Source organism: Pseudoalteromonas sp. Hal040, from assembly GCF_037162425.1.
In the GTDB taxonomy this organism is placed as follows: Bacteria; Pseudomonadota; Gammaproteobacteria; order Enterobacterales; family Alteromonadaceae; genus Pseudoalteromonas; species Pseudoalteromonas gelatinilytica.
This window is the reverse complement of sequence record NZ_JARLUU010000001.1, coordinates 173,015-288,357: the sequence shown is the minus strand read 5'-3', so window position 1 is coordinate 288,357 and position 115,343 is coordinate 173,015. Positions and strand designations below refer to the sequence as shown.

Here is a 115,343-nt window from a genome sequence, read left to right as displayed (position 1 = left end):
AGGATCTGGGTTTGAACACGCAAACACCACAGGCTTGTCTGCCATCAGCTTGAGATCATCTGCAGTTAATAGGTTAGGACCTGATACACCTACAAACACATCGGCATCAGCAATAACGTCTTGCAACGTACGTTTATCAGTGTTGTTAGCAAATAATTGCTTGTACTCATTTAAGTCATCACGACGAGTATGGATCACACCTTTACGGTCAAGCATATAGATATGCTCACGCAGTGCGCCACACTTAATAAGTAGTTCCATACAGGCAACGGCTGCAGCACCAGCACCTAAACACACGATGATGGCATCTTCGATATCTTTACCTTGAACTTCAAGGGCATTAAGCATACCAGCCGCAGTAACAATCGCTGTACCGTGTTGGTCATCGTGGAAAACTGGGATACTACAGCGTTCAATAAGTGCTTTTTCGATTTCAAAACACTCAGGTGCTTTAATATCTTCTAGGTTGATACCACCAAACGTATCAGCGATATTTGCAACCGTATTAATGAAATCTTCTGTTGTGCGGTGTTTAACTTCAATATCAATTGAGTCAAGGCCAGCAAAACGTTTGAATAGTAACGCCTTACCTTCCATTACAGGTTTTGATGCAAGCGGGCCTAAGTTACCTAAACCTAGAATTGCGGTACCGTTTGAAATAACCGCAACCATGTTGCCTTTGCCTGTGTATTTATAGGCATTTGCTGGATCAGCAGCAATTTCACGGACTGGTTCAGCCACACCAGGGCTATAAGCTAAAGCGAGATCGTTAACCGTTTCGGCTGGCTTGGTTAGTTCAACACTAATTTTACCTGGAACGGGGTGAGCGTGGTAATGTAATGCTTGTTCACGAAAATCTGACATAACGCGATAGTATCCTGCAAAAAGTTAATAAGTGAGAGAGCTTGCATCAGTACGATACCTGTAATGTATAAAAATTCCAAGTATTATCAGGTCTATCCTGTTATATGCTATATCGCTTAATTTTAAAGGATTTCCCAACAATTTCTGCACATAGTTGCGATTAATCAGACATAAAAATTCACCTATTTATGACCTTTTAAGCACGTGTTTTTGTATTTTATACGCACGTACACTGCAATTAGCCGAAATTAGCCCGGAATAGCCATTTCAACGAAGTTCACAGCATTTAATCACAAAGTTATTTGAATTTATTATTTCTAATAGCTTTTAGATACCAATACGCTTAATTAAGTAGTCTATTTTGAGGCAATGAAACCTTGTTGATAGCAAGGCAAAAATTTCGTTATTTAGTTGTGTTCTAAATCAGAAATTTTTAACGCAGGTAGCGACAGGTTTAATCCCTCAAAATGATTAAGTATTATTGCGGATTGGTATACTCATTTATACAAAAAAGAATATAGCCAAGGGATGGCACTTTGTCTGCAAAATTAGCAACATAATGGGCATAACACTGAGAAATAGTTATGCAAGATACATAATTGAAGATGATAAGTAAGTGGCGGAATTAAGAATTTTAGGCATAAAAAAAGCACCCTAAGGTGCTTCTTTTAACAAAACAGCAGAAATTACTTCTTGCTGCTAAGTGCACCGAAGCGCTTGTTGAAACGATCAACACGGCCGCCAGTGTCTAAAATCTTTTGCTTACCAGTGTAAAACGGGTGACACTCAGAACATACGTCTAAGTGGATGTCTTTACAAAGAGTTGAGCTAGTTTCGAATTTGTTACCACATGAACAAGTTGCAGTGATAGCTTCGTACTTAGGGTGAATACCTTCTTTCATAGGGAACCTCTAGTTAAGGCCGTATCGCTCTCCAAACCCGAAGTCTGGCACCATACGCAGTTAATACAATTAATAGGCCGCGTATTTTATAGCTCATGTGACCTTGCGACAAGCTTTAAATGCATCTTTCGCTAAAAAATTAATCAAATGACTTGTTGTTCAGTAATTTGTTGGTAGGTTTTTAACTGTAATTTTAGTACATTATCTTCCTATCTTTGTTTCAGTTGAGTTGTTATGCACTTTGTAGAAGTTGCGATAAAAGTCCCTTTACAGCGTACCTTCGATTATAAAGTTGAACAGCTGCTGCATAGCCCTGAGTTAAAGCCTGGCATGCGCGTTCGAGTGCCATTTGGTAGTCAAAAAAAGGTAGCGGTGGTCCTGGCATTAAAAACATCAACAGATGTACCTGCTGACAAAATAAAGCCGATTATTGATATCATCGACGAGACCCCTGTTTTATCGACTCAGCATTTAGCACTACTGAAATTTACTGCTCGTTACTACTGTTATCCATTGGGCGAGACCATTCATACAGCGCTTCCGGCTGCATTAAGACAAGGCGAATGCCCAGATAAAACCAGCATTAATATGGTTGAATTAACTGATAAAGGGGCAAAACTTCCGTCACTAAAAGCAAAAACTCAGTTAAGTTTATTAAAGCAGTTAGCCGAATCGGGCAAGTCATCGGTTACCGAATTAAAAGCACTTGGATTTACAAAAAAACCATCGATAGCCTGCTCGATAAAGAACTAATCACCCAGTTTATCGAGCATGATAATCAGTGGCAGCAGCGCGCGCCAACGGTGGGTGACAAACCCGTCCTTAATAAAGAGCAAGCTGTTGCTTGTACCAGCATTAATCAAGCCAGCGGATTTACTAGCTTTTTACTTGAAGGTGTCACCGGCAGTGGTAAAACCGAAGTTTACTTACAATGCCTTGAAGAAGTGCTTAAAAAAGGCCAACAAGCCTTAGTATTAGTGCCTGAAATTGGCTTAACGCCACAAACGGTCAACCGTTTTCGTCGCCGCTTTCCCGATACCCCCATTATGCTGTGGCATTCAGCTCTAACAGATAACGAACGCTTACAAACTTGGCGATTCTGTGAAAAAGGCAGCTGTGCCATAGTGATCGGCACACGTTCGAGTATTTTCTTACCTTTTTTATCACTTGGTATGATCATTGTTGATGAAGAGCACGACAGCTCATTTAAGCAGCAAGACACATTACGTTATCATGCCAGAGATTTAGCCGCTTATAGAGCATACCAGCATAATATCCCGCTGGTTTTAGGCAGTGCCACGCCAGCACTTGAAACCTTACATAAAGCAATAAATAACAAATACCAGTTATTGAGCCTTACTGAGCGGGCTCAAACCAGCACAGCTAACCAGTTCCAATTAATGGACATGAAAGGGCAACCTGAGCAAGCAGGTATTGCCCATGCCAGCCTCGCCTATATGCGCCAACATTTAGATCGTGGTAAGCAAGTGATGGTGTTTTTAAACCGTCGCGGTTTTTCACCTACTCTTATATGTCATGAGTGTGGTTGGCTAAGTGAGTGCTCACGTTGTAGCACCAGTGCAACCTTTCATAAAGCCATTGGCCAGATGATATGTCATCACTGCGGTGAGCAACATCAGGTGCCCCATCAATGCCCTGATTGCGGCAGCACACAGATTTTCCCCAATGGTAAAGGGACTGAGCAAATCGAAGAGTTTTTAACGCAAACCTTCCCTGATATTCCAATTAGTCGTATCGACCGAGATTCTACTCGTCGTAAAGGCAGCTTAGAAAAAGCCCTTGATGATATCAATCAAGGCGGTGCGCGCATCTTAGTTGGCACGCAAATGTTAGCAAAAGGCCACCACTTTGCTGATGTTAGCCTTGTATTGATTCTAGATGTCGACAGCGGTTTATACTCATGCGACTTTCGTGCAACCGAGCATTTAGCGCAACTTGTCACGCAAGTGGCTGGCCGTGCTGGTCGAAGTGGCGAACCCGGACAGGTGTTACTACAAACGCACTTTCCTGAGCACCCGCTACTGCAAGACTTAGTAAACAATGGCTATCAGGATTTTGCCCGCTATGCACTGACAGAACGAGAAGATGCCCAACTACCTCCAATCACCAATATGGCTATTGTGCGTGCAGAAGGGCATAACATTAATCAAGTGGTGGATTTTTTAACTGATTTGGTTCCTGTCCAGAACATATCTGGTATACAATTGCTCGGTCCGATACCTGCGCCACTGGAACGTGTGGCAGGTAAATATCGCTTTCAATTACATATTCAGGCGCAGGAACGCTCACACTTACACCAATATTTAGCGCAAATGGTCGACTATATAAGCACCAGTAAATTAGCGCAAAAGGTGCGTTGGAGCTTAGATGTTGATCCTATAGATATGATTTAAAGGCCAATTAAGAGTCATGGCACAACACGATTACATAAATAAAAAACCAGCAAATCGAAATAATAAAAAACAAGCCCCGGCGAAAAAGCCCTTCCCTGTTCTCCTTGTTTTAATTGCGCTTATTTTAGTAGGCGGGTTTGGTTATGGCTTGTGGTTTATCAAACACAATGCCGATCCTGAGTTAGTAGAGCAACAAGCAAACCCCACCAAAAAAGAAGAAGAAGTTATTCCTCTCCCTGAGCCTCCTGAATTTATTCAGGAAATTAAAGATCACGAAGTTCAGGTTGAAGTAAAAGAAATAGAGCAAAAAGGCCCGTATGTAATGCAATGCGGCTCTTTTAGAACAATGGATCAGGCACAAGCGCTGAAAGCTAAAATTGCTTTTGCTGGCTTAGTTGCTGAAGTTAAACGCACCGAAGGCAGTAATGGTGCATGGTATAAAGTACGCTTAGGCCCATATGAGACCAAACGTATGGCCGAAAGTGATAAGAATAAACTTAAACGTATCAAAATAATGGGCTGCGGAATTTGGCTTTGGACTTGATTTTAGTTCATTCACCCATATAAACACCTCATCAATCGCTTTTTACGAGCGGCCTTGCCGCTCGATGATGAGGAATAATCATGACCACTATTGTAAGTGTACGCCGCGACGACAAGGTCGTTATTGGTGGCGACGGCCAAGTTTCACTTGGTAACACCGTAATGAAGGGCAACGCCCGCAAAGTTCGACGTCTTTATAATGGCAAAGTAATCGCTGGTTTTGCTGGCGGTACTGCTGATGCCTTCACCCTTTTCGAACGATTTGAAAGCAAATTAGAAATGCACCAAGGCAACTTAACCAAGGCTGCCGTTGAAATGGCCAAAGATTGGCGTAGTGATCGTGCACTTAGAAAGCTCGAAGCACTACTCGCGGTTGCTGATGAAACCGCTTCATTGATCATCACAGGTAACGGTGATGTTGTGCAGCCAGAAAACGACCTTATTGCGATTGGCAGTGGTGGCAACTTCGCACAATCAGCAGCTACAGCGCTGCTAGAAAACACCGACCTAAGTGCACGTGAAATTGTAGAGAAAAGCCTTACTATTGCTGGCAACATCTGCGTATTCACGAATAATTTCCAAACTATTGAAGAATTGTAATAGGAACTGCCATGTCTGAGATGACGCCAAGAGAAATCGTTCACGAGCTAGATCAACACATTATTGGCCAAGCTAAAGCTAAAAAAGCAGTTTCAATCGCGCTACGTAATCGCTGGCGCCGTATGCAACTAAGCGACGAGCTACGCGCCGAAGTAACACCAAAAAACATTTTAATGATTGGTCCTACTGGTGTGGGTAAAACAGAAATTGCTCGTCGCCTTGCAAAACTTGCTAATGCGCCTTTCATTAAAGTTGAAGCAACAAAGTTCACTGAAGTGGGCTATGTTGGTAAAGAAGTTGAGACTATCATTCGTGATTTAGTTGATATCTCAATTAAAATGACTCGTGAACAGCAAACCAAAAAATTTAAACACCGCGCTGAAGAAGCGGCAGAAGAGCGTATTCTAGATGCCCTTTTACCACCAGCACGCGATACATTTGGCGAGTCAAAAACAGAAGAGAACTCTTCAACTCGTCAAACATTCCGTAAAAAATTACGTGAAGGCCAATTAGACGATAAAGAAATCGATATCGATGTTGCACAAGCTCAACCTAATGTCGAGATCATGGCTCCGCCTGGAATGGAAGAAATGACCAACCAGCTACAGAGCATGTTCCAAAACATGGGTGGCGATAAGCGCAGCAAGCGAAAGCTAAAGATCAAAGAAGCCTTCAAACTATTAGTTGAAGAAGAAGCAGCAAAACTTGTAAACCCTGAAGAGTTAAAAGAGCAAGCTATCTTCGCTGTAGAACAAAACGGTATCGTGTTCATCGATGAGATCGATAAAATCTGTAAACGTGGTGAAGCGTCTGGTCCAGATGTGAGCCGCGAAGGTGTTCAGCGCGACTTACTACCATTAATCGAAGGCTCAACAGTGAGCACTAAACACGGTATGGTTAAAACAGATCACATGTTGTTTATTGCATCTGGCGCATTCCAAATGGCAAAACCATCAGACATGATCCCTGAGCTGCAAGGTCGTTTACCAATTCGCGTTGAGCTTGAAGCACTTACTGCTAATGACTTTAAGCGTATCTTAACTGAGCCTCATGCTTCATTAACTGAGCAACAACGTGAGCTGTTAAAAACAGAACAAGTTGACGTTGAGTTCACCGATGATGCAATTGAACGTATCGCAAAAGCGGCTTGGCAAGTAAATGAAAAAACCGAAAACATCGGTGCACGTCGTTTACATACAGTGATGGAAAAACTAATGGAAGAAATTTCATTTGATGCCTCAGAAAAAGCAGGCACAACACTGACTATTGATGCCAACTACGTTGAGCAGCACTTAGGTGCCCTTGTTGAAGATGAAGACTTAAGTCGCTTCATTCTTTAATCAACAAATTAGCGTTATACTAAAAAGCCTCCAATTGGAGGCTTTTTAGTTTATAAATCGTGGATTCGAGGCTGACATGAAAGAAGTCACTAAAGTGCATTATCACAGCGTTAGTAAAGTATTAGATGTTCATTTTGATGATCAGACTATTGCTCAATTTAGTGCTGAATTTTTGCGTGTTCACTCACCGTCTGCAGAAGTGCAAGGTCATGGTAATGAACCAATGAAACTCGTACTTGGTAAGCAACACGTAGGAATTAGCAAAATTGAGCCAGTTGGTCATTATGCAATTCGATTAGTGTTTAGCGATAATCATAATAGCGGCTTATTCAGCTGGCACTATTTAAGTGAGCTACAAGCTAACCATGATGAGCTTTGGCAGCAATACCAAAAAAGAGTCTCAGAGCACGAAGCAAGCAAAGATAGCGTGCCTATTAAGTTTGTGCCTTAATACCAACCCGCAATAATACTTAATCATTTTGAGAGATTAAACCTGTCGCTAACTGCGTTAAAAATTTCTCATTTAGAACAACTAAATAACGAAATTTTTGCCTTGTTATCAACGAGGTTTTATTGCCTCAAAATAGACTACTTAATTAAGCGGATTGGTATTAAAATCTTGTCGCGGTATACACTCCCAAGCAACAAAAAAGCGCGGTGACGAAACCGTCACCGCGCTCTATTTATATACAAAGTATCAAGTCATTATTAAACTTTAAACTTATCGATTGCCTGATAAAGCACACGTGCTTGCTCAGACACCTCTTCGCTGGTTTGTGCATTGGTTGCCGCGTGACCCGATGCTTCTTGTGCAATATCACGAATACGTACCACGTTTTTATTCACCTCAGAAGCTACTTGGCTTTGCTCATCAATCGCTGTGGCAATGTGGGTACTCATATCCATAATGGTTTGTACATCTTCGGTGATTGAGCGTAGTAACTCACCTGCTTTACTTGCCTGTGCTGCACTTTCGCCACCTTGCGTGCGACATTGCTGCATAATACTCACTACTTCTTGCGTACGCCCTTGTAAGGTCGAAATTATGCTCTCAATCTCTTGTGTTGAATCTTGGGTACGTCGCGCGAGTGAGCGAACTTCATCCGCTACCACTGCAAAGCCACGCCCTTGTTCACCAGCACGCGCCGCCTCAATGGCCGCATTGAGTGCCAGTAAGTTTGTTTGCTCAGCAATACCACGAATAACATCAAGGACAGAGCCAATGGTTTCAGCGTCTTTTTCTAACTGCGACACCACACTTGACGCATTACCCAGTGACTCTGATAAGTGATTAATTTGTACTACCGTTGATTCAACCTCAGAACGACCTTGCTGCGCACTTAAGTTAGTCGACTCGGCTTTTTTCGCTGCAGCTTCAGTATTGTGCGAGATATCTTGAATCGTTGCCTGCATTTCGGTGGCTGCTGTGGCAACCATATCCGCTTCGTGAAGCTGCTCTTGCATACCAGAGCTAGTTGCTGCCGTCGTTTCTGATAGATGCTCTGTTGCCACGTTAAGTGTACTTAGCGCCGTATTTACTTCATAAATCAGTTTTTTGAAATCACTGATCAAGCTATTAAAGTCAATCGTCATGGTGGTGATTTCATCTTTACCCGATTGAGTAATCGACATGCTTAGATCATTATTGCGACGAATTTCGTTAATCGTGTGGTATACACGCTCAATAGGCTGAATAATTGAACGGCTGGTAAAGTACACCAACAGCATTACAATGATACTTGCAATAATGAACACAGCTAGCGCAATCATTTGTGCACGCGATGCACTTGATTCAACAAACACTTTTGTTTGTGTAGTCAGCTCTGTAACAATAGCATCACTCATTTCGACACTACGTTTCATTTCACCCAGCGCACCAGATTCTAAATTAAGGCCCAATGCCACTTGCGCATCAACTAAGGCTTTAAATTTACTTTGATAAGTCGCCAGCAAACTAAGTAACTGGTTTTCGTAACTTGCATCGAAGCCAGCACTTTTGATCTCTGATTGAAAGTTTGTGACTAGCTCATCAAACTTGCCCATATACTTTAAGTCAAAGCGCAGCATAAAGTCTTTTTCTGCTCGGCGAAGCTGTAGCATTAAGGTCAATAATTTATAGTTTTCGCGCTCACTTAATAATGTTTCTACTTGATGCACCGCACCACGTAAATCGCCGTATAAGGCATCTTTTGGATGTAAACCAATTTTCTTTTGTAGTACCACAACCTCATTGAAGTCATCGTAATAAGTTTTCGCAAGGCGTCTAAATTCATTTAGCTTAGATGAGTCCATCGACAAATCTTTCACTAACTCGTCTAGTCGCGCCATTTTATTTTTTAGCTGCGAATACTCTTTCTCAAAAAGCTCTAGGCTGTCGACATCTTTGTAAAACAAAAAGTTTTTTTCATGTTTACGCATCGCAAGTTCATGAATGTCGAGCTCCTCCGCATTTTGAATTGTTTCATTGAGCTTTAGCATCATGCGCGACTCAAGGATAATTACACATAGCATCACAATCATTGCAAGACCAACAACGAGCGCGTTTAGCTGCAAACGTCGCTTTATAGTTAAGTTTTGTAATACATTCATTCAAAGTGCCCTATAGAAACATGCATTTAAAGTATAGCTAAACTATTTAAAGCAGCTAATAAAAAGTGGTTAAACTTGCCGCGCATTTTCCAATATAAGGTACTTTTAAACAATCAGTTTTTGTTCTAAATCAACCTGTTGCCATAGGTGTTTATGCAATTTATCCAGCTTTTCCCATTGCTTTTTTTGCAACCAATCAACCAAAGGTGCTGGATCGCTCGGAAAATTCAGTTTTTTGTTCTGTGGCGATTGCAACCAATCATCCATCGCATTAGGGTTTAAATAGCTCATGACATGAGCTGCTCCCATCGACAATAGCGTCTGCGCATTAATTCCCTGCTCAAATTGCTTACCAAGCGGTTTTAGTAAAAGTTTTTTACCAAGCTGCAATGCTTCACTCGCAAGTTCAAATCCAGCATTGCCAATTACACCACCGGCATTAGCGAGATCATTTAAAAAGCCAACGCGTGAAGGTGCTCGAAGGTGAATATTTCCGATTGAGCAATCCTGCGCATCTGGGTGATAACAGTAAAACTCTCGTTCAGGAAAATCTTTTAAATACTCAACCACACTGTCTATATTCTCAAAAGGTAGATACACCAATACCTTATTTTCGACCATTACCGGGTTATCATGATGATGGTTTGCAATAAATGGCGGAATAATGTTTTCTGCATAAGGCTGCCAATGCACCCCCAAATAAACACTCGCTGGCGCATAATTACGGATCAGCGCACGGCGAAAGAAAGCTCGGCCAAACATTGGCACTTTATCAGATAAAAATGCCGCTTGATGACTCATACCAATAACAGGGATACCTTGCTGTTTAGCTGCCCACGCGGTAATTGGCTCAAAATCATTAAACACCAAGTCATAGTGACGTAAATCAAGGTTTTTTATATCTTTAATCAATTGTAGTGGGCGCGCATTCTTTAAAGTTTTAAAGCTATCAACTTGCCCCGATTTGCTGGTAAACGACAAGCCTCGAAATGCCCGGTAATCGGCAAAGTCATCCATATCAAAGTAGTCTTGCTCTTTACGGCCCGAAAACACATAGTCAACATCGACTCCCAATGCTTTAAAAGTCGTTGCCATCACGCGTGCGCGAGTTATATGTCCATTACCCGTGCCTTGAATACCGTACAAAATTCTCATATAGATTCCACCACCATCACTGCTAATACCGCACAACTTGATCCCATCACCGCGCCAATCACTACATCAGCGGGGTAATGCACACCAATAATCACCCTTGAAGCCGCCACCCCAGATGCCCACATCAACCACAGCACAGCAAATTCAGGAAAGTACATAGTCAAAATAGTCGCCACCACAAACGCTCCTGCACTATGCCCCGACGGTAAGCTAAACTGATCGCTCGGCACTAAATAAGCACCTTGCACTAAGCAGTCGCAAGGTCTAACCCGCGCGATGCGCTTTTTAGCGAGAAAGTAAATAGGCCGCTCAATAGCAAAACCCACCAAAATACTCATCGCCAGTTGTTGGAAATGCAGTTGCTCGGTAAACCACCAAAAACCAAGAAACAACACCACGTAAAGTCCACCATCACCGCTTTTTGATAACCCAAGCGCTGATCTTCTGAGCCAAATTGGCGAAGCGTCGTTAAACACGCTTAAGAACAGCTGTTCATCCACTTTGGCCAATTTTGTAAGTATGTTGTTTGCCATGGTGAGCTCCTTGTCATACTTTGCGTCTAATTTTTATACTTATCTCAGCTTAGGTGCTAAAAATAACAATTAGGTGACGCTTTTGAGACACTAATGTTGCGGTAACGAAATTCCTTTGATTTAAACCAATATTCAGCTATTAAGTCGTTGTTATTGAGTTGTATCAGGGTATACTGAGTACTAAACAGACAGTCTCTTTAGAGGATGAAAAAATGGATTACAGCACTTCTGATTTATGCGACCACTTTGCAGATGTGGTTGATGTGCTCGAACCAATGTTTATCAATTTTGGTGGACGCCCAAGCTTTAGTGGTCGAGTAAAAACCGTTAAATGCTTTGAAAATAACGAGCTGATCCGCGAAATTTTATCAACCGATGGCACCGACAGCGTGTTATTGATTGATGGTGGTGGTTCAACCCGACGCGCCCTTATTGATATAGAGCTGGCTGAAATCGCATTAGAAAACAACTGGCAAGGCATTATCGTTTACGGTGCAATTCGCCATGTTGATGAACTTGAAGAGCTAGACTTAGGCATTCAAGCTATCGCATCTATTCCTGTTGCTGCCGATAGTGAAGGTGCAGGTGAAGACGGCATAGGCGTTAACTTCGCAGGCGTTTCTTTCTTTGATGACGACTTTGTTTACGCTGATAGCACCGGTATTATATTATCTGCTGAAGAATTAGAGTTAGAAATAATAGAAGACTAATCTCGGTGACAAACTACCTTAAAATTTATGATGAAGCGGCGGTAAAGCACTTATGTGTCCGCCGCGCTAACGAACTCAAAGCTTGGCAAGCCCTTGCCCTTCTCGACACTCAAGTTAACGCCCCACAAGCACTCATCGATGCAAAACAATTCGGTATTCGCTATGTCTTAGTTGGCGTATGTGAAGATATTGGTCCTCGCGCTAACTTAGGTAACGGTGGCTCAGGGCAAGCGTGGCAGGCATTTTTAAAGCGCTTTTTAAACCAAACGCATAACCAGTTTTTAAATCATGAGCGTGTGTTATTACTCGGCGAAGTGGCCCTTGATGACTTAAACCAACAAGCCGCTGACCTTGATAATAAAAACGACGCTGATTTAGCCAAACTCCGTGAATTATGCGCTGATATAGACACCCGCGTTGAGCAAGTACTTGCGATGATTTTTGCAGCTGGTCTTGAGCCAATTGTAATCGGTGGCGGCCATAACAACTGCTTAGGTATTTTGCGTGCCCTTAGTAAGCAACATGGCAAGCCAGTCAACGCCATCAACTTAGACCCTCATGCTGATTTTAGAGAATGTGAAGGGCGTCATAGTGGCAATGGCTTTAGATATGCGTACAGCGAGAATCACCTTGCTGATTACCATGTAATGGGTTTACACGAATTTAAAAATAACCAAGCGATTATGGATGCCCTGACAAACGCAAACTTCAGGTTTGATAGTTACCAAGATATTCAAGTACGTCGCAAAGTCGATTTATCTTCAGCATGTAAACACGCATTAGCTCAGTTTGATAATGCGCCGCTTGGAGTCGAAGTAGACCTAGACAGCATTTCATTAATGCCGGTTAGTGCTTACACCAACTGTGGCTTTAGTGTGAGTGATGCAGAACACTTTGTGCATTTAGCTGCCAGCCAAACAACGGCTCGCTACCTTCATTTATGCGAAGGCGCCCCGTCACAACACCCGGTAGGCATAGAAGCAGGCATGAACGACGCAGGCCAAATAATCACCGCTCTAGTGAATGCGTATTTGCAGGCGAGAGAAGTAAGTTAGTAAGTTAGAAAGTTAGAAAGTTAGAAAGTTAGAAAGTTAGAAAGTTAGAAAGTTAGAAACTCTAAAATACCTAGTATCTAAGTCAAGGAGCTCGCCAACTTTCAATCTGATAGCTGAAAGCTGAAAGCTCTATCTTTACTCTTTCCCCTAGCAACTTGCTAACTTTACTCTTGAGACTCGCTAACTCAACCCTGATGCTCTAACCGCCATTGTTTTAACCACGACATCATGCCTACGCTGCTAAGCGGGTAATTAAAATAATAACCCTGAGCGGCGTAGGTGTTTAACGACTTAACAAATTTAAGTTGCTCTAGGGTTTCTACCCCTTCACAAATCACCTTGGCATCATTTTGATTATGCATATCCACCATGCCAGAGACTAAGCTACGAACTTGGCTTTGATGGGCAAAATCAGCGGTCAGTGAAGCAGCTACTTTAATGTACTCAACATTAAGGTTAGGTAGTTTAGCCAGCCAAATTGGTGTGTCACCAAAGCCATCAATACACAGCTTAATACCAATGCTATTAAGCCTTGCGACCATCGCTTTACCTTGGTCATCTAAGCTCATGAATAAATCGAGCGGGCATTCAATAATTAAATCACCCGGCTCTAATCGGTGCTCAGTCATAATGCGATCGACAAATTCAATAAACTCTTCGTGCAGCATTTCTGGGCCAAACACATTAATACTGAGTGGTAGTTCAATGCCTTCCATACGTAGCGCCATAGCAAGCTCAGCAGCTCGTTCAATAACATACGCAGCTACAGGGTAACTTAGGCCAGCAACACGAATATCATCAATAAATTTGTTCGCCGAAAGAATGCCTTGTTTTGGATGCTGCCAACGTAATAGTAATTCTAAAAACTCAATTTGCTCGTCGCTATTACGAATAACCGGCTGAAAATAAAGCTCAAGTTCGCTGGCAAAATCGAGGTGAGCTAATTCGCGCAGGCGTGCTTGTTGTTCTAATTGCTCAATCATCATTTGCGGATGATAAGGTACAATAGCTCGCTCAGGGTTTGAATCAAGAGCAAGGTTAGCAAATGAAATCAGGTTCTCGAAGCTATATTCAGGTTCGTCACAGTTCACATAACTGGCGCGTACTTTAACTTCAATCGTACAATTAGCAACGTTGAATGGCTTTAATGTTACTTGCCTAATTTGGCTTATAAGCTGCTCGTGAAGATGCTTTTGCTCTTCGAGCGAGCAAATAAAAGCAAAGTTTAAGCCCCCTAAATGTGCCAGCTTTTCAGCCTTTCCAGCAGAACTTGGCATGCTAAGCACAGCATCAACACTGAGTTGCTGTTTAATACGTGTCGCCGATTGTGCTAATAATAAATCCCCAAAATCACGACCGATATGCTGGTTAACATCGTTAAAACCTTCAAGGCGGATCATCACTAACGCGCAGTTTGTTGAGTGTTCTTCGCTCCAAGCGACAAACGTATTTTTTAGCGCATTACGATCCGGTAAGCCAGTGAGAGGGGTGGCATCTATGTCATCATTATGGAGCGGCTCAATTTCAACCTGCTCTTCATCCTCTGGCTCTTCATAATTGAAAAAGCCTGAAACAGATAAAATAACTATCGAAAAAACAAGCCAATATAAAGCGTTGTCGAGTAATAGATGGGCAGAGTATAAAACCGCAAACGAAATAGCAGCGGCGACACTCAATATTATGGCAAGCCAGTTTGTGGTGCGAAATGCTTGCCATAAATGAAAGCATAAACTTAAAGCGAGTAAAATAACTAACCAAGGAAAGCCTAAGCTTAAAATTGCTAAACCTAGTACGCCATTAACGACTAGGCTTAGTCTTAAAATTGGGTTATGGGTTACGCATAAGGCACAGATCATTGCCATAAAAACGCTACCAGCTAAAAACACTGGCACAACATCACTTGTTAAATTTACGAGTTGGGTGCTGCTACTCGCTAAACTAAAAATCAATGACATGTAATCCAAACTGCGTAATAAAACTTATCTAATTAAGTCTACCCAAAATCCACAGATTTAACAGTTTATTTACGCCGAATTGGTAACTTAATTGTGCTGGGTGGGATATTTGCCAATGAGCAATATCAGCGCGAGCCCCTACTTTTAATACACCACGATCGTCAAGACCCAAGGCACCCGCGGCGTTTCGTGTTACACCAGCTAATGCCTGCTCTGGTGTCATGCGGAAAATAGTGCACGCCATATTCATCATTAAGTGCAATGAACATAACGGTGAAGTTCCAGGGTTAAAGTCAGTTGAAATGGCGATCGGAACTTGGTACTGCTGGAGTAGTTCGATTGGCGGATATTTTGTTTCGCGTAAAAAGTAAAATGCACCTGGTAACAATACCGCTGCAGTGCCCGCTTTGGCCATTGCTTGAATGCCAGCTTCATCTAAGTGTTCAATATGATCCGCAGATAAGCCATTAAATTCGGCAACAAGCTCTGCACCATGTTGATTAGATAACTGCTCAGCGTGTAACTTAACCGGTAAGTTGTGCTTTTTAGCCGCTTCAAACACACGGCGAGTTTGCTCGTTGCTAAAGCCAACGTTTTCACAAAAGGCATCAACTGCATCAGCTAAATCAGCTTCAACAACACGATCAAGCATTTCACCGCACACCAAGTCAATGTACTCATCGCTACGGCCTTTATATTCAGGCGGTAATGCGTGAGCACCTAAAAACGTGGTTTTAACATCAACCGGGTGGTTCTCACCGAGTAAACGCGCGACTTCGAGTAGTTTAATTTCGTTTTCGCAATCAAGGCCATAGCCAGATTTAATCTCAACCGTCGTCACGCCTTCTGCGTATAAGGCATTTAAACGCTCTTTAGCACTAACAAAGAGAGTTTCGTGGTCGGCTTCGCGGGTTGCACGTACAGTGCTTGCAATGCCGCCACCGTTTGCAGCGATTTGTTCGTAGCTTACACCTTTTAAACGCTGCTCAAACTCTTCTGCGCGGCTACCGGCAAATACTAAGTGAGTGTGACAATCAATCAACCCAGGTGTTAACCACTGCCCTTTTGCAGACACGGTAGGCGTTGCTAGCGCATCAAACTTTGGTAAATCAGTTTGTGCACCTAACCAGGCAATTTTGCCATCTTTAACGGCAATTGCTGCATTTTCAATGGCGCCGTATGGTGCATCAACAGCAGGATCCATTGTGGCGATATTGGCATCTGTGATCACTAAATCCCAGAGCGCTTGGTCATTGTTGGTTGTGTGCATTTTTCACCTATTTTGATGCTTGCAAAAGACTCAACGAGAGCCTAGATTTTAATTTGCTTAAAGTTTATCAACTCGTCTTGTATATACAAGGAAATTATGTCACCTTGTAACACACTGTTAACTTATAAATAAACTTTTCATAATGAGCGTCCCTAAGTTTGCGCAAATAAAAGAATTCATTCTGGAAAATATTCAATCGGGAGAATGGCAAGAAAACGACCGCGTCCCTTCTGAAAACGAACTCACCAGCCAATTTCAAGTTAGCCGTATGACAGCTAGACGCGCTCTGTGTGAATTAACCGATGCCGGTATTTTAACTCGCAGCCAAGGCCAAGGTACTTTTGTTGCCAGCTTCAAATCACAATCATCATTATTAGAAATCAAAAACATTGCCGATGAAGTTAAGGCACGAAACAGTGATTACAGTTGTACAATTTTAGTGATGGAATCTATTCGCGCAATCGCCCCCATCGCAATTGCTTTGGGTGTCGAAGTCGACAGCCATGTTTATCGAAGTGTGATTGTGCACAATGAAAACGAGCAACCTTTGCAAGTTGAGGAACGTTTTGTGAACCCAGCTCTTGCTAAAGATTACTTACAACAAGATTTTCACAGCCTAACACCCCATGAATACTTATCGCAAAATGCCCCACTCACAGAGGCTCGCCACACGGTCGAAGCGATCATGCCCAACCAAGAAATGTGTGAATGGCTCAACCTGTACAACGAAGAGCCCTGTTTACAAGTGATCCGCCGAACGTGGTCAACGCAAGGTATTGTAAGCTTTGCACGCTTAGTCTCACCAGGTAGTAAATACCGACTAGGTGGTCACCTTACTTTTAAAAAATAACTAAATGGGCATTTGATAACTAAAACTCAGTGACTCAATCGCAGAGCCATCAATGATACGCTCACCTTCGTCTTGGCTCGTAAATGTCGGAGGCTGATTGCCCTGCTCAGCGCATTTTTGCTGGTAGTAATCCGCTTTTGTTGGATGCGCCGGATTGACCACATTATAAATACTGCTCGCACTAAACCAGTTTTCAAGTACAGAAAAAATCGCCGCTATCACATCTTGCTGTTGTACCATGTTCACCACTTGCTGACTTGAGCTAGACAGCTCTTTTCCAGCAACAAACTTACCTGGGTCGCGCCCAGGCCCAACAAGGCCCGCTAAACGCAATACTTTACCACCGGCACTTAGCACTAACTGCTCGGCATCAAATAGCAGTTGCTGGCGCGCTGATTGACAATTAATTACTGTACTCTCGTCGTATTGACCATTCTCAGTTGGGTAGACCCCCGTCGAAGAACATAAAATAAAGCCTTTACAATTTAGTTGCTTGGCAAGCTCAAGCCCTGCTTGCAAAGTGACTAAATAATTACTTTCTGAGCTGCGACTACGCGGTGGAATTGCACACACCCACCATGCACCTTCAAGAGAAACATCGTGTTTAAGCACATCGTCTGCAAGCGCAAATTGGCGCTGAAAGTCATGTTCGTGCTCGCTACTTCGGTGTGTACCCTGCACTTGCCATGCTAATTCTTTTGCCTTAATACAAAGAGCTTGGCCGAGCCAACCTGCGCCTAACACTACCATTTTGTTATCACTAACAGTCATTTAGTAACTTACCTTATGTATTATGTAATATTTTATTAATAACCATCGCTTTGCAGTGTAGCGATTTGGGTGCAAATATGATTAGATAGGTAACTCTACCCGATAATAAAAACACGTGCACCTATGTTAAATAACCTCTCTTTACGTAAAAAAATATTACTACTCATCGGCGGGACGATAAGTGTACTACTGATCATCGCGTCTAGTTTTTTTGTTAGCCATATTGCTGATTTATCGCGCCAAGCTATTCAACGCGAAGCCGACAGCTATTTACAGAGTGAGCGACTTTCAATGCAAGGTTACTTTGCCAAATACGGTAAAGTAGTACAAACCTTCGTGACAAATCCGCATTTAGTGAATTGGTTCGACAACTGGACTAAACGTGACCAAAGCCTTGATAACCAGCCTGGATACGACAGCGTTAATCAAGATTTTGTACGAATCAGTGGCAACGATGACAACATCTTATCTGCCTTCTTTGCATCTGCAACAACAGGTGAGTATTTCAAAGAAAATGAGCGTACCAGTCATTACAACGGCCAGCCTTACTACGCTTATAAACGTGGTTGGTGGCAAGACGCTCTAAAGATCAACAAACTCTATGTAGGCCCAATTTCTGTGGATTTAACCACAGGTAATGCCTCTGCAGTTGTACAACAGCCTGTTTATAAACAAAACAAGCTTGTTGGCTTTGGTGGTGTTGATTTACAGCTTAATAATATCAACGACATGGTTGAAGAAATCCGCTTTAATGGCCAAGGCTTTGGTTTCTTACTTGATGGCAACCAAAAGGTTGTGCACTTTTCTAAACGCACTGGCCACAAGCTGTCTGTGACTGACGAAGGTCCGAATGGCAAAGAAGGTTTAGATGCCCTCGAAAAGCAATTTAGCGACACTTCAGGCTTTAGCGAATTAAACCGCGCGATGAAAAGCCAAAAAGATGGTAGTAGCTTTGTGACTTTCAAAGGTGAGCAATATTACGTTGTATACAACCGCCTTGAATTAGAAACCCCTTACCTTGATTGGTACGTGGGTATTTTAATTCCAACCAGTATGATTGATGAACCAGTGAACGATGCGGTGATGACAACCACAACCTCAGTGATCATCATTATCGCGATTATCATTGCGATGATCTTCTGGGCAACGCAAATGATCACCAAACCACTGACTAAACTGACTTACATCATGCGTGATATCGCATCAGGTGATGGCGATTTAACACAAAAAATCGAAATTAAGAGTCATGACGAAGTGGGTCAACTTGCTCATCACATGAACACCTTCATCGATAAATTGCGCGCGATGATGCTTAATACTGCCGCGCAGGCTGAGCAACTAAGCCAAGCTGCGAGTCAGTTGAAAATTGTTTCGCAAAAAACCAACGATGAAATTCAGCAAGAAAAGCAACAAGTTGACAGTGTGAGTGCGGCTGTAACCGAAATGGCTTCTACAGTGATGGAAATCTCGCGTAATGCGCAGCACACTAATAATGCCGCTGAAGAAGTACAAACTATTACTGCAGATGGCACTAAACGCTCGACTCAAGCTCAGTCAGTAATGACCGCTCTGGCGAGTCACATCGGTGAAGCATCTAAAGTCGTTGCGGGTCTTGAGCAAGAAAGCGGCAATATCGGCGCGGTGGTTGATGTTATCAACTCAATCGCTGAACAAACCAACTTACTCGCACTAAACGCGGCGATAGAAGCTGCCCGTGCAGGTGAGCAAGGCCGAGGCTTCGCAGTTGTTGCCGACGAAGTTCGTTCACTGGCAAGCAGAACGCAAGAATCTACTGATGATATTCGCAATATGATCAGCCGTTTACAACAAATTGCTCAACAAGCATCAACCATGATGCAACAAGGTCAAGAACGTGCTGAAGGCTCAGTTGAGCAAACACAAATTGTATTGCAAGCACTGCAAGATATCGCGCAATCAGTGACAAATGTACAAGATCAAAGTCATCAAATTGCGACTTCGACAGAACAGCAGACTGTGGTTGCAGAAGATATCAACAATAGCTTGGCAGCGATTAATCACTTAGTGAATAGCACTGCGGATCATGCCCATGAATTGGCGGATGAAGCACGTGATTTGAATGAATTAGCTGCGTCTTTAAATAAGACTGTTAATCAATTTAAGTTATAAAGATAAATTGCTGAAGTAGTTAAAAACCCGATGTCACCTGAAGATGACATCGGGTTTTTATCGTCAGCCTTCCCTGTTAATCGTGGCGCAACCGCTTTCGCGTGTTCCATAAATTCGTGCCACTGTTGCTTGTTCCATAAAGCAACTCCTTTGTCGGTCAATCCTTGTGTTGGTTGCGTTTGTACTTGTTCCATATAGTCCCCTCCTTACGCTAGCTTCATCCTGTTTGGCTCCCAGCCTAAGCTTATTCCTTGCTGTCATTTCCGTTCACTTTATCCATAAAGCGTTGCCATTGTGCGCTACTCCATAACGCCTTGTTACTTCCTTGTTGTCCTTTGTGCTTAGCTACATTGTCCATACTGTAAACTCCTTGCGGTTTATCGTCCGTTACTCCTACAGCCCTTCCTTGCTGTGCTCCATTACCCATCCTTGCTAATTAATGCTGTGATTATCGCTTAGCGATGATATACACAGCATGAATCAAACCTGGAATGTACCCTAATAAGGTTAAAAGAATATTAATCCAGAACTGCGCACCTAAACCTACCTGTAAAAATACGCCGAGAGGTGGAATTAAAACCGATAAAATAATACGTATTAAATCCATGACTCACTCCTTGAAAAATAGAAGCCCAGCCAAAGCAGGGCTATGTAGGCTTGCTGTTATTCAGCAACAATCGTTAATTCATCGATTACTTTGCGAACATCTTCAGCGTTTTCAGCAATGCTGATTGCTAATTGCTTTTCTGCATCAGACTCAACAGTACCTTTCAGTGTTACTACACCGTTGTCGGTATCAACATCGATATCGGTACCACCCACTTCTGAGTTAAATAAATAACGCGTTGTGATTACAGTACTGATTTTTGCATCGGTTAAATCGCTTTCGGCTGAATCAGCTTTATCCGCTTTCATCTTCTTAGCCTTCATGTTTTTAACAACCGTTAGTTTGTTATCTACAGAGCTAACGCCATCTAGGCTAAGAACCAGCTCTTCAGCAAGCTCTTTATCTAATTCGCTATCAACTTTACCTGTTAATACAACCTTGCCATTCGTTACATCAGTGTTGATGTCAAAGTTGTTAAGGTTTGTGTTCATAAGAAGCACAGTTTCTGCCTTACCATCAATCCAAGCATCTTTACTTTCATTTTCCCAGCTGCTTGCCTGAGCTGACATGCTAGTTGCACCAATTACTAAAGCGGCAATCATAGATTTGTTAAAAGTGTTCATAATCTTTCTCCTTTTGATTAAAGACAGTTTTACTAATGCGACTATGATGCCAACTATTTAATTATTAATTTTCAATAGGTTAAATGCCAATTCAGCGGTGATTTATATTCATTTCGGTAAAGATTTACAAGCTGCTCGGTAAGATGTTCACAATGTTGCAAAAATAACCATTTAGTTGCTGATTTTATTAATCTGTGGTTAATTTAACGAAGTAGCTTATTCAGCTAAAAACACAACAAACTGATTTATAAAGAAATAAACTTTGGCCTAAGCTTTGCACATAACGAATAACAGAAAAATCACTTTGATAATCACAACAGGGAACTACCATGGCCGTTAAACTTGAAGATCGCCCAATCGATCAAGTAAGAGAAGAAGTTATTGATCAACTCATTTATAACTACAGTCATGCTGTTATTTCAGCTGAAGCATTTGAACGCCGCCTAGACCAAGCAATGGCGGCCACCAGCAACGAAGTACTCGTTGAGCTTGTTGCTGATTTAGATCTGAAGGCAGATATTGACTACAAATCGCAAAAGCATGCGCAATTTAAACCTCACTACAGCCATAGCAGCGACAACGAAAGCCTGCAGCTTCGAAGCATTTTGGGTTCAAATGAGCGCGGCGGCCAATGGGTGGTACCAAAAGAAATTCACCTCACAAACTGTTTAGGTTCAATCGAACTCGACTTTAGTGAAGCAATTTTCCAACATCAGCATGTCACCATTTATGTGAACTGTATTTTAGGTAGCGACGAAATCTACGTGCCAGAACATGTCAATGTGGTATCTAAACTGTTTAGTGTGATTGGCAGCGTAGAAAACAAATCAGTTGCCTTAAATAAAGGCCAAGGCCCAACCATCACCATTGAAGGTAATGTATGGCTAGGCTCAGTTGAGATCAAAGTAAAACGCACCATGAAAGAAAAGTTCATCAGCTTTGCCAACAGCCTAAAAGCCAGTTGGAAAGAGATGAATAAGGTGCAGTAAAGGTGCTAGGTGCTAGGTGCTAGGTGCTAGTTATCGTAGCCGCAGTTTTACATCGCGCAATATAATAAGATAACGCGCGAAATAAATTTCACGCCTACATCAAACGTAGGCGTCACGCTTGCTTGGCGCGTCTTATATACAACGCCATTTGATCAACCTATGCCTGACCTACAAACAACACCGCTCGGCTCAAAACTGACGGCTGAAAGCTGATGGCTCCTTAAATTTTCGGCACTAAAGTACCTCCTACGAGGCAGGCCTTTGGTAAAGGCCTACAAACAACACCGCTCGGCTCAAAACTGAAAGCTGATAGCTCTAGCTACAAGTCATTATTCCTCTCACTCGGGATATCACTGAAATACTCTACAAACTCAACTTCAAAGCCTGCGGGGTCGATGAAATATACATTTTTACGATAAGGGTTTTCTGGGCCGTGTTTATCAATTTCATAACCAGCCGAAACCAGACGCTCAACTACAGCATTAATATCGTTTGTCACATAAGCAAAATGAGCCAGGCCCACTTGGTGACCTGCTAAATCACGGTTTTCAGCTTCACCGTTATCGCTTAATGCAAGGTATTGGTAATCATCCCCAAAGTGCAGCCATTTACGCGGTTTGCCTGACCATGTGCTATCACCTTGGCTACGCACACGCCAGTGCGGGAATGCGGCTTTATAAAAGTGCAGCATGGCATCAATATTACTAACAACAAGGTTTACGTGCTCTAAATACATGGTAGTTTTCCTTTTTATTTTTAAACTGCCATCAAGATAAAACCTCAAGTTAAGTTTAGGTAAAGCGTTTTTTCAAATAAAAAAGCCCCACAAACGTGAGGCTTTAAAAATTGAGTAGTTATTGATGAATCAACTACCAGCAACCTGCATTTGTTCAATCAATACAGAGCCAGTTTGAATACCACCGCGACGCTCGATGTCGCCACCTAAGCCGACAACTGCCTTGAACATGTCTTTTAAGTTACCAGCAATCGTGATTTCACTGACTGGGTATTGGATTTCACCATTTTCAACCCAGAAGCCAGCTGCACCACGTGAGTAATCACCAGTTACGGTGTTCACACCTTGGCCCATCAGCTCAGTTACTAATAAACCTGTGCCCATGGTTTTTAATAGCGCTTTTAAATCGGCATGGGTTTGTTCAACTAGCCAGTTATGAATACCACCAGCATGACCCGTTGGTGTCATCGATAGTTTGCGTGCCGCGTAGCTAGCTAATAGATAAGTTTGCAGCTCACCACCTTGAATAATTTCACGGTCTACCGTTTTTAAACCTTCAGCATCAAACGGCGAAGACGCTAAACCTCTTAATAAATGCGGGCGCTCAGAGATATTCACGCAATCGCTAAAGACTTTAGTCCCTAAGCTATCAAGCAAGAAGCTCGATTTACGATAAAGTGCACCACCACCAATCGCCGACACTAAATGGCCAAACAATGAGTTAGCAATATCTGCTCTAAAGATTACAGGCACTTTCATAGTACCTAGCTTTTGGCTATTAAGCTTAGCCAAGGTTTCTGTTGCAGCTTCGAGACCCACTTTTGCAGCGTCATTTAAATCATCTTTATGGCGCGCTACGGTATAGGCTGAATCGCGCTGCATTTGCTCGCCATCTTTACCTATCACCATAGTGCTAATGCTATGACGGGTACGTGGGTAACCTGCAATCATGCCATGGCTGTTACCATAAACACGTAGACCTTGGTGAGAAGAAAAACTCGCACCGTCTGAGTTTACAATACGCTCATCAGCGTTTAATGCCGCCTGCTCTGCTTGATGACAAAGCTCAATACCTTGCTCTGGGCTTACTTCCCACGGGTGGTATAAATCTAAATCAAGCGGTGCAAACTCAAGCAACTCTTTATCAGCGATACCGTTAAATGGGTCGTCAGAAGTGAACTTAGCAATATCAATGGCTTTTTCGACCACTGTACGTAATGTTTTAGGGTTTAGGTCTGCCGTTGAAGCAGAACCTTTGTTATTACCCACATAAACACTGATACCTAAGCCACCGTCCTGGTTAAACTCTATTGTTTCAACTTCACCCATACGCGTGCTGACAGACAAACCTGATGTGCTCGACATCGCCGCTTCTGCTGCTGTTGCACCGAGCTTTTTTGCATGCTCAAGCACTTCGCTTACTGCGTCTTTCACTTCAGAAATGTGTTGATAAATAGGATCTTTCATCTTGTGTGTCCTAGGTTCTGATATTTTTTATAGTGTAACGAATGCTAACACACTGCGAGACCTGCATCAGCTAATATTAATCATTAACTAAATGACGTATAATAGTGAATAGTTAAGTTTACTGAATGAGCATCCTTATGGCGAAGAAGAAAAAGCCACTTATCGAAGAAGAAATTATTTACGTATCAAAAAGCGAATTAAAACGTGAAGCCATGCAATATCATGGTCTGGGTGCTGAAATCGCGAAAATGCCGAAAAAGCAACGCGATCGTTTACCACTCAATCACGATTTAAAAGAAGCCCTTGTTGTTTCTGATAAGGTGAGTGACAAAAGCGATGCATATCGTCGTAACCTAAACTACATCGCAAAAGTATTACGTACCACAGAGAACGTTGATGAAATTCAAGCGATGATCGACATCATGCTTAACAAAAACAACCAAGCGGATGTTTTGTTGAACAAGATTGAAATGCTTCGTGATGATTTGATCAAACAAGGTGACGACCTGATCAATTCAACAATTGATCAATACCCTTCTCTTGAACGCCAAAAAATGCGCCAATTAGTGCGTAGCGCCGCAAAAGAAGTGCAAGCAGAAAAGCCTGCCAAAGCTTACAAAGAGTTATTCCAGTATCTTAAAGATGCGATTATGGTTTAATTTCTTCGCGCGAAATAAATTTCACGCCTACATCAAATGTCGGCTGAAAGCTGACAGCTCCTAAAACAAAAAAGGCTCTGAGCGTTCACTCAGAGCCTTTTTTAAATCGATAATCAATTACCAGATTTTTACGCGATCTTCTGGTTTGATATACATTTTGTCGCCTTCTTTCACATCAAACGCCTGATAGAATTCTGGCATGTTTGAAAGAATACCGATTACACGGTAGTGGCTTGGAGAATGAGGGTCTGTCATTAGGCGGTTACGTAACTCTTCGTCACGGTATTTACGACGCCAAATTTGCGACCAACCCATGAAGAAACGCTGATCACCTGTGTAGCCATCAATGATAGGCGCTTTTTCATCACCAAGTGATAATTGATAAGCAGTATAAGCAACAGTTAAGCCGCCTAAGTCACCAATGTTTTCACCTAATGTAAGCTGACCATTTACCGTTGCATCTTCAAATGGTTTGTACTCGTTATACTGAGCAACTAACTGACCCGTGCGCTCTTCAAACTGTTTAAGGTCTGAGTCGCTCCACCAGTTACGTAAGTTACCGTCACCATCGTACTTCGCACCTTGGTCATCAAAGCCGTGACCTAATTCGTGACCGATTACCGCACCGATTGCACCGTAGTTAACAGCATCATCAGCTTCTAGGTTGAAGAATGGCGGTTGTAAGATAGCCGCTGGGAATACGATTTCGTTGTTTACAGGGTTGTAGTAAGCATTAACTGTTTGTGGTGTCATGTGCCACTCAGAACGGTCAACTGGCTTACCTAGTTTTGCAGTCATATCTGCATATTCCCACTCGCTGTGGCGAATGTAGTTACCTACTAAGTCGTCACCTTTAACTTCAAGTGCAGAATAGTCTTTCCATTTATCTGGGTAACCGATTTTTGGCGTGAACTTATCAAGTTTCGCTTTCGCGACGATTTTTGTTTCTGGGCTCATCCACTCAAGGTTTTCAATCGCAACTGCATAACCTTTGATTACGTTATCAACTAACTCTTCCATACGCGCTTTCGCTTCAGGTGGGAAGTTGTCTTTAACGTATACTTTACCTAGCATTTCACCTAATACACCGTTCGATGCATCAACCGCTTTTTTCCAAAGAGGTGATTGCTCTGTTACACCGCGAAGTGTTGTGCTGTAGAAGTCAAAGTTAAGGTCGACTAGCTCTTTATTTAATAATGCAGCGTAGTTGCTAACAAAGTGGAACTTAAGGTAGTTCTGCCAAGTTGCTAAATCTGTATCGCTGTAGATACCCGCAAATTTTTCTAGGTAGCTAGGTTGGCGGATAATTACATCTTCAGTTTTGATACCTGATGCATCAAGGTAAGCTGCAAAGTCGAACTCACCTGTTAGTTTGTTAGCATCAGCAACACTCATCTTGTTGTAAGATTTAGTTGCATCACGGCTTTCTACACGGCTCCACTGCGCATCGGCAATGCTTGTTTCAAGTGCAATGATATCTTTAGCTGCGGCTTCAGCATCAGCTACACCCGCTTTGCTTAAGATAGCTGTTACGTATGCTTGGTAAGCTTCACGGATTTTTGTGAATTTCTCTTCATCTTTTAGGTAGTAATCACGATCTGGTAAACCTAAACCAGACTGGTAAACATACATCGCGTTTTCGCTAGAGTTTTTCGCGTCGTTGTTTACGTACCAACCAAACGGTAGGCTACCGCCTTTAATGCGAAGTTCAGCCATTAAAGCAACTAAATCAGACTTGTTTTTAACTGCATCAACACTATCTAGTACTGGTGATAATGGCTTGATACCTGCCGCTTCACGACCTGCTTCGTCCATGTAGCTGTTGTAAAATGCAGCTAATTTAGCTTCATCAGAACCCGGCTTAACATTAGTGTTTGCCGCTGCTTTTTCTAATACTTCTTTCATCGCTTTTTGCGAATCATCGTAAAGCTGAGTGAATGAACCGTAGTTTGATTTATCACCAGGAATTTCTGTTTTCTCTAACCATTCGCCGTTTACGTGATAGTAAAAGTCATCTTGTGCGCGAACAGATTTGTCCATGTTCGCCAGTTCAATACCTGAATTTAAAGGTGCTTTTGCTTCAGTTACGGCCGCAGTTGCTGGTGCTTTAGTTTCTTGTTCTTTTTCACCACAACCAACAAGACCGAGGGCTAGTGCAATACTTGCCGCGGTAAGTGTTACTTTTTTCATGGGAGTCCCGTACTAATTATTTTTTGATGTATTTATCGAAAAACTAGCAAACCTAATTAATCATTAGTTTTTCGCTTTCTCCATAATAAACCTCTCGAGCAAAACAATAAAACCGAATATGTAACAATTCTTATCAAAACAAGATGAGTCGCATTTTTGAGCGATGGGAGGGAGAGATTAAGTGGTTAGTGGTTAGTGGTTAGTGGTTAGTGGTTAGTGGTTAGTGGTTAGTGGTTAGTGGTTAGTGGTTAGTGGTTAGTGGTTAGTGGTTAGTGGTTAGTGGTTAGTGGTTAGTGGTTAGTGGTTAGTGGTTAGTGGTTAGTGGTTAGTGGTTAGTGGTTAGTGGTTAGTGGTTAGTGGTTAGTGGTTAGTGGTTAGTGGTTAGTGGTTAGTGGTTAGTGGTTAGTGGTTAGTGGTTAGTGGTTAGTGGTTAGTGGTTAGTGGTTAGTGGTTAGTGGTTAGTGGTTAGTGGTTAGTGGTTAGTGGTTAGTGGTTAGAACAAAGTAAAATACAATTCATGTGTAGCAAGTTCTTTGTTTAATTACACAAAAAATAAAACCACCCTCTCGATCTGATCTGACTTCTGAAATCTAACTACTAAAAACTAACCTCTATTATATGACCACCGCGCGAAATAAATTTCACGCCTACATCAAACCTAGGAACGACTGTTACAGCTCAAACCGCTGCTTTATCTTTTCGATAATATCAACATTAGCGGCTGGGAAGCTGTAATCATCAAGCTCACTTAGTGAGACCCATTTACCTTGTTGGCCTTCTGCGCCATGGGCTGTGCCAGTGAAATCATCAACAATGTGCACATCTAAGCGTACGCATTTATCGCCGTAGTCATGTTCAATAACCATTAGCTCTTCACTGCCATTTACAGTGAGGTTTACTTCTTCTAATAACTCGCGCTGTAGCGCAGCAAACACGCTTTCGCCCTGCTCTACTTTACCGCCTGGGAATTCCCATAAGCCACCTTGGTGTTTGTCGTCTGGTCGCTTACAGATAAATAATTGCTGATCTTTATAAATAACACCGACTGCAACATGCACTACTTTTTTAGTCATTTGTTGTTTCCTTATTCATAAAAAAAGCGACGCAAGCGTCGCTTTTTATCACCGTGTTTTGGTTATTTTAATTTACCGCAACACTGCTTAAATTTATTACCTGAACCACAAGGGCACGGCTCGTTACGGCCGACTTTTGGCTCTGCACGTTGAGTTACTACAGCACCTTGAGGTAATTCGCCACCAATGTGCTCAGCTTCTTCGTGTTGGTATTCACGCGGTGCATTTTCGCTACGGCGATGTTGCTCTTCAACTTTCTCAACATCTTCTTCAGCGCGAACTTGTACTTTACTTAAAATACCCACAACGTCGATTTTTAAGTTCTCAAGCATTTCAGAGAATAGTTCGAATGATTCACGCTTGTACTCTTGCTTAGGATTCTTCTGTGCGTAACCACGTAAGTGGATACCTTGACGAAGGTGGTCCATCGCAGCCAAGTGATCTTTCCAATGTTGGTCTAGGCTTTGTAGCATAATCGCTTTTTCGAATTGACGTAGTACAGACTCGCCTACCATCTCTTCTTTTTGCTTGTATGCTTGCTCAACCGCTTCTTCGATACGCTCACGAAGTTTCTCTTCGTATAGTTTGTTATCGTCAGCTAACCATTGTGAAATTGGCAGCTCGATTAAGAAATCTTGCTTTAAGCGCTCTTCAAGGCCTGGGATATCCCACATTTCAGCTAAGCTTTGCGGTGCAATGTATTGATCAATTGTACCGTTTAATACATCGCCGCGAATGGCAGTGATAGTTTCTGAAATATCGCCTTCTTCAAGAAGCTCGTTACGTTGTGAGTAAACTACACGACGTTGGTCGTTTGCTACATCATCGTACTCAAGTAATTGTTTACGAACGTCGAAGTTACGTGCTTCAACTTTACGTTGTGCGTTTTCGATTGCGCGGTTAACCCAAGGGTGCTCAATCGCTTCGCCGCGTTGCATACCTAGTTTACGCATCATGTTAGTCATGCGCTCACCAGCGAAGATACGCATTAGCGCGTCGTCCATTGATAAGTAGAATCGGCTTGAACCGGCATCACCTTGACGACCAGAACGACCACGTAGCTGGTTATCGATACGACGAGATTCGTGACGCTCAGTACCAATGATGTGTAAACCACCCGCTTCGATTACTGCATCGTGGCGTTTTTGCCACTCATCTTTAATCGCTTTGATTTGTTCATCAGTTGGGTTTTCTAGTTTCTCAACTTCGCTATGCCAGTTACCACCTAACACGATATCGGTACCACGACCGGCCATGTTAGTCGCAATGGTTACTGTGCCAGGTAAACCTGCATCGGCAACGATGTCTGCTTCTTGCGCGTGGAACTTAGCATTTAGTACGTTGTGCTTGATTTTTTCTTTACGTAAGAACTGCGATAAGTACTCAGAACTTTCGATAGAAATAGTACCCACAAGTACCGGTTGACCACGTTCTTGACAATCTTTGATATCAGCAAGAATTGCTTCGTACTTTTCTTCTTGAGTTAAGTACACAAGGTCAGCACGATCATCACGGATCATCGGCTTGTTAGTTGGCATTACTACTGTGTCTAGACCATAGATAGACTGGAACTCAAACGCTTCTGTGTCTGCTGTACCTGTCATACCCGCTAGTGTTTCGTATAAACGGAAGTAGTTTTGGAATGTGATTGATGCCAATGTTTGGTTTTCGTTTTGAATGCGTACACCTTCTTTTGCTTCAACAGCTTGGTGTAAACCTTCTGACCAACGACGACCTTCCATTGTACGACCAGTGTGCTCATCAACGATGATAACTTCGTTTTCTTTAACAACGTAATCAACGTCTTTTTGATAAAGCTTGTGAGCACGAAGTGCCGCATACACATGGCTTAATAATGTGATGCTTGAAGCTGAGTAAAGTGAATCACCTTCTTGAATTAAGCCACGCTCAATCAATAGTTCTTCTACTTTAATTTGGCCACGTTCAGTTAAGTGAACTTGCTTAGATTTTTCATCGATAGTGAAGTCGCCGTCACCTTCAACGCCTTCTTCATCTTCTTTTTCTTGTAGCTCAAGTTCTGGCACAATTTTATTGATTTCGATGTAAAGCTCAGAGCTGTCTTCAGCTGGGCCTGAGATAATTAGCGGCGTACGCGCTTCATCGATTAGGATTGAATCCACCTCATCCACGACTGAGTAGTAAAGTGGGCGTTGTACACGTTCTTCAATGCTAAATGCCATGTTATCGCGAAGATAATCAAAGCCAAATTCGTTATTAGTACCGTAAGTAATATCAGCAGCGTAAGCGATTTTCTTTTGCTGCGGCATCATGCCAGGTACGTTACAGCCAACTGTTAGGCCTAAGAATTCAAATAATGGGCGGTTAGTTTCGGCGTCACGTTTTGCAAGGTAGTCATTCACGGTAATTACGTGAACACCCTTACCTGTTAAACCACGAAGGTATGCAGGTAATGTTGCTGTTAGTGTTTTACCTTCACCGGTACGCATTTCTGCAATGCGACCTTGATGTAAAACCATACCACCTAGTAGCTGTACGTCGAAGTGACGCATGCCGTTTACACGCTTAGATGCTTCACGTACCACAGCAAATGCTTCTGGTAAAATGTCATCTAGGCTTTGTCCGTTATCGTAACGCTCTCTAAATTCTGCTGTTTTTGCTTTTAGATCTTCATCAGAAAGCGCTTCTAATTGCGTTTCAAGCGCATTGATCAGTGCGACCGTCTTTCTTAGGTTTTTAATAGTGCGGTCATTGCGACTACCAAAAATCTTGGTAAATAAATTAGATATCATGATAAAACCGTTACAATATATTCTTTGTTAGCTAGTCATTAGCTAACCCACTTTCTTCAATTGATAATTAATATGCGCTTATGCTCATGATGTAGGGCATATTAATTAACAATTTATCAGTACGCTGTTCAAAACACCGCTTATTTCGTGCGCTATCATACCAGAGTCTGCGCAACATCAAACCTTCTGTGTGTGAAGATATGGATTTTCAGCAAGAAAATTTAAAAATCAGCCGTAAACTTTAGTTTAACCCCGCAAAAATCACGAAAATTAAACTACTGAGTAGATATGGCGACAATCGAAATAAAATCAAGATCAGGGGAGAAAAAAGCAGGTTAGTGGTTAGTGGTTAGTGGTTAGTGGTTAGTGGTTAGTGGTTAGTGGTTAGTGGTTAGTGGTTAGTGGTTAGTGGTTAGTGGTTAGTGGTTAGTGGTTAGTGGTTAGTGGTTAGTGGTTAGAACAAAGTAAAATACATTTCATTCGTAGCAAGTTCTTTGTTTAATTACACAAAAAATAAAACCACCCTCTCGATCAACTGATATCTAACTTCTGAATTCTAACTACTAAAAAATCTGACTTATGATATCTAATCTCTATTATAAAACCATCGCGCGAAATAAATTTCACGCCTACATCAAACGTAGGCGTCACGCTTGCTTGGCGCGTCTTGCACTTAGCACCAAGCCAGAAAATCATTAAAAAACCTACAAACAGCACCGTTCAGCTCAAAGCTGACGGCTCCTTAAATTTCGGCACTAAAGTACCTCCTACGAGCTATACCCACAAACCACACCGCAAAGCTGAAAGCTGATGGCTTTATTTACTTTTTCCGCCCATGTTGTGCTAAACGCTCTAACTTGGCTTTTAACGATGGGGGTGCATCTGCGGCGATGGCGCTGAGGTAATCAGCAGTTTGTTCGCTCATTTGGCGTTTCGAAACAGGCTTTTGCTCTGGTTTATTAGTTGCCGATAAGCGCTGAGTTGCTTGTGGGTTTGCGGTAATTTTAATTTGCCCAAGCTCTACCATGCCAGCGGCACGAAAATGCGAAAGCATATCCATTTTTAAGTAATTTAAACGCAGTGCAATCGGTGCAGAAACCGCTTCTATCATCAAAGTACCATCACGGTAGTTACTTACCCGGCATTTTTTTGAAAGCGTTTCACCTAAAAAGTCATCAAGAATGCTTTGTTGAGAAGACAAGCCTTGGGTTTTACCAGCATAAGATGCTAAGCGACCACTCAAGCCCGCCATAATATCGCCAAGTGCTTTTGGCGCGTATCTATCTTTTGCCATTAATCGTCTACCTAAAAGGGTTAAACACCACACAGAGAATATACCACCTACGTAAATATGAAGCTATTAGGTTCGAAAACTGTGGTTAGTGGTTAGTGGTTAGTGGTTAGTGGTTAGTGGTTAGTGGTTAGTGGTTAGTGGTTAGTGGTTAGTGGTTAGTGGTTAGTGGTTAGTGGTTAGTGGTTAGTGGTTAAAAAAGTAAAATACATTTCATGTGTAGCAAGTTCTTTGTTTAATTGCACAAAAATAAAACCACCCTCTCGATCAACTGATATCTAACTTCTGAATTCTAACGACTAAAAATCCGACTTCTGATATCTAATCTCTATTATAAACCATCGCGCGAAATAAATTTCACGCCTACATCAAACGTAGGCGTCACGCTTGCTTGGCGCGTCTAACATTCAACACCAAACCGGAAAATCATTAAAGAGCCCGCAAACAACACCGAACGGCTCAAAACTTATGACTTATAGCTTTAAGCTTCTCTTCCTCCACCGTGAGTGTTTCTGGTACACTTTTCCTTTGTTTTTCATTTAATTTGCGCGATGACTCAACACTCTCTTACTTTAATCGTATTGGCTGGCGGGCTGGGTAGCCGCTTTGGCGGAAACAAACAAATTGCCGAAATTCCGGGGCTAGGCTGTACCATCATGGAACTTAGTATTCAGGATGCGGTTAAAGCAGGTGTGAGCCAGGTGGTGATCATCATTAATAAAAACATTCGTGCTGAATTTGAAGCGACGATTTTACCGCGCCTGCCTAAGTCGCTCGAAGTAATCTTAGTTGAGCAACAAATTAACGCGCTGCCACATGGTTATGAGCACTTAGCTGCTGAACGCCAAAAGCCATGGGGCACAGGTCATGCGTTACTTTGCGCAAAACCTTATGTGAATAACCCTGCTATTGTCATTACAGCCGATGATTATTACGGTGAGTCTTCTTTTGCCATTATTAGCGAACACTTCAAACAGTATAGCAATTGGGCGATGGTAGGTTATCCGATTATAGATACACTCTCCGAAGAAGGTGGTGTAAACCGCGGTGTATGCTCTGTTGATAGCCACCAGCATTTAACTGATGTAGTCGAGTACCTAGATATTAAACTCGAAAATAATGTTTTAAAAGGCAACAATCCACATGGTGAGAGATTACAAATTGCCGATGATGCCCTAGGTTCTATGAGCTTTTGGGGAATAACGCCCAGTTTATTTAATGACTTAGAAACAGGCTTTATTGAGTTTTTAGAAAATACTGACAACGGTGTCACGAAAGAGTATTATTTACCAAATGAGATACAATTCGCGATTAAAGATAACCGCCAAGCTGTAACCGTTTATACTGCACAAGAGCCATGGTATGGCGTAACCTACAAAGCTGAACTGGATGCAATAGCACACACTTTATGTCAGTTACGTCGTAAGCTAAACGATTAAACCCTCGCCTCTTCTTGCAAAAAATAAGTAATGGAAAATTAATGAAGTCGAACCCTGTTGCAACTTATCTTTCTGAGCACTTTGGCTTAAGCACAGATAACGTAACGCTAAAGCCTATTGGCAATGGCCACATCAACACAACCATGTTACTTAAATCAGAAGAAAACGCCTTGGTTGTGCAAAAGTTAAATACCGATGTGTTCCCTAATCCTAAGCATCTTGTTGAAAATGCACGGCTCATTGAGCAGCACCTAAGTGAAAAACACAACAATGGTGAATACAGCCTCGAAATTATTCGTCATGTTCCAACTATCGAAAATGACTTTTTAGTTGAATGCGATCAAGGTGTTTGGCGTGCACTCGAATTTATTGGCGGCAGTTATAGTGAAGATGTTGTAGCAACTATCTCGCAAGCACAAACTGCAGCCAATGCATTTGGCCAATTCGCGCTAGCACTACAAGATTTTCAGGCTGATCAGCTGCATCATGTGATCCCAGATTTTCATAACTTAGCGATGCGCTTTGATGCTTTCAAAAAAGTTCTCGAAAAAGACTCTGTAAACCGTGTGGCACTTTGCCAAGACGACATCGATTTTTGTTTAGCTCAGCAATCACTTGTTGAAGAACTAAAACAACTTGAAGGAAACATTCCTTTAAGACCTTGTCATAACGACACAAAAATCAACAACATGCTTTTTTGCACGCAATCTGATGATGCAAAGGCAGTTATTGATCTCGATACCTGTATGCCTGGTTATTGGTTATTTGATTTTGGCGATATGGTGCGTACCTTCTGCTCTCCTGAGCAAGAAGATTCAACCAACCTAAGTAATGTACGTGTTCGTGAAGAAATCTTCGCCGCCATAGTTAAAGGCTATGTTGAACCACTGCAAGATGTGATCACCGATGCCGAAAAAGAAAGTTTCTGGCTAGGCACCAAAGTTATGACCTTTATGATTGGCCTGCGCTTTTTAACAGACTTTATTGATGGCGATAACTACTTTGCCACCAAACATGCAAACCACAACCTAGAACGCGCCCGCAACCAGTTTGCTTTATATCGCGACATTCTTGAAAAAGAACATACCCTTAAAGCGATTTTAGAGATAAATAAGGGGTAAAAATATAGAGGTTAGAGGTTAGAGGTTAGAGGTTAGAGGTTAGAGGTTAGAGGTTAGAGGTTAGAGGTTAGAGCAAAGTAAAATACATTTCATGTGTAGCAAGTTCTTTGTTTAATTGCACAAAAAATAACACCACCCTCTCGATCAACTGATATCTAACTTCTAAAATCTAATTACTAAAAAATCTGACTTCTGATATCTAATGTAATATCTAGCCTTAAAATCAGGAGATTATTATGCATATAAAACACCACGGAGCGGTGAAAGGCGTAACAGGGTCTTGCCACCAGCTATTTATTGATGATGCAAATTCTGTACTTGTTGATTGTGGTCTATTTCAGGGGGAAGACAGCAAACAAGACCTAGCAATTGAGTTTGATATATCAACGGTAAAAGCGCTGATTGTCACGCACTGCCATATCGACCATGTTGGTCGCATACCCTATCTACTTGCAGCTGGTTTTAAAGGGCCTATTTTCACCTCGGTTGCCACAGCAAAGCTACTGCCTATGGTGATTGAAGATGCTTTAAAAGTGGGTGTAACTCGCGATGAAGCAATAATCCGCACTTGCTTAAAGTTACTAAAACAACAGATTGTCTCTCTCGATTTCAACACATGGTACTCTATTCCCGTAGGAGTGGGCTTTAGCCCCGAAAAAGTAGCCTCAAGCAATCAAAAACCCTTATATAAAATTCGCCTGCAACGCGCCGGGCACATTTTAGGCTCAGCCTATATTGAAATTGAGCTAGGCAAAAAACCAAACTCGCATAGAGTGGTATTTTCAGGTGATTTAGGTGCACCTTACACGCCATTATTACCAACGCCAAAACCGCCTTACCGCGCCGATACATTAGTTATTGAGTCGACCTATGGTGATAAAAACCATCAAGGTCGTAAAGAGCGCGTAACCGTACTTAAAAAGGTTATAGAACGTGCCGTAAGTGATAATGGCGTGGTACTCATACCCGCTTTTAGTATTGGCCGAACTCAAGAGCTACTCTATGAGTTTGAACAGCTAATTCACTCTGCAAGCAAACGTTCTATGTGGCATAAACTGCAAATTATTGTAGATTCGCCAATGGCAGCCAACTTCACAAATGAGTATCTACACTTTAAAGCGCTGTGGGATAACGAAGCAAAAAAACGCGTAAAACAAGGCCGCCACCCGCTCGACTTTAAGCAGCTACACACCATTGATAGCCACCAAGAACACCTTGCCCTGATTAACTTTTTAGCCTCAAAACAGCAGCCTGCAATAATCATTGCTGCCAGCGGTATGTGTAATGGCGGCAGAATTGTTAATTACCTAGAACGGTTTTTACCCGACAAAACAACCGATGTCATTTTTGTAGGCTACCAAGGGCAAGGAACCTTAGGCCGAGATATTCAAAAGTACGGCCCACGCGGCGGCTATGTAGTTATCGATAATCAAAAAGTAATGGTTAAAGCGCAAATTCATACCATCAGCGGCTACAGCGCCCACGCTGATCAAAAAGGACTTATCAGATTTGTCACCGGCATGCGCAAAAAGCCAAGTTTAATCAAAATCGTCCACGGCGATGAGCAAGCCAAACAAGCACTAGCAGAAAAGCTAAAAGCAGAGTTAGGCTACGGGACAAAAGTAGAAGTTAGTGGTTAGTGGTTAGTGGTTAGTGGTTAGTGGTTAGTGGTTAGTCAAACAAGGAGTTAGTTATGAACTTTGAAAATCTAGATGTATGGAAACGGTCTGCACGATTAAGTGCTGAAATTTACAAATCAACAAATGAATTAAAAGACTTCGGTTTTAGAGATCAGTTAACCCGCTCAGGCTTATCAGTGCCTAGTAACATAGCTGAAGGAGTAAGCCGTGAAAGTTACAAAGAGAAAAGTCGGTTTATAGATATCGCGAGATCTTCGCTTGCAGAAACAAGAACACAAATCTATATAGGCCTGGAGATAGGCTACTTAGAACGTGAAAAAGCATTGTATTGGATATCAGAAACCAAAGAGTTAGGGGCCATGTTAACGGGTCTAAGACAACAGTTTGATAATAGAAGTTAGTGGCTCTAACCACTAACCTCTTATATCTGACTTCTTATGTTTGACTCGTTTCTCGCCCCTCGCTACTGCGAGTCGCTACTATTTATAACTCTCATACGCTTCTTTCATTCGCGCTAGGTTGCTATAAATATAGCTCGAAGTTAAGCGACCGCGTTTATACATTGTTTTGTCCAAGGTGATTTGTGACGAAGGAGCATATGCTTGGTTGAATACAAGCACGTTTCTTTCACCAATTTGTGTACTTAAGCCAATTCGCCAATTATCACGGCCTTTTAACTGACCAAATGGTGTTACTTTCATGTCTTTTCGCGGTGTAAGCGGTATATTAATTGCTACACCGGCTTTTTGCGCGTCAGTATTTTCATAAAACACAGCTATGTAACTATCACCAAACCAAAAACGGCTCTCTAACTGATAACCACTATCGCCATAAAAATAGCTACCTGCAGTAGCATGCAAGGTAATATCTTGCTCAACCCAGTTGTACTGGTATGTAAGTGTTTCGTACTCACGTGATGCGCGGTAATCTGCATAATCAAAGTAGGCAATTTTAGCACTAACAACATGGCGGCCTTCAGGGCTTAACCAAGCGGTCTCGTTAATAATAGCTTTATAATCAAAGTAGTCTTTAAAAAAGCCAATTTGCGTTTGGTTATAAAAGCCGTATGGTAGCGCAAAGGTTTGGTGCAGCACAGCATTAACAACGCCTTCATCTAGGCTGTAATTATCAAATACACCGTTATCTTCAAAGTCACTACTTTCGTCTATAATAGTTTGGCCAGTTACTTTTATGCCACCACCTTGCCACAGCGGCACATCGAGCTCGGCTCGTAATCCTAAGGAGTAATCAAAAACTCCAAGATCGGTTGCATATGTGGTAGATGTAGCTGGGCTGAGTGTTAAGCGTGGTTTAAAGTAAGGGCTTGCCTCTGCTTTACCGGCCCATACAACACCTTCAGGAATACTCGCTTTCCCTTGCTGTACATTTAAATCAGGGCTTACGCCTTTTTCAATGAATAAGCGGTAGTTATCAACCTTGCCCTGAATTGCAATTAAAGGGATATCTGTTTTAGAAAGCTGTACATTAAAGTGCGTGCTTTCATCAGTCACATTTTCGGCAATACGGCCAAGGACTACACCAATGGCATCAATATCGTTACGGTTAAATACCGAGTTTTCAAAGTTTACGAATACAGTATTCAGGTTGTAGCCAACCACTACATTCTCGAAGCCATCGTTAATCAGCGCTTCTTTTAATTCGATTACTTGGCTATTTAAACTTGAGGTGGCTAGTTTTTGCGTATTTTGTGTTGGAGCTTGTTTTACATTTACTACTGTAAGGGCCTTTGGTTGTTCAGCCAATTCTGGTGCTATGGCAGTTTGAATAAAGCCTAAACCATGATCATCTATTTTAGCTATTGGTTGAGTTGATACCGGTGCTACATAAGGGGCTGCTTCAACTTTTTGATAATTCTGTTTATCTTCACTCGAAAGCGGCATACTAAAGTTAACACCCCAATAGGTATCTTCTTTAGAGTAATCAGTATTACTATAAAAACGGCTGGTAAAGGTTAGCTCGCCGATATCATAAAGCCACTTTTTAGGAATAGTCACTTTAGCACCCGCATTAAATGCCTCTGCATCATGCTCTGCTTGTAAACTAAACCAGTCGAATACTTGGTACTCAACGCCCCCAAACACACCATCCATCTGGCCATAGAAACGATCACTTTTAGCAATACCTGCTGAGAATTTAAAATTCCATAACTCTTTTGATGCAACAGCATAATATGTCTTATAGAAATTAACATCACCACCAATATCTCTTGCGCCTACAGCTAAATCAAACCAATCTTCAGGAATATATGGTATTTGATACTTCGCATTAAAAGATAAATCTCTTATTTGCTTCCCAAAACCAACCTCAAAGAAATTGTCATGCATAGTATCACTGACAATCATACCATTAACTTCAAGACCATCAAAAAGTCCAGCTGCAATAATAAATGTATGACCATCTTCAGTAATTTTGCTTTTTTCTAGTTGATTTGTGAAACCAAAACTGACACTTCCTTTATCTAAAACACTCGCATTTGGTGTGTTAATTAAACCAGTGTACCCAACAAAAGACTGCTGAGAATGAACGCTATTAGCTAAAGCTAATGGAGAACTAAGAGTGATGGCTCCACCAAGGATTAAACACAATTTGGACATACTTTTTTCCACGTTTAAATTACAGAATCCCTATGAATCATAAATATAACACCGACGTTACAATTTAGATATTATTCTATCTATTTCTTGTAATCACTTACCTTCATAACCGTTCGGGTTATTGCTTTGCCAGCGCCATGTATCTTGCATCATCTCATCGATACCACGCTCAGCTTGCCAGCCAAGCTCTTTTAACGCTTTTTCTGGAGCTGCGTAGCAAGCTGCAATATCGCCCGCTCGACGCGGCGAAATTTGGTATGGTACGGCTTGGCCGCTGGCATTCTCAAAAGCGGTAACCATTTGCAGTACTGAATAACCATTACCTGTGCCAAGGTTAAATACGTGCGCACCTGTATCACTTGCAATTCGGGTAAGTGCTTTTAAATGACCTAATGCTAAATCGACGACATGGATATAGTCACGAACACCTGTACCGTCTACAGTATCGTAGTCATCACCAAATATACCTAGCTTTTCTAGCTTACCCACAGCGACTTGCGAAATATAAGGTAATAAGTTGTTAGGAATACCGTTTGGGTCTTCACCGATAAGGCCAGATTCATGAGCGCCGACAGGGTTAAAGTAACGTAAGATAACAAAGGCAAAGCGTTCATCTGATTTCGCGATATCTTGCAGCATCATTTCAACCATAAGCTTTGATGTGCCATATGGGTTAGTTGTACCGCCAACTGGGAAATCTTCACGAATTGGCAGGCTTGCTGGGTCACCGTATACCGTTGCTGATGAGCTAAATACTAACTTAAATACGCCAGCATCACGCATAGCATCAACCAGAGTCAGTGTACCTTGTACGTTGTTTTGATAATACTCGATAGGTTTTACAACCGATTCACCAACCGCTTTTAAACCTGCGAAGTGAATAACACTATCAATAGTATGTTCACTGAAGATTTTGTCTAAGCAGGCTCTATCTAAAATATCACCTTGATAAAACGTGACGTCTTTACCCGTGATTTGTTTTACGCGAGCCAATGACTCATTTGATGAATTGCTTAAGTTATCGAGTACAACAACGTCAGTACCTTGTTGTAATAACTCTAATACGGTGTGAGAACCGATGTATCCGGCTCCGCCGGTGACTAAAATGGTCATAGAACTTCAATCTCTTATAATTTTTTATGATACGCAGCAAAATTAAGGGCCAGAGAATATATATTCTCTGGCCCTTAATTAATTTTTAATTAATCTGCTCAATAGCCCTTTAAACTAGACTGCCTTCAGATGTCTTTCTGAAGGGGCTACCATTTGCGACACGAAGTCAGTAAATTCAGCACCAAGATTTTCATCGCGCATGCTGTATTCTACAATCGCTTTTAAGTAACCAAGTTTATCACCGCAATCATGGGCACGACCACTCATGTGGAAAGCTTCTACAATTTCGTGCTTCATTAGTTCATCGATAGCATCGGTAAGCTGAATTTCACCACCTGCACCCGAAGGTGTTTTCGCAAGTAATGGCCAAATCGCTTTTGATAACACATAACGGCCAACAACAGCTAAGTTAGATGGTGCTTCTTCAGCTTTTGGTTTTTCGACCATAGTCTTGATTGGCGCACTTTCGCCCGCTTTAATTTTAACGCCACCAATATCAGCAATACCATATTTATGTACGTTCTCTTGCGGTACTGGCTCAAGCATTATTTGGCTTGCTTTAACTTCATTAAAGCGCTTTATCATAGCAGCAATGTTTTCGGTTTTTTGATCCGCAGTGTAGCTATCTAAAATTACGTCTGGCAGTACAACAACAAAGTCGTCATCACCGACAATTGGTTTTGCACACATAACTGCATGGCCTAATCCTTTAGCCTCGCCTTGGCGTACATGCATAATGGTTACATCGGGTGGGCAAATAGATCGTACTTCTTCAAGCAAAGTACGTTTTACACGTTTTTCGAGGGTTGCTTCAAGCTCAAAGCTGGTATCAAAGTGGTTTTCTATAGCATTTTTTGAACTATGAGTAACCAATACAACTTCTTTAATACCCGCAGCAACACATTCATTTACTATGTATTGAATAAGTGGCTTATCAACCAGAGGTAGCATTTCTTTAGGAATTGCCTTTGTCATCGGTAACATACGTGTACCAAGGCCTGCAACAGGAATGACAGCTTTCATAATGTTTAGTCCCTTAATTGTAGTGATAAGAATAAATAATTACAAAGTATGAGTTATTAACTCATTTTGCGCAATAGTAAAAAAAGATTTATAAACACGTTAGCAGTAATAATATTGACGGAGGATGAATGAAATAAAGAAGTCAGAAGTCAGAAGTCAGAAGTCAGAAGTCAGAAGTCAGAAGTCAGAAGTCAGAAGTCAGATCAAGCTAGTGGCTGAAGTGCCACTAGCAAGGGGTTAGTTATAAAAATTAACGAGAGTGGTAATAAACTGCTCAACTTGTTGTTGCTCTAGTTCATTAATACCTGCCGCTGCTGCGCGGCCGCCGCCGGTGGCAAATTGGCTGCATACATCAACAGCGCCTTGTTTATTATTAAGTGGTGCTCTTACACTTACGGTATAACTTCCTTTGTTATTATAAGTAAGTACTGCATGGGCTTTGTTTGGCGCTTGGTTTGCAAGGTCATTGCCTAATACACCACTTACACGACGAGCCCATGGGGCGTCATCAAGTAAAATAACCTTTGCTGTATCGCAATTATGTAAAACCTTAGCATCAGCCGCTTTTTGCATATCAGCTTTGTAAGCTTTTTCTAATACGTAATAAACCGACTCACTGTCGTTAATGGCATCAAGCGGTGACTTATATTTTAGTAGCTCGTTAAATAAATCTGCTGGTGCAAAGTGTAAATCAGCTACCTCACTGCCATAGCCGTTATAGTTAATATAAGTACCAAATGCTTTAAGTTGTGACTTTTCGAGCTCTGTAACACCTAGTTTATCGGCTTCACTATCGGCTTTTGCAAATAAATTATCGCCATAAGCAGCTGTGATTGCCCATAAGTGGTATTGCTTATCGATAAGGTTGCTCACTATTAAACTCGTACACATGTTTGCATCTAAATCGATGTGGGCAAATAAGTTTGCATGGTTTGGAATATCACCCGCTTTATGATGATCCACATACATTACTCTTGCACCCACACATAGAGCGTCGTGCAACTCTGCCATGTTTTTTTCCATTGAAATATCGAGTACACGTATATTATCACCAGCTTGTGGAGTAATTTTTTTCAATAGTTGAATATCACGTTTTACGCCGGTTACTTTCACGCTTTCAATAGGATTAGCGAGCTGTAACTGTAAAAGTGCGATGATGCCATCGGCATCACCGTTAAAAATATCGTAGTTCATAAAGTCTCAAAAAATAGAAGTCAGAGGTTAGAAGTCAGATTACAGATGTTAGAGGTTAGACGTCAGAGATTAGAAGTTAGATACCAGATTTTAGAGGTCAGAAGACAGATATCAGATTTTAGACGTCAGGTTTCTGGCTCTAGATTTCTATAACCCCTGCTTCGCGTAAATAACCAATAATTTGTTCAACACTTTGCTCAATGCTTTGCTGTGCTGTTTTTACGTGAATCTCTGGCTGCTCTGGCACATCGAACGCTGAGCTAATACCTGTAAAATTAGGGATCTCACCTGCACGGGCTTTTTTGTATAACCCTTTAGGGTCGCGGCTTTCGCAAACCTCTAATGGCGTATCAATAAATACTTCTACAAATTCACCTTGGTGCATAATGCTGCGAGCGCGAGCACGGTCTTCTTTAAAAGGTGAAATAAACGCCGTTGATACAATTAAACCCGCATCAACAAACAGTTTAGCTACTTCGCTAATACGGCGAATGTTTTCAATGCGGTCTTCGTCACTAAAAGTCAGGCCCTTGTTTAAGCCCATGCGTACGTTGTCGCCATCAAGCAGATAAGTATGACAACCTAATTCGAATAATTTAGCCTCAACCGCGTTCGCAATAGTCGACTTACCAGAGCCACTTAGTCCCGTATACCAAAGTAATACCGGCTTATGCCCTTTATGTTGTTCTTTTTCAGCACGCGAAACAGTTTGATCGTGCCATACAATGTTCTCGGTCATGGTACCTCTTGGGTTCAGATTTCAGATTTCAGATTTCAGATTTCAGATTTCAGATTTCAGATTTCAGATTTCAGATTTCAGATTTCAGATTTCAGATTTCAGATTTCAGATTTCAGATTTCAGATTTCAGATTTCAGATTTCAGATTTCAGAGTCAAAACGATTCTTTAAACTTGTCAACATAGCAGCTAACTCTTTTGACTCTGCAATCCAGCTTAAAGCAATTTCACGCTCTATATAACCAACCTCTGAACCAATGTAAATTTGAGTTCTAGCTTCAGCTAGAGAAGCTCTAGCAATATCAATAAAGCGACTCTTTTCTTTAAAGCTATCTCTACAGACTCCCTCTGCAATATTACTTGGCACTGAAAGGCCTGAACGAGTAAGTTGGCTCCTGAAAGCATAATCATTTAATTGAGAAGTGGTTTTATAAATTTCTGCACTTAATTTAACAGCTCTTTTCCAAACATCTAACTTTTCAAAATTCATCGCAGCTCAGCTCCTTCTGATATCTGACTTCTAATATCTTACCTCTATAAAGTTCGATTTAAAACGTAAAACACAGTGCATTTACTTTAGAATACTGAGAGGTATGTGATAAGGAACGATGGGCAGAACTTTATATTTGTATATTTCACATGCTAATCGTGATGACTTCTTCCACACATCCATTTGTTCAAATTTCATAATTAGTCCCTTCGCCATTAAGTGAAATCCATTCACAACTAAACCTTATCGCAAAATAAACCTAGCGCCTAGAGCCTAAAGACATATTTCTAGCTAACGCCCAGTTCCTAGCATCCTAGGGCCTAGTACCTAATCCCTAGTACCTAACCCCTAGTACCTAACCCCTAGCACCTAACCCCTAGTCCCTAGCACCTAACCCCTAGCACCTTATACCTAAAACGGAAAAAACACAGGTATCAGGGTCAGTACCACTAGGCTGTAGGTTATAGAAATCGGTAGGCCGAACTTTATGAAATCGGTTAGCTTATAGTTGCCGGCATTGTAAACCATTAGGTTAGTTTGGTAGCCGTAAGGGCTAATAAAACTGCCACTTGCGGCAAAAGCGACTGCAAGTACAAATGGCATGTAACTTACGCCTAAGCCTTGAGCAATGGTAAATGCAATGGGGAATGTAAGTGCTGCAGCTGCATTATTAGTAATTAACTCTGTAAATAAGAGAGTAAGTAAAAATACACCAAAAAAGGCAATGTAAACGCTTTGCCCTGCAAGTAAACCTTCGACTTGCTCGGCTATTAATGTAGACACCCCTGAATTATCAAGGGCTGTAGCGAGGGTTAAAGCACTCATTACAATAAGCCAAAGCTCTAACGGAAAACGTCGCTTAATTTCGTTTAATGATAAACAACGGCAACCCACCAGCACGGCTAGGTAAAAAATAAAGCTTTTTAATAGGCTAATATCAAAAATTAACGAGCCCGCAATGGTTGCCACAAAGCCCCAAGTAACAATGCGCTCTTTTATACCTTTAAGCATGTTATCGGCTTTTACACCGCTCAATATAAAAAAGTTTTTAGTTAAGTTATTACGTTTTGCAAAGTCAGGACCAACCGCAAGAATCAAAAAGTCGCCGCTTTGAATGGTAATATCACCTAGCTTACCCGAGAGCTTTTCACCTTCGCGACGTACGGCAACAACCGCGGCATCAAACCTTGCACGAAAGCCTGCGGTTTTTAGTGTTTTACCTACCACAGCAGCACCCGGCTTAATTACTACTTCGGTTAAGTTATCGCGTAGTAAACCATCTTGCTCTGCAAATAAACTTAAACCTTCAAATTGCTGCAGCACCAGTACTTTAGTGACATCACCCGAAAAAATAAGTTTATCGCCTTCTCGTATCATCTGCGTAGGCGAAACAGGCGAAATTAAGCGATTATCGCGAACTACTTCAACCAAAAATAATGACTCTAAGCTACGCAAACCATTTTGCTCTACGGTTTTACCTATCAGTGGTGAGCCAGCATTCACTTTTGCTTCAACAAAATAATCGCTAGAGGTTTCATCTTTACATACTTTACCTTTTAAACGATTAATCGTAAGTGCCATTACCAAGACACAGGCAGTCACTGCAGCTAGGCCGATAGGTAAGAAATCAAAAAACTTAAAGCCCTCTGCGCCGCGCTCAATCAGCATAGAGTTTACAATTAAATTCGTTGAGGTACCAATTAAGGTAAGAGTGCCACCTAAAATAGCGGCATAAGAAAGGGGCAGTAAAAGTTTAGTAGGGGCAATCAGTTTATTGTTTTTTACAGGGCTAATTAAAGTAGCAACCACTGCGGTATTGTTTAAAAAGCCAGAGGCTACAACTGTTGCGAATAAGGTTCTTACATAAGACTTAACCACAGAGCCATTAAATAAAACACTGGCAAGTTTTCGTAAAAAGCTAGTGCGCTCAAAAGCAAATGCACATACCACTAAAAGCAGTAATGTGACCAAGCCTGGATTAACTGCATTATTCAAAAGCTGTTCGGTAGAAACCAGGTTAGTGGCAAAGCAGGCTAAACAAGCGGCTGCAAATACACGCTCAGGAAATTTTTGAAATTTTATCAAGCCTACAATGGTTGTAATAAATATAACCACTATCAACCATTGCTGTAAAATCATTCAAACATCCTTATTCGTAGCTCGTAGCTCGTAGCTCGTAGCTCGCCAAATCATATCTTCTGCCAAAACATTAAGGTATTAAACCCTAACCGTTTTTTAACAAAATAAACTGCAAGTAAATTTTGGAGGCTAATAAAAAATGCAGTGGCAGACGCTGCACCAACAGCGCCAAACAACTTAGTAAAGATAGGCACGCTGATTAAAACACCAAAACCACTAATAAGTGTAACTAAACGCATATCGCGCTCATGACCAGTCATTTGCAATAACAGACCAACTGAACCCGTAACTACGTTCACCGCTTGCCCTAAAACTAAAATCTGTAAAATTAACGCTCCTTGCCTAAATTCTTCACCAAAAAGGCCCATTAAAAATTCAGGAAAAGCCAACATAAATAATACAACAGGTAATGCAGTTAGTACTAATAGCCGCACAGAGAATAACGCAGTTTTGCGAATGCCATGCTCATCACCCTTCGTATGAAAGGCTGAAAATTTTGGTGCAACAACTAAGTTTACCGCCATTAATATAAACGACGTTAATAGTGCAATACGCTGTGCAACGCTAAAAAAAGCAACCTGTTCTGCAACCAAAAATACACCTATAATGATTGGTGCACTCCATTGTACTGCTTGGCTCATTATTATAATGACCCAATTAGGTCTTGCACTATGCCAAAGCTTTTTAGGATCTGGCTTTTCTCCATTATTATTTAATTTTTTAATACTTAACCAGTAAAAAAAACAGGACGTTACACCTAACGATAAGCTTAAATAAAGCGCAGTAGTACTTGCTGATTTAGCCGAAAATACAACAACTGCCGCACCACACAACATTAAGTGAGCTATATTTTGGCACGGGATACTAGCAATAATTTTATGCCGAGCCTGCAAGCTCATTGCAACTAAAAATACGATACTCAAGCCAATTATCGCAGGGGCAATTAATTGTAACGTATCAGTTAACTCCGGCTTGTTAAATACGGCTTCAGCTAGCCAAGGGGCGAGCGTGTAAGTAATAACAGTAAATATAAACGAAACTGGCAGAACATATTTAAGTGCAAAATTTAATATTGCCTTTACTGTATAACCATAGCTTGCATCTGCAGATGTAAAACGCAATACAGTATTGTCAAAACCGAGCCTAGCTACTGCAGACAGTAACATAACTAAAGCAAGCGCAAGAAAAAAATAGCCCGACTGCTCAGCGCCTAATTGCCTTGCAATAATTAAATTAAACAAAAATGCCATACCGGCACCTAAAACTCGAATAGCGAGGGCAATGGCGGCGTTGATTACAGTATGACGGTGTTCTGAGTCACTAAGCACAGCTTTGGCTTTAGAAAACATGGAAGTCTCGACTTGATTACGGTGTAAAAAGTGCAAAATGCCTACTAAAATTAGTAGGCATTTTTATTAACAAAGCCTTTAAATATGGTTAAGAAGATAATTTTTATATCGAACCATACTGACCAGTTGTCAATGTAATAAAGGTCACAATCTATACGTTTTTGTAAATCAGTATCACCACGCCAACCGTTGATTTGAGCCCATCCGGTAATACCTGCTTTCACCATATGTTTTTGCATATAACCAGGTATTTCATCTTTAAATTGCTCTACAAATACAGTTCTTTCTGGTCTTGGGCCAACAATAGACATATCGCCTTTTAGAACATTAATAAACTGAGGCAACTCATCTAAGCTTGTTTTTCGTATAAACTGCCCAAATTTAGTATTCGTTTTATTTTTTGCACCGCCCCATTGAACACCATCTTTCTCACTATTTTGTGGCATTGAACGAAACTTTAGCATCATAAATTTTTTGTTATTCCAACTCACTCGCTCTTGTCGGTAAAAAACAGGGCCAGGAGAAGTTAATTTTACACCAATAGCCAAGGCAATCAGAATTGGGCTTATCATGAGTAAGATAATACCGGATAAGAACTTATCTTCTAATGATTTTAGTAACTGGTTACTTCCACTAATAGGTGACATACTTAGGTTTATGACTGGCATACCCGCAATATCACTTACAGAGTGGTTTATAAGCCTAAACCCACGCATATCTGGGATATAACGTATAGTTTGCGTTGCATTTCTTAAGCCATGAAGTATTTGTTCAACTAGTAACTCGTCAGAAAGCGGCAATGCAATCCAAATTTGGTCGATTTCTTCGCAGTGCTCATTGATATAATTTTCAATATTATTAAAGTCACCCAACAAATTACAATCGGTTAATGGTTCATCACCAAATGAACCCACAATCCTATAACCTGTCCAAGGTGAATTATACACTTTTGCAACCATGCGATTTGCAATATTACCATCACCAATTACAACCACATGACGCTGGTTACCACCTTTAGAGCGGTATTTATTTAATAACACACGAATAGTAAATCTTATGGCAACTAAAGCTACAAGCCCAAGCAAATACCAGTAGATAAACAAGGTATTATCATAATTTATTGAATTATCAGATATATAATAAATTGCACCAAGAATTAACTGGTTAATCGTCCAGCAATAAGTAGCTAGGCCAACCTCTTTAAGTTTAGATTCACCACGCCACGTTCTATACATACCCAAATAAGGATACAACCAAAACGCGATTGCAAAACTTAAAAATAGCGTAAGAATAAAACTCTTTTGTGGCCAAATATCACCATTGATAAGCCACATAGAAACAGCAAAACCAAAAAAATGGCAAACAAATCTGAACAGCGGTGCATTAATGCCACCAATACGTGGTTTTCTTTTGCGAAACCTTTACTCATTATAGAATCCCGAGATCTAACAAACTTTCAAAATAATAATTGTTATTTTTTCAAAACACCAACAACTTCTTTACCATCACAAACTATTAAACAATTTATCCCTTTAACTTGCATTTCGTCATATGCAATGGCCATCGAAGCATCTGGTTTTATAGTTACAGGCATACAGCTTGCTATATGCTGTGCGGTTAAATCAAAAAGGTCTTTACCAAACTTTTCTATTGCACGACGTAAGTCACCATCAGTAATTATTGCATTTAACTGACCATTATTAATAACCAAGGTCAGCCCGAGAGCACCTTTTGACATTACATTAATGACTTCGCTCAATGGTGTTTCTGGTGAAACTATGGGTAGATTCTCTTTAAACATTTCATCAGCGACTTTGCTTAATAATTTTCGTCCTAAGCTACCACCAGGGTGAAATCTTGCAAAATTCTCTGGCTGAAACCCTCTTAACTCCATTAAAGCGATTGTTAAAGCGTCACCCATCACTAACGTCGCCGTAGTCGAAGAGGTTGGCGCCAGTTGCAACGGGCATGCCTCTGCTGGTACCGCTATATTTAAATGATAATGCGCATTTTTAGCTAAAGTAGATGCAGGATTACCTGTTATCGCAATTATTTTATTATGGTTATCTTTTAGAAACGGCAGCAATTTAAGCACTTCATCGGTTTCGCCAGAGTTTGAAATAGCAATGAATACATCATCAGGCGTGATCATACCTAAGTCGCCATGAAATGCTTCGCCAGGGTGCATAAAAAAGCTTGGCGTACCAGTACTTGCAAATGATGCCGCTATTTTTTTACCTATAATACCCGACTTACCCATACCGCAAATAATTGTGCGCCCTTGTGTATTTAATATAAGCTTGATAGCAGCATCGAACTGTTCATCTAACTGTTTACTAATAGCATGCAATGCATCAATCTCATTGCTAATCACTCTGTTCGCTATTTCTAAGGTATTCATAAATTTTCCATTTTCTGTTTTACTGCTAAATAATCTTCTTTGGTGTCGATCCCATGAGGAATATCACCAATGTAATCCATTACACCTATAGAAAGACCATTACTCAACGCTCTTAATTGTTCTAACTTTTCAAGTTTTTCTAAATGCGACTCAGGCAATTCACATATTGTTTTTAACGCAGACACTTTATACACATACACACCAACATGTCGTTTTGCGGCTGAAAGATCATCCGGTGCATCACGGTTGATTGGAGCTGGTGCACGAGTAAAATATAACGCTTCATTGTGTTCACTTACTATAGCCTTAACAACATTTAGGTTATTAAAATCACTTTGCTTTGTTATCGCTGTAGCGGCAGTGGTAACACTAAACTTGTTATTTTGCTGAGTAAAATTAATCAATTCACGAATTAAGCTTTCAGGAATAAGTGGTTCATCACCTTGAACATTCATTACGAGTGTTGAATCTGGCCACGCCATTTTAAGCGCGACTTCATGAACCCGATCTGTACCACTTACATGTTTATCACTAGTCATTACAACAGGAAGAGACAGCGCTTTAGCTGCCTCTACTATTCGCGTGTCATCAGTAGCGATAAAAATGTCATCTATAGCGACACCAGCTTCAAGAACCCTTTGTACTACATGCCAAAAAACTGGTTTCCCGCATATTTCTAATAACGGTTTAGCAGGTAAACGTGAGGAGCCATATCGAGCTGGTATTACTACTTTAAATTTCACTTCATCCATCACAAATAGCTACAAAATATTAAACTAATTTACTTTCTAAAAATGGACGCTTATGTGTAACAGCATCGATTTCTAGCAAGGTTTCTAGCATTTCATGCATGTGCTCGAGTGGAATCATGTTTGGTCCATCACTAAGGGCAACGCTTGGATCTGGGTGAGTTTCAGTGAACAAACCATCAATACCTACCGCAACGGCTGCCCTTGCTAGTACCGGAACCATTTCTCTTTGCCCACCCGATGTCGTACCTTGGCCACCCGGTTGCTGCACAGAATGAGTTGCATCAAATACCACCTTACAACCAGTGCTACGCATTACAGGTAAACCACGCATGTCACTAATTAAGGTGTTATAACCAAAAGAGGTACCACGATCACATAACCATATGTCTTTATTGCCCACTTCGTGGCATTTATTCACAACTTGCTGCATATCCCAAGGGGCTTGAAATTGTCCTTTTTTAATATTAACAGGCTTACCCGCACGCGCCACTTTTTGAATAAAGTTTGTTTGACGCACTAAAAATGCAGGTGTTTGCAATACATCAACAACACTCGCTACCTCATCAATAGGTGTATCTTCATGTACATCTGTTAATACGCGAAGACCTAAGTCTGATTTAACCTTAGCTAAAATACGCAAGCCTTCTTCAACGCCTGGGCCTCGGTAGCTAGAGGTAGAACTACGGTTAGCTTTATCAAAACTCGCTTTAAAGATGTATTCAACACCTAACTCTTCAGTTACTTTTTTCATTTTTTCAGCGATTTCAAAAACCAGCTTTTCTGATTCGATAACGCATGGGCCTGCAATTAAAAACATGGGTAATCCTTGTACTATATAATTCTAAAAAATATTCTTTACTGTTCCATACTGGCAACATCATCAGCGATAATTTTGCTTAGTAATACGTCGTAAATTTGTTCTAAGGTTTCAAAACGAGAGAGTAAAAGTTTATCGGCAACCTCTCTTACTACACCGTGCCCACCACTTGCCTCTGTTACATGCGTTGCATATTTAAAAACAAGGTCATGGGCATCTTTTGGTGCAAAGCTGATACCGCACTTTTCCATTACTGGTATATCTAGAACATCATCGCCAACAAACGCAACTTGCTCCCAATTTATATTCAGCTCATTGCAAATAGTTTGGACCCTAGGCAATTTGTTTTTACAGCCTGTGATAATGTAATCAAAACCTAGTTTTTCACAACGCTCTGTTAAAGCAGCACTTGCCTTACCCGAAACCACACCGGTTTTAATACCATGACTTCGTAACAACTCTATTGCTAAACCATCTTTTACATTAAACTTTTTAAAACTTTCACCTGTTGAATCGATATAAATACTTCCATCAGTCATAACACCATCAACATCAAATAAAATTAAACTAATCTGATTCATTTGGATTCCTTCTATCGATTGGCACACACTACATAATCATAAGAGATGGTTAATGCTTTTTCTAAATTTTCACAAGTGTGCGAAAAAGCAATATCTTTATTGTTTTTGAGTGCTCTTTTTAAAGCTTCATCCTTACCTTCTATGATTTTATTTATTTCACTTACGGCTAACTCTTCGTTTTTCAAACAATAAAGATTTTCGGCTGTAAAAGGTCCAATTTCTCTTAGTAAAATAGGTAAACTCATTTCAACAGCTTCCAGTACTGAGACAGGGAAACCATCCCAAGCTGCTGTGTGAAAATAAAGATCTAACTGCTCTAATTGGCTAAGAACTTCTGGGCGTTTTAACCAACCTGTTACTTTAACACCTGCTGCCTTTAATACTTCTACTCCATCACTTTCGCCGCCACCAATCCAAATAAACTCAACGTCCCCCGAAAACTGATTAGCTACGTTAGCAAAAAAAGACACTCCTTTTTGAGCTGTTATACGACCGACCATACCAATTTTAATTGGTTTATTGGCTCTGTAAGGTGTTTTACGCACAAGGGCCTCACAAACATTAACCAATGAATGAGTAATTAACTTATTATTAAGTGAGGCTGCTATATTTGTTTCATCAACACCACAACCAGCGATGACTTTACAACGCCTAGTTAGCACTTTCTCAATAAACCAATAAGCTTTCCTTAATACAGGGTGATCATCTCGTAAGAAAGCAAAGCCATGTGGAGTGTAAACAATTTTATTTTTATCAATACTAGGTAGAAGCCTAAAAATAAAACCTGCATAAGTACTATGTAGATGAATTACATCAGGATTTATTTTTTTTATATGTTGAATAGCTCGTTTTAGTGAACTTAAGTTTCTACTCAATAATAAAGAAGTTTTGAATTGGGTTTTGCCTTCTTCACCTGTTTCATCGCCCTCTCTGGTTGCAGCTAACAAGTGGTGGTCAAATTTCGGGCTATTTTTAACATAGGTATTGATAGCGGTTGTTACACCACCACCAAAAGACTCTGTTATATGTAGAATTTTTTTCTTATTCATAGTGAGAGTTTTTAAATATTTATATTAGTGAATCGGTAAGAAGACTAAAAAGATCTACACCTAAAAACGCTTCTGGATTATCAAAATAAAACCAAGGTGTAGAGTAAAACCTAATTAAACAACCAAAGAAAAGTACTAGTGAGACAGAACCCAACAAAAAAGCTCGCAATTCTTTTTGCATTATTCGAGTTATATAAAACGAAATATAAAGCATTATAAAAACAGCAAAATATAGTAAAACACGTTCAAAAATTTTTGGAACAGATAACAGAAATAACAACAAAGGAAAAAGAAATACCAACATAGAAGATAACATGCTATAGGCTTTGGAATTGATATCGTCTTCAAGCAAAAACTTTCTCTCAAAGGAGAAAGCGATAACAGCAATAACATAACCTACACCAACAAAAGCCAAAGATTGACTAATGTCATAATCCCCCCAGTTTAAGTAAAGCTCTGCCTTTAAGCTAAAGCTAGAAAAGCCTAAAATAGAAAGAGAAGTCAAAATCTGCAATAGGTATGCAGAAAAGAGTATCGCTATTAAGGAGAATACAGACATTAAAAATACTTTTCTTTTTAATGGTTTTAAACCAAACAATATAAAAGGCAAAAATATCAACACTGAAAAGTGAGAAAAAACAGCGAATATATAAATCATGTACCTTTTAGATCCAGAGTAGGTAATCGATAATATTAAAAAGCCTAGTGCTAACCCCTGACGTATTACATTCCCATAAGTAAGCAAAAAAAATGAACTACCTAGAAAGAAAAGCAAAAAAAACAATGCTGATTTTTTATCTACCCTTTCCAATGAGTAAAATAACAGAGAGAAAGAAATTACAAAAAAAGCTAAAATAACAGTTCCAGGCGCAAAAAAGAAAGCCAATACTTTTATTAAACCAAATGAAACTACCTCTGGTTGAAAGCTAATAACATTAAAAAAACCACCCTTTGAAAAATAATCTATATACTCTAAATATTGAGCTTTATCATTCCCTGCATATGGGAAGGATGTTTTTGAGGATATATATATAGATACAGGGATCAACAACAGCGAAAAAAGAAACCAGTTATTAACTTTCCCCCTAAAAGAGACTGACAAGGTTATTAGGAACAAAGAAAAAATCAAAGGGGAATAAAGATACCCCCCGCCACAGTCAAAAAAAGCAATGCAACTCTATGGGTATGGAGGAAATCAGATAAAATCATGTAGATTCGCTTTTTTTATAACTTCAGACCACTCTAAACGCATTATCTTTTCTTTAGAAGTATATTTAGTTGTTTTTATATCAGCTAAATTATCGAAAACATTTTTCTTTGTTACTACAGCTTCAATACCCAGTTCGCTTAAAGCTCGTGTATTACTAGGTGAGTCATTACAAATGATATTTACCCCTAGTGCAGCATACTCAAGTAACTTAGTTGGCGTTTGATAACAGTGAGGTCGATGATATGGAAAGTAGCAAACAGCAAACTCACATGACTTTACGATTTCAAGAGCCTCCTTTTGGCTAACTTTCCCAGTAAAAACTAATGACTTCTCATTTTTGTATTGCTCAAGCAGTTTTTGCTCTGGCTGTCCAACCAGTACAAAAGTATCACCTTCTTCCTTATTTTTTAAAAATGAATCTATAACTTTATCAAATTGCCTTTCATAGCTCATTGCACCGATATAACAGTATTTACCGACAATTTCTGTACGCGCTTGAATATTAAAAATCCACTCAGGTACGCCCATATCTAGAGTAGTATGAGGCACTTGATCAGCAAAGCCCATCACATCTCTTACTGTATCGTTCAAGAAAATTCTTAAATCAGGCTTATAATTAAAAATTTTTTTATTTTATCTTTAATTACTAGAAAACGGCCAACAGACAATGAGCGATAATCATGTATAATAAATTTAGCTTCAGGCTTGTTGCGAAAAAAGCCCATGATACACCACAGTATAACGCTTGACTTATTGTCTATCTTTTCATACTCATCTAATGTTCCATCTAAAACATCATACTTTTCGCTAAAATAACTTCTGTAAGCATCAATATCGGGGTAATTCGCCTTACCTGTATGCAAAATAAACAACACATCTTTCATTTTTTATATCTCTCTAAATCCCATACCAACAACTACTTTATTTGCATCAATATCTTTTGTAACTACAGTGCCTGCACCGACTTTTACATTATCCCCAATTTTAATTTCGCCAATCAAGCAAACAGAAGCGCCTAGTTCAACATTATTACCAATTATTGGGGCACCCGAATTTGCTCCATCTGCTAAGGCTTTATTTCCAATTGTTACTGATTGCCTTACAGTAAAATTATCGCCAATAATTGTATAACCATTAATTACAAGACCAACACCATGATAGATCTTGAACCCCTTGCCAATACGTGTTTTTATAGGGATTTCAACACCCAAAACCCACTCCACAATGAATATGTAAATAACAAAAATGGGGAAACTTAAAAGCCATGTAACCTTTGGTTTATAAGCAAGATAATTACTTACTCTAAATAAAAAAATAATTAAACGGCTTTTCCACATGTAGTTTTCATATAATTCTAATTTCAATATGGATATTAGTGTTTTCAAGTTATTTGTTGGCATAGGAGAGAATCTCTTGAGCTTTTTCGTTAGTTATTACCGAACCGTCAAAAAAATCAACACCATCAACTAGGTAGCCATGTATATATTTTCGAAGCAAAGGCTGATTAAACTCTCTGTAAAGTGCTCTGCCTAATACAATCAGATCTTTTGATAGAATTAAGGCTTCAAGCCCAACTGTTGAATTAATTGTTATTACCAATCTAGCTGATTTAATTAAGTGGACCGTATTTTCATTCACAACTTTAAAATTGAACTTCTCTCTCAGCTCAATTATTTTTTTTATTTCTGATTGGTCTTGCTCAGCAGGATGCAACTTTACTAAAAGCTCTAGATTTTTCGCTTTAGCAACCTTTACTGCTTCCTCAATTGCCTGACAATTATCGAAATCAGAGTGCAGCTTTAATTGTGTATCACTACTTACTTGTAGTGGTAAAAAAGCGAAAGGTTTTTCCAAGTGCGCATCGTCAAATAAAAAATAGTCGCTAACTTTCTGGCTTTTATTTAATAGTTCTTTAATTGAAAATGTTCTTAATCCATTGCCTTTTAATAGAAATTTAAAAGTTCGATTTAATATACTTTCGATTTGATTCTTTCTATTTATTCTAGCTTGAGGAAGTGGCCTTTCTTTGTCTATTTGATACTGCTCAACCCACTTTAAATGCAATTGTTCACTCACATCCTCTAGCTTATCTAAGGACTCAACATTTTTAGCAATTGAAGAATTTGCGTTTACTCCCAAATGGTTTGCAAATAGCTTGTTATTGAAATTAGACAGTTCTAAAAATACAGTTTTAACCCCGTTCTCTTTTGCAACATATGCAATTGACCTTGCAAGTAATTGTTGACCGTTCCAAATGACGGCACAACTTATGCTGTACTTTTTAAATAAATATCTGAAAGTTAATAATGAACTTAAGGCATCTTTATCACATTGCTTTTTTGAGATAGCTCCATTAAGAAACTCAATGCTGTCATAAAACTCCCGTGGAACACTCTCAGTTTTTTTATGTCGCCCCCAAGAGCTAATGAAATGAAATTTAATATTTTTTCTAATGCACTTTAAAGCGACCAAAGGTTCACCTGTCACAACTAAGGCACTACTTTTACCTAAGCCGCATGCTAACCTCTCCATAAAACGAAAGCGCTCTATAGAATCACACATTAAAAGGTTATATTTTCTAGAACTCATATTGGAACTCATCAACATCACTTCTATAAACACTTCTTACATGCTTTATCATCTGTGGAGTATAAAGCTCACTGTAATGCACTCGCGCAACTTTATTGTCGTGTTTCAAAGTTGCGCTACTATTAACTTTAGTTTTTATTACTTCAAAGCTTTCATTTAAATTTTCTAATTTAAAAACGTCAGGAATAAGACGTTCTTTTTTATCATTTAGGAAAAAGGTTTGTGGTAATAAGTGCTTCCATGTATATACGCTCTCAGTAGATAACCAATGCATAACAAATTTCTCAAATGAGTCATACTTCGCTATATTTGCCTCAGCCCACTTTCGATCTTCTTGATGTGGTGACTTAAGAAGGTAATGATAGGTGGATGCAATTCTATCCCAAGGGTTTCTCACAATTGAAAACTTGTAATACTCTTTAAACTTTCTTGGATTAGCCTTTTTCATAGCAATCGCGGTATGATGACCTTGTCTTCCTCCATATAGAGCATTAGATACTGATGTACCTGCGGCCTTTGGAATATGGATGAAAATTGATTTAGTTTCATCAAATGCACGAGAGTAATAAACCCCTTCGCCTTTAATTAGCTCCCTACCACTTTCCAGAAGGTGAGTTGGTAGTAAATTCCTTAACATGTAAGCTTTTAAGCTCACTTGGCGTAGTTCATTCACATTGAAATGATTTATAGGGTTATTTAACATCATATTTCTGTACAGCCCCACTCAGGAAAATGCTCACGAATATATTTATTCAAAGCCTTCTCAGCATCTGTATAAACACGAGTTTCAAAATTCGAGCTTTGTGGCTCACTCGTTGTATTTGTGATCATACCCGCGCCAACTGTGACATTTGTTAAGCGGTCAATGATGATGAACGAGCCTGTGCCTACCACTTGTTTATATTGGTCAATCACCACTGGCGCTGATGTTTCAATGGTACAATTAGCAATTTCGTTTAGTTGTAATTCACTGGCATCAATTTGCTCTAGGGTGTTTACATCAATACGGTGGTTGATATTGCTGACTTTACCAAAGGTGTTTTTAGTACCAATTTTTAGCTCGTACTCTTTACCTGGTTGCATTGCGGCATCCGCCATCCAAACAATTGTTGCTGCAAAGTTTGAGCTCGCTGTTGGTAGTTGCTTTTGATCGGTGCTTGACTTAACAATGACATCACCGCGTGAAATATCTATTTCGTCTTTTAAAGTAAGTGTTATTGCTTGACCGGCAAAGGCTGCTGGTAGATCGCCATCGGCAGTAACAATGCGCTCTACCGATGATGTTTTACCTGATGGAAATGCTGTAATTTGGTCGCCTACATTAATAATGCCACTGGCAATGGTGCCACAGAAACCACGAAAATCTAAATTAGGGCGATTAACATACTGTACCGGTAGGCGGAAGGTATCTAGGTTTTTATCGTCACTAATGGTTACTGTATCAAGTAATTGCATTAATGTAGCACCTGGGTACCAATCTAGGTTGTTGCCTTTATCAACAACGTTATCGCCTTTAAGCGCCGAGATTGGTACAAAGCGTACATCAGGAATATCTAGTTGCTCAGCAAAAGCTTTGTAATCGGCTTTAATTTGGCGGTAAACGTCTTGACTATAATCAACTAAGTCCATTTTATTAATGGCGACAATTACGTGTTTAAGGCCAAGTAGTGATGCAATATAGCTATGGCGTTTAGTTTGGGTCTGTACGCCTTTACGGGCATCAATCATTACAATAGCAAGGTCGCAGTTAGATGCACCGGTTGCCATATTACGCGTGTATTGCTCGTGCCCTGGGCAGTCAGCAATAATAAACTTACGCTTTTCAGTTGCAAAATAACGATAAGCTACATCAATGGTAATACCTTGCTCACGCTCTGACTGAAGGCCATCTACCAGTAACGCTAAATCGAACTCTTCGTCTGTGGTATTGAATTTTTTTGAATCGTTTTTGATAGCCGCCATGTGATCTTCAAAAATTAATTTTGAGTCATGTAATAAACGGCCAATTAATGTTGATTTACCGTCATCAACATTACCACAAGTTAAAAAGCGCAGTAGATCTTTGTTTTCGTGTTGTTTTAAGTAACCTTCGATATCTGTTTCAAGAAGGTTTGGGGTAATTTGTTCAGTCATTATAAATCCTTTGAAAATGGAAGTTGTTAGTTATCAGAAGTCAGATTTCAGTCGCTTTCGCTTAGAAATAGCCTTCCATTTTCTTTTTCTCCATTGAGCCTGATGAATCGTGGTCGATTACACGGCCTTGGCGCTCTGATGTTTTGGTTAGTAGCATCTCTTGAATGATTTCTGGTAACGTTGTGGCGTTAGATTCAACCGCACCTGTTAATGGGTAGCAGCCTAGAGTTCTGAATCGTACCATTTTCTTCATTGGTACTTCGCCTTCTTCAAGTGGCATACGTTCGTCATCAACCATAATTAATGTACCGTCACGCTCAACTACTGGACGCTCTGCCGCAAGGTAAAGTGGTACAATATCGATGTTTTCTAGGTAGATGTATTGCCAAATATCTAGCTCGGTCCAGTTACTTAGTGGGAATACACGAATACTTTCGCCTTTGTTTACCTTGCCGTTAAAGGTATTCCATAACTCAGGGCGTTGGTTTTTAGGGTCCCAACGGTGGTTTTTATCACGGAATGAATAAACACGCTCTTTAGCGCGTGATTTTTCTTCGTCGCGACGTGCGCCACCAAACGCAGCATCAAACTGGTATTTGTCTAATGCTTGTTTTAAGCCCTGAGTTTTCATAATGTCGGTATGCTTTGCACTACCGTGAGTAAATGGGCCTACGCCTGCATCTACACCTTCTTGGTTAATATGCACCAATAGATCAAAACCTAGCTTTTCGGCCATTTTGTCGCGAAACTCGATCATTTCTTTAAATTTCCATGTTGTATCAACATGCATTAAAGGGAACGGTGGTTTAGCAGGGTAAAACGCTTTCATTGTTAAGTGCAGCATTACCGCAGAATCTTTGCCGACAGAGTAAAGCATTACTGGGTTATCAAATTCGGCAGCAACTTCACGAATAATATGAATAGATTCAGCTTCTAGTTGCTTTAGGTGAGTCATGCGGGCTTGGGAGATTTCCATTTTTACTCCATGAAAGTATGCTAGGTTTCGAAAGAAAGAAGCCGTAGGAGAAGTCAGAAGTTAGATATCAGAGTTTAGACGAGAGAGATATCAGAGGTTAGATATCAGAGGTTAGATATCAGAGGTTAGATATCAAGTTTCAGATATCAGTTTTAAGATATCAGATGTCTGTTTTCAGATATCGGTGCTTTGATTTCAGAATTTGGGCTTCAATCACCGAGATTATTTAAATTTTATTTAACACTAGGTTCTAGGTTCTAGGTTCTAGGTTCTAGGTTCTAGGTTCTAGGTTCTAGGTTCTAGGTTCTTCAACACGCTTGCGTGGTGACAATTAAGTCAAGCAGAACCTAGAACGTCTTTAATTACTTATCAGATTTATATTCGTAGTTGTAGTAACCATAGTAACCGTATGCATTGCTTGCTTTACGAACTACACCATTAAATACAACACCTTTTACGTCTATACCGTTTTGCTCAAAGCGGTTTCGAGTAAGTTCAATTTCACGTAAATGGTTTTGACCAAAGCGCGTTACTAATAATGTACTACCTGCATGAGCACTCACAATTGCTGGGTCGGTAACCGCTAAAATAGGTGGTGTATCAACTATAATAATGTCGTACTTGCCACTTACCTCATCAACCATCTTACTAAAGTTGCTATGCATTAATAGTTCAGATGGGTTTGGCGGTATTTGACCACGGGTGATTACATCTAATCCTTCAACTTGTGATTTTTTAGTTACTTGTTCAAGGTTTAAACGGCCCGATAATAAGTCACTTAAACCGTCATCCCATTTCATACCGAACTGAGTTTGTAAGTAACCCTTACGCATGTCGGCATCAATAATCAGTACCTTCTTACCACTTTGTGCCAGTACTGTTGCCAGGTTTACCGAGATAAACGATTTACCTACACCTGGGCTTGGGCCAGATATAGCAATAATGTTATTTTTAGCCTCCATCATCGCAAAGTGTAAGCTGGTGCGCAGGCTGCGTAGCGCTTCAATCGATAAATCAGCAGGGTTATCTACCGCAAGTATCGACTTAGGCTTATCTTTAACTTTACGGGCACGGTTAAAGCCGGTTAGCTTATCTTGAAAGTCAGAATACGGTACCGATGCATAAACAGGTAAGCCAATACTTTCGATCTCGGTTGGGTCTTCAACGCCTCGGTGCATTGCTTTTTGAACCAGCACTATCGCCACAGCTAAAAAGCCGCCTAACAATGTTGCTACGACAGCAATAATTGCTTTTTTAGGTTTTACTGGTTCTGTGGTATCTACCGCTGCAGCATCTACCACACGTACATTACCTACTGTTCCGGCACGTACAATATCTAGCTCTTGCGTTTTACCAAGTAATAATGTGTAAATTTGGTTACTTACTTCTACATCACGTTTTAAACGCAATAGCTCTTGTTGTGTTTCTGGTAAGTTACCAACTTCGCCAACTAGTTTTTGCTTTTGCTTTTCTACCGCTTCAATTTGCTCAAGTACACCTTGGTAAGTTGGGTGGCTTTCTTTAAATTTACGACTTAACTCCAAGCGCTTTAGCTCTAACTCTTGTAATTTAGTCTCAAGCTCAACAACTTGCTCAAGCACACCTTGAGTTTCTAAACTAATGTTGATTGATTGACGTTTTATTTGATAATCGTTAAAGCGCTCTTCAGCATATTCAAGTTGCTTTTTAACTTCTGGTAGCTGAACCTCTAAAAACTCGAGTGACTTTTGCGCTTCGGCACTATTACGCTCTACATTGCGGCGCACATAAATTTGCGACACTTTATCAAGTACTTTTTCTGCGTGTGCTGCACTTTTATGTTCGTACGACATTGCAATAATGCCTGAATCTTTACCTTTCTCACTGGCACTAATCTCTTGTTGCAGCTCAACAATTGTGCGATAGCGATTTTTCTTAGCTAATGTAAAAACTGTCCCAGGTCGGGCATTTAAATCGCGAACGGTTAACTCATAAAACCCTGCACTTTCATCTTTACCTACGGAGCCTTTCAGTACAGACTCACCATCAGGATTAAATAGCTCAAAGGTTTTACCTTCTCCAACTACCAATTCAAATGACTCACCTAAAAACCCTTTAGGTACGTTAAATCTGAAAATATTAATACTTTCGCCGCCCCATGCATAACTACTCAGTCCTAGAAGTGGTTCGGCAATATCACCCTCTGACTCAGCAGCAAAACTACGATATAGCTTACCACCTATAACAGGGAATAATTTAGGTTCAGCAATTATATCAAGTTTTAGGGTATCAACTGCTTCACCAATCACCGAACGCGACTTTAACAGTTCTATTTCGGTTACAGCGGCACTACTACTTTCGAACATTCCTGCCATATCATCAAGACCAGGTACCGACGGGCTACTTTCCTCAACCTGAACTAACGCTGTTGCTTTATAAATAGGGGTACTTAGCACCGCAACCGCTACGCCAATAATAGCAAATACAGTTGTTACTAAAACGATAAACAATTTACGGTCTAGTAAAGTACCAAGTAATGCGAGTAGATCTATTTCTTGCGATTGCGTTTCTTGACTTCTATTTTGATTTTTACTTGCTGCTAATGCAGTGGGCTGAGCATTCATCTACTACCCTTTCCTTATAAATACTTTTGCCAAGCGCTACATGCGCTATCGATTAATGCGTAAACATGCTCAAAAGCCTCTTGGCTTTGACGGTATGGGTCGGGTATTTCTTTATCGCCAATCCATTTACCTAGCAAAAATGTTTTACCACGCGCTTGCGGGTAGCGAGCACATAAGTCGTTTATATGACGTTGTTCCATCACTAAAATAACGCTGTGCTGTGCAACAAGGGCTGAGGTTATTTGCCTGCCCTGATGCTCGCTCATATCAATACCATGTTGCGTTGCAATTTGCTGCGCTTGTGCATCTGCGTGCTTACCTTCAAGGGCCGTTAAGCCCGCAGAAGACACACTTACATTTTTACCTAGTAGTTTACTTTTCAATACATATTCAGCGGTTGGGCTTCGGCAAATGTTGCCGGCACACACAACCAATACAGAATCAAACATACAACTTAACCCCTAGTTTGACCCTGTTACATCATCAATTGCATTAACTGAACTAACTGATGGTAATAATAAGCTGATTACACGATTCCAACGTGCTAATGGTGCTGACGTTACGTATACAATATCGTGCGGTTGCAACTCAAACTGCTCTGCAAGTACTAAGGCTGCAACATTCTTTGCATGTAGTTGATATACATCAGCAATAATGCCATCAGTTTCTAAGCTGCGTTTACGTAATACAAATACACCATTTGCGTCAGCTGTATTTTCGTTTAAACCACCAGCATCGCTTAACGCTTGTGCTAAATTTAAACCATAACGATTAACGCCCACTGTACCGGCGCGCTTTACATCACCTAGCACAAACACTTTTTGCATATCGTTACGATTAACATGCACAATATCACCATGTTTTAACAGGCGGTTTTGTGAGATATCGCCATGGGCATAAAAATCATCAAGTTTGATAACTTCTGTTTTATCGCCACGGGTAAACGTTACAGTGCGCCAATCAGCAGAATCTGTTAACCCGCCAGCTTGGTTTAGTGCGTCAATTAAAGTTAGAGGCACTTCAGTTACAGGGAGCACACCTGGTTTGTTCACTTCACCAGTTACATAGGCTTTTTGGCTTCTAAAGCCAACAATTTTAATATCTACTTGAGGGTCTTCGATTACGCGACTTAAACGCTTAACAAGTTCTTTATGAACTTGCTGTACTGTTTTACCGGCCGCTTGAATATCTGGAGCGTAGGCAAAGGTAATGGTGCCGTCGGCTTGTACGCGGAAACCGTCAAACTCAGCGGTACGTTGTACTGCAGCAGGAATTGTTAATTCAGGGTGATCCCACACGCCGATTGTGATTACATCGCCAACACCTAATTTGTATTGGTAATCAGAGGTGTCGATGCCATCTAGGCTTGATGGTAACGCTGGTTTCGTTTTACTTTGCTTTTGTTGGTTAATTAGAGAAGAGTCGATGATTTGGATATTTACTTTATCGAGCTCCTTCTCAAGGTTATCTATTTGTTCGCCCGATTCGATTCCTTCAAAATGGCTACCGGGGATGATTGTACAGCCAGTCATTGCTAGTAACGCAAATGACGTTACAATTGTTTTACAGCTTAGCGCCATTGTTATTTCCCAAATAATTATTCTTAAAACGTCCAGTTAAAATAAAACCACAACTGTTTATTTTTACGCTGCCTAATTAAAGCATGGCATTACAAGGTTCGCAAGACTGAGTGTTTAGTAAACGCTCACTTGTGACAGGTTTTTGCAAAATAGTTAATGAATACATCTAGGTTCTAGGTTCTAGGTTCTAGGTTCTAGGTTCTAGGTTCTAGGTTCTAGGTTCTAGGTTCTAGGTTCTAGGTTCTAGGTTCTAGGTTCTAGGTTCTAGGTTCTAGGTTCTAGGTTCTAGGTTCTAGGTTCTAGGTTCTAGGTTCTAGGTTCTAGGTTCTAGGTTCTAGGTTCTAGGTTCTAGGTTCTAGGTTCTAGGTTCTAGGTTCTAGGTTCTTCAAGATTGTAAATCGTTGCTTGTGTGTGTTTGCAAGTGGTATCGCGTTATAAATAAAAGCCTACTTCGTAGGAGGTGTTTTAACGCCGAACAATTTAAACCATTCACGGCTAAAGCCGTTCATACGGGGTTGGGCGTCTAGGCCATCACTGTGCATACAATTTTGTAGGTGTGAAATTTATTTCGCGTGAAGTATTAACAACAGTGCCGTGTTTGAGACGCGCCAAGCAAGCGTGACGCCTACGCCGTAAATATAATGTAGGAGGCGTTTTAACGTCGAAAATTCTTCCTCATTCACGGCTAAAGCCGTTCCTACGGGCTTCTCGCTTCTCGCTTCTCGCTTCTCGCTTCTCGCTTCTCGCTTCTCGTAATATCTTGAAAGCAAAATTCTTTGCTTTCAAGCCCTTCGGGCACGCTTCCGCCCCTAGGTTGCAGTTCCTACGTACTGATTTTATTATTGTTTTTTTACGTGTTAAAGCTTAATGCTTACACCGTAGGAGGCGTTTTAACGCCGAATATTTTATTCCTGTTCACGGCTAAAGCCGTTCCTACGTTTTTGCTGTGCTGAATCACGACTTATAAACTGATTTCTTTATTCTCTACACTTACGGCGATTTGCTTATTCAACAAGTTAACTAATAGAATGCTGCGCATGTCGCCGTCTGGCTCTTGGTAAATTGCTTGAACATTTTTAAATGACTCTGTGTTTAGATAAACAACGTCACCTGCTTTAGGTAACGTTGATGTTACCTCGCATAAAACACTCATAGATTTAAGCTGTGCAATTAACTGCTCAGGAACAATTTGAAATCTATGACCATAAGCAACAAAGCCACTTACACCACGGGTATTTTTTACCGCAGAAAAGTTACAGTTTTGAGAGTCTAGCTTTATGAATAAATAACTAGGAAAAAGAGGAGATGTACGAATTGATCGGCGACCCTTTACGATTCGCTCAATTTTATGTTCGGGAAAGAACACTTCAAAACCCTGGTTTTGAAGGTTAGCTTGAGCTCTTAGCTCTTGTTTTGATTTACAAAAAAGTAAGTACCAACTTTCCATAGCCACACCTAAAATACTCATTTTCCTTAAAACCAATCCAAAAGGATTGGTTTTTATGAGCCAGCGATTATACGCAGAGAATACAGGCGTGTCTATTACAAAATTGTTATTACCCCAAGTGAGAACTAGTCACTACCAAACAGGTCTCTGGTGTATACTTTTTCTGCAACATCATCGAGCTCAGTTACCATTCTGTTGGCAATGATTACATCGGCAGATGACTTTAACTCAGCTAAATCATGGGTCACTTTGGAGTTAAAAAAAGTTGCTTCATCTAATTCAGGTTCATAAACTATCACTTCAACACCCTTAGCTTTGATTCGCTTCATGATGCCTTGAATAGCGGATGCTCTAAAGTTATCCGAACCAGCCTTCATGATTAAACGATGAATACCCACTACCTTTGGCTTTCTTGCGAGGATCGACTCTGCGATAAAATCTTTACGAGTAGAGTTTGCGTCTACAATGGCGCGGATCATGTTGTTTGGTACGTTTTGATAGTTAGCCAATAATTGCTTGGTATCTTTAGGTAAGCAATAGCCACCATAACCAAAAGAAGGGTTGTTGTAATGACCACCTATACGTGGGTCTAAACTAACCCCCTCAATAATTTGCTTCGAATTAAGTCCCCGACTTTCTGCGTAGCTGTCAAGTTCGTTAAAATAAGCCACTCGCATAGCCAGATATGTATTTGAGAAAAGCTTAATTGCCTCAGCTTCTGTTGAACCGGTATATAGAACGTCAATCTCTTTTTTATTGGCACCTTGAACTAACAATTCAGCAAATGTTTTTGCCCTATCTGAATGCTCACCCACAATAATGCGAGATGGATTCAAGTTATCGTACAAAGCTTTGCCCTCTCGTAAAAACTCAGGTGAGAAAATAATGTTATTTGTTTTAAATGTTTTTTTTATGGTTTCAGTAAAACCTACCGGAACTGTAGATTTAATCACTATTACTGCATTGGGGTTTATTACTAAAACATCAGCAATAACAGCTTCTACAGATTTGGTATTAAAATAGTTTGTAGTGGGGTCATAATCAGTGGGTGTTGCAACAATTATAAAATCTGCATTTTCATATGCTAGTTTTTTATCTGTAGTCGCTTTAAAATTAAGCTGCTTGTTTTCTAAAAAGTCTTCTATTTCAGGATCACTAATAGGAGATTTTTTATCATTTAGCAGCCTTATTTTATCTTCTAAAATATCTAAGGCTATTACACGGTTATTTTGCGCTAACAACATTGCGTTTGAAAGGCCAACGTAACCCGTACCCGCGATCGTTATATTCATAACCATCCAAATAGATTGATTTTAATGTTAATTTACGTTTTTAAGTAAAGTCACATTAGCACTATTTTTCAAGTTTTCTTGCCAATTTAAATCGCAAATACCATCTGTCGGATTGAAGGCTGTTGGCGCTTCTAACAACAACTTGCGAATAGAGTGATGATCGTTTAAATCACATGACGATTTAAGCTCAAATAAAATTTGTTCAAGCTCATCCCATGGCATTTTAACTTCATGGGCACTCATGATTCTTTGATGATCAGTACCAACAACGTTATCACCAATTAATAACTCCTCGTAAAGCTTCTCACCTGGTCTTAAGCCTGTGCATTGAATTTCGATATCGCCAGAAGGATGCTGGCTCGATTTCACTTCTAAGCCAGAAAGGTGAACCATTTTAGTCGCTAAATCTATAATTTTAACCGGCTCGCCCATATCTAAAACGAATACATCACCACCTTTACCCATAGCGCCCGCTTGAATGACAAGCTGAGCTGCCTCTGGGATGGTCATAAAATAACGAGTTATATCTTTATGAGTTAAGGTAATGGGTCCACCTTGCCTAATTTGTTGCCTGAATAACGGTACAACAGAGCCTGAAGAACCAAGTACATTACCAAAACGCACCATAGTAAAGCGCGTAGTTTTTTGCGTATCAGATAATGCTTGTAGCACTAATTCAGCCATGCGCTTAGTAGTACCCATGACATTAGTAGGTCGAACCGCTTTATCGGTTGAAATAAGTACAAAGGTTTCAACGTTATTTTCTATCGCAGCACGGGCAATGTTACTGGTACCAAATATATTATTTTTAACACCTTCAATAACATTATGCTCAACTAAAGGCACATGCTTGTAAGCCGCAGCATGATAGATAGTTTGCACTTTAAATGACGAAAGTGTCATTGAGATGAGTTTAAAGTTTTGAATAGAGCCAAGAATTGGCACTATTTCGATATTTAAGGAGTTTTGAAAAACGTAGTCTTTCAGCTCTTTTTCAATTGCATATAAGCCATATTCAGAAAGTTCAAATAAAACTAGCTTCGTTGGTGAGTTTTTAACAATTTGACGACAAAGCTCAGAGCCAATAGACCCACCTGCACCTGAAACCAAAACAACCTTATTTCGAATATTAGCAGACATTAATTCGGTGTTTGGCTCTACTGGGTCACGCCCTAAAAGATCTTCAACACCGACTTCTTTTATTTGTTCTAATGAAGTGTTCCCTGCTACCAAATCGGCCATTCCAGGAATCGTCATCACTTGTAACTTATATTTTTCAATATTATTTAGTATCTCTTTGCGGCGGTTGCGACTCGCACTAGGCAATGCTAGTAAAATTTTAGAAACATGTTTAGAGCGGACTACATCAGCAATATTCTGTGACGAAAAAACATTCAACCCCTGAACAAAAGTGTGTTGTTTTTTTATATCATCATCGATAAATGCAACTGGCGCATACTCAGGGCCATTAGCAAGGGCGGTTGCCAATTGACGACCTGCAGAGCCTGCGCCATAGATAACAACATTTTCTTTTCGACGCATAATCAACTTACCTACGATTGCTCTTACTATTAAGCGACTACCGCCAACCAGCAATAGTGAAATACAAAAATAAATCACGGGTACAGTTCGAGGAACTTGAAAATTAAAGAAAAATGAAAAACCTATAAAATAGATTGTTGATAAGATCACTCCGGCTAAAATTGCCCATAATGCTTGTGAGTTAATATATCTAAGCACTGCACGGTACAACCCTAGCTTCACAAACGACAATAAACTCAGCGGTAAAATAGCTGATAATATCAACCAGTTATTCACATCACGTAGTTCTTCTAAACTATCAAGCCTTAATATAAAGGCAATCCAGAACGATGAAAAAATAAAAACTGTATCGACTAAAAGAGAAATGACTCGCTTTTGGGTACGGGGTAATTTTACAAGAGTATCTAAAAACAAAAGAGAATCCCTATCAGAAAGAGCAATAAAATAGTCCTGTCTCTATTTTACTACAACAGGTAACACTAAAACAATTAAGTAAAATAAACACTTTTGGTAGTTTTTATCTTTATGTTTTTTGTTTCAATTATGTAACCAATTGTAACCTGCTATTTGACTCTATCTCCGCTGCCTTTTCCTGCAACTGTCATCAAAATCAATTTAAAGTAAATTTTAATGGTCAATGAATCAATCATCTTTTTGTCTAATTTAGCCAATTTCAATGGCGTGGACATATCAACGTCATTAACTTGAGCAAGCCCTGTAATACCAGGCCTAACAGCAAACACGTTATATTTATCCCTCTGTTTTGTCAGCTCATGCTGGTTAAATAATCCAGGCCTTGGTCCCACTAAGCTCATTTCACCCTTTAAAACATTCCAAAGTTGAGGTAATTCATCTAATTTAGTACGTCGTAAAAAACCGCCAAATGGTGTAATCGAAGAGGCACTTGCTAAATGACTAGCTACAGAAGCAGTATCAACTTTCATTGTTCTGAATTTAACTAATGTAAACGGCTTCTTGTTTCGCCCTACCCTCTCTTGTTTGAAAAGAGGTGAGCCTGTATCAAATAAACCAACAAAATATAGGGCGATTAAAAAAGGTAACGTAATTATCAAGCCAATTAGTGAAAAAAAGATATCGAGTAAACGGATCATTTAAAATTCCAAAATTATTTAATAGCAAGCTTAAAGCCATGTTCAACAGTATATGGCGGAGCCCAATTCAATGTGCTTTTAGTATGAGTAATATCTAGCTGCAATGACCCGACTAGCCTATCAACCATAGCTTGCTTGCCAGTTATCTGACCTGCAATTCTAAAGCACCAAACAGGTATTGGAAGGGTAAAATTATTCTTATTTTGTGCTTTAGCCATAAACGCAATCATATCCGCAGTTGATAAGTCATTATCATCACTGACAAGAAAAACCTGATTTGCAGCACTTGGGTGGCCTATACAAACTTGGATTAAATCCACTAAGTTATATACAGAAACTAAACTTCGCTTATTTTTATTTATTAACTTAAATGGTAATGGAATACCTTTACCTACTAACTTCATTAAAGAAGCAAAGTTAGCCTTTACCCCCTCACCATATACAAGAGGAGGACGAATGATAACAATCTCCATGCCTGTTTGATGGCCAAGCTCTAACAGTTGCTGCTCAGCCTCTGCTTTAGATATACCATACGGGTCCTCAGGTAAAGGCTCATCCTCATAAGTGAATGCCGCACTGTTCGTTGTACTCTCACCATTGACTTTAATAGTACTAATAAATATAAATCGATTAACACCAGCTTTTGCTGCTTGTTTTGCTAAATTTATAGTCCCTAGCGTGTTAACAGCTCTGAACTCTTCTAAGGGCTCAGCTGCTTTTTCATTCATAACATGCACTCTAGCGGCAATATGAATAACACAGCTTACCCCTTGCAGCGCATCGGCATATTGACTATCAGCATCTATGTTTTGCTTAAAAACTCTACCGATACTAGAGTCTTTTCTACCTACTAAATTTAAATTGTAATGCCCTTCAAGCTTCTTAGTTAAATAACTCCCAACAAAGCCTGAATAACCTGTAATAAGTAAGTTATCCATGTTCGCTCCGATAAGATAGGATAGAACTAGCCATTTCATTCATAATATTTTTTCGAGTATATTTTTTAATAAAGCAATCGCGATCAATTGGCTTTTCATCTAAAGCAAGCAATTCATTTAAAGCAGCTTTTTCATCGCTTGGATAAAACACTTTCGCATTAACAACTTCTTCATTAAGGAATTCCGTCGCGAAGCCACTCACCCCAGCAAGAATCGGTTTACCTGTTGCAGCATATTCAAAAATTTTAGACGGGAGTACCTTTTCAAAGGCTGAATAATCATTTAAGTGCAAAAACAATATATCGGCCTGCAAATATTCTTCAATTAGTTCCGCCCTTGATACTGGAGGATGAAAAGAAATATTTTCTACGCCTTGACTGCTTTGCATTAAAATAGGCTTTCGACCGCCATCACCAACGACTTTGAAGTGATACTGACTGCCAGCCAACCGGGCAAGCTTAGGAATAATTGTATTTAAGCCTTGGCCTTCACCTATGTTACCTGCATACAAAACTGTTTTAATTTTATTCGAATTTACACTATTGGCTGTTTCTTTCGGAAAGTTCAAGAATTCATTATCAATGCCATTTGTAAAAAAAGAATAATTAGGCTTTGGGTAACGTGAAGAGAAATAATCATTAAAGCCTTTAGATACTAAATTAATATGTTTAGCATTACTGAAAGTATACTTCTCAATTACGGTAAGTAATGGCTTAATAATGAATGCTAACTTGGGGTTTAATACATCTTTAATAGTATCTACAAATATATCGCGTATATCTAAGTAAAGCGGCAACCTTTTACTTTTGGCAATTTGAGCTCCTAAAAACGCTGTAAATAAGCGTGAACTAGTCGCAAATACCAAATCGTATTCCTTGCTGTTAGTAAGTTGCTTTGCTCGCTTGAAATAAGTCAAAAATGATTTTATCTGATCAAGCATGCCACTTTTGTGAGAGGGAAGATGCACTCTGCGAATTGTGACATTACTATTTTTTTCATGCTCTAGCGCCCCAGCTTCAAAACTAGCATAACGATTGGGCATGGTAGTAATTACATCAATTTCTATATCATTATGCTTTTTAAGCTGTTCTATCAAAGCTGTTGTTCTAAATGAGCCTGCACATAAGTCAGGAGCGTAATAAAACGACAGAACTAATACTTTCAACATTATTGCCTTATAAATTCTATTTTTGTAACCAGCTCATCACCAGTAAAAGGAATGATAACTTTTTTGTTATCAACAGTTTTTCCAAATTCAGGGTGCCAAGTGCTAGTTTTCAACTCTAAATTTTCTGAACTTATTAAACGCAACTTGATGCCTGTTTTAATATGAAGGTCTAACATTTTATCATTTACAATATGGGCATCTACATTTGGATGAATATGTAAATTGAATTCTGCACATGACTTATTAGATAACGTATCAGTAATTATACAAGTTTTGTTAGAAGCTTGAATAGTGCGCGTGTGGATCACCTTTGGATGCAGTCTCTCATACCCATTATGCCGTGCAGATAACACAACACCTGACGTATCACAGCTAGCCTTTATTAAAGTTGAATAAGCTCGACGAGCTACACGAAACCCTGACCAAACTTCAGATGAGCTAGAATCACAAACAACAAGGGTGTTGTGGGCCGCTGTCTCCCTTTGCCTCAAGCGCTCATTACTAACACCGTATAGAGATGTTCCAGAGTTTACAAAGACTCTTTGTAGCCCTACTGAGAGTTCAAAACTTAAATTATCTGCATGCGCATGACCTGGAAGGTAATCAGGTCCGACATTAGCATGGTCGAAAATTAGCGTGTAATCATCGTATTGGACACGGCTATAACCACTTTGCTGGTTAGTTACAAGCACTTCTTCATTGCTCGAATGTTGAATACCTAGCTTTTTAGCGTAGCTAAAAATATCTTTGGGCACAGCAGCTATGCCGATTGCTGCATCATTAAAAAAGCTAATTTCTCCATCTGGGTGAATCATTGAAGCTAACCATTTTAAGGCTTTTTCAGCTAGGCTAATCCAGCTTTCTAAGCGTAACAGTAGGTAACTATTTTGACTCACCTTTGCCAAGTCAATAAGCTCGAGTAGATCCCATAATAAAATTTCATGGTACATCGGTGATAACTCAAAATGAGCACCATCTGATAAAAACTGCTCCTTAAGTTCCCTATCTAAAAGCTTTAAACCTAATAATAATAATTCATCTCCTTCTTTACCTTTAAGATAAGCCCCAACAAATGTTAATGCCTTAGCATTCGCAAACAAATGATTGCCTAGAATATGATATTCAAGTTGTTGGGTAAGGGCTGCAGCCTGTTGCGCAATACTACTTAGGTATTTTTTATCAACAATATCTTTTTTACTGAACCACTTAATCCAGTTAACTAGCCTCAATGACAAAGGGTAAGGTTCCCATCCATTACCAACACAAGGAGGATTTTCATCAATCCATTTATTTATAAATGCGTAATGTATTTTTTCCCGCTCTTGAGAAGTAATAGAGCTGAGGTCATCAAAATAATGCAGGTTATATAACCACAGTTTTTCATAGCTAGGGTGATTCCAATCAGCTTTCTCATTGATAGCACCACTTTTATTAAGAAAAAAACCTCATTCTTAGAGAAAATAGACTGTTTAAAAAGGCTAGGACCTTTCCAGGTCCACTGATTACAATCTGCGATTACAAGCTCTGCTACTTTAGGTCTCTTAAATTTATAAAGAGCCCTAAAGTAAAACTGCTCCAACTTAAGATACTTAAGCGTATGAAATATCTTAATATACTGTTCTAATATTGCTTTCATTGTGTACGAAGTTGCTTAGCTATATCTATTGAAATAGAAGCTACTTCAAAAATTTCACTAGCATCAATAGGCGCAGCAGTGCCATTTTTAATAGACTCTAAAAATAATTTACAACAATTTTTTTGACCTTTATCTTGTTTCCACAAGTTAAGCTTTTTAAAGCCTTTCCAACCAAAACCCTTTAACTTTACAAAGTTGTCTAACTGCAATACTTTACCATCAGCGAAGGCTTCTATTCGTTCTTTAGGAAAACTTGCAGCTCCATTTGCGTAATAATTTATAGTTCCTAATGAACCATCTGCAAACCCTAGTATAATCGCAGCTTTGTCTTCTGTAATTTCTACTGAGTCATTATCACCCATCCTGCGGGCTTGTACTGATACAATTTCACTACCTGCAAGGAAACGCATTAAATCAACAAAGTGACATGCTTCACCAATGATACGTCCACCACCTACATTATTATCTTGTGTCCAATGATCTGCAGGTATACTTCCAGCATTCATTGTCATAATAAAAGATTTAGGGCTTTTAATAGGCTCTAAAAGTTGCTTCATTTTTTGAACTTGTGGCGAAAAACGGCGATTAAAACCTACCATTAACTTAGGTGCATTTTCAGCTTTTATAGCTTCCACATACGCAGCCTGGACTTGACTTAGCTCTTCATGTGTTATTGCTAATGGTTTCTCAACAAAAACATTTTTACCTGCTTTAAGTGCTTCTTGAACAAAGTAAGCATGGCTATTATGGCGAGTCACGATAGCAACTGTATTTATGCTTGGATTACTAAGCATGTTCATAGTGTCAGTTGTTGCTTCAGAAAAACCAACCTTTTGGCCATGGATTACTCCATTTATACCACCAGATGTAGCGATACTATGAAATTGCGCTCCAGATTCTTTGAAAGCAGGAATCAATACTCGAGATGCATAATTACCAGCCCCGACAAAACCAATTACAGGCTCGCTTGGTTCATAACTTTTTGAAGAGTTCAGAATTACTGTTTTTGCATGACGAGATTGTTGCTCTGATTCAAATTGTAATAATATACCAAACGCACTTTTGTCTGTGGTTAACAATTCATATGCTTCATTCGCGTCCTCAAACTTAAAGCGATGAGTTATCAATGGATTAACATTTATTTGTCCACTAGCCATCATATCTAAAATAGCTTCAAAGTTACGCTGCTCTGTCCAGCGAACAAATGCTAGTGGATAATCATTTCCCTGCTCTTCGTAATTAGAATCGTAACGACCTGGCCCATAGGAGCAAGACACTTGAAAAGTTAATTCTTTTTCATAAAAATCAGCACGACTTAGTTCTAATCCAGTCACACCAACCAATACTATACGCCCACGTTTTCGGCTCATTCTAGCAGCGTGTGTAACAGGATCATTTGACTTAGTAGAGGCCGTTATTATGACACCATCAACACCCACACCTCGGCTAAAAGCCATACCTGCAGCAATGGGATCTTCACCTTTACCAGGATTGCATATTTCAGCCCCAAATTGTTTAGCAAGATCTAGTTTATCTTGGTCATAATCTATTGCTAAAACTCGGCAGCCATGAGCTTTTAACATTTGCACAGTTAATAAACCAATTAAGCCTACACCTGTTACAACAAAACACTCCCCAATTGTTGGATTTGCTAAACGAATTCCTTGCAGTCCAATACTTGCAACGACCGTAAATGAAGCTTCATCATCACTAACTTCTGCAGGTATTTTCGCAACCAAATTCTTAGAAACTCGCACCACATCAGCATGAGGGCCGTTTGATACTACACGATCACCCTCTTGAAAATTATCGGCCCCCACTCCAACACTTTCAACTACACCTACATTACAATAACCTAGGGGTAAGGGTTGAGCCAACTTGGACTTTACAGCATCAACGGTTGTCATTAAGCCGTCTGTCTTGACTTTCTCAAGCACCATCTTAACTTTATCTGGCTGAGAACGTGCTTTATCAATTAAGTTGGCTTTCCCAAAGTCAACTAACATTCTTTCCGTACCAGCAGAAATAAGAGTTCTAGTCGTATTAATTACAACATGATTTTTTGTTACCTGAGGCGCTGGCGCTTCAACAATGGCCGAGCCTCCTTTTGCCATGTCTTGAAGAATTTGTTTCAATCTAGTTCCTTAAGCTTTTCTAAATTTATTATCAACTTTTTACATGTACCTTCGATATCATTAACAGCTACAGTTTCAACTTTGTCCGGCCTTACAGTTACATCGGTTGCTATAACATTACCGCCAAAATGTAAAACCTCTCGAACACTTAAAGAATCACCATCTGTTTTAGTTAATCTTAAGAGTGTTGACGTCCTTGGTAGCAACGGTAGTTGTGACAATCCACCTTCGATAAATTCGAAGTTTGAATATTCTTTTAACTCATTGATAAGCTCTTTTATTTCCATAGAAAATATAGAATCATCAAATTTTCCTATCATCAAAACAAACGTAATTTGTGGGAATAACACTAAACATGATTCGAAGACCTTAAGTGTATCTTTAATACCATAAAGATCATTTTCAGCTTCAGTTGAAACTGGCATCCAAGCTGATGCTAAAACAATATTTCTTATATCGCCCTTTATTAAGTACTCTAAATGTTTTGGAAAACATTTCTTTGCCTCAGCAGTCTCATATTCAGAAGGGGCAAGGAAGGGGGACTGAACCTTTATCTTTGATTGTTTCACTTTAGGTAAAAAATCATAATTATTTATAAGGTTTGGATTTACAACCGCAATTGATTGAGCAGAGTGACAAAATTGTTTAAAGCAGAAACTATAGATCTTTCCGTTTTTTAATCTTCGGCTACTGTTATGATCTAAAAATAAGGATGAACGAGCCACACCCGATATCGTCAAAAAAAACAGAGCAATTGGGTTTGATATATTAACTTCAACTACAAACTCCTTATTTGTGATTCGAAACCACAAAACATGTAATATAAGAAGTATTAAAGACATTTTTTTTGTCGAATTATAAACCGTAACATTCCGACCTGCATTTTTAAGGCTTTCAGCACGGCGCATACAATAAATCGAAACCCCACCTAAAGGCGGAGGCATCGCACCAAGTACAAAATATTTCATATAAATATCATAAACCCTAATACAACATTTTTAACCACCCACTATATTCCCTAACATTACTTTTACTTAGCATTGAATTTAAAATTAGATAGTGGTAGGCATAACAAACTAACAGAGCAACCATTAAAGAAATTAACCTTAAAGGTAAGTCTCTAATCATAGCTATGAAGTTGATGATGATAACAGAAAATACAAAATCGTTAAAAACATAAATTCTATTTGCTAAAATTGGAAAGCTCATAAACAAAAAGCATATAGAAGAAGAAACGAGATAAATATCTAATAATCTATCTTGAACTCTAACAACCCAACTTTCACACTTTTTATCATCCATGATATTTGATTCATGTATTTTAAAGAAAATGTAGCACAGTATAAAACTCAAAAAATATCGAAGTTGCACATGAAGCGCAATTCCCTCTTCAGCATTTTCCAGATAACCTTTCACTTTGACTAAAAAATACCCCCCATTACCTAAAGGAACAAAGTTCAATAGCAACTCAGGAACATTTATAAAATTAGAAGAGAAAAACAACAGCAACCCACTAAAAAATATGAAACTTTTAAGTTTATATTTCGATACAAAGAATGAAATTAGAAATAAAAAGACAAACATTAACGAAGCTATATGAAATAAAGCAGCAAAGACAATAAAAATAAATGTCGCTTTTTTATTTTCCAATACAAAAAAACATGCAGAAAAGTATAAAAAACAAAGTGCAAAAGCCCAGCGCACTTGAATAAACTCAGAGTTATAATAAACAAAACTAAAGTAGACAAATGCACTAACAAGTGGGTATAGGGCAATTCTATTTAATACAACAAACTTAAGCATCAGACTAAAAAAAGCTAATACAAATAGAAAAAAGTAACCCTCTGCCTCAAAAATTTTGAAAACTGAATTTAAAAATATATAGCCGACCTCTGCTGGCACCTCAGAAAAGTTAGAATTAGACTGAAATAACGAAGGTGTTATATCATAAAGCCACATATACGAAAGGTAATCATTAGCACTGTAATACCTTAAGCCTGTGAAATAAAATAAGATAAAAAAAGCACTAAAAAGTGAAACAGCACTTAGTGCTCTATTATTAAAAATTGATAATGAGGCAAAAAGAAAGAAAAGAGACCAAAACAAAAGATAAACTAACATAGACTCAGCCTCAGAACAGTTGAGTAAATAGAATGCAATGAGTTCACTCTAAAAACAACTTCCAACTTTCAGCCACTTCTTCAATTGACTGTTTTTTAGCATGGAAATGAGCATTTTCACTCATTGTCTTGTAAAGTTCAGGGGTTTTAAAAAGGCATTCTATTGAACGAGAAAAACCTTCTGAATCACCATCATCTATAAGATATCCATTAAAATTGTGTTCAATTAACTCTCGGGGACCTGTAGGGCAATCAAAAGCAATAACAGGTAACCCATATGCATTTGCCTCACCAATCACCATGGGTAACCCCTCATAAATAGAAGTCATTAATAGAACATCATGATTTCTGTAAACTTTATCCATATCTTTTTGATTACCTAAAAAAGTCACTTTATTATTTAGGTCTAGCTCATCACAAAGAGATACTAATTCTTCTTTTTCTTCACCGTCACCAACAATTGTTAAATTAAATGAATCATCTAGGGTAGAGACTATTCTTAAAAGCCTAGAAAAGCTTTTCTGCTTAGTTAAACGCCCTACTGCCAGAAGTTTTTTTGTTGGTTCTTTTTCCATATAAGTTGGTAATGGTAGACCAAGTGGATTTTTCATGACATGTAGCTTGTCTGCATTAAACCCTTTATTGAGATAAGTTTCTTTATCTCTTTCTGTTAACAAAAATAAAAAGTCAGCTCTTTTGAATAAAATATTTCTAGCGAACTTTTTAAATTTAGACTTAACAGCGTAGTAATTGTTATGCTCACAAATAATTACTTTTTTGCTACTAATTAGCAAATTAAGCATAAAGCGAATGGAAATATCTGTAGCAGATAAAATTACCACATCATAATTGCCAGACTTAAGCATTGATTCAATTTTAAAAAAACGTGTGAACTGCTCGCTAAGCTTATTGATTAAGCCAGAAACATTATAATTAAACCCTAATGATTTTCGCTCTACCTTCCTATCTAAATCATAAAAATCACTATCTTTTGACACACCAGTAGCCAATGTAATTTCGTAGCCTGAATTAGACCAATGTGAACATAGCCGAGCTGCAACTCTCTCAGCGCCACCAGACTGTAAACTACCAATTACAAATAAAACACTCTTCATAATGTTACTTCATATATAATTTTAATAAATCAATTTAGAATTTACGCTTAAAAATTCCAAAAAACATTTTTAAACATCATCAAGCGCATGAAATAAAATTCAAATTAAATCAATAGAACTTGTCAAAAAAACCAAAACTAATAACTCTTTGATATATTTCGTTTCTTAATTAACTTATCGAATAATATTGTGCGCATTAATTCCAGCTGTAACTTTAAAAACCGTTTAAAGCTATATCCATGGTAGATATCTGCATCCGAATTTATATCATCAAAAACATTCATAAATCTTTCAATAGAAAAGTCATAACTTCTTTCGTACTCTTTTTTTCTGAGAGCATTAAATTCATCTTGAGGCATATCTATTAAATCCAATATGTAAGATTTAAAAGTCTGTTTAGGGTATTCCAACCCTAGCTCATGGTAATTTTGCTGACACGTATTACTTAAATAACCATAAGTATCAGAATTAACATTAGACTCTATACCAATTAAACATACACAAGAATGACCTGCAGCAAGCACTAATGAAGTTCCACTTCCTACAAATACATCAGCTCTATCTATATGGGCATCTAAATCAGAGTAATTAACATGTTTAATGAATTGAACATACCCCTCTAGTTTGTTTTCTTTTACATAAGCTGTGAGACTATTGTAATCGGGACCATCACCAACTATTTTATAATTAACAAAAACACCATCTTTAACTAAATCGTTTACCAATTCTAAAACATGCAAATTATAAGTTTTAAATGAAACTAAACGACCGACAGAGAGAATATTCAGCGGTTCATTTTTCACTTTATATTTAACCTCCCCCCTTGGAACGCCGAGTGAAACCTCCATTATATCCGGATCACTTTCCTGAAGAGCAAATCTAATATTTTCCGCAGTTCTTTTACTAGTAGCAATTAATGACCTTTCATTTAAACAATTAATAGTATTTAACACTTCTTTATAAAAAGGCGGATCATTAGGCAAGCTCTTGCATTCATTTGCATGGTAAAAGCCTAAAGTAAGCTTGACTGGTTCAATAACACCACGTAAAAGCAAAGAGGATATAATATAAAACGTATATAAGTTTGTAGTGTGACATGCATCAATCTCGGACATAAGAAGTGCAACTTTATCTTTATCATATACACAAAATGGAATAAACAGGCTACTAACTCTAACTAGAGATCGATTTACTTTTGTAGGGTAAAATAGCTCATCAATAAAGAATACATCTGCATTATTTTTTAGTTCAGAAAGTAATTCTTTGTCATATTCACGTGAAAGCAATAACACTTTCCCTCTAGAACCTATGCTATTTTTGTATTTGCACATTTCTAAAATTTGAGTTTGAATACCCCCAACCTTAAAGTCAGAGTAAACAAACAAGACGCTAATTTTTTCTTGCATAAAAAACTCTATAAAAAAGCATAAAATTACAAATCAACTTTATTAACATAATTAACGGGAAGACCCAAACAACTAATTCACTGTCCAAATAAGCAGTAAAAAAACAAAACAAACAAGATATAGAAGCTCAAGAATAATAATAGTTGACTTTTTTGCCTTAGCAACAAGAGAGAAACCTATCGAATATACCAGAGAACCTAAAATCATATTAACAATCAATGGATTAAAAAAGGCTACTGCTGGCAATTGTTCTTTACTGAAAAGGACCAATATTATTTCTTCAGAAAAGACAAACAACAACAATGAAATAAACAAAAAAGACACCAAACTTAATATACAAGTTTTCAAAACGATAGAAGCCACTAATTTCAAATCACTTATACTGGATATCTTCCTATAGTAGTAACTTGAATAATATGTAAGTGATAAACCTAACAACAACTCAAAAAGCCTTTGAGCCGTATAAAAATAGCCTACAGTTTCTAAATCGTATGCCTCAGAAATAACAAACCTAGCAATTGCAGAGTAAATGTAAAATGCTGATGTGGACACAACACCATACAACAAATAACCAAAAACCTTGTTTAAATAAAACAAATCTTTAAAATGTATTAATAGGCTTTTAAAGTCTATTTTTTTGATATATTCAGAAAACATAAAAAGACCTAAAAAACCAGGCCTAAATAAGATAAAAGCAAATGTAAGATAAAACTTTTCAAAATATATAGTTAAAATCAAGAAAGCACTACACAAAACAGAGTTACCTACATTAAGTAAAACAAAGTCTTTCCGAACACCTCCATTAATGACTACCGCCTGCTTAAAGATAAATATTTGATAAAAAAATGGCAATGCAAACAACAAATAAGGAGTCATATACTTTTCAATATCAAGTAAAAAATACTCTGCAACAAAGCCAATTTCATTTAGAATAAAAAGCAATATTGATATTAAAAGAGCAAAAAAGAAAAAAACTTGTAACGTTACCCTTTCTCTAATATCAGCTGAGAGAATACAGTTTTGTAGGCCAGAGGTACTAAATGCACTGATTAAAGAAGATAACAAAACTGCTTGACCATAAACTGCATATTCACTAACAGATAATGACGAAGCAGCCACTTTGTTGGTAGCCAACGTTAATAATAATATAAGAAGTTGTGCGGTTATTGTTGTTACTGCATAGGACATTAAGTATTCCTAACTTAGCTATCAAAAAAGGAATTGATATTTTGGCAAATTTTTCTCACCTGTTTTATTTCTAAAGAAAAGTAAATAGGCAATCTTAATAATCGTTCACTTTCAGAGGTAGTGTAAGTATCATCCCCTCGCATAAGCCCGAATTCTATACCCGCTTTTGAAGAATGCAGTGGTATATAATGAAAAACAGTTTGAATACCTTTCTCTTTGAGGTACGACATTAGCTCTTGCCTTTCTGCTAAGTTTTTGCATTTAATATAAAACATATGAGCATTATGGCTGCAGTCATCAGGGATATATGGCAACGCAATGAACTTTTTATCAAATAATGGTTTTAAACCTTGGAAGTACTCTTTCCAAAGAGCTAAACGGTGGTCATTAATTGCTTTTGAAGACTCAAGCTGCCCCCATAAGTATGCTGACTGCAACTCACTAGGTAAAAAGCTGGAACCAATATCTTGCCAAGTATATTTATCAACTATTCCATGTAAGAACTGGCTACGATTTGTGCCTTTTTCACGGATAATTTCTGCTCTTTCAACTAATTTGGGGTCATTAATTAAGATTGCCCCGCCCTCGCCGCCTGAAGAATAATTTTTCGTCTCATGAAAGCTATAGCAACCAATATGCCCAACAGCACCTAAGGCTTTTCCTTTATATGTAGACATTACCCCTTGCGCTGCATCTTCGATTACCCAAAGAGCATATTTTTCTGCGACAGCTAATATCTTATCCATCTCGCAGGCAACTCCTGCATAATGAACAGGTACTATCGCACGAGTTTTAGGAGTTATTGCAGCTTCAATTAATGATTCATTTATATTCATGGTATCAGGGCGTACATCAATAAATATTATTTTTGCTCCACGTAGAACAAATGCATTAGCTGTTGAGACAAAGGTATATGATGGCATAATAACCTCATCACCTTCTTTTATATCTATTAATATTGCTGCTAATTCCAATGCAGCTGTACATGATGGAGTAAGTAATGCTTTCGTTGTTTTAAAATGCTCTTCAAGCCATGATTCACATTTTTTAGAAAAGTAACCGTCACCACAAAGCTTATCTGAATGGATTGCTTGCTCGATATAACCTAACTCATTACCTGTTTTTGGGGGAATATTAAAAGGGATCATTTTTAAACCTGTCTATAAAACCAATAGGAGATATCAGCAATATCAAATCCAGCTTTACTATATAAATTTGAAGCTAAAATGTTGCTTGTTTGTGTAGCTACTGTGATTTTTTTCGCTTTTCTTGTAATACTATAACTCTGTACAAGTTCAAGTAATTTTTTACCGATACCTTGGCCTTGAAAAGCTGCTGCAACACCAATAAGCCCTATAATTGCCTCACTATCGCAGATACGAACAGTTACAAAACCTGAAATAGTATCTTCAGCTTTTAAAACCAAACAGCAGTCATCAAATTTAGCTAATACGGCATTTTCTATCCATGTTTGATAGAAATTATCTCTTTCTAATGAAGTGAACCAAGGTTCTCGAAAACGACTGTTAGTATATAAATTACTAACTATCAGTTTAAGTTCACTTATAGAGCTTTTTGTCGCTAAATAACCATCAAAGTCTTTTAATGAATCCGAACAACTACTTTCATGTAATTTTTTCTGAAAAACGAGTTCACCTTCTACAAAACTAAAGCCATAATTATTTAAACGGTTTATAACTTGATAGTTATTAGAGTCGACTTTAACAGTTACGAGTGAGCTCACTGGCCAACTTTCAACCTTAGGCCACGGTTGAACTTGATCAATTGTTAAAATTGTTCGATTAAAAAAGCTACTATCCCACAATTTTTTTGTGAATAATTTATACATTATTATGGTACTAAACCCATTAAATACTTCCCATAGCTATTTTTTAACATAGGTGTTGCAAGCTTTTTAAGTTGCTCTTCTGTTAACCAGCCATTATTGAAACCAATCTCTTCTAAGCAAGCTATTTTATAGCCTTGTCGCTTTTCAATTGTTTCAACAAATTGAGCTGCTTCTAGTAAACTTTCATGAGTCCCCGTATCTAACCAAGCAAAACCACGCCCAAGTATTTCTACATTAAGTTTGTCTTGTTTTAAATACATTTCATTAAGGCATGTAATTTCTAATTCACCGCGTTGCGAGGGTTCAACTTGCTTAGCCATTTTCACCACGGAATTATCGTAAAAATAAAGTCCTGTTACAGCGAGGTTTGACTTTGGCTTATTAGGCTTTTCCTCTATTGAAATTGCTTTTTTATTTTCATTAAATTCAACTACCCCAAATCGCTCAGGGTCTTTAACCTGGTAGCCGAATACAGTTGCACCTTGACCTTCTTTAGCATTTTGTACCGCATGCTTTAATTTAGGGGTAAAACCTTGACCGTAAAAAATATTATCACCAAGTACTAGGCATACATCATCGTTTCCAATGAATTTTTCACCTAATATAAAAGCTTGTGCTAGCCCATCAGGGCTAGGTTGTACAGTGTAACTAAGTTCAATACCAAACTGAGAGCCATCTCCTAATAACCGTTTAAAAGAATCTCTATCTTCAGGAGTAGTAATAATTAAGACTTCACGTATACCTGCCAACATTAGAACTGAAAGCGGATAATAGATCATGGGCTTATCATAAATAGGTAATAATTGCTTAGATACCCCCATAGTTATAGGGTATAAGCGGGTTCCTGAACCTCCAGCTAAAATTATTCCTTTCATATTAGTTACTCCCTTCTAACTCACCTAGACGTTCACGCTGATAAGAACCACTCTGGACATTTTCACACCATTCCTGGTTATCTAAATACCATTGAACTGTTTTACGTAGCCCTGTTTCAAAGGTTTCAACGGGATACCAATTTAGTTCTTTAGACATTTTTGAAGCATCGATAGCATATCGTCTATCATGACCTGGTCGATCAGTTACATATGTAATCAAAGAAGAGTAACTTTCTAATAGTTTTCCATCGTTAGACTTGATATTTCTCGCTTCACTTGGCGCCATCTCATCTAAAATGCTACAAATTGTTTTCACAACTTCGATATTTTGCTTTTCATTATGACCACCTATATTGTAGGTTTCTCCAGTTTCTCCTTCTGTGACCACTTTATATAAAGCACGAGCATGATCTTCTACAAATAACCAATCTCTAATTTGATCGCCTTTACCATATACAGGTAACTCTTTGCCCTCTAAAGCATTTAAAATAACGAGCGGTATTAACTTCTCAGGAAAATGATATGGGCCATAATTATTTGAACAATTAGTAATTAGAGTGGGCAAACCATATGTACGCATCCAAGCCCTTACTAAGTGATCACTTGATGCCTTACTGGCAGAATATGGGCTGCTTGGTGCATATGGCGTATCTTCAGTGAATAGTGGCAACTTTTCATCATTAACTTCACTTGGGTGAGGTAAGTCACCATAAACTTCATCTGTTGAAATATGATGGAATCTAAAGGATGATTTCTTATTTGCATCTAACTGACTCCAATATTGTCTGGACACTTCAAGTAAATTATATGTACCGACTATATTTGTTTGAATGAATTCAGCTGGTCCTGTAATTGATCGGTCAACATGACTTTCTGCAGCTAAGTGCATCACAACATCTGGTTTGTGACTAAAAAAATGCGTTCTAGCTCTTTATAATTACAAATATCGACGTGTTCAAATGCGTATCTTTTATCAGAAGCTATGCAATCCAATGACTCTAAGTTACCGGCATATGTAAGCTTATCCACATTGACTACTGAGTGAGGAGTGCTTCTAATAATATAACGCACTAAAGCAGAACCGATAAAACCAGCTCCTCCTGTGACTAGAATCTTCATTTCCAAATACCTTTCGTATCTATAAGATATGGACTATCAATTTTACTTTCTTTAAAGATTTTATGATCCACAAGTAGTAAATGAACATCAGCCTCATTACTTGCAACTTCAAACGACTTTAAATGTAAATTATCGATATTATTTGGTAATGCATCAATATTTGGCTCCACAGCAACTACTTTTCCCGCATGAAAATCCGCAACACTAAGAGATATATTTAAAGCAGGGCTTTCTCTTAAATCGTCGATATCAGGTTTAAATGCTAAGCCATAACAGGCTACAACAACATCTTTCGCTGTTTTGGTAGGATTCGCTTGTAAGAAGTCAGAAATCGATAATTTTACTTTATCGATGACCCAATGAGGTTTTGCATCGTTTACTTTACGTGCTGTATGAATAATTTTTGCTTCTTCAGGTGTATTACTTACTATAAACCATGGATCTACAGCAATGCAGTGCCCTCCGACTCCGGGACCTGGCTGAAGAATATTAATCCTTGGGTGCCTATTAGCTAAAGAAATTAGTTCCCAAACATCTATATCCAATTTGTCACAAATTATCGAAAGCTCATTTGCAAAAGCAATTTGTACATCACGACATGAATTTTCAGTTAATTTAGCCATTTCAGCCGTACGAGCATTTGTAATTACGCACTCACCTTGTACAAATGTTCTATATAACTCAACTGCTCGCGCAGAACATTTAGCTGTCATTCCGCCTATTACACGGTCATTCTCTACTAACTCTCTAACAACATGCCCTGGTAATACCCTTTCAGGACAATGTGCTACGTTAATGTCTGAATCTTCACCTGAATTTTGAGGAAAAGTTAAATCGGTTCTTAACTCAGCTAACCATTCAGACATTTTTTCTGTAGCACCAACTGGTGACGTCGATTCGAGTATCACTAAATCACCTTTTTTAAGTACTGGTGCAATCGACTCACTCGCTTTTTTGATATATGTTAAATCTGGTTCTGGAATTTCTGACTCGCTGTTTTTAAATGGAGTTGGAACCGCAATTAAGAAGGCATCAGCGGGTTCAGCTTCTAAAGTTGCTCGTAAATACCCTTCAGTTACAGCGGCATGAACTATCATATCTAAATCTGGTTCAACTATATGAATTTGCCCTTGATTAATAATATCTACTGCATGTTGATTTACATCAACTCCAATTACTTTCTTTTTACGTGATGCAAACATTGCAGCAGTTGGAAGGCCTATATAACCTAAACCTATAACTGAGATTGTATTAAATGACATGGTTATCCTTGTGTGTAGTGCTAGTTGCTAGATCTACAAATTCTATTTTTAAACTTTTTGAATCAAGCCATAGATTAGGCTTTTAAGCTATAAAGCTGGTTTTATGATGCTCAAATACGATCAAACCGTAATTAACAGTTAATTCTTCGCAAGAAAGTCGCAAATTCTTTGGCAAGCTTTACCATCACCATACGGGTTATGGGCACGACTCATAATCCTGTAAGCGCTCTCACTTGTTAATAGATCATTAAGTGACGTTGTAATTTTATCGACACTAGTACCAACTAGCTTTACTGTCCCGGCCTCAACAGCTTCTGGGCGCTCTGTTGTATCACGCATTACCAATACAGGCTTCCCAAGGCTTGGAGCTTCCTCCTGAATACCTCCTGAATCAGTTAAAATAACGTGTGCACGATTCATCAAATATACAAAAGGTAAATATTGCTGCGGCTCTATAAGATATACATTATCAAGATCGCTTAAAAAGCGTTTCACTGGCTCTTGCACATTTGGGTTTAAATGAACTGGATATAAAATCTGACAATCTGGATATGACTTAGCCGTTTTAGCTAACGCTTCACAAATTCGCTCAAATCCTCCACCAAAGCTTTCGCGGCGATGTCCGGTGACTAAAATAAGTTTTTTATTGTCATCAAGCATTGGGAACTGAGCTGCAAGAGTATTATTTAGGTCTCTTTGGTTTTCGATTTGTTCTTTTACCATTAGCAACGCATCAATAACTGTATTACCTGTTACGCTTATATTCTCTTTTGCATAGTTTTCTTTTAACAGGTTTTGTTTTGAGGTTTCTGTAGGTGCAAAGTGATATTTAGTTAATGCCCCCGTTAATTTACGGTTTGCTTCTTCTGGCCACGGTGAATAAATGTTCCCCGTACGTAAACCAGCTTCAACATGTCCGACTGAAATTTGCTCGTAATATGCAGCAAGGCTTGCTGCAAAAGTAGTCGCAGTATCTCCATGTACAAGAACTACATCTGGCTTAAACTCTTTTAGGACTGGAGTTAATTCTAATAAAATTCGACTTGTAACTTCAGGAAGTGTTTGTCCTGATTTCATTATATTTAAATCATAGTCCGGTTTAATACTAAAAATATCAAGTACTTGATCTAGCATTTCACGATGTTGTGCAGTAACACATACCTTTGCATCAAAACGTTCATCACAAGCTAATAAACGAACTAAAGGAGCCATTTTTATAGCTTCTGGACGAGTACCAAACACTGTCAATACTTTCTTTTTCGGCAAAATCATTTCCTAAATTCAAAAATCATAAAGATAAAAATAAATCAGTTAGAACTACGCCTAATGAAAAACTCCGCTAAAATATAAATAAGCCCAATAGTTAACCCTATAAATGCACCTAAGATACATATAAGAGCTCTTTTTGGCTTTGCTTTTATTTCCGGAATAACAGGCGCATCAATAACCTTAAATACATACTCATCTCTAACATTAGCGAACATGATTGTTTTTGCCTGCTCCTCAATAAGCTTGTATAAAATTGACTTCATATCAGCAACATTAGTCTTTTCGATCTGTTCAATTAAGAAATGAGTGCTTTTATTTGCTTCTAATACATCCCTTTTTTCATTTCTATATTTATATCTTCAATCAGCAAAGTTAACCACTCACAGGCAACTGTAGGTGATACATGCATGATTGATAACGTCAACATACCTGTATCTTTATCGACGCTTAGTAACATATTGTCACTAAAATAATCGTATGCCTCTAAATATGATGGCGTTGCTTTCAAGGGTAATGATACTTCTCGAACCCATTTTTTTGATGATGGATTATAGATGCTTTCGTCATAAACTACAGAGTTACTCTCTCTGTCCCATGACTTTGCAGCCATTAGTTCAGGTAGTATTTGATGCCTATCCAAAAACTGTTTAAAGAACTGCCTTGATTGTAAGATTTCTATTGCTAATTGAACTTTATTACTTGTTTGTCCACCAACATTCACTCCAGCTAAGCTAGCTAGTCCTCCAAGTTGACCAGCTAAAGATGCAAGCCCCCTCCTTGCTCATTTTCAGCTGGAGCAAGTAACGCTTCTGATTTATAAATATCAGGTTGAGATAAGGCGAAGGTCACTGACAGTAAAGAGCTAATCACCAATATAATTAGTAATTTATACTTACCAAGCCAAATAATATTAACTATCTCGGGCAAGGTTACTTCGTTTTCAGTGAAGTGATTTTTTAAAGTTTCTGTCTGCGTTTCCATGATTTCCTGTAACACTTATAGAGTTAAATACTACTAATCGCAGCAACAGCTACACCTAACTGATAAACGATCTGTGTTGCTGTACTCCACAGAGTTAGGTTATCCATATAATCAGCATTCATTGGTACAACAATGGTATCACCTGCTTCAAGCGTATTTGTGTCATTAACTGCAAACCAGCTACCTGTACTTGGTATTTTCACTGAGCCATTAGCTTTGATGATATAGATACGTTCATCAGCTGCGCGCTCTTTTAGACCACCACTGAGGTCAATATAATCGTCAACTGTAATGCCTTGCTTGAATAAATGTGAGGTTGCGTAGTTAACCTCACCGATCACACTGATAGAGTCACGTTTACTTGGCACATAAAGCGCATCACCATTTTGTAAAACTAAGTTTTGCTTATCTTCAACGATAAGTGGCAAATCAATAACCAATCGCCCCACAGCTTCAACGTTAGCCAGGTCATTCAATAGCTTATTCATTTCATCATAGGAAAGGCTGTTACTACTCACAGAATTTTCAAAGCTCTTTGATGCAATATCACGACGTAAATCTTCTGAAAGCTTTGCTAATTGCTGTTGCTCTTGTTTGCGAATTGCTTCGCGAGTGAAAATAGCTGCATTTGGCGCGGCAAACTCAGAGAAACCACCTGCACGCTCAAGTAAATTGCTTAATGTTTCACCACGGCGAATTGTGTAAATCCCCGGGAATTTAACTTCACCTTTAAGCTCTACTTTTACGTTTTCTTGCCAGTTAGGAATTGAGAAAATATTAATACTGTCTTTACTACGTAATGCGATATTTTCACCATTACTACCTAACATGGCAGCTTGTAGATTAAATTTGATATGTTTAACTTTTGATGCATTGCCATCCATTACACGGGTTATTTCTGCTTGTTCTGTATAAGCAGACTCCAGTAAACCACCGGCCGCGGCTATTAAATCGTTTACTTCGCTATTGACTGTAAGAGGATATACACCAGGATAAGTTACATGGCCATTTATTTCTACAAGTTGCATTGCCACAGCAACTGAAGCTTGCTGCTTTAACTTTGCAATGATTGGCTTTAATAAGTTAAAACGGCTGAAAACCGCATAGTCTTCTGCATCAAGCAACTCTTTATCTTTATTTAAATTGCGCTTGGCAATATCAGCAATTGATTTAGCGCTGTCTTCTTTTAACTTTAAATCGTCTGCTATGCCTGAAACACCAATATATTTTTCAAATTCTCTTTGCAGGTATTCGTGCCATTGCTTGACTTTATATTGCTGCTGTTGCTGCTCTTCAGTAAGGGCCATATTCGCAAGAGCACTTTCTTCCGCTTGCTTTTCTTGATAACGGCTAAATACAAAAAGCTTATCGTTAGCTTTTAACTCTAGATCATGCTCTGCGGCCTTAACAATCGCTTGTGCTATATCAAATTGAAAAACTTGAATATCACCTGCTACATTAACTTCACGAACAAGTAATCCGTAACCTAAATCAGCCTGGGGCAGCAAGTCACCACGCACCGATGTTAGAACGTCAGAGATGTGTTTGCCTTGATGCCATTGATAATGACCCGGACGTGCAACAGCGCCAATTAGACTAATACTGTTTTGATATTGAAAACTTACAGGATTAAAACGAATACGGTCGCCATCGCGAGGAATATAGTTAATTTGATTGCCACTAAAATCAACAGATAATACTTCTTTCATATTATTGTTATTGAAGCGTTCAACAATTGCTTTTTTAGCGTAAGCTTGCGGTTTTAAACCACCCGCCATTTTTAATAACTGTGCGGCTGTTTCACCTTTTTTTAGCTCAAAAATTGCAGGACGTTTGACCAAGCCTTCAACAGAGACCTGTGAACCCACTGATGGAATAAAAACTACATCACCCGGTTTTAATATAATATCGTTGCTGCTATCACCGTTAATCAGCAAATCATAAAGGTCAAAGTTTGCAACAACCTTACCCGCACGTTTAACTTGAATATTACGTAGTGAAGCAATATCAGATACCCCACCACTGACAAATAGTGCATGCGATACTGTTGTCAGTGAGGAAACAGAATAACTACCAGGCTTGTATGCTTCACCAAGCACTAGCACACGAATGCTACGCAGTTTGCCAACTGAGACAAATGCTTTAATACCAATTACTTCTTGTTCAACTTTTGCTTTAACTAACTCTTTGACTTCTGCAAATGTAAGACCGGCTACCTGCACAGGGCTTAAGTTTGGAATACTAATACGCCCTTCACGGTCAACAACAACTTCATAGCTCTCGCTTTCTTTACCGTAAAAGTTGATGTTAAGTGTATCTCCACGACCAATTAAGTAGGTATCAGGAACTGCCGCATTTTCACTTGGCATAAATGATGTTGGCTCACCAGCAAACAAGTCATAACCAAAAGGCTTTACTTCATCAACTTTCGGAGCAAAGCGTTCTTCATCTGTTAATTGTTCTTTTTCTTGTTCTGGACGAGGTTGGATTGTTGATTCTTGTTCAATTTGGTCGGTTGAAGATTTTTTACCCGTAATCGTCGATAAATCTACACCATACTGCCTTGCTAGCGCCTCTTGTTGCGCTCTGGGAAGCTTTTTAAATTGTTCGATTTGTGCGGCTGTAGGAGTAAAAGCCAATACTGATGCAGAGGTTAACAGCAAAAAAGTAATGAAGAGTCTTTTAAATAACATCACAGGTAGGGATATCCATAATTCTACAGTCAAAAAGATTGTCTATTCTACCTGAAATTTAAATAAATAAAAAAGGGACTTTCGTCCCTTTTTGTCATTAAATCGTCAACAAACAGATTTATTTAGTTAAAAACTGTAAACCAGCGTTAGTGACGTTTCTGTATCTGTGTTTTCTTTATCATCCGCAACATCTGAGTTGTGAGTGATGTTGTAAGCCACTTTCATTTGTAGTGAGCCGTTGATTTTAGCAAGGATTGCAGACTCTGAACGTGTTTTAGTATTGGTATCACCATATTCAACTGATACTAACTGAGTAAAACGTGCACTGTCTGAAATTTGCCAGTTGTAATCAACTTTACCTAACGCGATTACTTCACCTTCGCGCTCACCGGCAAGTGAGTTACCGTTGTCATCAACTTCAGTACTGTCATCTGGGTATTGGAAGTACTTATAACCAGGACCGATTTCTGCGTTTAACCACATATCAGAACGGTCGATTACACGTAGACCATAACCCGCTGAGATAACTGATTCGTTACGGTATGCACCAAAGTAATCAGATACGTGCGAGCCGTAGATGAATAAGTGTGAGTGCTTTTCGTTTAACTTATAGTTACCTTGTGCAGAGATTGAGTACTTTTCGTTAGTACGTTGAGTTTCTTTAACGCCTTGGTCGTTTTCGATCTCATCTTCTTTATAAAGACCGTCTAACTTGTACTCGTTATTCCAATTTTCTAGGTTGTGTAAAACCTTGATACCACCTTTAAGCGTGGTTGTTTCAGTGTTACCGCTCGTTACGATAGCACCTAATTCACTGGTTACATCCCAAGTTTTGGTTTCATCTGCTGCGAATGCGCTAGTTGCAGCGCTTGCTGCAACTAGAATTGATAAAGCTTTTAATTTCATTAAAAAATAACCTTTACTACTTGTAAGTTAGACTTATTAGTCTTCTTTGTGCAAATGAACATCCATTTGCGGGAATGGGATAGTGATGTTGGCATCGTCTAATGCGATCTTAATGTTTTCCATTAGGTCGAAATACGTTGGCCAGTAATCAGCTGAGTTAACCCATGGGCGAACTACAAAGTTTACGCTTGAATCTGCAAGTTCAGATACAGCGACTGTGTATGCAGGGTCTTTTAATAAACGAGACTCTTTGTCTAATACAGACTTAAGAACGGCTTTTGCTTCTTTAAGGTCTGCATCGTAACCAACACCGATAACTAAATCGATACGACGAGTTGATTCACGAGAGAAGTTTGTAATTGGGCTGCCCATTATTGATGAGTTAGGCATGATGATTACTTTGTTATCTGGTGTACGTAATTCAGTAGAGAAGATTTCGATTTTCTTAACTGTACCCGCTTTACCACCTGCTTCTACATAATCGCCTGATTTAAAAGGACGAAGTAAGATGATTAAAACACCTGATGCAAAGTTAGATAGTGAACCTTGTAGTGCTAAACCTACTGCTAAACCAGCCGCACCTAAAATAGCAATGAATGAGGTTGTCTCAATACCTAATTGAGATAGTGCCATTAAAATTGTTGCAGCAAATACAATTGTATAGACAATGCTAGCAACAAATGAACCTACAGCTTTATCGACTTTCTTTTTATCAAATGCTTTTTCAGTCATCCCTTCGCAGAACTTCGCGATGCGACTACCGATGAAGAAAATGATTAGCGCTAGAACCGCCTGAACGGCGTAATGTATGATTAAACCTGAATTCTCGTTGATCCAGTTCATTATTGTATCCATGTTCTCTCCTGAAGTTCATTTTTAGCATAACGCTGTACAAATTATATATGATCTTTGGTTAAAAAATCATTAAATTACGCGCAAAACTACGAAATGAGTATTTGCTCAATTACAAAAACCGCAAGTCTAATCTGCGAAACTGAACGCGAGCTGACCACGAAGGCATTTCTGAATTTTCTGAGGCAAGTAAGTTTTTTTTACTTTTTTCAATTTAGGGGTTCACAAGCTTAGTTTAATTATGTAATATGCGCGCCACACCAAACGAGGTGTATCTCAGTGGCGGCTGTAGCTCAGTTGGTAGAGCCCCGGATTGTGATTCCGGTTGTCGTGGGTTCAAGCCCCATCAGTCGCCCCACTCTTCCCCCTTAGTAAATCCCTATATTTGATTAATATTTTCTATTTTAATCTCAAGATTTAGTTTTATCTTCATCGACTGATTTCAATTCTAAAAGCTGTCAGCTTTGGCTGTTCGGGTTTGTTTGTGGTTCAATATTTCTTTTGCACAAAGAGAAGTGAATGAGGAAACCACAATATTACTTTCTCTTAAGCGAAGCGTCTCATAATCTCTTTGTGATCATTTGTTCTTCTCTGTGCAGAGCGCGCGCCTCTGTGTACTCTGTGGTTCAATAATTTTTTGCACAAATAGAAGTGAATGAGGAAACCACAATATTACTATCTCTTAAGCGAAGCGCCTAATAACCTCTTAGTGATCATTTGACCTTAAATTTCAAACAAAAAAATGCCACCTTTCGGTGGCATTACACACGGGATTATTTCTATTTACTAGAAATGCTTTTCAAAGTTTAAGGCGATGTGCTTCACACCTAACCTCAAACTCATAATTACTTCCAACTTTTCATCTTGTGGCCTTTAACAGCATAGAAAAGTATGAATAAATAACAAGGCAACATTACAATATAAGCCATTTGTTGTGCTTCAGCGCTTTTCACGCCGCCACTTGCTAGGCCCCAAAATAATGGACCGAATGCGCCACCGGCTATGCCCATAATAAGTAGACCAGAGCCTACACTAGTTAGCTTGCCTAAACCAGATAATGCGAGCGGCCAAACTGCAGGCCAAACAATCGCATTAGCAAAGCCTAGCACAGCAATGAGCAATAAGGTATCAGGCAGTACCGATTTTAGGCCAAATAATGTTGATATAAATACAGTTTCATTGCTACCAGTGACTATCGCTAGGGTTAACACACAGCCCAATACCGCTGAAATAGTTAACGCGGTTTGTTGTGACAACACCCGTGGGATAAGTAACACCCCTAAAAAGTAACCTAGCACCATACAACCCATGGTGTATGACGTCATAACACTATATTTTTCAACACCTAACGACAACGCAAAGCTACCAATCGTATCGCCTGCAATGACTTCAACGGCCACATAAACAAAAAGGGCCACGATCCCTAGCGCAAGACTCGGATGGCTCAGCGCTTCTTTTACTTGCCCCGGCTTTTGTTCATCTACATCATCAATTAACTCAGGCAATGGCATTTTGGTAACTGCAAAGCCGAGTATACCAATAAAAATTGCCATCCCTAAATACGGTAATATTAAGCCATTGGCCATGGCATCAATGTCTGTTTGGCTAAGCTCTTTACCTACAAAGCCTTTAAAATCGCTGAGTATCAGTGCGGTAAACACGATTGGTGCTACAACACCGGCCGTTTTATTTAATATACCCATAATACTGACACGAGCCGCGGCTGATTCTTCAGGGCCGATTCTGACTACGTATGGGTTAACCGCTGTTTGCAATAATGTTTGCCCAGCCCCCATAACAAGCTGCGCGAATAAAAACAGTGCAAACACTTGTGTTTTTGCAGCAGGAATAAATAGTAAACCTGCCACCATCATGGTCGCCATACCCAGTGCCATACCGTTTTTATAACCTACCTTTCTGATGATCATCGCTGAAGGTAGAGCCGTAAAAGTCACTGCGATATAAAACGAGAAAATAATCAGCGATGCCTGAAAAGGTGAAAGCTGCAAAATTTGCTGTAAAAATGGCATCAGTGAGCCATTTAACCATGTAGCAAAACCCAGTATAAAAAACAGCGTGGCAACAATCGCCATAGGCACAACACTGCTTTGTTTATTCATTTCAGACATAACATTTCCCATAACAGCACAGCTCGACTCTACAGCGCTGCTCATTCAGATGATTATATAAAAGAGATATTAAATATTTATAACACTATCGCAACAAAAATGACAGCGCTGACATATTTTTTAGATACCGTAGGCGTGAAATTTATTTCGCGCGGAGATTTCAAATTAGCCGTCAGCTTTCAGCTGTCAGTTTTGAGACGAACGGTGTTGAATGTAAAACGCGCCAAGCAAGCGTGACGCCTACGATGTAGGAGGTGAGAGATGCGAGGTTCGAGGTATTGTAGGCGAGAAATTTATTTCACACGAAGTTTTGGGATTAGCTGTCAGTTTTGAGCCGAAAAGTGTTGAATGCAAAACGCGCCAAGCAAGCGTGACGCCTACGCTTTGTTGTAGGCGTCACATTTATTTATCGCAAAATATTACTCACCCACAACGGTCACGCGGCTGGTTTGCTGTGCGTTTAAGCGGGTGCGTAGCGCAACTTTTGCATTGTTATCAACCTTCACTGGCTCAGCGTAAGTTTGCCAGCTTTGCCCGTTGTCTAGGCTGTACTCAATGCTCAAATAAGCAAATGCACTGTTGGCATATAACTTACTATTTTCAATCACACCGCCCGGTACCGGTAAATGCAAATTGATGCCATCTTTGGCTAACTTATCAAGCTCTTTCAAACCGACTGCACTTGAGAACTCAGCCCAGTCTTTTGCTTGTTTTTTACTATCGACACTTTCGCCTTCCCAATCAGCTTTATGCCATGCGCGCTCTGCAACAGACAAAATACGCGGGAAGATCATTGCTAATACTTGCTCTTCAGTACGGATTGTTTCTGACCATACCTGACCTTGCATACCCAAAATATTCTCAGGCTTTTCAAGTTTAGGTAACGGGCGACCCACCAACGCTTCTAAATTAACGATTGGCTCACGGGTGCGGGTGTAATCAGCATTGGCATACACGTCATCTGGCATGTAATTAAAGGCTTTTTTAGTATCTGTGTAACGAGTTGCCCAGTAATAACCACGCTCTTCAGGGCTTGCTTCGTATGGGTGGTCAAAGTACAAATGCGTACCGTGTGATAACACCACTTGGTAACCAGCATTTGCTAGGCGGTATGCTCTATCGGCAACACCCCACTCCCAAATGTTATCCCAAGTATTTACGGTAAAGGTTTTATTAGGGAACTCATCACGTTTAAACGAGTTTTCACGGTCGTACATGATACCGTCTTCCCAAATACCCGGAGAAATACCACGTTTTTCAAGTAAGGTCGCAACACGTTGTGTGAAGTAAGGTTTTAAATCAGCAGGGCCGGATACACCGTTATTTGGATCGGCAAATAACGCCTGACAGATTGGCGAACCTATCCACGAACCAGCACCGACTTCATCACCACCAATATGCAGGTTCTTTAACTGAACACCTGCTTCGCGGTACATCTGCTGAAGCTCATAGGTCACTTTATCTAAAAATGCGTAGGTTGAGTCCATACACACATTCATTGAGTTATCTTTGTAGTTTTGTACCGTCATGTACACAGAGGTATCTTTTGGATCAGTAAGCAAATATTGCGTTGCCGGTCCCATATCTATGTGTTGAATTTCTTTGTTTGCAGAGCGCGTTTTAATGTTGTTTTTAGCGGCTTTCTCAGCTTCTTCTAACATGTTGTGATAACGTGCTTCCATCGCTTTGATTGAGGCACGCGCATGGCCTGGGCCTTCAATTTCTGGGATGATTTGAATGTGACGGTTTTTCGCAAACTTTAACAGCTCAACAAACTCATCACGTTTCAAATAACCATTACCTGAGCCTGATTTAAATGGCCCTGTGCCAAGCTGAGTCAATAAACACTCGCGCTCTTCTAAATCAAAGCAGCGATAGCCGCCAACGTCAGTGAGTTCCGGTAGGCCTGGGATCTCAAGTCGCCAACCTTCATCTTCTGAAAAGTGCCAGTGTAGCTTATTCATTTTATAGCGAGCCATTTGCTCAACCAGCTTGAACATTGCCTCTTTGCCATGGTAATTACGACCATTATCGTAGTGCATGCCACGCCAACCATAGCGCGGTGAATCTTCAAGTTCTAGCTGAGGTAAGCTGGCACTGCCTTGGCTGTTGGCAGGAATGAGGTTCAATAAGCTTTGCATCGCATAAAACACACCGGCGTTATCGCTACCTACGATAGTGATCACTTCATCATCAATTTCTAGAGTGTAGCTTTCAGCTTTTGCATTATTGAGTTTAGGGTCGACTTTTAAGCGTATTACTTTGTCTTTGCCGACATTGATGTGATCTGGCTGTGCTTTAAGGCTAATGCCATAGTCATCTTGTAAGTCTTGCATAAACACCATAACTTCGTGTTTAAGCTGGCCTTGATAACTGATTTGCCAATTATTGTTTAACGTTGCGCTACCACGATTAAAATCGACTTTACGAGGCTTAGGAATAATACGCTTTAAAGCATCGTCTTTACTAACCGACACCTTGTCAGCGCTATTACGTTCATAGCGGACTTTTGCAGTTGCTAAAACAGATAAATCTTTTGGCTCATTGTAACGACGTAACTGATTTTCGCGGGTAAATGGCGTAACAAACTGTTTAAAGTCTTCAGTGTCAGTATTAGCAAATACAGCGGGTTTATTCTTGCCCGAAACAAAAAATGCCCGTGGCATAAAGTCACTGTAAGCAACAATCCACACTTGCGCATCGAACGGCAGCTCTAAGCTTTCACCTGCTGCTAAACCATTAAATTCACTCGTTGGTACGATGCGGTGAAGGTCACCATTCACATGCTCAATGTTTAACCCCGCAACATACTCAGTTGAGATTTTACGAACTGAGTGAATGTAAAGCTGCCAGTCGCTCTCGCCTGCAGGTAACGCCACATCAGAGCCATTATTGAGGGTGATTTTTCCTAAAAAGCCCGCATCTTTATTACGAAAGTTATCTTCAACCGAAAATAGCAGTTCGGTATCTTTCGCAAACTGATCAACTTGCGATTGGGTTAATGCTGCACTTGCCATTAAAGGGGCAGTCGCAAGCATTACCGCGAATACAGACTTTTTAAAATCCATTACTTTCTCCTCGTTTAAGCCCTGAGTGTACGGTATTTCTGCGTACTATTTTTCATTTTTGTTCATAATTCGTTCCTATCATATAAAAACTAAAATGACAGCGCTATCATTTTATGAAAAATAAAGGCGAGGAGTTAGCTATCAGCTATCAGCTATCAGCTATCAGCTATCAGCTATCAGCTATCAGCTATCAGCTATCAGTCTGACGGCTGACGGCTGACGGCTGACGGCTGACGGCTGACGGCTGACGGCTGACGGCTGACGGCTGACGGCTCAAACCTTAACACACAGATACTTCTCTTCTAGGTACTCATCTAACCCTTGGTGGCCGCCTTCTCGGCCTAAGCCTGACTGTTTAACGCCGCCAAAAGGCGCTACTGGGTTTGAGATAAGGCCTTCGTTAATACCTATCATACCGTATTCGAGTGCTTCGCTTACGCGATAAACTTGCTTGATGTTTTCACTATAAAAATATGCAGCTAAACCATAAGGTACGTCGTTCGCAAGCTTAAGCACTTCTTCTTCATCATCAAAAGCGATGATGCTAACTACAGGACCAAACACTTCATCATGATAGATATCCATCTCTGGTGTCACATCAGTTAAAATTAATGGCGCTTGAAAGCTACCCTCAAGCTCGCTGTTATCACCGATTAACGACGCCCCTTTATCAACCGCATCTTGCACCAATATTTGTACTTTCTCTTTTGCTTTAGGGTAAATTAATGGGCCGATATCTACCCCGTCATCAAGTCCATTACCTACCTTTAACTCAGCCACTTTGTCTGTGAGTTTTTCGAGCACCGTTTCAAGTACTGAACACTGAACAAAAATTCGGTTAGCGGCAACACAGGTTTGTCCTGCGTTTCTAAACTTAGCCCCCATAAGGCCAGCAACCGCTTCATCTAAATCGGCATTATCAAAAATAATGAACGGGGCATTGCCGCCAAGTTCCATAGACGTTTGCTTAATTGTTGAAGCGCACTGCGATAGTAACTGCTTACCTACATCGGTTGAGCCTGTGAATGTGAACTTACGCACACGCTCAGACTCGGTCATGATCTCACCCACCATTTTAGCGTTTTCAGAGACCACTACATTAAGCGCTCCTTTTACAAACCCTGCTTTATCAGCAAGGTAGGCTAAGGCAATAGCGCATAATGGCGTATGCTCCGAAGGTTTAATCACAAAACTACAACCCGCGGCATAAGCGGGTGCCACTTTACGGGTGATCATGGCAATCGGGAAGTTCCAAGGTGTAATACCAGCCACCACACCGATTGGCTGCTTTATCGTTGTTAAACGATGTTTGCTATCGGTAGCAGGGATGGTGTCGCCATAACTACGCTTTGCTTCTTCACTAAACCATTTAATAAAGCCTGCACCGTATTCCACTTCGCCCAAGGCTTCTTTTAAAGGCTTACCCTGCTCTTTAGTCATCAATTCAGCAAGCTGTTGCTTGTGCTCAATAACCAACTCATACCAGCGACGCAACGTTTCACTACGCTCGGTTGCAGTTGTTTGCTTTAGTTTGCTAAATGCCTCGTCAGCACTTTTTATAGCCAGCTCAACCCCTGCTTCATCAATATCAGAGACATGGGTGATCGCCTCTGCAGTTGCGGGGTTATCTACACTAAAACGCTGGCTCGTAGAATAAAAGTCACCGTCGATAAACGAATCAGAAAAAACCAAATCAGACATAGAACCTCCAAAATCAGCTATCAGCTATCAGCTATCAGCTATCAGCTATCAGCTATCAGCTATCAGCTATCAGCTATCAGCTATCAGCTATCAGCTATCAGCTATCAGCTATCAGCTATCAGCTATCAGCTATCAGCTATCAGCTATCAGCTATCAGCTATCAGCTATCAGCTATCAGCTATCAAAAGCTTAAGAAAATCGGGAAATAAATGTAAAGCTACTTCAGTTCATTAACACAAATAACTGAACCACCCTCTCGTTCTGCTAAAAACTGACGGCTGAAAGCTGACAGCTCTAAAAACAAAAAACCGCTGTAGAGACCAAGCAACTACAGCGGTTTTACGAAATCAAAGCCGTTAAAAATTAATGCTCTTCATTAACGATATTGAGATTATACTTTGGAATTTCAACCACTAAATCTTCATCTTTGATCACCGCTTGGCAACCAAGGCGTGACTCAGGCTCAAGACCCCATGCTTTATCTAGCATATCGTCTTCAAGCTCATCACTCTCATCTAAAGAGTCAAAGCCTTCACGAATGATTAAGTGGCATGTTGTACACGCACATGACTTTTCGCAAGCATGTGGAATGCTAATACCATTTTTTAGTGCAACATCTAATACTGTTTCACCTGCAGGTGCTTCAATTGCTGCGCCTTCTGGGCATAATTCTGCATGGGGAAGAAAAATAATTTGTGGCATACCTTACCTCGTTAAACTTCGTCTACTGACTGCCCTTGCAGCGCTTTTTTGATTGATGCATCCATTCTACGAGCAGCAAATTCGCTACTTGCATTGTCTACAGCTTCAATCGCTGCTTTAATTTCTGTAGGTGTTGTTGCGCTTTCACGTACGGCAACAAGTTTAGCAATTTCTGCTTTTAACGCACCTAATTCTTGTTCATCAAGTAATGCACTGTCGGTTGCAAGTGATGCTTCAAGCGCTTCAACAACACGTAACGCTTCAACTTGCTGCTCTTTAAGCATCCGCGCTTGCATATCGTCTTTTGCGTTAGTCATTGATTCTTTTAGCATGTTAGCAACTTGGTCGTCCGATAAACCAAACGATGGTTTGACTTGAATTTCAGCTTGCACACCGGTTGATTTTTCCATTGCCGATACACTTAATAGGCCGTCTGCATCTACTTTAAAGGTTACGCGAATGTGCGCAGCACCTGCTGCCATTGCCGGAATACCTTTTAAGCTGAACTTAGCCAGTGAACGACAATCGTCAACTAACTCACGCTCACCTTGTAATACATGCAGTGACATTGCCGTTTGACCATCTTTGAAAGTGGTGAACTCTTGTGCACGTGCTACAGGGATCGTGGTATTACGTGGAATAATTTTCTCAACCAAGCCACCCATGGTTTCAAGACCTAGCGACAGTGGTAATACGTCTAATAGCAACATGTCTGAATCTGGCTTATTGCCAACCAATACATCTGCTTGTAGTGCGGCACCGAGTGCAACTACGCGATCTGGGTCTATAGAAGTCAGTGGCTCTTTATCAAAAAATGCAGCAACTTGAGAGCGTACAATTGGCATACGTGTCGAACCGCCAACCATAACTACTTGTAGTACTTCCTCGTTCTCGATACCCGCATCTTTTACGGCACGGCGACAAGAGCGTAGTGTTTTCTTCACCAAGCTAAGAGCAAGCTCATCAAACGTTTCGCGGGTTACTTCAACTTTGTGGCTTTGACCATCAAACTCTAAACCTACATTCACAGTTTGGTATTGGCTTAGCGCTTCTTTACACGCTTTTGCTTTATTGATGAATAAACGCAATACCGATGCAGAAAGCTCGCTCACACCCGTTTGTTCTTTGAAGTAATCGACTAATAGCGAGTCAAAATCGTCACCACCAAGGCTTGAGTCACCGCCTGTAGCAAGTACTTCGAATACACCTTGGTGTAAACGTAAAATAGAAATATCGAAGGTACCGCCACCTAAATCATATACGGCGATAATGCCTTCTTGGCCTGAATCAAGACCATACGCAACAGCCGCGACGGTTGGTTCGTTTAATAAACGTAAAACCTTAATACCTGCAAGCTCTGCTGCATCTTTGGTGCTTTGACGCTGTGCATCATCAAAATAGGCTGGCACAGTAATAACGGCACCCATGATGTCTTGACCTGCAAAGCTGTCTTCGGCGCGTTGCTTTAATGTTTTAAGAATTTCACTCGACGCAGTGACTGGGCTAATTGCTCCTGCAACTGTGCTGATTGCTAACGAACCGTCATGCTCGCAGAATTCATACGGTAATTGACCATAGCTGTTTTCGATTTCAGCCTGCGTTTTACCTAAGAAGCGTTTTACCGAGATTAATGTGTTTGCAGGGTCTTGAGTGGCAGCTGCAGCTGCTTGTTCGCCCACCACAATGCTATCTGCTTGGTATTGTACAACCGATGGTAACATCGCATTGCCTGCTAAATCAGTCAGTGTACGAGCTTCGCCGCTTTGTACCGTTGCAACTAACGAGTTAGTTGTACCAAGGTCAATACCGACTGCTAATTTGTGCTCGTGTGGTGCCGCGCTCTGCCCCGGCTCAGCAATTTGCAATAATGCCATAATGCTCTTTTAAACTCTTAAATAGCTGTTGTGTAACAACTAACGATTAATCATCAAATAAACTGTCTTCAATACGCTCTAGTTCTTCGCGTAGCTTATAAACAAACTTTAATTTACGAATATTATCAGCAGCAGCCTGCCATTGTTGCTCATCACTGCTTGCGAGCTGAGCGGCTAATTCGCTACTGTATTGCTTGTCGAGCTGTTTAATTTGCGCTTCGAACTGGGCAATTGCTGCATCAGGATCTGCGGCATTTTCAAGCTCTTCTAATTCTTCACGCAGTTCCATTTGCTGCATTAAGAATAGCGGGTCTTGTAATGTTTGTTGCTCGGCGCGAATATCCACACCTAATTCACTAAGCATGTATTCAGCACGCTTTACCGGGTGTTTTAAGGTTTGTAATGCATCATTGATTTCGGCTGCACTTTGCACTGCAAGTAGCTTGTCGCGACTGCTAGAACTGGCATGACGATCTGGATGAACTGCACGTTGCAGCTCGAGGTAGTGTTTGTTAATTGTCGCTAAATCAATGTTGTAATCTACTGGAATTGCAAATAACTCAAAGTAACGCATTACATAATCCAACTCGGTAAACAGGAAAGAACAAAGCCCTACATAGGCAGGGCTTGAAGCAAAGAAAATTTTAATAGCTTAAACGGTGAAGCTTTCGCCGCAACCACACTCATCGGCTTGGTTCGGGTTGTTAAACTTAAACCCTTCATTCAAACCTTCTTTGGTGTAATCAAGCTCAGTACCATCAATGTAAACTAAGCTTTTGGCGTCAACGATCACTTTCACACCACGGCTTTCAAAAATTTCGTCGCCGTCTGCTAACTCATCAACAAATTCAAGAACATAAGCAAGACCTGAACAGCCCGTCGTTTTAATGCCAACGCGTAGGCCAATGCCTTTGCCGCGATTTGCTAAAAATGATTCTACGCGGTTTGCTGCCGCATCTGTCAATGTCACTGCCATGAATTTATCTCTTACTTCGCTTGTTTGCTTTTGTAATCAGCAATTGCTGCTTGAATCGCGTCTTCTGCTAAAATTGAACAGTGAATTTTCACTGGTGGTAATTCAAGCTCAGCACTGATATCAGTGTTTTTGATTGTTGCAGCTTCGTCTAATGTTTTGCCTTTTACCCACTCAGTTACAAGTGAAGAAGAAGCGATTGCGCTACCACAACCATATGTTTTGAATTTTGCATCTTCAATTACACCTTCTGGTGATACTTTGATTTGCAATTTCATTACGTCACCACACGCTGGTGCACCCACCATACCTGTTGCAACTGACGGATCATTTTTGTCTAAAGAACCCACGTTACGTGGATTTTCAACATGATCGATTACTTTATCACTATAAGCCATAATACTATCCTCACTACCTGCTAGCGGCGGCGATCACTGATTAGTGATGCGCCCACTCAACTGAATCTAAATCAATACCTTCTTGATGCATTTCCCATAGAGGAGACATCTCACGTAAACGGCCAATCGAGTTTTTGATTAGTTCGACGGTGTAATCAATCTCTTCTTCAGTCGTAAAGCGGCCAATGCTGAAACGAATTGAGCTGTGTGCTAATTCGTCATTGCGACCTAATGCACGTAGTACATAAGAAGGCTCTAAGCTTGCTGAGGTACAGGCTGAACCTGATGAAACAGCAATGTCTTTAACAGCCATTAATAACGACTCACCTTCAACAAAGTTGAAGCTGATATTTACAATACCCGGAACTGAGTGGCTTGGTTCACCGTTGAAGTAAACTTCGTCCATATCAGCCATGATGCCATCGTTCAGACGCTTACGAAGAGCGCTGATGTGTGCATGATCTTTTTCGAAATCTTCTTTAGCGATTCTAAATGCCGCACCCATACCAACTAATTGGTGCGTAGCCAGTGTGCCTGAACGCATACCACGCTCATGACCACCACCGTGCATTTGCGCTTCTAAGCGTGCACGAGGCTTACGACGAACATACAGTGCGCCTACACCTTTCGGGCCATATACTTTGTGGCCAGAGAATGACATGAAATCTACTTTTAACTGTTGCACGTCGATAAGTACTTTACCTGCGCTTTGTGCAGCGTCTACGTGGAACATAATTTTGCGCTCACGGCACATTTCGCCGATTGTCGCGATATCTTGGATAACACCTAGCTCGTTATTTACGTGCATTACGCTCACTAGTACTGTGTCGTCACGCATTGCAGCTTCAAGCTTTTTAAGGTCAAGTAAACCGTTTTCTTCAACGTCCATATAGGTTACTTCGAAACCTTGACGCTCTAGTTCACGACACGTATCAAGCACCGCTTTGTGCTCAGTTTTAACCGTGATAACGTGCTTGCCTTTCTTTTTATAGAACTGCGCAGCACCTTTAATTGCTAGGTTGTTTGATTCTGTAGCACCTGAAGTGAAAACAATTTCACGCGGGTCAGCGTTGATCAGATCAGCAATATCTGTACGTGCTTGATCAACCGCTTCTTCTGCTTGCCAACCAAAACGGTGTGAGCGTGATGCAGGGTTACCAAAATTACCGTCCATAGTCAGGCATTGCATCATTTCTTTTGCCACACGTTCATCAACAGGCGTGGTTGCTGCGTAATCTAAATAAATCGGTAACTTCATTTCTCTCTCCGCTTTCGTCAAGCTACAGTTGACAGCTTACTTGAATGTTTTCCAGTTGCTTAATTGCATTGTTGATGCTGTTATCTTGGCGTGATGCGACTTCTTTCACATCTGACTTTTCAACCAATTCAGCAAGGGTAATACTATTTAAAAACTCTTCGATACGTGCGCTTAAGTCCGACCATAAAGTGTGAGTCAAACAACGCATGCCGCTTTGGCAGCCACCCGTTGCGTTGTGGCAACGTGTTGCATCAACAGACTCATCAACGGCATTAATCACATCGCCGACAGAAATCTCGCTTGCTTCTCGACCTAATAAATATCCGCCACCTGGGCCACGCACAGAGGTCACAAGGCCATTTTTACGTAAACGGGCGAATAGTTGCTCAAGGTAAGATAACGAAATCTCTTGGCGTTCAGAAATATCGGCAAGAGGCACTGCACCCACATTTGTATGTAGTGCAACATCCAACATGGCGGTTACTGCGTATCTGCCTTTTGATGTTAACTTCATGGAGCCCCCGATGTTACTGCACGCTAAGGTGTGCAAATTTTAATTACCAGACCAAAATAGTCAAGTATTATCACTTGATAAAAATTGATACTTGCCATTGATAAAACCGAATACTTGACAAAAATAGTCAAGTACTAGGTACATTGTAATTACCTGAGTAATTTAGTCAAGTATTCTGGTGAATAAAGCTTATAACCTAAACTTATTTAATAGACTTATTAATTGAGGTAAGAATACCGCGTAAGATGTTCATCTCAGCTTCTTCTGGACGCGCGCGATTAAATAAACGACGTAACTTAGTCATCACCATGCCTGGGTGTTGTTTGATGATAAAACCCGTGTCATTTAATGTTTGCTCTAAGTGCTCGTAAAACAGCTCAGTTTGCTTTGCGTTTGGATAGACTGCTTCGTCTTCTTCTTGTACTTTTGGCTGTTTGTTTAAATAAGCCATACGTGTTTCATAACACAGCGTTTGCACGGCCATCGCGAGATTTAACGAGCTGTATTCAGGGTTTGCAGGAATACACACGTGGTAGTTACATTGTTGTAGTTCTTCGTTCGTTAAACCACTATTTTCGCGACCAAATACGAGTGCAACAGGGCCCTGTTCAGCCTCTGCCACTAATTTTTCACCACATTCACGCGGCTCAACCATAGGCCAAGATAAAGTACGTGAGCGCGCGCTGGTACCAATTGTTAAGCCACAATCAGCAATCGCATCTGCCAATGTATCAACAACTACTGTTTTACCTAAAACATCAGTTGCACCGGCTGCAAGCGCACTCGCATGACTGTCAATTTCACAAGCAGGATCAACAAGATATAAATTTGATAAGCCCATCGTTTTCATAGCACGTGCCGCTGAGCCAATATTACCAGAATGTGATGTGTTAACTAATACGATACGAATATCATCAAGTGTCATTGCGTTGTTACTTACTGAAAGTCAAAAATTGCGGGGATTATAACATAGGTATCAGGTATCAGGTATCAGATTTCAGATTTCAGATTTCAGATTTCAGATTTCAGATTTCACATTTCAGTAACTTTATGCAACACCTCCTTATTAACAATAATCATTTTATATTTGTTGGAGCCATCAAGATAGCAAACCCACTCGGGCCACTGATATCTAACTTCTGACGACTAATCACTTCCTCTGGTCACTAACCACTTCTTCTGAGATTAAATCAATAACAAAATCAGAATCGTACAAAAAACAACCTCATTTATTCGAGTTTCTTGTTTACTTTACGCTAGAAATCGCTAGAATACGCCGGCTTAAATATATTCGTTCTTTTACAACCCAAAGGTAATGCTATGCATCCAATGTTAAACATTGCGGTTCGTGCGCGCGTAACGCAGGCAAAATTTTACTTCGCGCAAGTGAAGATTTATCAAAAGTTGATGTACAACAAAAAGGCACTAACGATTTAGTGACTAACATCGACAAAGAAGCTGAAGCCGCAATTCGTGACACTATTTTAAAATCTTACCCTGATCATTGTATCGTAGGTGAAGAGCTTGGTGAGCATAAAGGTAAAGATGCAGATTACCAATGGATTGTAGACCCGCTTGATGGCACAACTAACTTCATCAAGGGTATCCCTCATTTCGCAGTATCAATTGCACTTAAAGTTAAAGGTCGTTTAGACCAAGCTGTTATCTATGATCCAATCCGCGGTGAATTATTCACAGCATCACGTGGTCAAGGCGCACAGCTTAACAGCAAGCGTTTACGCGTAACTAAAACTAACGAGTTAGCAGGTTCTGTACTTGCAACTGGTTTCCCATTCAAACAAAAGCACCACTTAGACGCATACTCTGAAGCGTTTAAAGCACTTTTCGTACACACTGCTGATATCCGCCGTGCAGGTTCTGCAGCATTAGATATGGCATATGTTGCTGCGGGTCGTGTTGATGGTTTCTTTGAAATTGGCCTTAAGCCTTGGGACACAGCAGCAGGTGAGCTTTTAGTTAAAGAAGCGGGCGGTATGGTTGTTGATTTCGCAGGTGGTATTAACTACAACCAAAGCGGCAACATTATCTGTGGTGCACCTAAGTTAACTCAAGCGATCATTCGTGAAATTCGCCCAGTTTTAACTGAGTCACTACTTCGCTAATAGCGGTTGTAATGCAAAAATACAAAAAGGAGCTAAAGCTCCTTTTTTTGTGGCTGAAAATAATCGTTGTCGAGTTTTATTTCTGTCACCTTACCTTCTGAAAATGGCAACTTCGCTAAGTCTTCGGCAAAGTAGCTAGCAAATAACTGTTCAAACTCGCCCGTACTTTTCATCACCTTGAGTCCTATTAACAGGGCTTCTGCCAATTCAGGCTTGTGGTTACTGACAAAAAAGTAAAATGCTGTTGGATAACTAATATAAAGGTCAGGCACTATAACCAGCTCGTCACTTTTGATTTGCTCCATTTCAGAAATGACTTCAATGAACGAGCGCGGAAAATAATCAACTCGCCCTCTGATCACTAAGCTAAACATTGCCTGATAATTTGCCAGCGGCCTAACTGTTAAGCCGTTTTGCGCAAGGATTTTAGTATCGGGCCAATCATGGCCTTGAATGGCACTAAACTGCGCTAAATCTTGTTTCGTTTTTACATCTTTAAAACGCGGTAAAAACGCTCGCTTAGTGAGTAATGCGCGTTTACCAATGTAGCCTTTAAACAGAGGTACTTTGACGGCTATTGCAAGGTGTTCTCGCTCAGGGCTTGTCATACTCCAAAACACATCGGCCTGCTTTTCATCGAGCATCAGCAATGTGCGCTGTTGATGGGGGTGAACCAGAACCTCGTTGATTTCTGCTTGATAATTACTGGCGCGCAAAGCTGCTGCCAGCAATTCATGAAGATAATAATCGCGTTTATACAGTGGGCGTTGTTCAATCGCTAAATTGACCACATTTTTAGCTTCTGTGGTAAGGCTGTATCCTAGGCTTAGCAATACTAGGATTGCACTACATAGTCGCTTCATTGTTATTTTTATTCATTGTGTTTTTTTTAAGCTACACCCAGTTAAACAGGGACACAAGTAAAATTAAGCGAACTTAAAATTTCTTCATGAACTGATAGATATCACTTCATCTTTTTGGCTGCTTAAACGCACCACTGCAGGGGCTGGTCGACTACGTTTACATACAAACAAGTGGCTACTCTGATAACGCTTGGCCTCTTTTTTCGCATCTGTTGCCAGCGTCGCGACTTGGTGGCTGTTAATACATAACTCTAAATCAGGCTTAACTAAACCGATTGATAATGTAAGTAGTGGCACAAACTGCTTTTTACCTTCTCGATTGCTTGCCCAATAACCCCCTTGCTCAATGTGTTCTGGGGTGAAAAAGGTGCGAGACTGCAGCTCAAACTTACTAATAATGTCATGACAAACTTGCTCTGCATCATTTTTATCAAACACCACCATAAAGTCATCACCGCCAATGTGCCCGACAAACCCTTTGCTAGTGCTACAGGCCTCTACGATGACTTCAGCAAGTAATTTTATAACGCTGTCACCACTGGCATAACCGTATAGGTCATTGAATTGTTTAAAGTGGTTTAAATCAACGTATGCGAGTGAGAACGGATAATTATTGCGAAGTCTCAGCTCAATTGCTTCGTTAATCGCAACATTACCCGGCAGCATAGTCAGCGGGTTGGCATGTTGCGCATGGCGAATTTTTTCTTCGGTAATGTGTTTTAAGATATTACGCAATGGCGCCAAACCTAAGTATTCACCACTTCGGGTGATCACAATGTGGCGTCGAATATCAAACTCAAATTCGGTAATTTGCTGACTCACCGTATCGAGTAACTCGTTTTCGTCTACCACTAACGGCTGTTTATCCATTAAAGAAGTAACTGGCTGCTTATCATAAAGTGCATGGCCATAGGGCGCGGCAAACACTTCAGTGAGTTGATCTCGGTGTAATAAGCCAACAGGAATATTGTGCTCTAATACGGCAAGACTAGTTAGTGCTTTATCTTGTTCAAAGATACTGTGGGCATCTTTACAGCGGGTTGTTGCTTCAATGCTGGCGTGCTCGACTGCCAACCAACCAATCGCCATAGACTGCTCAAAAGTATTGCTATTGTCTGATGACTCTAAGTGTTTTAAGCAGTGGATATTAATTTCGTAACTTGGCTGTAAGCTCGGCCGTTCGAGTAAAAAGCCTTGTGCGTGCTGCACGCCTAAGCTTTCGAGTAAACGAAGCTCCTCTGCCCGTTCAATGCCTTCTGCGATAACTTGCGTATTGGTGGCTTTTGCAAGCTCAATAATTGACTTTAAAAACTCTTTTTTAACCACACTCTGGTCGCAATGATCAATAAAGTAGCGGTCTATTTTTACAAACTCAGGACATAACTCAGACCATTGCTTTAAACCCGAATAGCCAGCCCCTAAGTCATCAATAGCAATCGAAAAACCTAGTTCGCGGTAATGAGCAATGGTCTTTAACAATAAAAAGCCATCATCGACTTTTTCTTGCTCTGTAACTTCAATGACTACTCGGTTAGTTGCAAGGCCAAAGTGTTCAACTAGGTGTAATGTTTCACCTTTAGGATGGCAAGGATCGAGTAAGGTTTTAGGGCTTACATTTAAGAATAACTTGCCTTGTAAATTGAGTTTCACAAAGTTCTCAATTGCCCTACTGCGGCAAAGTAGCTCTAACTCAGAGACCTTATGGCAAGCAATTGCTGCGCTGAATAATGCACTCGGCATTTCTAACTCAGACCCTTTTGGGCCGCGGCTTAATGCCTCATAGCCCAAAATATGTTGATTAGAAATATCAAAGATAGGTTGAAACAAGGTTTCAATAGCACTGTTATCTAAGATCTGCTGTAGTTGTGCGTTCACCTTACACCTAGCGTTAGCAATACAAATAGGTGGGTAAATTATCAACCTTGTATGACAATTTTATGGCAAGGCTATGACGAGTACTGACTACTCAATAGCGGTGATCAGCTCAAGTTGCTTAATGCGAGCAAAACTATCTATCATCTTTAATTTCGCATTTTGGTAATCACTCTGTGCTAAATCAGCTTGTTGCGCTAGCGAATAGACGGCAAGCGGATTAAGTAATAACTGCTGTGCATGGTAGCAACTTGCTGCAGCAAACTCAGGAAGGTTTGGCTCGAGGTTGATAATGATTTCATTCTTTAACGCGTCTGTGTCATTACTTTGCGGTTGCTGAAACTCGGTTGCGCCTGCCAGCGCATGCAAACTTGCCTCACACTCCGGCAGCTGCGCTTTTAGGTTTAAAAACAAACCTGTTGATGAGGTAATTAACTTAAGCGTCAAGTCTTGTAGTTGCTGAGTTGTTGATTGGTTTTGCAATGCCTCTACAATTTGCCAAGCTAAACCTTGGTAGTTGTCGAACTGCTGCTCTAGTGTTACCTCAGGTATTTGCTGCACTTCTGTCTGTTTTGGCTCTGGCTTATCGTCACAAGCACTGAGCATTAAAAGTATAAACACGCTAAACATCAGGTGTTTCATAATGTCTCCCATAAAAAAACCGCCCTAGGGCGGTTTTCTTTGTATCACTGATTAAGGCATAGGATCGAGATCCGCACCTTCTTTTTCAATTACTTCTGGAATTAAATCCTCTTTACTTACACCCATTGCAATTGCTACTGCTGAAGCAACGTAAATAGACGAGTAAGTACCGATAAACACACCAAATAGTAACGCAGTTGCGAAACCGTGGATCGTTTGACCACCCCATACGAACAATGCAATCAATACTAAAATTGTCGTGATTGAAGTAACTAATGTACGGTTTAACGTCTGCGTTAATGAAATATCGATAATTTCAATCGTGTCATCAACACGCACTTTACGGAAGTTTTCACGGATACGGTCAGATACAACGATAGTATCGTTGAGTGAGTAACCGATTACCGCCAAGATTGCCGCAAGAATCGTTAAGTCAAACTCAAGACCTAGCACTGAGAATAAACCTAATGTGATGATAACGTCATGTAATAGTGCTGAAACCGCACCTACCGCAAATCGCCATTCAAAACGAAACGCAACGTAAATTAAGATACAGATAAGTGCAGTTAACATGGCAAGGCCACCCTGCTCTTTCAGATCTTCACCCACACTTGGGCCAACAAATTCGATACGACGCATTTCTACTGTCGGCTCAATTTTTTGCAATGCCGTAATGATTTGGTTACCAATAACTTCTGCTTTAACGCCTGCACCTTGCGGTGCAAGACGTACTAAAATCTCTTTACTTGAGCCAAACAGCTGCACCGAGAAATCTTCAAAACCACTTTCTGTGATTGCATCACGTACTTGTTTAAGATCGGGTGCTTCTGTAAAGCCTACTTCAACAGCGGTACCGCCAGTAAAGTCGAGACCGAAGTTTAAGCCTTTAGTAAAAAACGATACGAAAGAAGCCAAAATCAACAAGGTTGATACTGTCATGGCAAACTTACGTAACTTCATAAAGCCGAGTGTTTTACCACCGAGTTTTAAAATTTGCATGCTGACTCCTAAATCGACAACTTCTCAATACGCTTACCGCCAATGAATAAGTTGATTACCGCACGGGTACCAACAATGGCTGTAAACATAGAGGTGATAATACCAATCGCAAGTGTTACTGCGAAACCAGCAATAGGACCAGTACCCACTGCAAATAGGATCACTGCTGCGATTAGCGTTGTGATGTTAGCATCGAAAATCGTACTAAATGCGCTGTCGTAACCAAAATGAACAGCTTGTTGCGGGCTACGGCCATCAGCAAGTTCTTCACGAATACGTTCAAAAATAAGTACGTTGGCGTCAACCGCCATACCTACGGTCAATACGATACCTGCAATACCCGGTAGTGTTAACGCTGCACCTGGGATAAGCGACATTACGCCGACGATTAATACTAGGTTTGCGCCCAGTGCCAAATTTGCCACCATGCCAAACCCTTTGTAGTAAACAAGCATAAATACAAGTACAAACACAAAACCAAGCACAACCGCAGTCATACCCGCTTCGATGTTCTCTTGACCTAGGCTTGGACCTACTGTGCGCTCTTCAACAATTTGAATTGGCGCTACAAGTGCACCGGCACGAAGTAATAAACTTAGGTTATGTGCTTCAGCTGGGTTATCGATACCAGTAATACGGAATGAACGGTCAAGGCGCGCTTGAATGGTTGCCACGTTGATCACCTCTTCCACTTTAATTGGCGGAAGCGCTTTACCGTTTTCATCTGTTTTACCCGATGGCTTGTATTCAATGAATACCGTTGCCATGCGTTTACCGATAGCACGCTTAGTGAACGCATTCATTTTTGCGCCACCTTTGCTGTCTAGCGTAATGCTAACTTGTGGACGTTGATACTCATCTGTGCCTGATTGCGCACCAGTAATATGACTACCTTCAAGAATGATGCGTTGCTTAAGTACCACAGGGTAACCTTCACGCGCCATGATCATTTCTGTACCTGGCGGTAAACGACCTTGCAGCGCAGCACTTGCATCTGCGTTTTCGTCAACTTCGCGGAATTCGAGTGTTGCTGTTGCACCCAGAATTTCTTTAGCACGCGCCGTATCTTGCACACCCGGAAGTTGCACGATGATACGCTCAGCACCTTGGCGCTGTACGTTAGGCTCTGCAACACCGATTTGGTTAATACGGTTACGGATAATCGTTTCGTTTTGTTTGATAGCGTAGTCACGAATTTCTTTTAACTTTTGCTCGCTCATGCTCACGTAAAAAGCATTGTCGCTGCTGCTATCATCAACGTATACGTTTAATGGGTAACGTGTTGATAAGAAACGCTCTGCTGCGCCTTTATCTTCTTCGTTACGCATTTCAACACGTAATCGCTCGCTATTCGCTACACGGCGAATGGTACGATAACGTAGTTTTTCTTCACGTAAGTCACTTTTGAAATCTTGTTCCATTTGCTCAAGCTGAGTATCAACCGCCGTCGCCATGTCGATTTCCATAGTAAAGTGAACACCACCGCTTAAATCTAGGCCTAGTTTCATTGGGTTACCACCCAAAGACTTTAACCACTCAGGTTGAGCAGGCGCCATGTTGATTGCTGAGATGTAATCTTCACTAAGGGAATCACGCAGTAGATCTTGCGCTTTTAGTTGGTCTTCAACATTTTTAAAACGAACGAGGATTTGTCCGTCTTCAAGTTTGCTTGATTTAACAGTAACGTTATGTTCTTTGAGAGTCGCATTTACTTTATCGAGTACGCTTAGGTCAGCATCAGTACCTTTAGTGCCAGATACTTGGATGGCCGGGTCACGGCCATACAAGTTAGGTGAGGCATATAAAATACCAACGACTAACACTACAAGAACAAGTAAATACTTCCATAATGGAAACTTGTTTAACACGTGTGAGTCCTTATTTTTATTGTTATAGCGACTTCATAGTGCCTTTTGGCAATACTGCAGAAACAGCTGATTTTTGTACTGTTACTTCTGCTTGGTCGTTTAATGAAATCACGATGAAGTCTTTGTCATCAGCGATTTTAGCAATCTTACCTACTAAACCACCTTGCGTTAGTACTTCGTCGCCTTTCGCCATTGCGCTCATTAGGGCTTTATGCTCTTTTACACGCTTAGCTTGTGGACGGTAGATTAAGAAATAAAATACCAGACCGAAAATGCCCAACATGATTAGCATTTCCATGCCACCACCTGCTGGTGCTGCACCTGCCGCACTTGCGTGGGCGTTTGAGATGAATAAACTCATTTCACTTCCTCTTTAATTTTTCTAAAAATTTAATCTGATGTATCTGCAAGCTCTGGTACTTCTTGACCACGGCGTGCATAAAAATCTGCAACAAATTCGTCTAGTTTGCCATTGCTGATGGCATTACGTAAGCCTTCCATCACGCGTTGATAATAACGTAAGTTGTGAATCGTGTTTAGACGTGCGCCTAAGATTTCATTACATTTATCAAGATGATGCAAGTATGCACGTGAATAGTTTTTACATGTATGACAATCACACTCAGGATCCAGTGGACCGGTGTCTGTTTTATGTACTGCATTACGGATTTTAACAATGCCGCCAGTAACGAATAAGTGACCGTTACGGGCATTACGCGTAGGCATTACACAGTCAAACATATCGATACCACGGCGAACCGCTTCAACTAAGTCTTCAGGTTTACCAACACCCATTAAGTAACGAGGTTTGTCTTCTGGCATTTTGTAAGCACAGTGATCAAGAATATTGATCATCTCGTTTTTCGGCTCACCAACCGATAAACCACCTAATGCATAACCATCAAAGCCGATTTCTTCTAAGCCTTTTTGTGATTGTGCACGAAGCTCAGGGTACATACCACCTTGGATAATACCAAATAGCGCAGCTGGGTTATCACCATGGCCTTCTTTTGAGCGTTTAGCCCAACGAAGTGACAACTCCATAGAGTCTTTCGCTTCTTTTTCTGTCGCTGGGTATGGCGTACATTCGTCAAAAATCATTACGATGTCAGAGCCTAGATCACGCTGAACTTGCATCGCTTTTTCTGGCGAAAGCATGATTTTTTCACCATTAACGGGTGAGCTGAACATCACGCCTTCTTCTGTGATTTTACGCATTGCGCCTAAGCTGAATACTTGGAAACCGCCTGAATCAGTTAGGATTGGACGATCCCAATTCATGAAGTCGTGTAAGTCACCGTGCTGCTTAATGATTTCTGTGCCAGGACGTAACATTAAATGGAAAGTGTTACCTAAGCAGATTTGCGCGCCAGTATCTTTTACTTCGTCAGGGGTCATGCCCTTAACTGTGCCGTAAGTACCTACCGGCATAAATGCAGGGGTTTCTACAACGCCACGTTCAAAAATCAAGCGGCCGCGGCGCGCTTTACCGTCAGTGCGGTCTAATTCAAATTTCATATTATCCTCAGTGTCGGAAAAACAGTCCAACAAGCTATAATTTAACCGCTCGATTCTACCCTGTTTGCAGGTTTATTACTATTAATTGGGCTAAATTCGAAAATAAAAAGCCCAGTTCAAAAACTGGGCTTTTTATTGGGTATAATCGTTATTTACGCGTTAAGAACATCGCATCGCCATAACTAAAGAAGCGATACTGTTCTTTTATCGCCGTATGATAAGCACCCATAATGTTATCTTGGCCTGCAAAGGCACTGACTAACATAATCAATGTTGATTC

General features: G+C 39.9%; 99 protein-coding genes, 1 tRNA gene and 3 pseudogenes (2 of these 103 running past the window's edge). 17 read left to right on the top strand and 86 right to left on the bottom strand.

What is annotated here, in order from left to right:
- Positions 1-864 carry the 5' portion of a malic enzyme-like NAD(P)-binding protein gene (locus tag P4S60_RS01295; protein ID WP_337114760.1) on the bottom strand. Its footprint begins 378 nt before the window's first position, so 864 of the gene's 1,242 nt are visible here — the first part of the coding sequence; its start codon is at positions 862-864; the stop codon falls past the left edge of the window.
- A 686-nt stretch (positions 865-1,550) separates the two neighbouring features.
- Positions 1,551-1,766 (bottom strand): 50S ribosomal protein L31, encoded by a 216-nt coding sequence (gene rpmE / locus P4S60_RS01290; protein ID WP_036973208.1) that lies wholly within the window; start codon positions 1,764-1,766, stop codon positions 1,551-1,553.
- 234 nt (positions 1,767-2,000) lie between these two features.
- Between rpmE and priA the strand changes: the two are divergent.
- The 5 genes and pseudogenes from priA (at position 2,001) to P4S60_RS01265 (ending at position 7,114) form a co-directional block, all read left to right on the top strand.
- Positions 2,001-4,180 (top strand): annotated as a pseudogene (gene priA / locus P4S60_RS01285) (primosomal protein N').
- A 16-nt stretch (positions 4,181-4,196) separates the two neighbouring features.
- Positions 4,197-4,724, top strand: coding sequence for an SPOR domain-containing protein (locus tag P4S60_RS01280; protein ID WP_337114759.1), 528 nt, complete (start codon positions 4,197-4,199; stop codon positions 4,722-4,724).
- An 80-nt stretch (positions 4,725-4,804) separates the two neighbouring features.
- On the top strand, positions 4,805-5,323 hold the full coding sequence (gene hslV / locus P4S60_RS01275; RefSeq protein WP_008115012.1) for an ATP-dependent protease subunit HslV: 519 nt from the start codon (positions 4,805-4,807) through the stop codon (positions 5,321-5,323).
- A gap of 11 nt (positions 5,324-5,334) precedes the next feature.
- Positions 5,335-6,663, top strand: a complete 1,329-nt coding sequence (hslU, locus tag P4S60_RS01270) for an HslU--HslV peptidase ATPase subunit (RefSeq protein ID WP_337114758.1) — start codon at positions 5,335-5,337, stop codon at positions 6,661-6,663.
- A gap of 76 nt (positions 6,664-6,739) precedes the next feature.
- Positions 6,740-7,114 carry a gamma-butyrobetaine hydroxylase-like domain-containing protein gene (locus P4S60_RS01265; protein ID WP_337114757.1) on the top strand — a complete coding sequence of 125 codons (375 nt, stop codon included), beginning with the start codon at positions 6,740-6,742 and terminating at the stop codon, positions 7,112-7,114.
- 257 nt (positions 7,115-7,371) lie between these two features.
- Here P4S60_RS01265 and P4S60_RS01260 read toward each other — a convergent pair whose 3' ends face one another.
- From P4S60_RS01260 to P4S60_RS01250, 3 genes are all read right to left on the bottom strand, one after another.
- Entirely contained in the window at positions 7,372-9,252 is a 1,881-nt protein-coding gene (locus P4S60_RS01260; RefSeq protein ID WP_337114756.1) for a methyl-accepting chemotaxis protein, read from the bottom strand.
- A gap of 105 nt (positions 9,253-9,357) precedes the next feature.
- The gene (locus tag P4S60_RS01255; RefSeq protein WP_337114755.1) at positions 9,358-10,407 is read right to left on the bottom strand and encodes an MJ1255/VC2487 family glycosyltransferase; all 1,050 of its coding nucleotides are present in this window, start codon (positions 10,405-10,407) and stop codon (positions 9,358-9,360) included.
- Positions 10,404-10,940: a phosphatase PAP2 family protein gene (locus P4S60_RS01250; RefSeq protein WP_063699951.1), complete on the bottom strand. Its 537-nt coding sequence runs from the start codon at positions 10,938-10,940 to the stop codon at positions 10,404-10,406. The genes P4S60_RS01255 and P4S60_RS01250 overlap by 4 nt, the downstream gene beginning before the upstream one ends.
- Before the next feature lie 212 nt (positions 10,941-11,152).
- Here P4S60_RS01250 and rraA point away from each other — a divergent pair, with 212 nt between their 5' ends.
- Both rraA and P4S60_RS01240 read left to right on the top strand, forming a co-directional pair.
- A complete protein-coding gene (gene rraA / locus P4S60_RS01245) occupies positions 11,153-11,650 on the top strand; it encodes a ribonuclease E activity regulator RraA (RefSeq protein WP_054552822.1) in 498 nt (165 codons plus the stop codon).
- A 5-nt stretch (positions 11,651-11,655) separates the two neighbouring features.
- Positions 11,656-12,705: a formimidoylglutamase gene (locus tag P4S60_RS01240; protein WP_337114754.1), complete on the top strand. Its 1,050-nt coding sequence runs from the start codon at positions 11,656-11,658 to the stop codon at positions 12,703-12,705.
- Positions 12,706-12,890: 185 nt separating this feature from the next.
- Here P4S60_RS01240 and P4S60_RS01235 read toward each other — a convergent pair whose 3' ends face one another.
- Positions 12,891-14,567 carry a GGDEF domain-containing phosphodiesterase gene (locus P4S60_RS01235; RefSeq protein ID WP_337116809.1) on the bottom strand — a complete coding sequence of 559 codons (1,677 nt, stop codon included), beginning with the start codon at positions 14,565-14,567 and terminating at the stop codon, positions 12,891-12,893.
- A 121-nt stretch (positions 14,568-14,688) separates the two neighbouring features.
- Positions 14,689-15,930 (bottom strand): imidazolonepropionase, encoded by a 1,242-nt coding sequence (gene hutI, locus P4S60_RS01230; RefSeq protein ID WP_337114753.1) that lies wholly within the window; start codon positions 15,928-15,930, stop codon positions 14,689-14,691.
- A 142-nt stretch (positions 15,931-16,072) separates the two neighbouring features.
- On the opposite strand from hutI, the gene hutC reads away from it, so the two are divergent.
- Positions 16,073-16,780 (top strand): histidine utilization repressor, encoded by a 708-nt coding sequence (gene hutC / locus P4S60_RS01225; protein ID WP_337114752.1) that lies wholly within the window; start codon positions 16,073-16,075, stop codon positions 16,778-16,780.
- Here the strand turns inward: hutC and P4S60_RS01220 are convergent, their stop codons facing one another.
- The gene (locus P4S60_RS01220; protein WP_337114751.1) at positions 16,781-17,551 is read right to left on the bottom strand and encodes an NADP-binding protein; all 771 of its coding nucleotides are present in this window, start codon (positions 17,549-17,551) and stop codon (positions 16,781-16,783) included.
- A gap of 123 nt (positions 17,552-17,674) precedes the next feature.
- Here P4S60_RS01220 and P4S60_RS01215 point away from each other — a divergent pair, with 123 nt between their 5' ends.
- Positions 17,675-19,699 (top strand): methyl-accepting chemotaxis protein, encoded by a 2,025-nt coding sequence (locus P4S60_RS01215; RefSeq protein ID WP_105174977.1) that lies wholly within the window; start codon positions 17,675-17,677, stop codon positions 19,697-19,699.
- Here P4S60_RS01215 and P4S60_RS01210 read toward each other — a convergent pair.
- The 3 genes from P4S60_RS01210 to P4S60_RS01200 all read right to left on the bottom strand — a co-directional run bounded on the left by P4S60_RS01210 (position 19,684) and on the right by P4S60_RS01200 (position 20,929).
- On the bottom strand, positions 19,684-19,893 hold the full coding sequence (locus P4S60_RS01210) for a hypothetical protein (protein ID WP_058583864.1): 210 nt from the start codon (positions 19,891-19,893) through the stop codon (positions 19,684-19,686). The two genes, P4S60_RS01215 and P4S60_RS01210, sit on opposite strands and share 16 nt — an antisense overlap.
- A gap of 254 nt (positions 19,894-20,147) precedes the next feature.
- Entirely contained in the window at positions 20,148-20,306 is a 159-nt protein-coding gene (locus P4S60_RS01205) for a YqaE/Pmp3 family membrane protein (RefSeq protein ID WP_064971745.1), read from the bottom strand.
- A gap of 56 nt (positions 20,307-20,362) precedes the next feature.
- Positions 20,363-20,929 carry a BON domain-containing protein gene (locus tag P4S60_RS01200; RefSeq protein WP_105174978.1) on the bottom strand — a complete coding sequence of 189 codons (567 nt, stop codon included), beginning with the start codon at positions 20,927-20,929 and terminating at the stop codon, positions 20,363-20,365.
- 329 nt (positions 20,930-21,258) lie between these two features.
- On the opposite strand from P4S60_RS01200, the gene P4S60_RS01195 reads away from it, so the two are divergent.
- Positions 21,259-21,918, top strand: a complete 660-nt coding sequence (locus P4S60_RS01195) for a LiaF domain-containing protein (protein ID WP_337114750.1) — start codon at positions 21,259-21,261, stop codon at positions 21,916-21,918.
- Positions 21,919-22,237: 319 nt separating this feature from the next.
- Here the strand turns inward: P4S60_RS01195 and P4S60_RS01190 are convergent, their stop codons facing one another.
- Both P4S60_RS01190 and pmbA read right to left on the bottom strand, forming a co-directional pair.
- On the bottom strand, positions 22,238-22,654 hold the full coding sequence (locus P4S60_RS01190) for a VOC family protein (RefSeq protein WP_337114749.1): 417 nt from the start codon (positions 22,652-22,654) through the stop codon (positions 22,238-22,240).
- A 129-nt stretch (positions 22,655-22,783) separates the two neighbouring features.
- Entirely contained in the window at positions 22,784-24,121 is a 1,338-nt protein-coding gene (gene pmbA, locus P4S60_RS01185; RefSeq protein WP_063699980.1) for a metalloprotease PmbA, read from the bottom strand.
- A 137-nt stretch (positions 24,122-24,258) separates the two neighbouring features.
- Here pmbA and yjgA point away from each other — a divergent pair, with 137 nt between their 5' ends.
- Positions 24,259-24,780, top strand: a complete 522-nt coding sequence (gene yjgA, locus P4S60_RS01180) for a ribosome biogenesis factor YjgA (protein ID WP_063700007.1) — start codon at positions 24,259-24,261, stop codon at positions 24,778-24,780.
- A gap of 117 nt (positions 24,781-24,897) precedes the next feature.
- Here yjgA and P4S60_RS01175 read toward each other — a convergent pair whose 3' ends face one another.
- The 4 genes from P4S60_RS01175 to P4S60_RS01160 form a co-directional block, all read right to left on the bottom strand.
- On the bottom strand, positions 24,898-26,970 hold the full coding sequence (locus tag P4S60_RS01175; protein WP_337114748.1) for a M13 family metallopeptidase: 2,073 nt from the start codon (positions 26,968-26,970) through the stop codon (positions 24,898-24,900).
- A gap of 671 nt (positions 26,971-27,641) precedes the next feature.
- Positions 27,642-28,043 carry an 8-oxo-dGTP diphosphatase MutT gene (mutT, locus tag P4S60_RS01170; RefSeq protein WP_337114747.1) on the bottom strand — a complete coding sequence of 134 codons (402 nt, stop codon included), beginning with the start codon at positions 28,041-28,043 and terminating at the stop codon, positions 27,642-27,644.
- Positions 28,044-28,105: 62 nt separating this feature from the next.
- Positions 28,106-30,814: a preprotein translocase subunit SecA gene (secA, locus tag P4S60_RS01165; RefSeq protein WP_337114746.1), complete on the bottom strand. Its 2,709-nt coding sequence runs from the start codon at positions 30,812-30,814 to the stop codon at positions 28,106-28,108.
- Positions 30,815-31,634: 820 nt separating this feature from the next.
- Positions 31,635-32,108, bottom strand: coding sequence for a DUF721 domain-containing protein (locus tag P4S60_RS01160; protein ID WP_337114745.1), 474 nt, complete (start codon positions 32,106-32,108; stop codon positions 31,635-31,637).
- A 548-nt stretch (positions 32,109-32,656) separates the two neighbouring features.
- Here P4S60_RS01160 and P4S60_RS01155 point away from each other — a divergent pair.
- From P4S60_RS01155 to P4S60_RS01140, 4 genes are all read left to right on the top strand, one after another.
- Positions 32,657-33,544 (top strand): NTP transferase domain-containing protein, encoded by an 888-nt coding sequence (locus P4S60_RS01155; RefSeq protein WP_337114744.1) that lies wholly within the window; start codon positions 32,657-32,659, stop codon positions 33,542-33,544.
- 41 nt (positions 33,545-33,585) lie between these two features.
- Positions 33,586-34,665, top strand: a complete 1,080-nt coding sequence (locus tag P4S60_RS01150; RefSeq protein WP_337114743.1) for a phosphotransferase enzyme family protein — start codon at positions 33,586-33,588, stop codon at positions 34,663-34,665.
- Positions 34,666-34,901: 236 nt separating this feature from the next.
- Positions 34,902-36,305, top strand: a complete 1,404-nt coding sequence (locus P4S60_RS01145) for an MBL fold metallo-hydrolase (RefSeq protein WP_337114742.1) — start codon at positions 34,902-34,904, stop codon at positions 36,303-36,305.
- Positions 36,306-36,358: 53 nt separating this feature from the next.
- On the top strand, positions 36,359-36,706 hold the full coding sequence (locus P4S60_RS01140) for a four helix bundle protein (protein WP_337114741.1): 348 nt from the start codon (positions 36,359-36,361) through the stop codon (positions 36,704-36,706).
- 78 nt (positions 36,707-36,784) lie between these two features.
- On the opposite strand, the gene P4S60_RS01135 is transcribed toward P4S60_RS01140, so the two are convergent.
- The 50 genes and pseudogenes from P4S60_RS01135 to P4S60_RS00890 all read right to left on the bottom strand — a co-directional run bounded on the left by P4S60_RS01135 (position 36,785) and on the right by P4S60_RS00890 (position 92,564).
- Positions 36,785-38,920 carry a YjbH domain-containing protein gene (locus tag P4S60_RS01135; RefSeq protein ID WP_337114740.1) on the bottom strand — a complete coding sequence of 712 codons (2,136 nt, stop codon included), beginning with the start codon at positions 38,918-38,920 and terminating at the stop codon, positions 36,785-36,787.
- A 93-nt stretch (positions 38,921-39,013) separates the two neighbouring features.
- A complete protein-coding gene (galE, locus tag P4S60_RS01130; RefSeq protein WP_337114739.1) occupies positions 39,014-40,033 on the bottom strand; it encodes a UDP-glucose 4-epimerase GalE in 1,020 nt (339 codons plus the stop codon).
- 114 nt (positions 40,034-40,147) lie between these two features.
- The gene (gene galU, locus P4S60_RS01125; RefSeq protein ID WP_337114738.1) at positions 40,148-41,056 is read right to left on the bottom strand and encodes a UTP--glucose-1-phosphate uridylyltransferase GalU; all 909 of its coding nucleotides are present in this window, start codon (positions 41,054-41,056) and stop codon (positions 40,148-40,150) included.
- A gap of 237 nt (positions 41,057-41,293) precedes the next feature.
- Positions 41,294-42,250: a DHHA1 domain-containing protein gene (locus P4S60_RS01120; RefSeq protein WP_337114737.1), complete on the bottom strand. Its 957-nt coding sequence runs from the start codon at positions 42,248-42,250 to the stop codon at positions 41,294-41,296.
- A gap of 139 nt (positions 42,251-42,389) precedes the next feature.
- Entirely contained in the window at positions 42,390-42,989 is a 600-nt protein-coding gene (cysC, locus tag P4S60_RS01115; protein WP_337114736.1) for an adenylyl-sulfate kinase, read from the bottom strand.
- Between the two features lie 140 nt (positions 42,990-43,129).
- On the bottom strand, positions 43,130-43,477 hold the full coding sequence (locus P4S60_RS01110; RefSeq protein ID WP_337114735.1) for a four helix bundle protein: 348 nt from the start codon (positions 43,475-43,477) through the stop codon (positions 43,130-43,132).
- Between the two features lie 411 nt (positions 43,478-43,888).
- Complete coding sequence (locus tag P4S60_RS01105; protein ID WP_337114734.1) at positions 43,889-45,616, bottom strand: SLC13 family permease; 1,728 nt, start codon at positions 45,614-45,616, stop codon at positions 43,889-43,891.
- 50 nt (positions 45,617-45,666) lie between these two features.
- Positions 45,667-46,965 (bottom strand): oligosaccharide flippase family protein, encoded by a 1,299-nt coding sequence (locus P4S60_RS01100; RefSeq protein WP_337114733.1) that lies wholly within the window; start codon positions 46,963-46,965, stop codon positions 45,667-45,669.
- A gap of 50 nt (positions 46,966-47,015) precedes the next feature.
- Positions 47,016-48,341 (bottom strand): undecaprenyl-phosphate glucose phosphotransferase, encoded by a 1,326-nt coding sequence (locus P4S60_RS01095; protein WP_337116808.1) that lies wholly within the window; start codon positions 48,339-48,341, stop codon positions 47,016-47,018.
- A gap of 95 nt (positions 48,342-48,436) precedes the next feature.
- On the bottom strand, positions 48,437-49,366 hold the full coding sequence (locus P4S60_RS01090; RefSeq protein WP_337114732.1) for a KpsF/GutQ family sugar-phosphate isomerase: 930 nt from the start codon (positions 49,364-49,366) through the stop codon (positions 48,437-48,439).
- Positions 49,363-50,118 (bottom strand): 3-deoxy-manno-octulosonate cytidylyltransferase, encoded by a 756-nt coding sequence (kdsB, locus tag P4S60_RS01085; protein WP_337114731.1) that lies wholly within the window; start codon positions 50,116-50,118, stop codon positions 49,363-49,365. Before kdsB ends, P4S60_RS01090 begins: the two co-directional genes overlap by 4 nt.
- 19 nt (positions 50,119-50,137) lie before the next feature.
- On the bottom strand, positions 50,138-50,935 hold the full coding sequence (gene kdsA / locus P4S60_RS01080; RefSeq protein WP_063701684.1) for a 3-deoxy-8-phosphooctulonate synthase: 798 nt from the start codon (positions 50,933-50,935) through the stop codon (positions 50,138-50,140).
- Between the two features lie 38 nt (positions 50,936-50,973).
- On the bottom strand, positions 50,974-51,516 hold the full coding sequence (locus tag P4S60_RS01075) for a KdsC family phosphatase (protein ID WP_337114730.1): 543 nt from the start codon (positions 51,514-51,516) through the stop codon (positions 50,974-50,976).
- An 11-nt stretch (positions 51,517-51,527) separates the two neighbouring features.
- Complete coding sequence (locus tag P4S60_RS01070; protein ID WP_337114729.1) at positions 51,528-52,565, bottom strand: glycosyltransferase; 1,038 nt, start codon at positions 52,563-52,565, stop codon at positions 51,528-51,530.
- 19 nt (positions 52,566-52,584) lie between these two features.
- Complete coding sequence (locus P4S60_RS01065) at positions 52,585-53,613, bottom strand: EpsG family protein (protein WP_337114728.1); 1,029 nt, start codon at positions 53,611-53,613, stop codon at positions 52,585-52,587.
- A gap of 147 nt (positions 53,614-53,760) precedes the next feature.
- The gene (locus P4S60_RS01060; protein ID WP_337114727.1) at positions 53,761-54,366 is read right to left on the bottom strand and encodes a glycosyltransferase; all 606 of its coding nucleotides are present in this window, start codon (positions 54,364-54,366) and stop codon (positions 53,761-53,763) included.
- 8 nt (positions 54,367-54,374) lie between these two features.
- The gene (locus P4S60_RS01055; protein WP_337114726.1) at positions 54,375-54,659 is read right to left on the bottom strand and encodes a hypothetical protein; all 285 of its coding nucleotides are present in this window, start codon (positions 54,657-54,659) and stop codon (positions 54,375-54,377) included.
- Positions 54,660-54,662: 3 nt separating this feature from the next.
- Positions 54,663-55,112: a serine acetyltransferase gene (locus P4S60_RS01050; protein ID WP_337114725.1), complete on the bottom strand. Its 450-nt coding sequence runs from the start codon at positions 55,110-55,112 to the stop codon at positions 54,663-54,665.
- A 49-nt stretch (positions 55,113-55,161) separates the two neighbouring features.
- On the bottom strand, positions 55,162-56,364 hold the full coding sequence (locus P4S60_RS01045; protein ID WP_337114724.1) for a capsular polysaccharide export protein, LipB/KpsS family: 1,203 nt from the start codon (positions 56,362-56,364) through the stop codon (positions 55,162-55,164).
- Positions 56,354-57,070: a sulfotransferase family 2 domain-containing protein gene (locus tag P4S60_RS01040; RefSeq protein ID WP_337114723.1), complete on the bottom strand. Its 717-nt coding sequence runs from the start codon at positions 57,068-57,070 to the stop codon at positions 56,354-56,356. The genes P4S60_RS01045 and P4S60_RS01040 overlap by 11 nt, the downstream gene beginning before the upstream one ends.
- Positions 57,067-58,497 carry a sulfate adenylyltransferase subunit CysN gene (cysN, locus tag P4S60_RS01035; RefSeq protein WP_337114722.1) on the bottom strand — a complete coding sequence of 477 codons (1,431 nt, stop codon included), beginning with the start codon at positions 58,495-58,497 and terminating at the stop codon, positions 57,067-57,069. The genes P4S60_RS01040 and cysN overlap by 4 nt, the downstream gene beginning before the upstream one ends.
- A 61-nt stretch (positions 58,498-58,558) precedes the next feature.
- Positions 58,559-59,473, bottom strand: a complete 915-nt coding sequence (gene cysD, locus P4S60_RS01030) for a sulfate adenylyltransferase subunit CysD (protein ID WP_058583902.1) — start codon at positions 59,471-59,473, stop codon at positions 58,559-58,561.
- Between the two features lie 362 nt (positions 59,474-59,835).
- Positions 59,836-62,076 carry a polysaccharide biosynthesis tyrosine autokinase gene (locus tag P4S60_RS01025; protein ID WP_188729501.1) on the bottom strand — a complete coding sequence of 747 codons (2,241 nt, stop codon included), beginning with the start codon at positions 62,074-62,076 and terminating at the stop codon, positions 59,836-59,838.
- Between the two features lie 14 nt (positions 62,077-62,090).
- Positions 62,091-62,525, bottom strand: coding sequence for a low molecular weight protein-tyrosine-phosphatase (locus P4S60_RS01020; protein ID WP_337114721.1), 435 nt, complete (start codon positions 62,523-62,525; stop codon positions 62,091-62,093).
- Between the two features lie 12 nt (positions 62,526-62,537).
- A complete protein-coding gene (locus P4S60_RS01015; protein ID WP_188729497.1) occupies positions 62,538-63,656 on the bottom strand; it encodes a polysaccharide export protein in 1,119 nt (372 codons plus the stop codon).
- A 961-nt stretch (positions 63,657-64,617) separates the two neighbouring features.
- Complete coding sequence (gene rfaH / locus P4S60_RS01010) at positions 64,618-65,103, bottom strand: transcription/translation regulatory transformer protein RfaH (RefSeq protein ID WP_337114720.1); 486 nt, start codon at positions 65,101-65,103, stop codon at positions 64,618-64,620.
- Between the two features lie 125 nt (positions 65,104-65,228).
- Positions 65,229-66,395: a nucleotide sugar dehydrogenase gene (locus P4S60_RS01005; protein ID WP_337114719.1), complete on the bottom strand. Its 1,167-nt coding sequence runs from the start codon at positions 66,393-66,395 to the stop codon at positions 65,229-65,231.
- A 27-nt stretch (positions 66,396-66,422) separates the two neighbouring features.
- Positions 66,423-68,351 carry a polysaccharide biosynthesis protein gene (locus tag P4S60_RS01000; protein ID WP_337114718.1) on the bottom strand — a complete coding sequence of 643 codons (1,929 nt, stop codon included), beginning with the start codon at positions 68,349-68,351 and terminating at the stop codon, positions 66,423-66,425.
- A gap of 149 nt (positions 68,352-68,500) precedes the next feature.
- A complete protein-coding gene (locus P4S60_RS00995) occupies positions 68,501-69,049 on the bottom strand; it encodes a sugar transferase (protein WP_337114717.1) in 549 nt (182 codons plus the stop codon).
- Positions 69,050-69,063: 14 nt separating this feature from the next.
- Positions 69,064-69,987: a UDP-glucose 4-epimerase family protein gene (locus P4S60_RS00990; protein WP_337114716.1), complete on the bottom strand. Its 924-nt coding sequence runs from the start codon at positions 69,985-69,987 to the stop codon at positions 69,064-69,066.
- Positions 69,980-71,155 carry a glycosyltransferase family 4 protein gene (locus P4S60_RS00985; RefSeq protein ID WP_337114715.1) on the bottom strand — a complete coding sequence of 392 codons (1,176 nt, stop codon included), beginning with the start codon at positions 71,153-71,155 and terminating at the stop codon, positions 69,980-69,982. The genes P4S60_RS00990 and P4S60_RS00985 overlap by 8 nt, the downstream gene beginning before the upstream one ends.
- Positions 71,155-72,390: an alginate lyase family protein gene (locus P4S60_RS00980; protein ID WP_337114714.1), complete on the bottom strand. Its 1,236-nt coding sequence runs from the start codon at positions 72,388-72,390 to the stop codon at positions 71,155-71,157. The genes P4S60_RS00985 and P4S60_RS00980 overlap by 1 nt, the downstream gene beginning before the upstream one ends.
- A 397-nt stretch (positions 72,391-72,787) precedes the next feature.
- Entirely contained in the window at positions 72,788-74,926 is a 2,139-nt protein-coding gene (locus tag P4S60_RS00975) for a bi-domain-containing oxidoreductase (protein WP_337114713.1), read from the bottom strand.
- Positions 74,923-75,894 carry a hypothetical protein gene (locus tag P4S60_RS00970; protein ID WP_337114712.1) on the bottom strand — a complete coding sequence of 324 codons (972 nt, stop codon included), beginning with the start codon at positions 75,892-75,894 and terminating at the stop codon, positions 74,923-74,925. Before P4S60_RS00970 ends, P4S60_RS00975 begins: the two co-directional genes overlap by 4 nt.
- Before the next feature lie 16 nt (positions 75,895-75,910).
- Positions 75,911-77,047: an EpsG family protein gene (locus tag P4S60_RS00965; RefSeq protein ID WP_337114711.1), complete on the bottom strand. Its 1,137-nt coding sequence runs from the start codon at positions 77,045-77,047 to the stop codon at positions 75,911-75,913.
- Positions 77,048-77,090: 43 nt separating this feature from the next.
- A complete protein-coding gene (locus P4S60_RS00960; protein WP_337114710.1) occupies positions 77,091-78,161 on the bottom strand; it encodes a glycosyltransferase family 4 protein in 1,071 nt (356 codons plus the stop codon).
- Positions 78,162-78,298: 137 nt separating this feature from the next.
- Positions 78,299-79,567, bottom strand: a complete 1,269-nt coding sequence (locus P4S60_RS00955) for a glycosyltransferase (RefSeq protein ID WP_337114709.1) — start codon at positions 79,565-79,567, stop codon at positions 78,299-78,301.
- A gap of 72 nt (positions 79,568-79,639) precedes the next feature.
- The gene (locus tag P4S60_RS00950) at positions 79,640-80,755 is read right to left on the bottom strand and encodes a hypothetical protein (RefSeq protein WP_337114708.1); all 1,116 of its coding nucleotides are present in this window, start codon (positions 80,753-80,755) and stop codon (positions 79,640-79,642) included.
- Positions 80,756-80,769: 14 nt separating this feature from the next.
- Positions 80,770-81,903 carry a dTDP-4-amino-4,6-dideoxygalactose transaminase gene (gene rffA, locus P4S60_RS00945; protein WP_337114707.1) on the bottom strand — a complete coding sequence of 378 codons (1,134 nt, stop codon included), beginning with the start codon at positions 81,901-81,903 and terminating at the stop codon, positions 80,770-80,772.
- 2 nt (positions 81,904-81,905) lie between these two features.
- Positions 81,906-82,604 carry a GNAT family N-acetyltransferase gene (locus tag P4S60_RS00940; RefSeq protein ID WP_337114706.1) on the bottom strand — a complete coding sequence of 233 codons (699 nt, stop codon included), beginning with the start codon at positions 82,602-82,604 and terminating at the stop codon, positions 81,906-81,908.
- A 2-nt stretch (positions 82,605-82,606) separates the two neighbouring features.
- Positions 82,607-83,479, bottom strand: a complete 873-nt coding sequence (rfbA, locus tag P4S60_RS00935; RefSeq protein WP_337114705.1) for a glucose-1-phosphate thymidylyltransferase RfbA — start codon at positions 83,477-83,479, stop codon at positions 82,607-82,609.
- Between the two features lies 1 nt (position 83,480).
- Positions 83,481-84,598: pseudogene (gene rfbB, locus P4S60_RS00930) on the bottom strand (dTDP-glucose 4,6-dehydratase).
- A complete protein-coding gene (wecC, locus tag P4S60_RS00925) occupies positions 84,595-85,860 on the bottom strand; it encodes a UDP-N-acetyl-D-mannosamine dehydrogenase (protein ID WP_337114704.1) in 1,266 nt (421 codons plus the stop codon). The pseudogene rfbB and the gene wecC overlap by 4 nt, the downstream one beginning before the upstream one ends.
- Positions 85,861-85,998: 138 nt before the next feature.
- Positions 85,999-87,126 (bottom strand): non-hydrolyzing UDP-N-acetylglucosamine 2-epimerase, encoded by a 1,128-nt coding sequence (wecB, locus tag P4S60_RS00920; RefSeq protein WP_442793151.1) that lies wholly within the window; start codon positions 87,124-87,126, stop codon positions 85,999-86,001.
- Positions 87,127-87,167: 41 nt separating this feature from the next.
- Positions 87,168-87,392: a GNVR domain-containing protein gene (locus tag P4S60_RS00915; protein ID WP_337114703.1), complete on the bottom strand. Its 225-nt coding sequence runs from the start codon at positions 87,390-87,392 to the stop codon at positions 87,168-87,170.
- Positions 87,393-87,451: 59 nt separating this feature from the next.
- Positions 87,452-87,850 (bottom strand): hypothetical protein, encoded by a 399-nt coding sequence (locus P4S60_RS00910; RefSeq protein ID WP_337114701.1) that lies wholly within the window; start codon positions 87,848-87,850, stop codon positions 87,452-87,454.
- A 35-nt stretch (positions 87,851-87,885) separates the two neighbouring features.
- Complete coding sequence (locus P4S60_RS00905; RefSeq protein WP_337114699.1) at positions 87,886-88,110, bottom strand: Wzz/FepE/Etk N-terminal domain-containing protein; 225 nt, start codon at positions 88,108-88,110, stop codon at positions 87,886-87,888.
- A gap of 23 nt (positions 88,111-88,133) precedes the next feature.
- Positions 88,134-90,803: an SLBB domain-containing protein gene (locus P4S60_RS00900; RefSeq protein WP_337116807.1), complete on the bottom strand. Its 2,670-nt coding sequence runs from the start codon at positions 90,801-90,803 to the stop codon at positions 88,134-88,136.
- A 126-nt stretch (positions 90,804-90,929) separates the two neighbouring features.
- Entirely contained in the window at positions 90,930-91,709 is a 780-nt protein-coding gene (locus P4S60_RS00895; RefSeq protein ID WP_337114697.1) for a DUF481 domain-containing protein, read from the bottom strand.
- Between the two features lie 36 nt (positions 91,710-91,745).
- A complete protein-coding gene (locus tag P4S60_RS00890) occupies positions 91,746-92,564 on the bottom strand; it encodes a mechanosensitive ion channel family protein (RefSeq protein WP_337114695.1) in 819 nt (272 codons plus the stop codon).
- Positions 92,565-92,843: 279 nt separating this feature from the next.
- Between P4S60_RS00890 and P4S60_RS00885 the strand changes: the two genes are divergently transcribed.
- Positions 92,844-92,919 (top strand) — tRNA-His (locus P4S60_RS00885).
- A gap of 487 nt (positions 92,920-93,406) precedes the next feature.
- Here the strand turns inward: P4S60_RS00885 and nagP are convergent.
- The 11 genes from nagP to trmJ all read right to left on the bottom strand — a co-directional run bounded on the left by nagP (position 93,407) and on the right by trmJ (position 106,103).
- Complete coding sequence (nagP, locus tag P4S60_RS00880) at positions 93,407-94,690, bottom strand: N-acetylglucosamine MFS transporter NagP (RefSeq protein ID WP_337114693.1); 1,284 nt, start codon at positions 94,688-94,690, stop codon at positions 93,407-93,409.
- Positions 94,691-95,109: 419 nt separating this feature from the next.
- Entirely contained in the window at positions 95,110-97,758 is a 2,649-nt protein-coding gene (locus P4S60_RS00875; RefSeq protein WP_337114691.1) for a family 20 glycosylhydrolase, read from the bottom strand.
- Between the two features lie 273 nt (positions 97,759-98,031).
- Positions 98,032-99,459 (bottom strand): NAD-dependent succinate-semialdehyde dehydrogenase, encoded by a 1,428-nt coding sequence (locus P4S60_RS00870; protein ID WP_337114689.1) that lies wholly within the window; start codon positions 99,457-99,459, stop codon positions 98,032-98,034.
- A 363-nt stretch (positions 99,460-99,822) separates the two neighbouring features.
- Positions 99,823-100,161, bottom strand: coding sequence for an ISC system 2Fe-2S type ferredoxin (fdx, locus tag P4S60_RS00865; RefSeq protein WP_063701770.1), 339 nt, complete (start codon positions 100,159-100,161; stop codon positions 99,823-99,825).
- An 11-nt stretch (positions 100,162-100,172) separates the two neighbouring features.
- Complete coding sequence (gene hscA, locus P4S60_RS00860) at positions 100,173-102,035, bottom strand: Fe-S protein assembly chaperone HscA (RefSeq protein ID WP_337114687.1); 1,863 nt, start codon at positions 102,033-102,035, stop codon at positions 100,173-100,175.
- Between the two features lie 46 nt (positions 102,036-102,081).
- Positions 102,082-102,609, bottom strand: a complete 528-nt coding sequence (gene hscB / locus P4S60_RS00855) for a co-chaperone HscB (RefSeq protein ID WP_063701774.1) — start codon at positions 102,607-102,609, stop codon at positions 102,082-102,084.
- Positions 102,610-102,687: 78 nt separating this feature from the next.
- The gene (gene iscA, locus P4S60_RS00850; protein WP_054552502.1) at positions 102,688-103,011 is read right to left on the bottom strand and encodes an iron-sulfur cluster assembly protein IscA; all 324 of its coding nucleotides are present in this window, start codon (positions 103,009-103,011) and stop codon (positions 102,688-102,690) included.
- Between the two features lie 11 nt (positions 103,012-103,022).
- A complete protein-coding gene (gene iscU, locus P4S60_RS00845) occupies positions 103,023-103,406 on the bottom strand; it encodes a Fe-S cluster assembly scaffold IscU (RefSeq protein WP_063701777.1) in 384 nt (127 codons plus the stop codon).
- Positions 103,407-103,446: 40 nt separating this feature from the next.
- Positions 103,447-104,664 carry an IscS subfamily cysteine desulfurase gene (locus P4S60_RS00840; RefSeq protein ID WP_337114680.1) on the bottom strand — a complete coding sequence of 406 codons (1,218 nt, stop codon included), beginning with the start codon at positions 104,662-104,664 and terminating at the stop codon, positions 103,447-103,449.
- A gap of 22 nt (positions 104,665-104,686) precedes the next feature.
- Entirely contained in the window at positions 104,687-105,178 is a 492-nt protein-coding gene (iscR, locus tag P4S60_RS00835) for a Fe-S cluster assembly transcriptional regulator IscR (RefSeq protein ID WP_337114678.1), read from the bottom strand.
- Between the two features lie 202 nt (positions 105,179-105,380).
- Positions 105,381-106,103 carry a tRNA (cytosine(32)/uridine(32)-2'-O)-methyltransferase TrmJ gene (gene trmJ / locus P4S60_RS00830; RefSeq protein ID WP_187489485.1) on the bottom strand — a complete coding sequence of 241 codons (723 nt, stop codon included), beginning with the start codon at positions 106,101-106,103 and terminating at the stop codon, positions 105,381-105,383.
- A 395-nt stretch (positions 106,104-106,498) separates the two neighbouring features.
- Here trmJ and suhB point away from each other — a divergent pair.
- Positions 106,499-107,301, top strand: a pseudogene (suhB, locus tag P4S60_RS00825) (inositol-1-monophosphatase).
- Between the two features lie 32 nt (positions 107,302-107,333).
- Here suhB and P4S60_RS00820 read toward each other — a convergent pair.
- The 8 genes from P4S60_RS00820 to queA form a co-directional block, all read right to left on the bottom strand.
- Positions 107,334-108,164, bottom strand: a complete 831-nt coding sequence (locus P4S60_RS00820) for a substrate-binding periplasmic protein (protein ID WP_337114676.1) — start codon at positions 108,162-108,164, stop codon at positions 107,334-107,336.
- 84 nt (positions 108,165-108,248) lie between these two features.
- On the bottom strand, positions 108,249-110,039 hold the full coding sequence (locus tag P4S60_RS00815) for a GGDEF domain-containing protein (protein WP_337114674.1): 1,791 nt from the start codon (positions 110,037-110,039) through the stop codon (positions 108,249-108,251).
- Positions 110,040-110,126: 87 nt separating this feature from the next.
- A complete protein-coding gene (locus P4S60_RS00810; protein WP_337114673.1) occupies positions 110,127-110,678 on the bottom strand; it encodes a hypothetical protein in 552 nt (183 codons plus the stop codon).
- Positions 110,679-110,729: 51 nt separating this feature from the next.
- Positions 110,730-111,677, bottom strand: coding sequence for a protein translocase subunit SecF (gene secF / locus P4S60_RS00805; protein WP_337114672.1), 948 nt, complete (start codon positions 111,675-111,677; stop codon positions 110,730-110,732).
- Positions 111,678-111,685: 8 nt separating this feature from the next.
- Positions 111,686-113,545, bottom strand: coding sequence for a protein translocase subunit SecD (gene secD / locus P4S60_RS00800; protein ID WP_337114671.1), 1,860 nt, complete (start codon positions 113,543-113,545; stop codon positions 111,686-111,688).
- A 22-nt stretch (positions 113,546-113,567) separates the two neighbouring features.
- Complete coding sequence (yajC, locus tag P4S60_RS00795) at positions 113,568-113,906, bottom strand: preprotein translocase subunit YajC (RefSeq protein ID WP_036973302.1); 339 nt, start codon at positions 113,904-113,906, stop codon at positions 113,568-113,570.
- A 29-nt stretch (positions 113,907-113,935) separates the two neighbouring features.
- Positions 113,936-115,063: a tRNA guanosine(34) transglycosylase Tgt gene (tgt, locus tag P4S60_RS00790; protein WP_058583935.1), complete on the bottom strand. Its 1,128-nt coding sequence runs from the start codon at positions 115,061-115,063 to the stop codon at positions 113,936-113,938.
- Between the two features lie 148 nt (positions 115,064-115,211).
- On the bottom strand, positions 115,212-115,343 hold the end of the coding sequence (gene queA, locus P4S60_RS00785; protein ID WP_337114666.1) for a tRNA preQ1(34) S-adenosylmethionine ribosyltransferase-isomerase QueA. The gene runs 900 nt beyond the window's last position; 132 of the gene's 1,032 nt are visible here — the last part of the coding sequence; its start codon lies off the right edge, out of view; it ends in the stop codon at positions 115,212-115,214.

What these genes read in the sequence shown, in the direction of transcription:
- hslV (WP_008115012.1), top strand. Translation starts at nt 4,805, where the DNA reads ATGACCACTATTGTAAGTGTACGCCGCGACGACAAGGTCGTTATTGGT.
- P4S60_RS01135 (WP_337114740.1), bottom strand. Translation starts at nt 38,920, where the DNA reads ATGTCCAAATTGTGTTTAATCCTTGGTGGAGCCATCACTCTTAGTTCT.
- P4S60_RS01140 (WP_337114741.1), top strand. Translation starts at nt 36,359, where the DNA reads ATGAACTTTGAAAATCTAGATGTATGGAAACGGTCTGCACGATTAAGT.
- P4S60_RS01120 (WP_337114737.1), bottom strand. Translation starts at nt 42,250, where the DNA reads ATGAACTACGATATTTTTAACGGTGATGCCGATGGCATCATCGCACTT.
- secF (WP_337114672.1), bottom strand. Translation starts at nt 111,677, where the DNA reads ATGCAAATTTTAAAACTCGGTGGTAAAACACTCGGCTTTATGAAGTTA.
- P4S60_RS01040 (WP_337114723.1), bottom strand. Translation starts at nt 57,070, where the DNA reads ATGATGTTAAATAACCCTATAAATCATTTCAATGTGAATGAACTACGC.
- hslU (WP_337114758.1), top strand. Translation starts at nt 5,335, where the DNA reads ATGTCTGAGATGACGCCAAGAGAAATCGTTCACGAGCTAGATCAACAC.
- rfaH (WP_337114720.1), bottom strand. Translation starts at nt 65,103, where the DNA reads ATGGAAAGTTGGTACTTACTTTTTTGTAAATCAAAACAAGAGCTAAGA.
- hutI (WP_337114753.1), bottom strand. Translation starts at nt 15,930, where the DNA reads ATGCACACAACCAACAATGACCAAGCGCTCTGGGATTTAGTGATCACA.
- P4S60_RS01110 (WP_337114735.1), bottom strand. Translation starts at nt 43,477, where the DNA reads ATGAATTTTGAAAAGTTAGATGTTTGGAAAAGAGCTGTTAAATTAAGT.
- P4S60_RS00840 (WP_337114680.1), bottom strand. Translation starts at nt 104,664, where the DNA reads ATGAAGTTACCGATTTATTTAGATTACGCAGCAACCACGCCTGTTGAT.
- P4S60_RS01210 (WP_058583864.1), bottom strand. Translation starts at nt 19,893, where the DNA reads ATGGAACAAGTACAAACGCAACCAACACAAGGATTGACCGACAAAGGA.
- P4S60_RS01020 (WP_337114721.1), bottom strand. Translation starts at nt 62,525, where the DNA reads ATGTTTGATTCTGTATTGGTTGTGTGTGCCGGCAACATTTGCCGAAGC.
- kdsB (WP_337114731.1), bottom strand. Translation starts at nt 50,118, where the DNA reads ATGGATGAAGTGAAATTTAAAGTAGTAATACCAGCTCGATATGGCTCC.
- P4S60_RS01195 (WP_337114750.1), top strand. Translation starts at nt 21,259, where the DNA reads ATGGCCGTTAAACTTGAAGATCGCCCAATCGATCAAGTAAGAGAAGAA.
- P4S60_RS00915 (WP_337114703.1), bottom strand. Translation starts at nt 87,392, where the DNA reads ATGAAGTCAATTTTATACAAGCTTATTGAGGAGCAGGCAAAAACAATC.
- cysN (WP_337114722.1), bottom strand. Translation starts at nt 58,497, where the DNA reads ATGACTGAACAAATTACCCCAAACCTTCTTGAAACAGATATCGAAGGT.
- P4S60_RS01055 (WP_337114726.1), bottom strand. Translation starts at nt 54,659, where the DNA reads ATGAAAGATGTGTTGTTTATTTTGCATACAGGTAAGGCGAATTACCCC.
- pmbA (WP_063699980.1), bottom strand. Translation starts at nt 24,121, where the DNA reads ATGAAAGATCCTATTTATCAACACATTTCTGAAGTGAAAGACGCAGTA.
- P4S60_RS01015 (WP_188729497.1), bottom strand. Translation starts at nt 63,656, where the DNA reads ATGGCGCTAAGCTGTAAAACAATTGTAACGTCATTTGCGTTACTAGCA.
- P4S60_RS01265 (WP_337114757.1), top strand. Translation starts at nt 6,740, where the DNA reads ATGAAAGAAGTCACTAAAGTGCATTATCACAGCGTTAGTAAAGTATTA.
- hscB (WP_063701774.1), bottom strand. Translation starts at nt 102,609, where the DNA reads ATGCGTTACTTTGAGTTATTTGCAATTCCAGTAGATTACAACATTGAT.
- P4S60_RS01075 (WP_337114730.1), bottom strand. Translation starts at nt 51,516, where the DNA reads ATGAATCAGATTAGTTTAATTTTATTTGATGTTGATGGTGTTATGACT.
- P4S60_RS00890 (WP_337114695.1), bottom strand. Translation starts at nt 92,564, where the DNA reads ATGGATACAATAATGAACTGGATCAACGAGAATTCAGGTTTAATCATA.
- P4S60_RS01205 (WP_064971745.1), bottom strand. Translation starts at nt 20,306, where the DNA reads ATGGATTTAATACGTATTATTTTATCGGTTTTAATTCCACCTCTCGGC.
- P4S60_RS00810 (WP_337114673.1), bottom strand. Translation starts at nt 110,678, where the DNA reads ATGAAACACCTGATGTTTAGCGTGTTTATACTTTTAATGCTCAGTGCT.
- P4S60_RS01100 (WP_337114733.1), bottom strand. Translation starts at nt 46,965, where the DNA reads ATGTTTTCTAAAGCCAAAGCTGTGCTTAGTGACTCAGAACACCGTCAT.
- P4S60_RS01160 (WP_337114745.1), bottom strand. Translation starts at nt 32,108, where the DNA reads ATGGCAAAAGATAGATACGCGCCAAAAGCACTTGGCGATATTATGGCG.
- P4S60_RS01255 (WP_337114755.1), bottom strand. Translation starts at nt 10,407, where the DNA reads ATGAGAATTTTGTACGGTATTCAAGGCACGGGTAATGGACATATAACT.
- P4S60_RS01220 (WP_337114751.1), bottom strand. Translation starts at nt 17,551, where the DNA reads ATGACTGTTAGTGATAACAAAATGGTAGTGTTAGGCGCAGGTTGGCTC.
- rraA (WP_054552822.1), top strand. Translation starts at nt 11,153, where the DNA reads ATGGATTACAGCACTTCTGATTTATGCGACCACTTTGCAGATGTGGTT.
- P4S60_RS01235 (WP_337116809.1), bottom strand. Translation starts at nt 14,567, where the DNA reads ATGGCAATGATCTGTGCCTTATGCGTAACCCATAACCCAATTTTAAGA.
- P4S60_RS01050 (WP_337114725.1), bottom strand. Translation starts at nt 55,112, where the DNA reads ATGTGGAAAAGCCGTTTAATTATTTTTTTATTTAGAGTAAGTAATTAT.
- P4S60_RS01105 (WP_337114734.1), bottom strand. Translation starts at nt 45,616, where the DNA reads ATGATTTTACAGCAATGGTTGATAGTGGTTATATTTATTACAACCATT.
- wecC (WP_337114704.1), bottom strand. Translation starts at nt 85,860, where the DNA reads ATGTCATTTAATACAATCTCAGTTATAGGTTTAGGTTATATAGGCCTT.
- P4S60_RS00940 (WP_337114706.1), bottom strand. Translation starts at nt 82,604, where the DNA reads ATGTATAAATTATTCACAAAAAAATTGTGGGATAGTAGCTTTTTTAAT.
- P4S60_RS00960 (WP_337114710.1), bottom strand. Translation starts at nt 78,161, where the DNA reads ATGAAGAGTGTTTTATTTGTAATTGGTAGTTTACAGTCTGGTGGCGCT.
- mutT (WP_337114747.1), bottom strand. Translation starts at nt 28,043, where the DNA reads ATGACTAAAAAAGTAGTGCATGTTGCAGTCGGTGTTATTTATAAAGAT.
- P4S60_RS01090 (WP_337114732.1), bottom strand. Translation starts at nt 49,366, where the DNA reads ATGAATACCTTAGAAATAGCGAACAGAGTGATTAGCAATGAGATTGAT.
- P4S60_RS01150 (WP_337114743.1), top strand. Translation starts at nt 33,586, where the DNA reads ATGAAGTCGAACCCTGTTGCAACTTATCTTTCTGAGCACTTTGGCTTA.
- cysD (WP_058583902.1), bottom strand. Translation starts at nt 59,473, where the DNA reads ATGGAAATCTCCCAAGCCCGCATGACTCACCTAAAGCAACTAGAAGCT.
- P4S60_RS00970 (WP_337114712.1), bottom strand. Translation starts at nt 75,894, where the DNA reads ATGAAATATTTTGTACTTGGTGCGATGCCTCCGCCTTTAGGTGGGGTT.
- kdsA (WP_063701684.1), bottom strand. Translation starts at nt 50,935, where the DNA reads ATGTTTTTAATTGCAGGCCCATGCGTTATCGAATCAGAAAAGCTGGTT.
- P4S60_RS00895 (WP_337114697.1), bottom strand. Translation starts at nt 91,709, where the DNA reads ATGAAATTAAAAGCTTTATCAATTCTAGTTGCAGCAAGCGCTGCAACT.
- P4S60_RS00965 (WP_337114711.1), bottom strand. Translation starts at nt 77,047, where the DNA reads ATGTTAGTTTATCTTTTGTTTTGGTCTCTTTTCTTTCTTTTTGCCTCA.
- tgt (WP_058583935.1), bottom strand. Translation starts at nt 115,063, where the DNA reads ATGAAATTTGAATTAGACCGCACTGACGGTAAAGCGCGCCGCGGCCGC.
- galU (WP_337114738.1), bottom strand. Translation starts at nt 41,056, where the DNA reads ATGAAAGCTGTCATTCCTGTTGCAGGCCTTGGTACACGTATGTTACCG.
- P4S60_RS01155 (WP_337114744.1), top strand. Translation starts at nt 32,657, where the DNA reads ATGACTCAACACTCTCTTACTTTAATCGTATTGGCTGGCGGGCTGGGT.
- P4S60_RS01250 (WP_063699951.1), bottom strand. Translation starts at nt 10,940, where the DNA reads ATGGCAAACAACATACTTACAAAATTGGCCAAAGTGGATGAACAGCTG.
- rpmE (WP_036973208.1), bottom strand. Translation starts at nt 1,766, where the DNA reads ATGAAAGAAGGTATTCACCCTAAGTACGAAGCTATCACTGCAACTTGT.
- P4S60_RS01005 (WP_337114719.1), bottom strand. Translation starts at nt 66,395, where the DNA reads ATGAATATAACGATCGCGGGTACGGGTTACGTTGGCCTTTCAAACGCA.
- P4S60_RS00905 (WP_337114699.1), bottom strand. Translation starts at nt 88,110, where the DNA reads ATGGAAACGCAGACAGAAACTTTAAAAAATCACTTCACTGAAAACGAA.
- P4S60_RS00870 (WP_337114689.1), bottom strand. Translation starts at nt 99,459, where the DNA reads ATGTCTGATTTGGTTTTTTCTGATTCGTTTATCGACGGTGACTTTTAT.
- secA (WP_337114746.1), bottom strand. Translation starts at nt 30,814, where the DNA reads ATGATATCTAATTTATTTACCAAGATTTTTGGTAGTCGCAATGACCGC.
- rffA (WP_337114707.1), bottom strand. Translation starts at nt 81,903, where the DNA reads ATGATCCCTTTTAATATTCCCCCAAAAACAGGTAATGAGTTAGGTTAT.
- P4S60_RS01215 (WP_105174977.1), top strand. Translation starts at nt 17,675, where the DNA reads ATGTTAAATAACCTCTCTTTACGTAAAAAAATATTACTACTCATCGGC.
- P4S60_RS01045 (WP_337114724.1), bottom strand. Translation starts at nt 56,364, where the DNA reads ATGAGTTCTAGAAAATATAACCTTTTAATGTGTGATTCTATAGAGCGC.
- P4S60_RS00985 (WP_337114715.1), bottom strand. Translation starts at nt 71,155, where the DNA reads ATGTTGAAAGTATTAGTTCTGTCGTTTTATTACGCTCCTGACTTATGT.
- P4S60_RS00950 (WP_337114708.1), bottom strand. Translation starts at nt 80,755, where the DNA reads ATGTCCTATGCAGTAACAACAATAACCGCACAACTTCTTATATTATTA.
- P4S60_RS01200 (WP_105174978.1), bottom strand. Translation starts at nt 20,929, where the DNA reads ATGAACACTTTTAACAAATCTATGATTGCCGCTTTAGTAATTGGTGCA.
- hscA (WP_337114687.1), bottom strand. Translation starts at nt 102,035, where the DNA reads ATGGCATTATTGCAAATTGCTGAGCCGGGGCAGAGCGCGGCACCACAC.
- P4S60_RS01280 (WP_337114759.1), top strand. Translation starts at nt 4,197, where the DNA reads ATGGCACAACACGATTACATAAATAAAAAACCAGCAAATCGAAATAAT.
- iscR (WP_337114678.1), bottom strand. Translation starts at nt 105,178, where the DNA reads ATGAAGTTAACATCAAAAGGCAGATACGCAGTAACCGCCATGTTGGAT.
- P4S60_RS00990 (WP_337114716.1), bottom strand. Translation starts at nt 69,987, where the DNA reads ATGGATAACTTACTTATTACAGGTTATTCAGGCTTTGTTGGGAGTTAT.
- rfbA (WP_337114705.1), bottom strand. Translation starts at nt 83,479, where the DNA reads ATGAAAGGAATAATTTTAGCTGGAGGTTCAGGAACCCGCTTATACCCT.
- P4S60_RS01145 (WP_337114742.1), top strand. Translation starts at nt 34,902, where the DNA reads ATGCATATAAAACACCACGGAGCGGTGAAAGGCGTAACAGGGTCTTGC.
- P4S60_RS00820 (WP_337114676.1), bottom strand. Translation starts at nt 108,164, where the DNA reads ATGAAGCGACTATGTAGTGCAATCCTAGTATTGCTAAGCCTAGGATAC.
- iscU (WP_063701777.1), bottom strand. Translation starts at nt 103,406, where the DNA reads ATGGCTTATAGTGATAAAGTAATCGATCATGTTGAAAATCCACGTAAC.
- galE (WP_337114739.1), bottom strand. Translation starts at nt 40,033, where the DNA reads ATGACCATTTTAGTCACCGGCGGAGCCGGATACATCGGTTCTCACACC.
- fdx (WP_063701770.1), bottom strand. Translation starts at nt 100,161, where the DNA reads ATGCCACAAATTATTTTTCTTCCCCATGCAGAATTATGCCCAGAAGGC.
- cysC (WP_337114736.1), bottom strand. Translation starts at nt 42,989, where the DNA reads ATGACCGAGAACATTGTATGGCACGATCAAACTGTTTCGCGTGCTGAA.
- P4S60_RS01190 (WP_337114749.1), bottom strand. Translation starts at nt 22,654, where the DNA reads ATGTATTTAGAGCACGTAAACCTTGTTGTTAGTAATATTGATGCCATG.
- trmJ (WP_187489485.1), bottom strand. Translation starts at nt 106,103, where the DNA reads ATGACACTTGATGATATTCGTATCGTATTAGTTAACACATCACATTCT.
- P4S60_RS01070 (WP_337114729.1), bottom strand. Translation starts at nt 52,565, where the DNA reads ATGAATAAGAAAAAAATTCTACATATAACAGAGTCTTTTGGTGGTGGT.
- iscA (WP_054552502.1), bottom strand. Translation starts at nt 103,011, where the DNA reads ATGGCAGTGACATTGACAGATGCGGCAGCAAACCGCGTAGAATCATTT.
- P4S60_RS01025 (WP_188729501.1), bottom strand. Translation starts at nt 62,076, where the DNA reads ATGAATGCTCAGCCCACTGCATTAGCAGCAAGTAAAAATCAAAATAGA.
- P4S60_RS01175 (WP_337114748.1), bottom strand. Translation starts at nt 26,970, where the DNA reads ATGAAAAAAGTAACACTTACCGCGGCAAGTATTGCACTAGCCCTCGGT.
- yjgA (WP_063700007.1), top strand. Translation starts at nt 24,259, where the DNA reads ATGGCGAAGAAGAAAAAGCCACTTATCGAAGAAGAAATTATTTACGTA.
- P4S60_RS00900 (WP_337116807.1), bottom strand. Translation starts at nt 90,803, where the DNA reads ATGTTATTTAAAAGACTCTTCATTACTTTTTTGCTGTTAACCTCTGCA.
- nagP (WP_337114693.1), bottom strand. Translation starts at nt 94,690, where the DNA reads ATGTCTGAAATGAATAAACAAAGCAGTGTTGTGCCTATGGCGATTGTT.
- yajC (WP_036973302.1), bottom strand. Translation starts at nt 113,906, where the DNA reads ATGAGTTTATTCATCTCAAACGCCCACGCAAGTGCGGCAGGTGCAGCA.
- P4S60_RS00875 (WP_337114691.1), bottom strand. Translation starts at nt 97,758, where the DNA reads ATGGATTTTAAAAAGTCTGTATTCGCGGTAATGCTTGCGACTGCCCCT.
- P4S60_RS00995 (WP_337114717.1), bottom strand. Translation starts at nt 69,049, where the DNA reads ATGATCCGTTTACTCGATATCTTTTTTTCACTAATTGGCTTGATAATT.
- P4S60_RS00955 (WP_337114709.1), bottom strand. Translation starts at nt 79,567, where the DNA reads ATGCAAGAAAAAATTAGCGTCTTGTTTGTTTACTCTGACTTTAAGGTT.
- hutC (WP_337114752.1), top strand. Translation starts at nt 16,073, where the DNA reads ATGAGCGTCCCTAAGTTTGCGCAAATAAAAGAATTCATTCTGGAAAAT.
- P4S60_RS01260 (WP_337114756.1), bottom strand. Translation starts at nt 9,252, where the DNA reads ATGAATGTATTACAAAACTTAACTATAAAGCGACGTTTGCAGCTAAAC.